This is a genomic window from Bradyrhizobium symbiodeficiens, assembly GCF_002266465.3.
In the GTDB taxonomy this organism is placed as follows: Bacteria; Pseudomonadota; Alphaproteobacteria; order Rhizobiales; family Xanthobacteraceae; genus Bradyrhizobium; species Bradyrhizobium symbiodeficiens.
Genome location: NZ_CP029427.2, coordinates 5120753 through 5233914, shown reverse-complemented (window position 1 = coordinate 5233914; position 113162 = coordinate 5120753). Strand labels below are relative to the sequence as shown.

General features: G+C 64.3%; 104 protein-coding genes (2 of these 104 running past the window's edge). 52 read left to right on the top strand and 52 right to left on the bottom strand.

Going from position 1 to position 113162, the window contains the following annotated elements:
* Positions 1 to 1409, top strand: partial view of an AHH domain-containing protein gene (locus CIT39_RS24610; RefSeq protein WP_094972622.1) — the 3' portion only. It extends 235 nt beyond the left edge of the window; only the last 1409 of its 1644 coding nucleotides appear in the window; the start codon falls outside the window, past its left edge; the stop codon is at positions 1407 to 1409.
* A gap of 65 nt (positions 1410 to 1474) precedes the next feature.
* On the opposite strand, the gene CIT39_RS24605 is transcribed toward CIT39_RS24610, so the two are convergent.
* The 3 genes from CIT39_RS24605 to CIT39_RS24595 all read right to left on the bottom strand — a co-directional run bounded on the left by CIT39_RS24605 (position 1475) and on the right by CIT39_RS24595 (position 3982).
* A complete protein-coding gene (locus CIT39_RS24605; RefSeq protein ID WP_094972621.1) occupies positions 1475 to 3055 on the bottom strand; it encodes an FAD-dependent monooxygenase in 1581 nt (526 codons plus the stop codon).
* A 240-nt stretch (positions 3056 to 3295) separates the two neighbouring features.
* Positions 3296 to 3640 (bottom strand): response regulator, encoded by a 345-nt coding sequence (locus CIT39_RS24600; RefSeq protein WP_094972620.1) that lies wholly within the window; start codon positions 3638 to 3640, stop codon positions 3296 to 3298.
* Between the two features lie 141 nt (positions 3641 to 3781).
* Positions 3782 to 3982, bottom strand: coding sequence for a hypothetical protein (locus CIT39_RS24595; RefSeq protein ID WP_094972619.1), 201 nt, complete (start codon positions 3980 to 3982; stop codon positions 3782 to 3784).
* A gap of 576 nt (positions 3983 to 4558) precedes the next feature.
* Between CIT39_RS24595 and CIT39_RS24590 the strand changes: the two genes are divergently transcribed.
* The 7 genes from CIT39_RS24590 to CIT39_RS24560 all read left to right on the top strand — a co-directional run bounded on the left by CIT39_RS24590 (position 4559) and on the right by CIT39_RS24560 (position 9684).
* Positions 4559 to 4897, top strand: a complete 339-nt coding sequence (locus CIT39_RS24590; protein WP_094972617.1) for a hypothetical protein — start codon at positions 4559 to 4561, stop codon at positions 4895 to 4897.
* Positions 4898 to 5058: 161 nt separating this feature from the next.
* Positions 5059 to 5442 carry a phage terminase large subunit gene (locus tag CIT39_RS24585; protein ID WP_094972616.1) on the top strand — a complete coding sequence of 128 codons (384 nt, stop codon included), beginning with the start codon at positions 5059 to 5061 and terminating at the stop codon, positions 5440 to 5442.
* Positions 5439 to 5738: a hypothetical protein gene (locus CIT39_RS24580; protein WP_092260851.1), complete on the top strand. Its 300-nt coding sequence runs from the start codon at positions 5439 to 5441 to the stop codon at positions 5736 to 5738. Before CIT39_RS24585 ends, CIT39_RS24580 begins: the two co-directional genes overlap by 4 nt.
* 61 nt (positions 5739 to 5799) lie before the next feature.
* Positions 5800 to 6228, top strand: coding sequence for a GNAT family N-acetyltransferase (locus tag CIT39_RS24575; RefSeq protein WP_094972615.1), 429 nt, complete (start codon positions 5800 to 5802; stop codon positions 6226 to 6228).
* A 259-nt stretch (positions 6229 to 6487) separates the two neighbouring features.
* The gene (locus tag CIT39_RS24570; RefSeq protein ID WP_162308920.1) at positions 6488 to 7756 is read left to right on the top strand and encodes a CaiB/BaiF CoA transferase family protein; all 1269 of its coding nucleotides are present in this window, start codon (positions 6488 to 6490) and stop codon (positions 7754 to 7756) included.
* Positions 7757 to 7880: 124 nt separating this feature from the next.
* Positions 7881 to 9110: an acyl-CoA dehydrogenase family protein gene (locus tag CIT39_RS24565; RefSeq protein ID WP_094972614.1), complete on the top strand. Its 1230-nt coding sequence runs from the start codon at positions 7881 to 7883 to the stop codon at positions 9108 to 9110.
* Between the two features lie 10 nt (positions 9111 to 9120).
* A complete protein-coding gene (locus CIT39_RS24560; RefSeq protein ID WP_094972613.1) occupies positions 9121 to 9684 on the top strand; it encodes a flavin reductase family protein in 564 nt (187 codons plus the stop codon).
* 25 nt (positions 9685 to 9709) lie between these two features.
* Here the strand turns inward: CIT39_RS24560 and CIT39_RS24555 are convergent, their stop codons facing one another.
* Positions 9710 to 10618, bottom strand: a complete 909-nt coding sequence (locus tag CIT39_RS24555) for an NAD(P)-dependent oxidoreductase (protein ID WP_162308661.1) — start codon at positions 10616 to 10618, stop codon at positions 9710 to 9712.
* 168 nt (positions 10619 to 10786) lie between these two features.
* On the opposite strand from CIT39_RS24555, the gene CIT39_RS24550 reads away from it, so the two are divergent.
* From CIT39_RS24550 to CIT39_RS24525, 6 genes are all read left to right on the top strand, one after another.
* Entirely contained in the window at positions 10787 to 11770 is a 984-nt protein-coding gene (locus CIT39_RS24550; protein WP_094972611.1) for an ABC transporter substrate-binding protein, read from the top strand.
* A gap of 78 nt (positions 11771 to 11848) precedes the next feature.
* On the top strand, positions 11849 to 13543 hold the full coding sequence (ilvD, locus tag CIT39_RS24545; RefSeq protein ID WP_094972610.1) for a dihydroxy-acid dehydratase: 1695 nt from the start codon (positions 11849 to 11851) through the stop codon (positions 13541 to 13543).
* 122 nt (positions 13544 to 13665) lie between these two features.
* A complete protein-coding gene (locus CIT39_RS24540; protein ID WP_094972609.1) occupies positions 13666 to 14511 on the top strand; it encodes an ABC transporter ATP-binding protein in 846 nt (281 codons plus the stop codon).
* On the top strand, positions 14508 to 15293 hold the full coding sequence (locus CIT39_RS24535; protein WP_162308660.1) for an ABC transporter permease: 786 nt from the start codon (positions 14508 to 14510) through the stop codon (positions 15291 to 15293). Before CIT39_RS24540 ends, CIT39_RS24535 begins: the two co-directional genes overlap by 4 nt.
* Positions 15293 to 16057: an ABC transporter permease gene (locus CIT39_RS24530; protein ID WP_162848701.1), complete on the top strand. Its 765-nt coding sequence runs from the start codon at positions 15293 to 15295 to the stop codon at positions 16055 to 16057. The genes CIT39_RS24535 and CIT39_RS24530 overlap by 1 nt, the downstream gene beginning before the upstream one ends.
* 37 nt (positions 16058 to 16094) lie before the next feature.
* On the top strand, positions 16095 to 17141 hold the full coding sequence (locus tag CIT39_RS24525) for a 2,5-dihydroxypyridine 5,6-dioxygenase NicX family protein (protein ID WP_094972606.1): 1047 nt from the start codon (positions 16095 to 16097) through the stop codon (positions 17139 to 17141).
* On the opposite strand, the gene CIT39_RS24520 is transcribed toward CIT39_RS24525, so the two are convergent.
* The 5 genes from CIT39_RS24520 to CIT39_RS24500 are packed head-to-tail and all read right to left on the bottom strand — an operon-like array spanning position 17138 to position 22863.
* On the bottom strand, positions 17138 to 18130 hold the full coding sequence (locus CIT39_RS24520; RefSeq protein ID WP_094972605.1) for a 3-hydroxybutyryl-CoA dehydrogenase: 993 nt from the start codon (positions 18128 to 18130) through the stop codon (positions 17138 to 17140). The two genes, CIT39_RS24525 and CIT39_RS24520, sit on opposite strands and share 4 nt — an antisense overlap.
* Positions 18131 to 18133: 3 nt before the next feature.
* Complete coding sequence (locus CIT39_RS24515) at positions 18134 to 19222, bottom strand: NAD/NADP-dependent octopine/nopaline dehydrogenase family protein (RefSeq protein WP_094972604.1); 1089 nt, start codon at positions 19220 to 19222, stop codon at positions 18134 to 18136.
* Entirely contained in the window at positions 19219 to 20745 is a 1527-nt protein-coding gene (locus tag CIT39_RS24510) for a class I adenylate-forming enzyme family protein (protein ID WP_094972603.1), read from the bottom strand. The genes CIT39_RS24515 and CIT39_RS24510 overlap by 4 nt, the downstream gene beginning before the upstream one ends.
* A 2-nt stretch (positions 20746 to 20747) precedes the next feature.
* A complete protein-coding gene (locus CIT39_RS24505; protein ID WP_094972602.1) occupies positions 20748 to 22037 on the bottom strand; it encodes an acyl-CoA dehydrogenase family protein in 1290 nt (429 codons plus the stop codon).
* Positions 22038 to 22047: 10 nt separating this feature from the next.
* Positions 22048 to 22863, bottom strand: a complete 816-nt coding sequence (locus tag CIT39_RS24500) for an alpha/beta fold hydrolase (protein ID WP_094972601.1) — start codon at positions 22861 to 22863, stop codon at positions 22048 to 22050.
* A 193-nt stretch (positions 22864 to 23056) separates the two neighbouring features.
* On the opposite strand from CIT39_RS24500, the gene CIT39_RS24495 reads away from it, so the two are divergent.
* The 4 genes from CIT39_RS24495 (at position 23057) to CIT39_RS24480 (ending at position 28456) form a co-directional block, all read left to right on the top strand.
* Positions 23057 to 23818, top strand: coding sequence for an SDR family NAD(P)-dependent oxidoreductase (locus CIT39_RS24495; RefSeq protein ID WP_094972600.1), 762 nt, complete (start codon positions 23057 to 23059; stop codon positions 23816 to 23818).
* A 43-nt stretch (positions 23819 to 23861) separates the two neighbouring features.
* On the top strand, positions 23862 to 24698 hold the full coding sequence (locus tag CIT39_RS24490) for an enoyl-CoA hydratase family protein (RefSeq protein ID WP_094972599.1): 837 nt from the start codon (positions 23862 to 23864) through the stop codon (positions 24696 to 24698).
* Between the two features lie 100 nt (positions 24699 to 24798).
* The gene (locus tag CIT39_RS24485; RefSeq protein ID WP_094972598.1) at positions 24799 to 27150 is read left to right on the top strand and encodes a bifunctional salicylyl-CoA 5-hydroxylase/oxidoreductase; all 2352 of its coding nucleotides are present in this window, start codon (positions 24799 to 24801) and stop codon (positions 27148 to 27150) included.
* A 55-nt stretch (positions 27151 to 27205) separates the two neighbouring features.
* Positions 27206 to 28456 (top strand): flavin-dependent oxidoreductase, encoded by a 1251-nt coding sequence (locus CIT39_RS24480; RefSeq protein WP_094972597.1) that lies wholly within the window; start codon positions 27206 to 27208, stop codon positions 28454 to 28456.
* A 7-nt stretch (positions 28457 to 28463) separates the two neighbouring features.
* Here the strand turns inward: CIT39_RS24480 and CIT39_RS24475 are convergent, their stop codons facing one another.
* Together CIT39_RS24475 and CIT39_RS24470 are read right to left on the bottom strand one after the other, a co-directional pair.
* Positions 28464 to 28919, bottom strand: a complete 456-nt coding sequence (locus tag CIT39_RS24475; protein ID WP_008555525.1) for a cupin domain-containing protein — start codon at positions 28917 to 28919, stop codon at positions 28464 to 28466.
* A gap of 28 nt (positions 28920 to 28947) precedes the next feature.
* Positions 28948 to 30120, bottom strand: coding sequence for an ABC transporter substrate-binding protein (locus tag CIT39_RS24470; protein WP_094972596.1), 1173 nt, complete (start codon positions 30118 to 30120; stop codon positions 28948 to 28950).
* 252 nt (positions 30121 to 30372) lie between these two features.
* On the opposite strand from CIT39_RS24470, the gene CIT39_RS24465 reads away from it, so the two are divergent.
* The 3 genes from CIT39_RS24465 to CIT39_RS24455 all read left to right on the top strand — a co-directional run bounded on the left by CIT39_RS24465 (position 30373) and on the right by CIT39_RS24455 (position 33200).
* Positions 30373 to 30891 carry a MarR family winged helix-turn-helix transcriptional regulator gene (locus tag CIT39_RS24465; RefSeq protein ID WP_162308659.1) on the top strand — a complete coding sequence of 173 codons (519 nt, stop codon included), beginning with the start codon at positions 30373 to 30375 and terminating at the stop codon, positions 30889 to 30891.
* A gap of 137 nt (positions 30892 to 31028) precedes the next feature.
* Positions 31029 to 32720 (top strand): benzoate-CoA ligase family protein, encoded by a 1692-nt coding sequence (locus CIT39_RS24460; protein ID WP_094972595.1) that lies wholly within the window; start codon positions 31029 to 31031, stop codon positions 32718 to 32720.
* 21 nt (positions 32721 to 32741) lie between these two features.
* Positions 32742 to 33200, top strand: a complete 459-nt coding sequence (locus CIT39_RS24455; RefSeq protein WP_094972594.1) for a RidA family protein — start codon at positions 32742 to 32744, stop codon at positions 33198 to 33200.
* A 25-nt stretch (positions 33201 to 33225) separates the two neighbouring features.
* Here the strand turns inward: CIT39_RS24455 and CIT39_RS24450 are convergent, their stop codons facing one another.
* A complete protein-coding gene (locus tag CIT39_RS24450) occupies positions 33226 to 33954 on the bottom strand; it encodes a CBS domain-containing protein (protein WP_094972593.1) in 729 nt (242 codons plus the stop codon).
* A gap of 203 nt (positions 33955 to 34157) precedes the next feature.
* Between CIT39_RS24450 and CIT39_RS24445 the strand changes: the two genes are divergently transcribed.
* Complete coding sequence (locus tag CIT39_RS24445) at positions 34158 to 36011, top strand: PHA/PHB synthase family protein (RefSeq protein ID WP_094972592.1); 1854 nt, start codon at positions 34158 to 34160, stop codon at positions 36009 to 36011.
* Here CIT39_RS24445 and CIT39_RS24440 read toward each other — a convergent pair.
* The 3 genes from CIT39_RS24440 to CIT39_RS24430 are packed head-to-tail and all read right to left on the bottom strand — an operon-like array spanning position 36008 to position 39536.
* Positions 36008 to 36979 carry a CHAD domain-containing protein gene (locus CIT39_RS24440; RefSeq protein ID WP_094972591.1) on the bottom strand — a complete coding sequence of 324 codons (972 nt, stop codon included), beginning with the start codon at positions 36977 to 36979 and terminating at the stop codon, positions 36008 to 36010. The genes CIT39_RS24445 and CIT39_RS24440 overlap by 4 nt on opposite strands.
* Before the next feature lie 25 nt (positions 36980 to 37004).
* The gene (locus CIT39_RS24435; RefSeq protein WP_094972590.1) at positions 37005 to 38528 is read right to left on the bottom strand and encodes a bifunctional aminoglycoside phosphotransferase/ATP-binding protein; all 1524 of its coding nucleotides are present in this window, start codon (positions 38526 to 38528) and stop codon (positions 37005 to 37007) included.
* Between the two features lie 24 nt (positions 38529 to 38552).
* The gene (locus tag CIT39_RS24430; protein WP_094972589.1) at positions 38553 to 39536 is read right to left on the bottom strand and encodes a zinc-dependent alcohol dehydrogenase family protein; all 984 of its coding nucleotides are present in this window, start codon (positions 39534 to 39536) and stop codon (positions 38553 to 38555) included.
* A gap of 167 nt (positions 39537 to 39703) precedes the next feature.
* On the opposite strand from CIT39_RS24430, the gene CIT39_RS24425 reads away from it, so the two are divergent.
* A complete protein-coding gene (locus CIT39_RS24425) occupies positions 39704 to 40543 on the top strand; it encodes a universal stress protein (RefSeq protein WP_094972588.1) in 840 nt (279 codons plus the stop codon).
* Positions 40544 to 40609: 66 nt separating this feature from the next.
* Positions 40610 to 43303 carry a bifunctional acetate--CoA ligase family protein/GNAT family N-acetyltransferase gene (locus tag CIT39_RS24420; protein WP_094972587.1) on the top strand — a complete coding sequence of 898 codons (2694 nt, stop codon included), beginning with the start codon at positions 40610 to 40612 and terminating at the stop codon, positions 43301 to 43303.
* A 12-nt stretch (positions 43304 to 43315) separates the two neighbouring features.
* On the opposite strand, the gene CIT39_RS24415 is transcribed toward CIT39_RS24420, so the two are convergent.
* Together CIT39_RS24415 and CIT39_RS24410 are read right to left on the bottom strand one after the other, a co-directional pair.
* Positions 43316 to 43801 (bottom strand): hypothetical protein, encoded by a 486-nt coding sequence (locus CIT39_RS24415; RefSeq protein WP_094972586.1) that lies wholly within the window; start codon positions 43799 to 43801, stop codon positions 43316 to 43318.
* Complete coding sequence (locus tag CIT39_RS24410) at positions 43802 to 44077, bottom strand: hypothetical protein (protein WP_094972674.1); 276 nt, start codon at positions 44075 to 44077, stop codon at positions 43802 to 43804.
* Between the two features lie 175 nt (positions 44078 to 44252).
* Between CIT39_RS24410 and CIT39_RS24405 the strand changes: the two genes are divergently transcribed.
* From CIT39_RS24405 to CIT39_RS24395, 3 genes are read left to right on the top strand one after another with little or no spacing between them, the layout of a single operon-like run.
* Positions 44253 to 45389: an ABC transporter permease gene (locus CIT39_RS24405; protein WP_094972585.1), complete on the top strand. Its 1137-nt coding sequence runs from the start codon at positions 44253 to 44255 to the stop codon at positions 45387 to 45389.
* A 2-nt stretch (positions 45390 to 45391) separates the two neighbouring features.
* Positions 45392 to 46159, top strand: a complete 768-nt coding sequence (locus CIT39_RS24400) for an ABC transporter ATP-binding protein (protein WP_162308658.1) — start codon at positions 45392 to 45394, stop codon at positions 46157 to 46159.
* Positions 46160 to 46162: 3 nt separating this feature from the next.
* Positions 46163 to 47266 (top strand): ABC-type transport auxiliary lipoprotein family protein, encoded by a 1104-nt coding sequence (locus CIT39_RS24395; protein WP_094972583.1) that lies wholly within the window; start codon positions 46163 to 46165, stop codon positions 47264 to 47266.
* 6 nt (positions 47267 to 47272) lie between these two features.
* Here CIT39_RS24395 and CIT39_RS24390 read toward each other — a convergent pair whose 3' ends face one another.
* Positions 47273 to 47590, bottom strand: coding sequence for a c-type cytochrome (locus CIT39_RS24390; protein ID WP_094972582.1), 318 nt, complete (start codon positions 47588 to 47590; stop codon positions 47273 to 47275).
* 155 nt (positions 47591 to 47745) lie between these two features.
* Here CIT39_RS24390 and CIT39_RS24385 point away from each other — a divergent pair, with 155 nt between their 5' ends.
* The 3 genes from CIT39_RS24385 (at position 47746) to CIT39_RS24375 (ending at position 49672) form a co-directional block, all read left to right on the top strand.
* Entirely contained in the window at positions 47746 to 48459 is a 714-nt protein-coding gene (locus CIT39_RS24385; protein WP_094972581.1) for a helix-turn-helix domain-containing protein, read from the top strand.
* Positions 48460 to 48549: 90 nt separating this feature from the next.
* Entirely contained in the window at positions 48550 to 48675 is a 126-nt protein-coding gene (locus tag CIT39_RS24380; protein ID WP_274542489.1) for a hypothetical protein, read from the top strand.
* A 268-nt stretch (positions 48676 to 48943) separates the two neighbouring features.
* Positions 48944 to 49672 carry a Crp/Fnr family transcriptional regulator gene (locus CIT39_RS24375; RefSeq protein ID WP_094972580.1) on the top strand — a complete coding sequence of 243 codons (729 nt, stop codon included), beginning with the start codon at positions 48944 to 48946 and terminating at the stop codon, positions 49670 to 49672.
* Between the two features lie 10 nt (positions 49673 to 49682).
* On the opposite strand, the gene CIT39_RS24370 is transcribed toward CIT39_RS24375, so the two are convergent.
* Entirely contained in the window at positions 49683 to 50459 is a 777-nt protein-coding gene (locus CIT39_RS24370) for a cyclase family protein (protein WP_094972579.1), read from the bottom strand.
* Positions 50460 to 50751: 292 nt separating this feature from the next.
* Between CIT39_RS24370 and CIT39_RS24365 the strand changes: the two genes are divergently transcribed.
* From CIT39_RS24365 to CIT39_RS24350, 4 genes are all read left to right on the top strand, one after another.
* Positions 50752 to 51723 carry a TRAP transporter substrate-binding protein gene (locus CIT39_RS24365; protein ID WP_094972673.1) on the top strand — a complete coding sequence of 324 codons (972 nt, stop codon included), beginning with the start codon at positions 50752 to 50754 and terminating at the stop codon, positions 51721 to 51723.
* A 66-nt stretch (positions 51724 to 51789) separates the two neighbouring features.
* A complete protein-coding gene (locus tag CIT39_RS24360; protein WP_094972578.1) occupies positions 51790 to 52344 on the top strand; it encodes a TRAP transporter small permease in 555 nt (184 codons plus the stop codon).
* Positions 52335 to 53627, top strand: a complete 1293-nt coding sequence (locus tag CIT39_RS24355; RefSeq protein WP_094972577.1) for a TRAP transporter large permease — start codon at positions 52335 to 52337, stop codon at positions 53625 to 53627. Before CIT39_RS24360 ends, CIT39_RS24355 begins: the two co-directional genes overlap by 10 nt.
* Before the next feature lie 21 nt (positions 53628 to 53648).
* A complete protein-coding gene (locus CIT39_RS24350) occupies positions 53649 to 54455 on the top strand; it encodes an SDR family NAD(P)-dependent oxidoreductase (protein WP_094972576.1) in 807 nt (268 codons plus the stop codon).
* A 14-nt stretch (positions 54456 to 54469) separates the two neighbouring features.
* Here CIT39_RS24350 and CIT39_RS24345 read toward each other — a convergent pair whose 3' ends face one another.
* The 4 genes from CIT39_RS24345 to CIT39_RS24330 are packed head-to-tail and all read right to left on the bottom strand — an operon-like array spanning position 54470 to position 58752.
* Positions 54470 to 55168: a molybdate ABC transporter substrate-binding protein gene (locus CIT39_RS24345; protein ID WP_094972575.1), complete on the bottom strand. Its 699-nt coding sequence runs from the start codon at positions 55166 to 55168 to the stop codon at positions 54470 to 54472.
* Positions 55165 to 57297, bottom strand: a complete 2133-nt coding sequence (locus CIT39_RS24340) for a xanthine dehydrogenase family protein molybdopterin-binding subunit (protein ID WP_094972574.1) — start codon at positions 57295 to 57297, stop codon at positions 55165 to 55167. Before CIT39_RS24340 ends, CIT39_RS24345 begins: the two co-directional genes overlap by 4 nt.
* Positions 57294 to 57764 carry a (2Fe-2S)-binding protein gene (locus CIT39_RS24335; protein ID WP_094972573.1) on the bottom strand — a complete coding sequence of 157 codons (471 nt, stop codon included), beginning with the start codon at positions 57762 to 57764 and terminating at the stop codon, positions 57294 to 57296. Before CIT39_RS24335 ends, CIT39_RS24340 begins: the two co-directional genes overlap by 4 nt.
* A 13-nt stretch (positions 57765 to 57777) precedes the next feature.
* Positions 57778 to 58752: a Bug family tripartite tricarboxylate transporter substrate binding protein gene (locus CIT39_RS24330; RefSeq protein WP_162308657.1), complete on the bottom strand. Its 975-nt coding sequence runs from the start codon at positions 58750 to 58752 to the stop codon at positions 57778 to 57780.
* A 234-nt stretch (positions 58753 to 58986) separates the two neighbouring features.
* On the opposite strand from CIT39_RS24330, the gene CIT39_RS24325 reads away from it, so the two are divergent.
* A complete protein-coding gene (locus CIT39_RS24325) occupies positions 58987 to 61089 on the top strand; it encodes a molybdopterin oxidoreductase family protein (RefSeq protein ID WP_094972572.1) in 2103 nt (700 codons plus the stop codon).
* On the opposite strand, the gene CIT39_RS24320 is transcribed toward CIT39_RS24325, so the two are convergent.
* A complete protein-coding gene (locus tag CIT39_RS24320) occupies positions 61086 to 62456 on the bottom strand; it encodes a caspase family protein (protein WP_181955112.1) in 1371 nt (456 codons plus the stop codon). The two genes, CIT39_RS24325 and CIT39_RS24320, sit on opposite strands and share 4 nt — an antisense overlap.
* A gap of 168 nt (positions 62457 to 62624) precedes the next feature.
* On the opposite strand from CIT39_RS24320, the gene CIT39_RS24315 reads away from it, so the two are divergent.
* Entirely contained in the window at positions 62625 to 63407 is a 783-nt protein-coding gene (locus CIT39_RS24315) for an enoyl-CoA hydratase/isomerase family protein (protein WP_094972571.1), read from the top strand.
* A gap of 176 nt (positions 63408 to 63583) precedes the next feature.
* Here CIT39_RS24315 and CIT39_RS24310 read toward each other — a convergent pair whose 3' ends face one another.
* On the bottom strand, positions 63584 to 64012 hold the full coding sequence (locus tag CIT39_RS24310; RefSeq protein ID WP_094972570.1) for a GlcG/HbpS family heme-binding protein: 429 nt from the start codon (positions 64010 to 64012) through the stop codon (positions 63584 to 63586).
* A complete protein-coding gene (locus CIT39_RS24305) occupies positions 64005 to 67013 on the bottom strand; it encodes an FAD-binding and (Fe-S)-binding domain-containing protein (RefSeq protein ID WP_162308656.1) in 3009 nt (1002 codons plus the stop codon). The genes CIT39_RS24310 and CIT39_RS24305 overlap by 8 nt, the downstream gene beginning before the upstream one ends.
* 218 nt (positions 67014 to 67231) lie before the next feature.
* Here CIT39_RS24305 and CIT39_RS24300 point away from each other — a divergent pair, with 218 nt between their 5' ends.
* The 7 genes from CIT39_RS24300 (at position 67232) to CIT39_RS24270 (ending at position 74794) form a co-directional block, all read left to right on the top strand.
* Complete coding sequence (locus CIT39_RS24300) at positions 67232 to 68431, top strand: pyridoxal-phosphate-dependent aminotransferase family protein (protein WP_094972569.1); 1200 nt, start codon at positions 67232 to 67234, stop codon at positions 68429 to 68431.
* 60 nt (positions 68432 to 68491) lie between these two features.
* Positions 68492 to 69289 (top strand): enoyl-CoA hydratase/isomerase family protein, encoded by a 798-nt coding sequence (locus CIT39_RS24295; RefSeq protein WP_094972568.1) that lies wholly within the window; start codon positions 68492 to 68494, stop codon positions 69287 to 69289.
* Positions 69290 to 69445: 156 nt separating this feature from the next.
* Positions 69446 to 70420, top strand: coding sequence for a Bug family tripartite tricarboxylate transporter substrate binding protein (locus tag CIT39_RS24290; protein ID WP_162308655.1), 975 nt, complete (start codon positions 69446 to 69448; stop codon positions 70418 to 70420).
* A gap of 132 nt (positions 70421 to 70552) precedes the next feature.
* The gene (locus tag CIT39_RS24285; protein WP_094972566.1) at positions 70553 to 71095 is read left to right on the top strand and encodes a tripartite tricarboxylate transporter TctB family protein; all 543 of its coding nucleotides are present in this window, start codon (positions 70553 to 70555) and stop codon (positions 71093 to 71095) included.
* Positions 71096 to 71106: 11 nt separating this feature from the next.
* Positions 71107 to 72624 (top strand): tripartite tricarboxylate transporter permease, encoded by a 1518-nt coding sequence (locus tag CIT39_RS24280; protein WP_094972565.1) that lies wholly within the window; start codon positions 71107 to 71109, stop codon positions 72622 to 72624.
* A 158-nt stretch (positions 72625 to 72782) separates the two neighbouring features.
* The gene (locus CIT39_RS24275; RefSeq protein ID WP_094972564.1) at positions 72783 to 73649 is read left to right on the top strand and encodes an outer membrane protein; all 867 of its coding nucleotides are present in this window, start codon (positions 72783 to 72785) and stop codon (positions 73647 to 73649) included.
* A 254-nt stretch (positions 73650 to 73903) separates the two neighbouring features.
* Entirely contained in the window at positions 73904 to 74794 is an 891-nt protein-coding gene (locus CIT39_RS24270; protein WP_094972669.1) for an outer membrane protein, read from the top strand.
* Positions 74795 to 74870: 76 nt separating this feature from the next.
* Here CIT39_RS24270 and CIT39_RS24265 read toward each other — a convergent pair whose 3' ends face one another.
* Positions 74871 to 76064, bottom strand: coding sequence for a CaiB/BaiF CoA transferase family protein (locus CIT39_RS24265; RefSeq protein WP_162308654.1), 1194 nt, complete (start codon positions 76062 to 76064; stop codon positions 74871 to 74873).
* 118 nt (positions 76065 to 76182) lie between these two features.
* Positions 76183 to 76485 (bottom strand): hypothetical protein, encoded by a 303-nt coding sequence (locus CIT39_RS24260; RefSeq protein WP_094972562.1) that lies wholly within the window; start codon positions 76483 to 76485, stop codon positions 76183 to 76185.
* Positions 76486 to 76687: 202 nt separating this feature from the next.
* On the opposite strand from CIT39_RS24260, the gene CIT39_RS24255 reads away from it, so the two are divergent.
* From CIT39_RS24255 to CIT39_RS24245, 3 genes are all read left to right on the top strand, one after another.
* Positions 76688 to 79660: a M10 family metallopeptidase C-terminal domain-containing protein gene (locus CIT39_RS24255; protein WP_094972561.1), complete on the top strand. Its 2973-nt coding sequence runs from the start codon at positions 76688 to 76690 to the stop codon at positions 79658 to 79660.
* Positions 79661 to 80249: 589 nt separating this feature from the next.
* Complete coding sequence (locus tag CIT39_RS24250; protein ID WP_274542488.1) at positions 80250 to 80384, top strand: hypothetical protein; 135 nt, start codon at positions 80250 to 80252, stop codon at positions 80382 to 80384.
* A 45-nt stretch (positions 80385 to 80429) separates the two neighbouring features.
* The gene (locus tag CIT39_RS24245; protein ID WP_094972560.1) at positions 80430 to 82010 is read left to right on the top strand and encodes a lipopolysaccharide biosynthesis protein; all 1581 of its coding nucleotides are present in this window, start codon (positions 80430 to 80432) and stop codon (positions 82008 to 82010) included.
* Between the two features lie 6 nt (positions 82011 to 82016).
* Here CIT39_RS24245 and CIT39_RS24240 read toward each other — a convergent pair whose 3' ends face one another.
* The 7 genes from CIT39_RS24240 to CIT39_RS24210 all read right to left on the bottom strand — a co-directional run bounded on the left by CIT39_RS24240 (position 82017) and on the right by CIT39_RS24210 (position 89165).
* Positions 82017 to 83225 (bottom strand): glycosyltransferase family 4 protein, encoded by a 1209-nt coding sequence (locus tag CIT39_RS24240; protein ID WP_094972559.1) that lies wholly within the window; start codon positions 83223 to 83225, stop codon positions 82017 to 82019.
* Positions 83222 to 83989, bottom strand: coding sequence for a class I SAM-dependent DNA methyltransferase (locus CIT39_RS24235; RefSeq protein WP_094972558.1), 768 nt, complete (start codon positions 83987 to 83989; stop codon positions 83222 to 83224). Before CIT39_RS24235 ends, CIT39_RS24240 begins: the two co-directional genes overlap by 4 nt.
* Positions 83986 to 85107, bottom strand: coding sequence for a DegT/DnrJ/EryC1/StrS family aminotransferase (locus CIT39_RS24230; protein ID WP_094972557.1), 1122 nt, complete (start codon positions 85105 to 85107; stop codon positions 83986 to 83988). The genes CIT39_RS24235 and CIT39_RS24230 overlap by 4 nt, the downstream gene beginning before the upstream one ends.
* Positions 85104 to 85550, bottom strand: coding sequence for a cupin domain-containing protein (locus CIT39_RS24225; RefSeq protein ID WP_094972556.1), 447 nt, complete (start codon positions 85548 to 85550; stop codon positions 85104 to 85106). The genes CIT39_RS24230 and CIT39_RS24225 overlap by 4 nt, the downstream gene beginning before the upstream one ends.
* Before the next feature lie 125 nt (positions 85551 to 85675).
* Entirely contained in the window at positions 85676 to 86854 is a 1179-nt protein-coding gene (locus CIT39_RS24220) for a CgeB family protein (RefSeq protein WP_094972555.1), read from the bottom strand.
* A gap of 4 nt (positions 86855 to 86858) precedes the next feature.
* The gene (locus CIT39_RS24215) at positions 86859 to 88163 is read right to left on the bottom strand and encodes a hypothetical protein (protein WP_094972554.1); all 1305 of its coding nucleotides are present in this window, start codon (positions 88161 to 88163) and stop codon (positions 86859 to 86861) included.
* 39 nt (positions 88164 to 88202) lie between these two features.
* Entirely contained in the window at positions 88203 to 89165 is a 963-nt protein-coding gene (locus CIT39_RS24210; RefSeq protein ID WP_094972553.1) for a UDP-glucuronic acid decarboxylase family protein, read from the bottom strand.
* A gap of 210 nt (positions 89166 to 89375) precedes the next feature.
* Between CIT39_RS24210 and rfbF the strand changes: the two genes are divergently transcribed.
* Together rfbF and rfbG are read left to right on the top strand one after the other, a co-directional pair.
* Positions 89376 to 90146 (top strand): glucose-1-phosphate cytidylyltransferase, encoded by a 771-nt coding sequence (gene rfbF, locus CIT39_RS24205; RefSeq protein ID WP_094972552.1) that lies wholly within the window; start codon positions 89376 to 89378, stop codon positions 90144 to 90146.
* Complete coding sequence (rfbG, locus tag CIT39_RS24200; protein ID WP_094972668.1) at positions 90143 to 91207, top strand: CDP-glucose 4,6-dehydratase; 1065 nt, start codon at positions 90143 to 90145, stop codon at positions 91205 to 91207. Before rfbF ends, rfbG begins: the two co-directional genes overlap by 4 nt.
* Here rfbG and CIT39_RS24195 read toward each other — a convergent pair whose 3' ends face one another.
* Positions 91208 to 92098: a phosphotransferase family protein gene (locus CIT39_RS24195; protein ID WP_094972667.1), complete on the bottom strand. Its 891-nt coding sequence runs from the start codon at positions 92096 to 92098 to the stop codon at positions 91208 to 91210.
* Positions 92088 to 93041 (bottom strand): sulfotransferase family protein, encoded by a 954-nt coding sequence (locus tag CIT39_RS24190; protein ID WP_094972551.1) that lies wholly within the window; start codon positions 93039 to 93041, stop codon positions 92088 to 92090. Before CIT39_RS24190 ends, CIT39_RS24195 begins: the two co-directional genes overlap by 11 nt.
* Before the next feature lie 171 nt (positions 93042 to 93212).
* On the opposite strand from CIT39_RS24190, the gene CIT39_RS24185 reads away from it, so the two are divergent.
* From CIT39_RS24185 to CIT39_RS24175, 3 genes are read left to right on the top strand one after another with little or no spacing between them, the layout of a single operon-like run.
* On the top strand, positions 93213 to 94130 hold the full coding sequence (locus tag CIT39_RS24185; protein ID WP_094972550.1) for an NAD-dependent epimerase/dehydratase family protein: 918 nt from the start codon (positions 93213 to 93215) through the stop codon (positions 94128 to 94130).
* Between the two features lie 43 nt (positions 94131 to 94173).
* Positions 94174 to 94926 (top strand): transketolase, encoded by a 753-nt coding sequence (locus CIT39_RS24180; RefSeq protein ID WP_244607444.1) that lies wholly within the window; start codon positions 94174 to 94176, stop codon positions 94924 to 94926.
* Entirely contained in the window at positions 94923 to 95846 is a 924-nt protein-coding gene (locus CIT39_RS24175) for a transketolase family protein (protein WP_094972548.1), read from the top strand. Before CIT39_RS24180 ends, CIT39_RS24175 begins: the two co-directional genes overlap by 4 nt.
* 12 nt (positions 95847 to 95858) lie before the next feature.
* Here CIT39_RS24175 and CIT39_RS24170 read toward each other — a convergent pair whose 3' ends face one another.
* The 12 genes from CIT39_RS24170 to CIT39_RS24115 all read right to left on the bottom strand — a co-directional run bounded on the left by CIT39_RS24170 (position 95859) and on the right by CIT39_RS24115 (position 108959).
* The gene (locus tag CIT39_RS24170) at positions 95859 to 96821 is read right to left on the bottom strand and encodes a glycosyltransferase family 2 protein (protein ID WP_109853915.1); all 963 of its coding nucleotides are present in this window, start codon (positions 96819 to 96821) and stop codon (positions 95859 to 95861) included.
* 28 nt (positions 96822 to 96849) lie between these two features.
* Entirely contained in the window at positions 96850 to 98328 is a 1479-nt protein-coding gene (locus CIT39_RS24165) for a DUF6056 family protein (protein ID WP_094972477.1), read from the bottom strand.
* 206 nt (positions 98329 to 98534) lie between these two features.
* Positions 98535 to 99284, bottom strand: a complete 750-nt coding sequence (locus CIT39_RS24160; protein ID WP_094972476.1) for a glycosyltransferase family 2 protein — start codon at positions 99282 to 99284, stop codon at positions 98535 to 98537.
* 11 nt (positions 99285 to 99295) lie between these two features.
* Positions 99296 to 100699: a capsular polysaccharide export protein, LipB/KpsS family gene (locus tag CIT39_RS24155; protein ID WP_094972475.1), complete on the bottom strand. Its 1404-nt coding sequence runs from the start codon at positions 100697 to 100699 to the stop codon at positions 99296 to 99298.
* A gap of 4 nt (positions 100700 to 100703) precedes the next feature.
* On the bottom strand, positions 100704 to 102092 hold the full coding sequence (locus CIT39_RS24150) for a surface carbohydrate biosynthesis protein (RefSeq protein ID WP_162308653.1): 1389 nt from the start codon (positions 102090 to 102092) through the stop codon (positions 100704 to 100706).
* 25 nt (positions 102093 to 102117) lie between these two features.
* Entirely contained in the window at positions 102118 to 103050 is a 933-nt protein-coding gene (locus CIT39_RS24145) for a hypothetical protein (RefSeq protein ID WP_094972473.1), read from the bottom strand.
* The gene (locus CIT39_RS24140) at positions 103047 to 103937 is read right to left on the bottom strand and encodes a class I SAM-dependent methyltransferase (protein WP_094972472.1); all 891 of its coding nucleotides are present in this window, start codon (positions 103935 to 103937) and stop codon (positions 103047 to 103049) included. Before CIT39_RS24140 ends, CIT39_RS24145 begins: the two co-directional genes overlap by 4 nt.
* Positions 103938 to 105461: an MATE family efflux transporter gene (locus tag CIT39_RS24135; protein ID WP_094972471.1), complete on the bottom strand. Its 1524-nt coding sequence runs from the start codon at positions 105459 to 105461 to the stop codon at positions 103938 to 103940.
* 10 nt (positions 105462 to 105471) lie between these two features.
* Positions 105472 to 106293, bottom strand: coding sequence for an SDR family oxidoreductase (locus CIT39_RS24130; RefSeq protein WP_094972470.1), 822 nt, complete (start codon positions 106291 to 106293; stop codon positions 105472 to 105474).
* Positions 106294 to 106306: 13 nt separating this feature from the next.
* Positions 106307 to 107008, bottom strand: coding sequence for an acylneuraminate cytidylyltransferase family protein (locus CIT39_RS24125; protein ID WP_094972469.1), 702 nt, complete (start codon positions 107006 to 107008; stop codon positions 106307 to 106309).
* The gene (locus CIT39_RS24120) at positions 107005 to 107913 is read right to left on the bottom strand and encodes a Gfo/Idh/MocA family protein (protein WP_094972468.1); all 909 of its coding nucleotides are present in this window, start codon (positions 107911 to 107913) and stop codon (positions 107005 to 107007) included. Before CIT39_RS24120 ends, CIT39_RS24125 begins: the two co-directional genes overlap by 4 nt.
* Entirely contained in the window at positions 107910 to 108959 is a 1050-nt protein-coding gene (locus tag CIT39_RS24115; protein WP_162308652.1) for a nucleotidyltransferase family protein, read from the bottom strand. The genes CIT39_RS24120 and CIT39_RS24115 overlap by 4 nt, the downstream gene beginning before the upstream one ends.
* Positions 108960 to 109156: 197 nt before the next feature.
* On the opposite strand from CIT39_RS24115, the gene CIT39_RS24110 reads away from it, so the two are divergent.
* On the top strand, positions 109157 to 109768 hold the full coding sequence (locus CIT39_RS24110) for an acetyltransferase (protein WP_094972466.1): 612 nt from the start codon (positions 109157 to 109159) through the stop codon (positions 109766 to 109768).
* Here CIT39_RS24110 and neuB read toward each other — a convergent pair.
* The 3 genes in view from neuB to CIT39_RS24095 are tightly spaced (each overlapping or abutting the next) and all read right to left on the bottom strand, a layout consistent with a single transcriptional unit that may run on beyond the window.
* Entirely contained in the window at positions 109765 to 110835 is a 1071-nt protein-coding gene (gene neuB / locus CIT39_RS24105; RefSeq protein WP_094972465.1) for an N-acetylneuraminate synthase, read from the bottom strand. The two genes, CIT39_RS24110 and neuB, sit on opposite strands and share 4 nt — an antisense overlap.
* Entirely contained in the window at positions 110832 to 112010 is a 1179-nt protein-coding gene (gene neuC, locus CIT39_RS24100) for a UDP-N-acetylglucosamine 2-epimerase (RefSeq protein ID WP_094972464.1), read from the bottom strand. Before neuC ends, neuB begins: the two co-directional genes overlap by 4 nt.
* A protein-coding gene (locus CIT39_RS24095; RefSeq protein ID WP_094972463.1) for a LegC family aminotransferase crosses the window boundary here: on the bottom strand, positions 112003 to 113162 show its 3' portion. 52 nt of this gene lie beyond the right edge of the window; the window shows 1160 of its 1212 coding nt (coding positions 53-1212); the start codon falls outside the window, past its right edge — the gene reads right to left on this strand; its stop codon occupies positions 112003 to 112005. The genes neuC and CIT39_RS24095 overlap by 8 nt, the downstream gene beginning before the upstream one ends.

Here is a 113162-nt window from a genome sequence, read left to right as displayed (position 1 = left end):
CAGACGAGCGACTTGCGGAGATCACTACTCTTATCGATGCCATGCGCGTCGGCTTCCTTAACGCCCATCTCTACACCAATGTGCCTATCGGCAAAACACGAGAGGAAGTGTACCAATGGCTCAAGGAAGTTTTGGAGGATCCCAAGGCTTACCGCGGTCAGTACCCGGATCAATTGAGGAGTATCAGAGATGTCGAACGAAGGGGAGCGGAAGCCGGTCAGGATCATTGGATTAAATGGTTGCTCTACCTGGCTCATCCGGAGCGGCAGAAACTGATTGACGAGGCAATTGCTCGCAAACCTGACGTCAACCTCACTGCTGGCAATCGCGACCTGGGCGGAACGAATTGGTCCAAGTTCGAAGTGTTCGACCCTTCTTCGGACACTCTTCACACGCCTGGTATCGCGCCACCCAACCCGAGCGATCTCCCGCCGCTGCCGGGCTACAGTTCACCTTCGCTTGCAGGTCTAAACGAACAGGAAGGATTCAGGCGAAGTGATCCCCGCTTCACGGGTGTTCTGCCACCGTTTCCCGCGCCTGATCCCGGCGAACAGCGGCTCGGTCAATTGCCTCCGACAACGGCCGCTCCATCAGATCCGCTTGTGCTCCAATCCGATCCGCACTCCGGAGTGACGTATCAATACTACGAGAATCCGTTGGCTGGAGGCACATCTCCGGAGCGCAGCGTCCTCCCTTGGTTGGCCGGAGGGGCCGCCGTCGGCTTAGCGGCTCCCTTCGTTCCCGCTTGGCTGCTTGCCATAGGGAGCGCCTTGGCGCTTTCGCGCGCTGCCAACGCCCAGGGCACGCGGGGCGCGATGAGGGGCACCGCCGCTCCTAGCGGAGGAGTGTTTTCGACAGGAGCCTCGCCGTTCAACACCATCGGCAATGGACTTAACGTCGACAACACGGCCGGGAACAGCGGCTCTTCGGCCTCATCGAGCTTCGGGCCGCAGCTGGGCGGGGCTTCCTCGATCGATCCAGAGACCCGCGCTAGCACTTTTGCGGATCGCTTTGGCAACTATGCCAGCACGGCAGACGGCTCTGTGCCTGCCGAACCGGCAGACTTGTCCAAAGTACCGGATTCTCCGACACGCGGATCAGTCGCGCCCGAGAATGTTCGGCGCCTCGCGCAGGTCAACGGGTCCAACGCGGGCAGCGTGTTCAGGTCGGGGAGTGCTCCGGTGCCATATCTGCCTTCCACGGAATTCAACGAGCGGTTCGGCAATTGGACCTTCCCGACGGCTAACAGCGGCCAACCTCAGGCGGGCAAGCCGATCGGCGCGTTCGCGGACGAACCAGGTTACCTCGTTCCACCTCCGATATTCGGCGTGGATGGTTCAGGCAATCCGAGCAATGGCGCCGAGGAGTGGTTTTCGCGCTGGATACGGCCGTTGCTTCGGCCGGAGTGAAGACTGATCTCGGAGTTGAGTAAGTCGTCGTTTGGCACGTCGGGCAAAACACCGGCAGAATAGCATCATCGGACGAGTTTGGATCGAGCCCGCGGGATGCCGCGGGCTTTCTTGTGTAGAGAGGTGGGACCGAACCACCGAGTCAACGCATCCTCGAGTCCGTGCTGGCTTTCGTCTCCCACCCAAGCCACGTGCCCGTCAGGCCGCACCAGTACGGCGCCGGGCGCAGTGACCCGTCCGATCACCGGAAGCTCCCATGGGCCGTCATAGGCGACATCGACGGCATCGACGCGATCCGCCCATGGAGCGACGTCGATCTCGCCGCCTTTGCAAAAATCGAGCAGCACGCCCCGCGCGCCGCGCAACAGCGTGAATAGCTTTTGCGCTTGTCCTTCGACCGTCAGATCGAGATCAGGCATGCGCCGGCCGAGCAAAGCGTGGCCTTCGCCGAGATCGTAGGCGATGTCGAGCCCGCTCATCATCGCGCCGACGCGTTGGCGCGGCGCGTCCATGGCGAGCAGGTCGGAGATCACCTCGCGCGCAGCCTTGCGGCCGTCGTCGCCGCGTCGGAGCAGGGCGATCTGCGCCATGGTGTTCTTCAGCACGCGCGCGCCGACGGGATGGCGCTCGGCGTGATAGCTGTCGAGCAGGCTGTCGGGCGAGCTGCCTTTGACCACCTGCGCCAGCTTCCAGCCGAGATTGACGGCGTCCTGCACACCCAGATTGAGGCCTTGCCCACCGACGGAGTGATGGATATGCGCGGCATCGCCGGCGAGCAGCACGCGCCCCTTGCGATAGGTCGCGGCCTGCCGGGCTGCATCGGTGAAGCGGGAGATCCAGGCGGGATTTTTGACACCGAAGTCGGTGCCGTAGACCGCGACGAGCGCATCGCCGAGATCGCGCAAGGAGGGCTCGCTGGTGCGCGCGAGGGTTGCTTCCGTCACGACGACCAGCACGCGACCGCTCTCGGTCTTGCTGAGGCCGTGAAAGCCGAGCGCGTCATGGCGCAGGCCCCATGCCGGCGCCTCGCGCATCTCGACCTCGGCCATGAGGTTGCTGAGCGTCGGTGAGGTGCCGGGGAAATCGATGCCGGCGGCCTTGCGCACCAGGCTGCGACCGCCGTCGCAGCCGACGAGATAATCTGTGCGCAAGCTCGCGCCGCTGGAGAGCGTCACGTCGATGCCGGTGTCGCCCTCGGCGAAGCCGGTAAGCTCGACGTTGCGATAGATCGGCACTCCGAGCTCTTCGACCCAGTCCGCCAGGATGCGCTCGATGTGGCTCTGCCGCAGCGCCAGCCCGTAAGCGTGCCTCGTGGGGAGGTCGCTGATGTCGAGCCGCGTCCAGGCAAAGCCCGCGAGCTGGACGATCTGTCCTTCGCGCAGGAAGCGATCGGCAACGCCGCGCTGATCGAGGATCTCGATGCTGCGGGCATGCAACCCGCCGGCGCGCGTGCCGACGAGATCCTGGCTCGCGCGCCGCTCGAGGATGGCGACGTCGATCTTCGCGAGCGCGAGTTCGGCGGCCAGCATCAGCCCGGTCGGGCCGCCGCCGGCGATCACCACGGCATGGCCGCGCGGCATCTGTTTCCCCGCGCCGGCCGCATGTGGCCGGCGGTGTGAACGGGACGTCGGAAGCAGTACAGGCATGTCGTGACCCCTCGGCTGGTTGCTCTGGATGTTTCCGGGGTCGGGGTTCTACGGCAGAGGCGGGGACTTGAAGCAAGCCCATTGCGCACCACATATTGAGTTGGGAGGAGGGGCTTCCCCTTCCGTGTCCGCGACGTTGACACGTCGGGCAAAACACCGGCATGGTGGCATCATCGACGGAGTCTGGTTCAACCCGTGCGGAGCAATCTGCGGCGGGTTTTGTTTTGCGGCATTGGACGGTCAGCAGACGCCGGTGGTCCGCCGCATGACGTCGGCGAGCTCTTCGAACGAAAACGGCTTTCGGATCATGGGAAGGCCGCCGCGCCGGGGCTCGCGACCCGACAATTGCAGCATCTTCAACTCCGGCCGGATGCGCTTGGCCAGCTCGGCCAATTCATGACCATCCATGCCGGGCATGTTGATATCCGTGATGAGGATGGAGATGTCCTGATTTTGCTCGAGCCGGTCGAGTGCATCCCGGCCGCTTTGGGCGCTGATCGGTTTGCAACCGAGATCTTCCAGCATGGCCACGAGCACGTCGAGGACGGCGGGATCGTCGTCAACAACCAGGACAGTGTGGCTCATCGCAGGTACGTTCCTTCTGACAAAGCAACCAACGCAGCCCTCGTCGGGTAAGTTCCTGCAAAGGCCCGGCCGCGTGAACGGATGTTGAAGACCTCGAGCGAGACGCCGGCGTCATCGACGTGCGCGCCGCGCACCGATCCTCTAATCGTCCTTCGACAAATCGCCAGGTTTGGCGGGAATGTCGATGGTGCCGCCATCGCCGTGCACGAGATCGCGATCCCCGTCCTTTGTCGCGCAAGCGTCTTCGATGATCGCCTCTCGCGTCTCGCGCTTCCTGTCGATGCGCGGCTTGGCTCCAGGCAATTCTTGCGATGTCTCTGCCGAGGTCTTCTCGAATGTCATCAAACCGATCCTCCTGATCGGCTAACGATCTCCGGGCCGGTAAGTTCGTTTGACTCGTCGGGCAAAACACTGGCAGAATGACATCATCGAAAGAAGTTTGGTTCAGCCCGCGCGGAGAATATCCGCGGCGGGCTGTTTCATTTCAACGGGGCTTTGACTTCAACGGGGCTTTGACACGTCGGGCAAAACACCGGCATAATGACATCATCGAGACGAGTTTGGTTCACCCGCGCGGAGCACATCCGCCGCGGGTTTTTTCGTCTCGATTTCAGAATCGGACGGCGGCGGCGCATTACGGCCACGCACTCGTCAAACCTGGAGCGCCGATCGGCGCGCCGCCGTCCGAACCATTGCTGGCCGCGCACGCGCGAACGTGCCGGCCCGCGGCGCAGGGCCCATTGCCTCCGCCGCTGCGGTCTCCGGAAGACACGGAGATAGGGTTCGCGCCCGAAACGATCGCGCCTCGCCTGGCGCGATCTGCCGCGCATTTTCTTCGCATGGAGGGATGATGACCGCCTATCTGATATCGCTCGCGCTCGCGGGCCTGATCGCAATCGTGCTGTGGGAGACGCTGTCGTGAACGAGCAAGTCGAAGGCGAGTTCGCGAGCGAGCGGTCCCCCCAGCCCGCGGCCAGGAAGACGTCGAGGGCACGAACCCTGACCGAGATCCGCTCGCTGGCGCGCGGCCACACCAGGACGGCTCTCAGGGTTCTCGTCGGCATCATGCGCAGCGACGAAGCCACGCCGGCCGTGCGCCTCTCGGCGGCCAACGCCATCCTCGATCGCGGATGGGGCAAGGCCGCGCAGCCGATCGAGAACGCCGAAGACGGCCCGCCGGAACTGGTCCACCGGGTCGAGCGCGTCATCGTGCGTCCGGAAGACGCCGTCGGGGGCGATGCCGGTCCGAAGGTATGAGATGCGGTATATCCCGATCTGGGGTCGTCTCGATTTCGTTTGGTGCCGAGGGCCGCGATTCGCTTGCTGGTCCTAGCTCTTTCATAGGGCCGCGACCGAAGACTGGTCCGCGATGTGGCGCAGGCGCACTGGCCTGCCCTAAGGGCGAGCGAGCGTAGCCATTGTCCATTCTGAAAATTCCAACGGCGAAGATCTTCGAGCCACTGCTCAAACCTGCGCGCTACAAGGGGGTGTACGGCGGACGCGGCTCGGGTAAATCGCATTTCTTCGGCGAGCTGCTGGTCGAGACCTGCCAGGCCGAGCGCGGCACGCTCGCGGTCTGCATCCGCGAGGCGCAGCGTTCGCTGGCGCAATCCTCCAAGCGGCTGATCGAAGGCAAGATCGCGAGCCTGCGCCTTGGTCACGGCTTCAGGCTGTTCAGCGACAAGATCGAGACGCCCGGCGACGGGCTGATCATCTTCCGCGGACTTCAGGCCAATCTGGTTGTCTCTTTCTATTTCGCCAAGCGCGGCTTCGAGAATGTTGCGAGGATCATCAAGCGGTGAAGATTCAAGACGAGGAGATCCGGGCGATAGTCGCGGAGACACTGGCCGAGCAGCACCGAGTTCAGCAGGAGAGCGTCGACGCCATCGTGTTGAAAGCGGTGGCGTCGGTCCTGGCCTCGTTCGGGATCGAAGACGATGACCGGAAAGAGCTCAGAGCGGACTTCCAGCACCTGCGGCGCTGGCGAAAGAGCGTGGAACAGGCGCAGAGCTACACCTTCAAGGCGGTGATCACGGTGATTGCGACCGGTCTGATGGGGGCGGTCTGGCTCGGCGTCAAGGTCGTGCTGGGCAAGTGAGCCGCGACGCAACGGAATCGCAGGTCACTCACTCCCGATTGCGCCCGCCAATAGGTATCCCATGTACAGAATTCGTATCGCCGATGCGGACGACGATGAGACTGCTGAAATTCTCGGCGATCTACACCGGCTGACATTCTTCGGCGGGGCGTCCCTGCCGCAGTTCGAATCGGGTACGTGGTGGCTCGCCCACCACGATGATGATGCGGTGGCCTTCGCCGGCGTCGTGCCGTCGACGCATGCGCGAAACAGCGGATATTTTTGCCGGGTCGGGGTCTTGCAGCGGCATTGGGGGCGGGGACTTCAGCTCAGGCTGATGCGAGCGATCGAGGCGCGAGGGCGGCGTCTCGGATGGGACAGCATCGTCTCGGATACGACGGACAATCCGGTATCTGCCAATAATTTCATCCATGCGGGTTATCGGCTGTACGAGCCTGAAGCCCCCTGGGCCTGGTCGCATACGCTTTACTGGCGAAAGTGGCTGCGTTGAGCAATAGGAGTGGTTTCCCGTGATGCGGAACGTAACCTTCTCAGACTGACGTGACTTTCTCAGACGAGAGTGGCTGCGCAAGATGCGCGCAGCCTCCATACGCTCAAATACTAACGGCCCGGCAGCTCGGCAGCTGCCGGGCCGTTTTTGCGTTTCAGGCGGAGCGAGCGAGACCCTTGCGAAGTTGGCGGCGCCGGGCTTTAAGTTTGCTCTTGCAGGAAATTCGGCGGCCACAAGCCGATGTAAGGGAGCGCTAGAGATGCCGACCAAGCCTCAATTGCCGGAACGTTCGTCGCGAGCGACGGAAGGGCCGAGTGCGCTCGACGGTCTGCTGGTCATCGATTTCACGCGTGTCGTCGCCGGCCCGGCCTGCACGCAGACGCTCGCGGATTTTGGCGCGCACGTCATCAAGATCGAAAATCCCGATGGCGGTGACGACACCCGCGCGTACGAGCACGCAGAAATTGGTGGTGAAAGCGCCGCCTATCTCAGCCTGAACCGCAACAAGCGCGGTATTGCGCTCGATCTTGCCGTACCGGAGGCCCGCGAGATCGCGCTGGATCTGATCCGCAAGGCGGATGTGGTCGTGGAAAATTTCTCGAGCGGCGTCATGAAGAAGTTCGGGCTCGACTATGAGGCTGTCGCCCCGCTCAATCCCCGCCTGGTCTATTGCTCGATCTCCGCCTACGGGCGCTCCGGGCCGTTCGCCTCGCGCCCCGGCTTCGATCCCATCACGCAGGCCGAGAGCGGCTTCATGTCGCTCAATGGATTTGCCGACGGCCCGGCGGTTCGTACCGGCCCACCCATCGTGGACATGGCGACGGGGATGTCTGCCTGTAACGCCATCCTGCTGGCGCTGTTGGCGCGGGACCGGCTCGGCCGCGGGCAGCGCGTTGAAGTCGCCTTGTTCGACGTTGCGATGGGGATGACCGGCTTCTACGGCATGGCGTATCTCATCAACGGCGAAAACCCCGGCCGGTTCGGCAATTCACCGAGCGGGTCTCCCACCGTCGGCGTCTATGAGGCCTCCGATGGGCCGCTCTACATGGCCTGCGCGAACGATCGGCTGTATCGCCGGCTGGTGGTCGAGGTGCTGAACCGGCCTGATCTCATCACCGATCCGCAGTTTGCCACGCGCAAGGCTCGTTCCGAGAACAAGGAGCTTTTGCGGGCAGCCATTGCAGAGGTCTTTGCCGGCGATACGCTCGAGAACTGGATGGCGAAGATGAAGCAGGCCAATATTCCGGTCGGTTACCTCCGGACGGTCGAGGAAGGGTTCAATGCGCCAGAGGCTCGCGAGCGACATCGCTTGAGCCGCATTCCGCACCGTACAGCGGAATGGGTGCCGAATATCGAGCCGCCGATTACCATGAGCCTGACCGGCGCGATCGATCCCGTCGCGGCCCCTCTGTTAGGTGAGCATACCGTGGACGTCTTGCGCAGCATGCTCGGCTATGACGAGAGTCGGATCACGGAGTTTACCCGGAAGGGCGTCTTTGGCTCGGGTAAACCCTCGACGCCGGTCTAGGCGCGGTCGGTCCCCAGGCAACAGGCACCGCGCGGCATGGGAATCGATGCTTTGTGATGCGGGCCGCATTGGCTTGATTTGGTGGAGGGCCGGCCGCATAAATACGCGAAAGTGAGGGACACGAATGGCGCCTCGTCGAACGCCGAGCATGGGTAAGCCCACCGGGCCGGAAGCCGGCGAAAGCGCCTATGCGGCAATGATCGCAAAAGCCCGGGCCCTCCTGCCGCGACTACGAGAGCGGGCGGTGCGAACGGAGGAGTTGCGGCATCTTCCGTCGGAAACCGAGATGGATCTCCATGAAGCCGGCCTGTTCCGGATGCTCCAACCGGCACGGATTGGCGGCGCCGAGCTTGACTATGTCGCTCTTGTCGACTGCGCTGAGCTGCTCGGACAAGCGGATGCGTCTGTAGCCTGGAATCTCGCCAATCTGGCGAGCCATCACTGGATGCTCGGCATGTTCAAGCAGCGGGCGCAGGATCTGGTCTGGGGTCGTGATCCGGACGCGCTGATCGCATCCTCGTTCATTTTTCCCGCCGGACGCGCCACGCGAGTCGAGGGCGGATACCAATTGCACGGCAGCTGGCCGTTCTCCTCCGGCGTCGCCTCCTGCGAATGGAACATGCTTGCAAGCGTGGTCTACTCCGACGACGAGGCGGACGGTATCGAGTATCGGATTTTTCTGCTGCCCAAGGTCGATTACAAGGTGCTGGACACCTGGAATGTCGCGGGACTGCGCGGGACGGGGTCTTGCGACGTGGAGGTCAGGGATGCCTTCGTGGCTGACCACATGACGGTCGCCGTCGGTGACCTCTCAGGCGGCCCGACGCCGGGAAGCACGGCCAATCCAAATCCGCTATATGCGCTGCCCGTGTTCTCGCTGTTCCCATACGTCCTCTCCGGTGTCGCGCTGGGGAATGCGCAGGCGTGCCTCGACGATTACACGGAGGTCGCACGTCACCGTATTTCGACCTACAATCGCGCCAAGCTCAGCGATTTCCAGAGCACCCAGATCAAGATCGCGGAGGCATCTGCGAAGATTGACGCCGCGCGCCTGATCATGCGATCGGCCTGCCTCGACGCCATGGAGGAAGCGCGGCGCGGTCACATCCCTGACATGGCGACCAAGACCCGTTATCGGCGCGACGGATCTTTTTCGGTGAATTTGTGCACGGACGCGGTCTCGATGCTGTTTGCCGCGAGTGGCGCGCGCGGTCTGTTCACGACCGGCGTGTTGCAGCGGCAATTCCGCGATGCGCACGCGATCAACTCGCATCTCGCATTCAACTTCGATGCGGCAGGCACGAACTATGGACGGGTGGCGCTGGGCCTGCCGTCCGAGAATCTCACGCTGTGAGGGCTGGCCGATGAATGACCTGCCGCAGCAGCCCGGCGCTCCCGATCCCGCCAACGAGTTCGCGAGCGACAGCTCTTCGATCGATCCTCGCGACTTTCGCAATGCGCTCGGAACCTATGCAACGGGCGTGACGATCATCACGGCCGCAGCGCCTGACGGCAAGCCCTACGGACTGACTTGCAATTCGTTCGCCTCCGTATCGCTGAACCCTCCGCTGGTCCTATGGAGCCTGGTCGTCTATTCCTCGAGTCTCACCATCTTCCAGAATGCCACCCATTTCACTGTCAACGTGCTTGGAGCTTCGCAACAGGCGCTTGCGACGAAATTTGCCAAGTCGTCGGACGACAAGTTCACGGGTGTGGACTGGACGCCGGGCCTCGGCGGAGCGCCGGTGCTTGCGGAGAGCGTCGCGAATTTTCAATGCCGCTCCGTGAATCGCTACTATGGCGGCGACCACGTGATCTTCCTCGGCGCGGTCGAGGCCTATACCTACGGTGCGAAGGAGCCGCTGCTCTTCGCGCGAGGGACATTCGGCCGCTTCCTCGCAGATGACAAGCGCAAGACGTCGCCTTGACGTGCCCCAGATCGCGCTCGACAGCTTAGCGCTCGGCCACTGAAAGCTTGTAAATCTCCAGCGCGTCCGCTTCCGCGCCGCGTGCGACCTTGGCCAGCCTGAAAAGCTGCCCCGCTAGCGAGGCCATCGGCACCGGCGTCGATGTCGCCTGCGCGACGTCGGCGACCGTATCGAGATCCTTGAGCATCGTGGCAATGTGACCGAGCGGGGGCGAGTGAATGCCTTGCACCATTCTCGGGACGAAAAGCTGAAGCGGGATCGAGTCCGCGAAGCCGCCGGCGAGCGCTTCGGGCAGGCGATTGGCGTCAATCCCCGCGTTGACGGCCAGGCGCGTGGCTTCTGCCAGCACGGCCATCGCGCATCCCACGATCACCTGATTGCAGAGTTTCGTGGTCTGGCCGGCGCCGGTCGGGCCCATGTGGGTGAACCTGCGCGCCATGGCCAGCACGTAGGGGCGTACCCTCTCGATCTCGTCTGCTTCTCCGCCGGCCATGATCGCAAGGGTGCCTTCCTCGGCGCCCTTCGTTCCGCCGGAAACCGGCGCATCGATCCAGCCGGCGCCATTGGCGGCTTTCAGTCGCTTTGCCAGATCGCGCGCGGCGTCGGGATGTATCGACGAGAAGTCGACGACAAGCTTGCCTGCGCCGGGCGCCGCTGCCAGCCCCTCAGGCCCGAAGATCACCTCCTCGACGGCCGCGGCATCCGTCACGCACATGAAGGCGATATCGACGTTCGTCAGGAGATCACGAGGCGTGGCTGCGCGCCTGGCTCCGGCCTCGGCGAGCGGGGCCACCTTGCGCTCCGAACGGTTCCAGACAGTGACCTGATAGCCGGCCTTGAGCAGGCGTCGCGTCATCGGCGTTCCCATCAGGCCAAGGCCGAGATAGCCGAGTCTCTCGACGTCTTGCGGGTTTGTCTTGCTCGCATCAGCCATAGGTTGCCTCCTTCTGTCGCAGCGCGACGCCGCTTTACCATACATTGCGCATCGGACGGCAAAACCGCTGGGCTCGCATGGCTTGCCTGATTGTTTGAACCATGAAAGATTTGAGCCCAGTCGGGGTTGGGTGGCGCTTGTCGGCGCCGGAGCAGCGGAGTGGGCACGATGCGAACCGTTTCGAGATGGATCCTGGCTTTGGGGGCGGTGGCGGCGGTGAGCGCCGGGGCAAGCCCGTCAAGGGCGCAGCAGACGATCCGCGTCGGCTGGACGATCCCGGCCGAGGAATCCAAGTACTGGATGATGCGCAGGCCGGCCGAATTCCCCAATATCGGCAAGGCCTACAATATCGAATGGACCCAATTCCAGGGCACTGCGCCGATGACGCAGGCCTTGGCAGCCGGCGCGCTGGACTGCGCGACGCAGGCGCCGCTGTCGCTCGCCAATGGTGTGGTCGGCGGCAATCTCAAGGCCTACATCGTAGCCCAGCACGTGTTCGAGAAGCCCGGTGGCTTCTCGGTCTACTGGGCCGTCATGAATGACTCGCCCATCAAGACGATCGCTGATCTCAAGGGCAAGACGGTCGGCATCTCCGTGATCGGCGGCGGCACGCAAGGCCCGTTCAACCTGCTCCTGAAGCAGAATGGTGTCGATCCAGCCAAGGATATCAAGCTGGTCGAGGTCGGCTTCGCCGTGTCCGAGGATGCGCTGCGCCAGGGCCGCGTCGATGCGGTCAATATGAACCAGCCGTTCGCCGCGCGGGCGGAGGCAAAGGGCGGCACAAGGAAGCTCTTCTCGCTGTCCCAGGCCATGCCGAACATCGTGCACATCCTGGAAGCCTGCCGCGCCGATTTCGTCGACAAGAACCCGGAATTGGTCAACGCCTATGTCCGCGATATTACCTCTGGCATGAAGAAGGCTCTGGCGAACCGCGAGGAGACTCTCAAGGTCGTCAACGAAGTGCTGAAGGCGCCCATCCCGGTGCTCGAGACCTACCTGCTCAAGGACAACGATTTCGGCCGTGATCCAGGTGCGGCGCCGAACTTCCCGGCAATCCAGAAGATGCTGGACATCTACGCCGAGACCGGAATGCTGCCGAAACTGGATGTCGCGCAGTTCAAGCATCCGACGATCGTCGCGCCGCTGCAATAGGCGGCCAGGCGGATGATCCGAACCAGTGCTCGCGGCGTCCCCGGGTAATCCGGGACGAGGCACGAAGAAGATGCACGTATGAAGAAGTTGCGATCACGAGTCACGACAGACGGCCTCGACCGGGCCCCGCACCGCGCGTTCATGCGCGCCATGGGGCTCGACGACGCCGCGATCGCCAAGCCGATGGTGGGCGTCGTCAGCATGAAGGGCGAGCAGACGCCCTGCAACATGACTCACGATTTTCAGGTGGCCGCGGCCAAGACGGGTATCGAGGAGGCCGGCGGCACGCCGCGTGAATTTTCGACCGTGTCGGTTTCTGACGGCATCAGCATGAACCATGAGGGAATGAAGTTCTCGTTGTTTTCGCGTGAACTGATCGCCGACTCGATCGAGGCGGTCATCCACGGTCTGGCCTACGATGCGCTGATCGGATACGGCGGATGCGACAAGACGTTGCCTGGCGTGATGATGGGCATGGTTCGCTGCAATGTGCCCTCCATCTTCATCTACGGCGGCAGCTCGCTGCCGGGCCGCGTGGATGGGCGCACGCTGACGGTGCTCGATTCCTATGAGGCTGTCGGCAGCTTCATGACCGGTGAGATCGACGGCGCCACGCTCGAGCGGATCGAGCGTGCCTGCTTGCCGACGATCGGCGCGTGTGCCGGCCAGTTCACCGCCAACACAATGGGAATGGTCTCCGAGGCGATGGGGTTGACGATTCCCAACGTCTCGATGGTGCCTGGTGTCTATGCCGAGCGTGCGCAGATATCGCGACGCGCTGGACGCCTGATCATGGAGATGCTGGCCCGCGGCGGACCATTGCCTCGCGACATCGTGACGCGGAAGTCCCTCGAGAATGGCGCGGCGATCGTGGCGGCGACGGGGGGCTCTACCAACGCCGCGCTACATCTGCCGGCCATCGCGAACGAGGCCGGCATCGCATTCACGATCGACGATGTGGGCGAGGTCTTTGCCCGGACGCCGCTGATCGGGAATCTGCGGCCCGGGGGCAAGTACACCGCGAAGGACGTCTACGACATCGGAGGTGCGGCGGTCGTGATCCGTGAGCTGATCCAGAGCGGGCATATCGACGGCGGTTGCCTGTCCATTACCGGCCGCACACTTGCCGAAGAATATAGCGGGGCCCGCGCACCCGATGGAGAAGTTGTGTATGCAGCCCGCGCGCCGATCATGCCTGACGGCGGCGTGGCGGTGCTGAAGGGAAATCTCTGTCCTGACGGTGCGGTGATCAAGGTCGCAGGTTTGAAGAGTCAGTTCTTCGAAGGCGTGGCGCGCGTTTTCGAGGATGAGGAGGCTTGCGTCAAAGCGGTTCGTGACCGTAGCTACAAGGCGGGCGAGGTTCTCGTGATCCGCAATGAAGGGCCGGTCGGTGGCCCCGGCATGCGTGAGATGCTCGGCGTTACCGCGCTGATCTACGGACAGGGTATGGGCGAAAAGGTGGCGCTGATCACCGACGGCCGGTTCTCCGGCGCGACCCGTGGCATGTGCATCGGCTACGTGGCCCCCGAGGCATTTGTCGGCGGTCCGCTCGCGCTCGTTCGCGACGGCGACAGGATTCGGATCGATGCCGGAAACCGGCAGATGGACGTCCTGCTCGATGAGCAGGAGCTCGCCGCGCGGCGACGAGATTGGAAGCAGCGTCCGCCGCGCCACCGTGCGGGTGCGCTTGCCAAGTATGCGCGACTGGTCGGGCAGGCGCCGGGCGGAGCCGTGACGCATGAAGGCCCGGCAGAATGGCCGTGGTTCGAATGACGCACCGCACGGGTGCGAAAACGACCGCCTGTCTGGCAGGCTTCTTGCTAAGCTCGAGCGGCTGACGGAGGACGTTCAGCAGGTTCGGCGGCAATGTTCGCGCGAGTGAGGCGAGAGACGGGATGACGGTAGTGCCTGCGAGATCGAGCAAATGGGTGAGACCGGTGACATCACCAGAGCCGGCTTCTGCGATTATCGAGATCGATCGCGTCTCGCAGGTCTTTCAGACTTCGGCGCGCAAGAATCATGTGGCGCTTTCGGACATCTCGCTGACGATCGAGGAGGGCGCCTTCGTTTCCATCCTTGGGCCGTCCGGCTGTGGCAAGTCGACACTGCTTTATATCGTCGGCGGTTTCGTCAGCCCAACCAGCGGCTCGGCGAAGATCAAGGGACATGCGATCACGGGGCCCGGTCCGGATCGCGGACCGGTGTTCCAGGAGTTTGCGCTTTTCCCCTGGAAGACCGTGCTGGGCAATGTGATGTACGGCCCGCGTCAGCAGGGCGTGCGCGCCGCCGAGGCGGAAGCGCAGAGCCGGGCCTTGATCGAGATGGTTGGCCTCGAGGGCTACGAGAACTTCTACCCCAAGGAATTGTCGGGCGGTATGAAGCAACGCGTGGCGCTGGCGCGGACACTTGCCTACCATCCCGAAGTGCTATTGATGGACGAGCCGTTCGGCGCGCTCGACGCGCACACGAGGACGCGCCTGCAGAACGACCTTCTCAACATCTGGGAGCGCGACCGCAAGACGGTGCTGTTCGTCACCCACTCGGTGGACGAAGCCGTCTTTCTCTCGGATAAAATCGTGATGATGTCGAAATCACCCGGCCGCATCCGCGAGGTTATCGACATTGATCTACCACGGCCGCGTCGCCGCAACGAGCTGTTGCTCGATCCGAGCTATCAGAAATACGTCGTCGATATCGAGCGCATGTTCGATGAAAGCGACGAAGTCGGGCCTGCCTCGTGATGTCGCCGGCCGCCTTGCTCAGACGGGTCGCCCCGGTACTGGCCTGCATCGGGTTGCTGGCAGTGTGGCAGATTGCATCCCTAGCGCTCAAGAACGACAGCTTCCCGACGGCAACTGAGGCGATCCGGGCAATTCCGGATATTCTCGGCGACAGGGAATCCCTGATCAACATCCTCGCGTCGCTTCGCCGGATGGCGCTCGGGTTCGGTGTGGCGGTGCTGGTTTCGATTCCGCTGGGCCTGTTAATGGGACGCAGCCGGGGCGTCGCGGCCTTTTTCAATCCGCTTCTGATGGTGATTTATCCGGTGCCGAAGGCCGCCTTGATGCCGATCATCATGCTTTGGCTGGGCGTCGGCGATGTTACCAAGACATTGGTGATCTTCCTGGGCGTCAGCCTCCCCGTGATCTATCACAGCTTCGAGGGCGCCAAGGCTGTTGAAGAGAAGATGCTGTGGTCGGGTGCTGCGATGGGGCTTTCGCCCGCACAACGCCTGGTGCGGATCGTGTTGCCCGCAGCGCTGCCGGAGATCCTGACCGGCTGCCGCACGGGGCTGGTGCTGGCGCTGATCACGATGATCACCAGTGAGATGATCGCCCGCCAGTCCGGCGCCGGCAACATTCTGTTCAATGCGCTCGACATGGGCCAGTACGACACCGTCTTTGCTATGATCATCATCGTGGGGGCGATGGGAATTTGCCTCGACGCAATTTTTGAAAGGGTTCGTGCCAGACTCGTGCGTTGGTCCGAACCTCAGTTCGACATGCCGCTGAGCTTCTCGTGATGTCGCGCCTTCTCTCCGCAAACGTCCTACTTGGGATTGCCCCGATCGCGCTGGTCATCGCCTTATGGCAAGGCCTGGTGTCATTTGGCTTCGCGCCCGCGGTCTTGCTGCCGCCGCCGGGCTTCGTCTTCAGCCGGCTGCTCCAGCAGCTCGTGACGTGGACGTTTCAGCAGGAGATCGCGGCAACCCTGATCCGGCTGTTTGCAGGGTTCGCGATTGCGGTCGTGCTGGGTGTCAGCATCGGCATTGCCGCCGCCGCAAATCCGGCGATCAATGCCGTGGTTCGGCCGATCGTCCGCGTATTGGCCCCGCTGCCCAAGGTTGCGCTCTATCCGGCACTCCTGCTTTTGCTCGGCTTCGGCCACGGGTCGAAGATCACATTGGTGGCTGCGGACGCACTCTTTCCCATTCTGCTCTCGACCTATTATGGTGCCTCGACCGTCGAACAAAAGCTGATCTGGTCGGCGATGGCAGCGGGAACGCCACGCTACGAAATCCTCTTCAAGGTGGTGCTGCCGGCGGCGATGCCGTCGATCCTGACTGGCTGCCGGATCGGGCTTGTCATTTCCTGCATCGTGGTGTTTCTGGCCGAGATGATCACGTCGACGGACGGATTGGGGCATGCGCTCGTGACCGCGGCGCGGACTTTTCAAGCCGTCGACATGTTCGTGCCTCTGATCACGATCTCGCTGCTGGGCCTGATCCTGAATGGCCTGCTCGGGGCGCTGCGCTCATACTTGCTGCGGGGCTTTCCCGAGGCCTGAACTGACCAAGAAGAAACCGGAAGACCGGGAGTGAACCATGCTGGCTGATCGCATTGAGGCAAAATGGATCGACGCATTCTGCGAGATCTTTGAACGCTGCGCCGTCAAGTCCGGCGATACCGCGGCGATCCTCTCCGAAACCCAGTCGCGTGCGCTGAACGTGCATCTGGCGGAGCTTGCGCTGCTGCGCATGGGCGCGCGGCCGTTTCACGTGGTAATGCCGACACCGCGGAACCGGCATATCGTTCCGGTTCGCTCGACGGGGGCGAGCGAGGCGATCCAGAAGCTTGGTCCGGTCATCAGTGCGCTTCAGCAGGCTGGTTTCGTGGTGGACTGCACCATCGAGGGCTTGATGCACGCGGTGGAGACGCCGGAGATCCTCAAGGCCGGCGCGCGGATCCTGGTGATCTCCAACGAACATCCCGAGGCGCTGGAGCGGATGGTGCCGGATACAGCGCTCGAGAAGCGCGTTCGGGCGGCGGCCAAGATGCTGCGCGGGACCAAGCGAATGCGGGTGACCTCGAAGGCTGGCACCGCGCTCGATGTCGATATGGTCGGTGCGTCCACGGTCGGTGTATGGGGCTGGACCGACAAGCCCGGCACGCTGGCGCATTGGCCCGGTGGAATCGTCGTCAGCTTCCCCAAAAGCGGGACGATCAACGGAACGCTGGTGATGGCGCCAGGCGACATCAACCTGACCTTCAAGCGCTATCTGACGTCGCCGGTGACGATGACCTTGAAAGACGACTATGTCGTCGAACTCGAAGGCGAAGGCACGGACGCCGCAATGATGCGTGCCTATCTTGCGGCTTGGGGCGATCGCGAGGCCTATGCGGTCTCGCATGTCGGTTTCGGCATGAACCCGGGTGCGCGTTATGAAGCGCTGTCGATGTACGACCAGCGCGACACCAATGGCACGGAGATCCGAGCCGTCTCCGGTAATTTCCTGTTCTCGACCGGCGCCAACGAATTCGCCGGCCGCTACACGGCGGGGCATTTCGATCTGCCGATGATGGGAACGACGATCGAGCTCGATGGCGTTGCCGTGGTCCGGGGAGGCGTGCTCCAGGACGTATTCGGCTAAACGCGGTCGAGCACGGGTGGGCGAGCCAGGTCGAAGTGGCGCAGCAGGTCCACCATGGCCTGAAGCCGTTTTACGCGATAGGCATCGACGTCCATGCCCGAATAGTCGAGAAAGCCGGCGCCCGTGCGCAAGCCGATCCGGCCTTCATGCATGTTGCGTGAGATGACGTCCGGCGCGCGATAGCGGTCGCTGCCGAGCGCGCCTTCGAGATAGCGGCTGGCATAGTACAAGATGTCGCCACCACCCCAGTCGATGAACTCGAGCAGTCCGAGCACGGCATAGCGGAAGCCGAAGCCATAGCGGATCGCTTTGTCGATCTCCTCGGGACTGGCGACGCCTTCCTCGACCATGCGCGCGGCCTCGTTCATCGCCAGCGCCTGGATGCGTGGAACGATGAAGCCGGGTGTGGCGGCGCAGACCACGGGTACCTTGCCGATGCCTTCGAGCAGCGTCTTGACGTCCTCGACGATGGCGGGGTCGGTGGCTCGGCCGGGCGAAACCTCGACCAGCGGGATCAGATAGGCCGGGTTGAGCCAGTGCACGTTGAGAAAGCGGCGGGGGTTCACGATCGCGCCGGATAGATCGTCGACGAGGATGGTAGATGTCGTCGAGGCGATGATTGTATCCGGACCGACCTGCTTTGAAGCCGCCCCGAGCACCTCCCGCTTGAGTTCGACGACCTCGGGAACGCCCTCGAAGACCATACCGGCCCTGGAGAGGGCTGCCCCGCTCTGGCTGGCGGGCACCACCGAGACGCGCGCGACGAGCGGGTCAACATCCGCTTCGGTCAGCAATCCCAGCTTCGACAGGCTGGCAAAGGTCTTGCCGACTTCGCCCAGCGCGTCCGCCTCCAGCTTGGCGAACTCCTCCGCGGAGCGCGCCTTGACGTCGATCATCGTAACCTTGTGCCCAGCGTAGGCGAACGCGACCGCGATGCCGCGCCCCATGCGGCCAGCCCCCAGACAGACGATGTTGGCGCGATTGGTCATCGATCAGAATCCATTGCGAAGCACCGTCTGCAATTCGGCCTTGCTGAGATTGTCGAGCCCCAGCGTCTCGAGCGTTCGGCCACCTTGCGCAAAATCCTCGCCGCAAATCGCGCCGCCGATCGACAGGAACGCTTTGGCGAGCGGCGTGGCCACGCCAGCCAGGCCGGCAACCGACACCAGCAGCGACAGCCCAAGCCGGAGGTCTTCTCGCATGTAACGGTGCTCCGTCAGCACGATCCGCTCGCGCCAGTCGCCTGATTCGGTCAGCCGGTCATGCGAGCCGCGACCATACATCCAGATCTCGCCTTCCTTCGCATAGTGATGAGCGAGCGGGAAATGCGGTGCGCGGTAACCGAGCGCTTCGCGCACGGCGATCCGCTCGGCGTCAAGTGCGTCGGTCACCCGGCGGATCGCGGCCTGGGTGCCTTCCTTGTGAATGTCCCAGCGCTCGAAATGCTCGATTGGACCTGCATTCATCACGATCAGCGGTGGATGAATGATCGGGCCGGCATTCATCAACGCCCCGGACAGCGCGTCTCCGCACGGCTCGATCGCGTCGGGGAAAGCGCGTCCGATCACGTCAAGCGCGTGCGGTGCGTGATCGAGCGGGAACACCCCGACCGGAAGCCGTTTGGCGCGGATGGTGATCGCGACCTCGAACGGTCCGTGCTTGCGGGTCAGCCACGGCAGCGTGCCGGTTTCGGCAAAGCTTGCCTTGGCCTGGTTGCCGGCGTCCCGCGCAGCTTGCGCGAAGATCATCGAGCCGAATGTCGCCGGCGGCAGGAATACGACCTGACCGTCCCGCAGATGCGGGGCGAGCAGGCGAGCGATATCGGTTTGCGCGAAGGCAGGAGCGGGGCACAAGATCAGCTCCGTGCCGTTGACGGCCTCGGCGATATCGGTCGTGACCAGCGCGAGCTTCACGTCGTGGCGGCCGTTGTGATCCCTCACCAGGATGCGCGAGCCGGCAGCGCGATGCGCCGTGACCTGACCGGCATCGCGGCGCCAGAGCCGCACCTCATGCCCCGACAGCGCAAAATCGCCAGCGGCCGCGAAAGAGCCGTTTCCCCCACCCAGAACCGCAATCTTCAAGATGCTTCTCCTTGCGCGCGGGACTGCGCATCGAGTTGCCTCAGCAGGAAATGCTGGACCTTTCCCAGCGCCGTGCGCGGCAGGTCGGTGACGAAGATAATGTCGCGCGGCACCTTGTAGCGCGCGAGTTGCACCTGGATGTGCGTTCTGAGTTCGTCCGCTTCGAGCCGGCAGCCGGATCGGGGGATCACATAGGCGATCGGCACCTCGTCCCACCGCGGGTCCGGCCGGCCGATCACGGCGCATTCGCTGACGTCGGGATGTTCGAGCAGGACGCGCTCGACCTCTGCCGGGTAGACGTTTTCCCCGCCTGAAATGATCATGTTCTTCTTGCGGTCGCGGACCCAGAAATAGCCGTCGGCGTCGCACAGGCCGATATCGCCGGTGCGATACCAGCCGTCGTGCAACGCATCGCGCGTTGCGGCCTCGTTGCCCCAATATTCGAAGAACACATTGGGTCCGCGCACCGCGATTTCGCCCGGCGTGCCAGCCGGCACCTCATTGCTGGAATGATCGACCACCTTCGCTTCGCAGCACAGGCCAGCAAGCCCGGTCGATCCCGCCCGCGAAAGGTCACCGCCGAGCCGTGTGTAGACGGCGATCGGGCAGGTTTCCGTCGAGCCGTAAACCTGAAGCACCGGGACATCGCGCGCGACGAAACGCTCGATCAGATGCGAGGGTACGATGGTCGAGCCTGTCGCGACGGCCTTGAGTGACGAGAGATCGGCCGCCGCCCAGGCAGGATGCTCGCTCACGGCCTGGATGATCGCAGGTACCATGACCGTGAGCGTCGGCCGCTCGTGCTCAATGGCCGCGAGCGCGGTGTCCGGCGCGAAGCGGGCGTGGATTGTGACAGTTGCGCCCAACTGAAGCGCCGGCGTTGTCTGGATGTTGAGGCCGCCGACGTGGAAAAATGGCAGCACGGTCAGCACGTGGTCGTCGGACGTCATGTTATGCATGTGCTGGCTCATGACGCCGTTCCAGAATAGCGCCTCCTGGCGCAGCACCGCGCCTTTCGGCCGCCCGGTTGTCCCCGATGTGTAGACGATCAGAAGCGGGCAGGAGAGATCGGTGTGTGGATTTCGGCTGCTGCCGTCGCTGCGCGCCAGCAGGCCTTCGAATGTCGTGCCATGAGGCGGCGTGAAGCCAAGGCCGACAACGGATGTCCCCGGCGCTAGCTCGGGGAGAACGCCCTCGAATGCCTGCTCGAGCACCAGCACCTTGGCGCCCGCATCGGCGAGGATGAAGAGTTGCTCGGCGACCGCGAGCCTCCAGTTCAGCGGCACGAGCATCGCACCCAGCCGTGCGCATGCGTAGAGCAGGACCAGATAGTCCGGCCGGTTCAGGCTGAGGATGGCAACGCGGTCGCCGCGGCCGACGCCGAGCTCCTGCTTCAATGCCGTCGCGGTGCGTTCGATGCGTGCGGCGAACGCGGCATAGCTGAGCCGCTCTTCCTCGAAGGCAATGGCCGTTTTGTCTGGCGAAAACGCCGCGTTGCGGTCGATCAGACTGCAGAGGTCCACCGTCAGTCGTCCGTCTCGCCGGTCTCGTACAGCGCCTCGCGTCCGATCCGGTCGAGGCACAATTCGGCAGTCCAGGGCAGCATCAGCGAGCCGCAGCGGCTGTCGCGGTAGATCCGCTCCAGCGGCAGCGAGCGAAGCATGGCCTGGCCGCCGCAGGTGCGGATCGCGAGCGCGGCGAGCTCGTTGGCGCCCTCCATCACCGAATATTGCGCGGCATAGGCGCGCAGCACCTGTTCCTTGCTCGGATTGGCGCAGGCCTCGGTGACGGCCTGGAACCAGATCGCCTTGATCTGCTCCAGCTTGATCTGCATCTGCGCGACCGCGATCTGCTTAGTCGGATACATCCGACGCTTGACCGGCGGCATTCCCGGCACTTCGCCGCGCAAATAACGTACGGTGAAGTCATAGGCGGCTTGCGCCAGGCCCATATAGGTCGGCGACAACGTCAGGAACATGTGCGGCCAGCGCATCGCGGCCTGGAAATAGACGCCGCGGGGCATCAGCGCAGAATCGTCCGGCACGAACACATCCTTGAACAGCAACGTGCGTGAAACCGTGCCGCGCATGCCGAGCGGGTCCCAGTCGCCGACGACCGAGACGCCTTCGGATTTGGCCGAGATGGCGAGATAAAGCGTGTTGCGGCGCGACGCCTTCTCGCCTTCCTCGATCTCGGTGCAGAGCACGCCGTAATAGTCGGCATGACCGGAGAGCGAAGCAAAGATTTTCTTGCCGCTGACGATCCAGCCGCCTTCCACGGGTTTTGCTTCCGTGCCGAACGCGACGCCGCCGGCGGCGGCCGCACCACCCTCCGAGAAGGGCTGCGAATAGATCGCGCCGTCATCGACGATGCGCTTATAGTGGACCGCACGACGCCGCTCGTGCTCCGCGCGGGTCTCGGCGTCCATGTCGAGATCGTCGGCGAGCGGGCCAGACCACAGGGTCGAGCACACGTGCATGTTCCACGTCAGCGCGGTTGCGCCGCAATAGCGGCCGATCTCGGCCGCCGCCAGCGCATAGGTCTGGTAGTTCGCGCCGAGCCCGCCGTGTTTCCTCGGAACGGCGATGCCGAGCAGGCCGACGCGATGCAGGTCGCGATAATTCTCGACCGGAAAGGCCGCCTCGCGATCGTAAGTGGCGGCGCGACCGGCGAACACGCTCTGGCCGATCTCCCTTGCCCGTGTGATGATGCCGGCCTGCTCGTCGCTCAAGCGGAATGCAACGGGATCGAAGATCGGAGCGTCCAGCGCGACCTTGTCAGTCGTGCCGATAGTCTTGCTGACTTGCATGGTCATTGCAGTCACCTTACGCTTTGGTCGCGAGAGAGTTCAGGAACTTGCCAAGGGCTTCGTCGAAGGCGTCGGGGCGTTCAAGGTTGGCGAGATGGCCGACGCCGGCGAGCTCGACATATTCAGCCCCAGGAATGTACGTTGCCGTCTTCGCCATCATGGGCGCGGGCGCATTGTTGTCCTTGGATCCCGACAGCAGTAACGTAGGGACGGAAATATTCCCGAGCGTGCTGCGCTGATCGAAGCCGATGAGAGCCAGCATCATGGCGCGATAGCTCGCCTCCGGCACGCTTCCCATGCATTCGCGTGCAAGTTCCATCCCGTTCGGATCGGGATCGTCGCCGACGAGCTCCTTCACCAGTGAAGGCGCCAGCGACTTCATCGTCTCGCCGCGATCGAGCGGCCCGAGCCGCGCCGCGATGAACGATTTTTGCCAGTCGCCGTCAGCCTTGCCGAAGGCCGGACTGGTTTGTGCCAGCACGACGGCCTGTGCCAGCTCTGGAGACCGCACCAGCCACTTCTGCACGATCATGCCGCCGATCGAGTGACCGACCAGGATGGGTCTGGCTGCGCCGAGTTGTTCGATGAATTGCTGGAGCGCCTCCGCCAGGGCAGCGATGCTGACGCTGGCGAGCGGCGCCGATCTGCCGTAGCCCGGCATATCCCATGCGACTGTGCGGAAGCGGTCGCTGAACGTGGCGAGTTGCCGCCGCCAGGCCCGCGCTGCGCCACCGATGCCATGCAGGAAGATCAGAGGTGTCGCGTTCGGATTGCCCGCGGCTTCATAGGCGAAGCGTCCGTCCCTTGTTATCTTTGGCGCAGGCTGCGACACGCGACATCCTTTGGATTGGCCCTTTGATGCTAACAGGCCTGTGGGGGATGGGAAGTGATAATTTTATACTTAAAGCAATTTTCGGGCCGCGCTCTCGGGTGACGTTCGCGGCGGCGATCGCCGCTTTCGTTGCAAAAATTTGAAGGTTAAAATATATCGGAAGAACGATCACGAGATCTCAGGGAGCCAGCGCATGTCCGGATTGCCGCACTCGCCGCACGCGCTGGTGACAGGTGGCGGTCGCGGCATTGGCCGCGCGATCGCGGCATCTCTCGTCAGTGCCGGCGCCACCGTAACCGTGCTTGGCCGGAATGCGGCGACTCTCGCAGAGGCGGTCGATTCCGGCGCCGCGCATTTCGCGGCCGTCGCCGATGTTTCGGACGAAGCGTCGTTGAAGGCCGCCATTGCCGAGGCGAGCGCGCGGCAGCCGATTGATATCCTCATTGCCAATGCAGGCAGCGCCGAATCCGCGCCATTCGCGAAGTCGGACGCCGCCCTTTTTGCGCGCATGATGGATGTCAATTTCATGGGCGTGGTCCACGCCATCCGTGCTGTGCTGCCGGGCATGAAGGATCGTCCCTATGGCCGTATCGTCGCGGTCGCCTCGACCGCGGGCCTGAAAGGCTATGCCTACGTCAGCGCGTACAGCGCGGCCAAGCACGCCGTGATCGGCCTGGTGCGTTCCCTTGCCCTCGAGATGGCCGTAAGCAACGTCACCGTGAACGCGGTGTGTCCCGGCTTCACCGACACCGATCTCGTCGCTGGCAGCATCGAGAACATCATGAACAAGACAGGGCGTAGCCGCGAACAGGCAATCGCAGAGCTCTCCAAGCACAATCCGCAAGGGCGCCTGATCACGCCTCAGGAAGTGGCAGACGCAGTTCTCTGGTTGTGCGGCGAGGGTGCCGGCGCGATCACCGGGCAGGCGATTGCCGTGGCCGGGGGCGAGGTCTAGCGTGCATGGCGCAGGCGCGGAACAAGGAAGCCAAGGAGATCGCATGAGCAGGCCAGCAAATCCCGTCACCATTCCGCTCGCGGACTATTCGCCGCAGCACTTCCTGCTGGCGGTGGTCGACGGTGTCGCGACCGTCACGCTCAACCGGCCGGAGCGAAAGAATCCGCTGACGTTCGAAAGCTATCGGGAGTTGACCGATCTCTTCCGCGCTTGCGCGTTCGACGACGAGGTCAAATCCATCGTCGTCACCGGCGCCGGCGGCAATTTCTCGTCCGGTGGCGACGTGTTCGAGATCATCGGCCCGCTGGTGAAGATGGACACCAAGGGGCTCACGGCCTTCACCCGGATGACGGGCGATCTCGTCAAGGCGATGCGCGCGTGCCCGCAGCCGATCATAGCCGCGGTCGAGGGCATCTGTGCCGGGGCCGGTGCGATCGTCGCGATGGCATCCGACATGCGCCTCGCGGCGAGCGGGACCAAGGTGGCGTTCCTGTTCAACAAGGTGGGGCTGGCTGGCTGCGACATGGGCGCCTGCGCGATCCTGCCGCGGATCATCGGACAGTCCCGCGCCTCCGAGTTGCTCTACACCGGCCGGTTCATGACCGCGGAGGAAGGCGAACGCTGGGGCTTTTTCAGCCGCATCGTCACGCCGGAGCAGGTGCTACCCCAGGCGCAACTGCTGGCAAAGCAGATCGCGGAAGGGCCGACCTTCGCCAACACCATGACCAAGCGGATGCTGGCGATGGAATGGGCCATGTCGGTGGAGGAGGCGATCGAGGCGGAAGCCGTTGCCCAGGCCCTGTGCATGACCACGACCGATTTCGAGCGCGCCTTCGAGGCCTTCGCCAACAAGGTCAAGCCGGTATTCAGGGGCGACTAGACGGCGTCTTTGTCCGACGCCGGGCCAGCAACGGGGACTTGCGCGAAATTATTTTAGGCTTAAAATAGTTTTGTGGCCGGGTGAACTTGGCGAGGCTCCCATGAAAGTCGCGATCATCGGTGGCGGACCTGCGGGTCTCTACGCTGCGATCCTGCTCAAGAAGCAGCGCCCGGGCGCCGACATCACGGTGTATGAGCGCAATCGGGCCGACGACACCTTCGGCTTCGGCGTGGTGTTCTCGGATGCCACGCTGGACAATTTTGAGAAACACGATCCGCCGAGCTATCGTCGCATCACCCAGGAGTTCGCGTACTGGGACGACATCGCCGTGCATTTCCGCGGCACCGTCCACCGGGTCGGCGGTAACGGCTTTTGCGGATGCTCCCGAAGCAAGTTGCTCCTGATCCTCCAGGAGCGGGCCCGGGAGCTTGGCGTCGTCCTGCACTTCGAGGTGGACATCGACGACGAATCCCGGTTCGCAGATGCCGATCTCGTCTTGATTGCCGACGGAATCAACAGCCGCTTCCGCGAGAAATACGTCGATCACTTTCAGCCGGAGATCGACCTCCGCTCCAACAAGTTCGCCTGGATGGGCTCGACCAGGCCGCTCGATGCCTTCACCTTCATCTTCCAGGAGACCGAGTGGGGGCCGTTCATCGCCCACGCCTATCAGTATGAAGCCGGACACTCGACCTGGATCTTCGAGACCGATCCGGAGACGTTCGAGCGGGCCGGCCTGACGGGTCTGGACGAGACGCAATCCGCTGCGCGAATGGCCGAGATTTTCGGCTGGTTCCTCGGTGGTCACAAGCTGCTCACCAACCGTTCGATGTGGCGCAATTTCCCGATGATCCGCAGCAAGCGCTGGGTCAAGGACAACATGGTGCTGCTCGGCGATGCCAAGGCGAGCGCGCATTTTTCGATCGGCTCCGGCACCAAGCTCGCGATGGAAGACGCGATTGCCCTGGCCGAGGCGATGCAGAATGCGCCGAGCACCGAGGCAGCGCTCGATCTCTATGAGCACGGCCGCCGTGAGGAAGTCGAGAAGACGCAGCACGCTGCCGACGTCTCGCTGGTCTGGTTCGAGCATGTCGACCGCTTCTGGGATTTCGATCCCGTGCAGTTTGCCTTCGGCGTGATGACACGCTCGAAGGCAATCACCTATGACAATCTGAAGCTCCGCGCGCCGGATTTCGTTGCGGAAGTCGAGAAGTCGTTTGCCAAGCAGGTTCGCGACAGCGGCTTTGACGTCGATATCTCAAAGCCGGTGGTGCCGCTGTTCCAGCCATTCCGACTGCGGGAGATGGAGGTCGCAAATCGCGCGGTGATGTCGCCGATGTGCATGTACTCGGCGAAGGAGGGCGTGCCGACTGATTTCCATCTGGTGCATTACGGATCGCGTGCGATCGGCGGTGCCGGCCTGATCTTCACGGAGATGACCTGCGTCAGCCGTGATGCCCGCATCACGCCGGGCTGCGCCGGTTTGTGGAATGACGAGCAGGAGGCCGCCTGGCGGCGCATCGTGGATTTCGTCCACGGCAACTCGGCTGCAAGGATCTGCCTCCAGCTCGGGCACGCCGGTCGCAAGGGCGCGACCAGGCTGATGTGGGATGGTATGGATCGCCCGCTGGATGCGGGTGGCTGGGATGTCGTCTCGGCGTCGCCGCTGCCCTATTTTCCCGACAGTCAGGTGCCGCGCGAGCTCGATCGCGCCGGCATGAATGCGGTGAGGGAGTCTTTCATCGCGGCGGCCGAGCGCGGCGAACGCTGCGGTTTCGACATGCTCGAGCTGCATTGTGCCCATGGCTATCTGCTTGCGAGCTTCATCTCGCCGCTGACGAACACCCGTACGGACGAGTATGGCGGCTCGCTCGAAAACCGTCTGCGTTTCCCGCTCGAGATCTTCGAAGCGCTGCGATTGGCGTGGCCGCCGCACAAGCCGATGTCGGTACGCATTTCCGCGACCGACTGGGCTGACGGCGGCATCACCGGCGACGATGCGGTGGCGATTGCGCGCGCCTTCGCCGAGGCCGGCGTCGATCTCGTCGACGTCTCGACCGGGCAGACCGTTCGCGATGCGCAGCCGATCTACGGGCGCATGTTCCAGACGCCGTTCTCGGACCAGGTCCGCAACGAGGCCCGCGTGGCCACGATGTGCGTCGGCAACATCACGACGGCCGACCAGGCCAACACCATTCTGGCCGCCGGCCGGGCAGACCTCGTCGCCCTTGGCCGGCCGCATCTGGTCGATCCCTTCTTCACCATCAAGGCGGCGGCCTGGTACGGGGCAACGGACGCGTTCTGCCCGCCGCAATATCTGCCCGGAATGGATCAGATTTTCCGCAACAGCGTCCGCGACCGTCAGGATCTTGAGGAGCTACGCATTAAGGCTAAGCCCAAGACACGGGCCGAGCTCAAGGCGGAGGCGACAAAGCCGCTTGCGGCGGAGTAACCGCCCGTGCGACGTTAACCTCATTGCCTCAAGTGTTTCGAGTGGAGTAAGGGCGATGAAGGCGATTATCGTCGGTGGCGGTATCGGTGGTCTCACCACGGCGTTGATGCTGCGGTCACGCGGCCTCGACTGCGAGATCTTCGAGCAGGCGGACACCATTCGGGAGCTCGGTGTCGGCATCAACACGCTGCCGCATGCCATGCGCGAGCTTGCCGGCCTTGGCCTACTCCAGAAGCTCGACGACGTCGCTGTTCGAACCGATCAGCTCTATTACCTCAACCGTCACGGCCAGGAGGTCTGGCGCGAAGCCCGCGGCATCGACGCCGGTCACGACGTGCCGCAATTCTCGATTCATCGCGGCCGGCTTCAGGGCGTCATCCATCGCGCCGTGGAGGAGCGGCTCGGGCATGAGGCGATCCACACCGGCTGCCGGCTTGGTGCGTTCACGCAGGACGAGGGCGGCGTCACAGCCTATTTCTTCGACCGGGCCGGCGCGCATGTCCACACTGCGCGCGGCGACATTCTGATCGGCGCCGATGGCATCCATTCCCGCGTCCGCGACACGCTGTTCCCGAACGAGGGGCCGCCGTGCTGGAACGGCCTGATGTTGTGGCGCGGTGCGCGCGACTGGCCGTTGTTCCTCACCGGTAAATCGATGATCGTGGCCGGTGGCCTCAATGCCAAGGTGGTGATCTATCCGATCGCGGAGGGATCGAGCCCGGCGAGCCGCCTGACCAATTGGGCCGTGCTGGTGAAGGTAGGCGAGGGCAATGCGCCGCCACCGCGCAAGGAAGACTGGTCGCGGCCGGGTCGCCGCGAGGAGCTGATGCCGCATGTCGCCCGCTTCTCCGTGCCGTATGTCGACGTGAAGAGCCTGATCTCGGCGACGCCCGAATTCTACGAATATCCGACCTGCGACCGCGATCCCTTGCCGTACTGGTCGTCCGGACGCGTCACACTGCTCGGCGACGCCGCGCATCCCATGTATCCGGTTGGGTCCAATGGCGCGTCACAGGCGATCCTCGATGCGCGCTGCCTTGCTGATGCGCTGGTGCGCGCCGAGCATCCAAGCCAGGCGCTGCTCGAATACGAGAAGAAGCGCCTGCCGATGACGGCCGATATCGTCCGCTCCAACCGGCGCGGCGGTCCCGAGGGCGTCATCGACGCTGTCGAGCAGCTTGCACCCGACGGCTTCGATAATGTCGACAACGTGCTCAGCTATTCCCAGCGCGAGGCCATCGTGCGCGGCTACGCCACCAAGGCCGGTTTCGCCGCCGTGCCGGGGCTTGCAGCGGTGCGTGGCTAACGCGCGGCTAGCCGCCGGGAGGCGGCGGCAGGAAGTGGATGTTGAACTCGGCCGCCATCGCCACCACGTCTTCCGGCTTCTGTTCCTTCATGTTGTGAAGGCCCCAGAACAGGTCGAACAGCTTTTTGGTCGGGGAGACCCAGAATAGCACTTTTGCGGTCTGCTCCGACTTGTTGAAGATGCCGTGCGGCACGCCCATGCCGAGCCGGATAAGGTCGCCCGCGGTCGCCTGCGATTCCGAATTGCCGAGCATGAAGTCGAGCTTGCCCTCCAGCATATAGAGATACTCGTCCTGGTCGGGATGAATGTGCGGCGGCACGAACGTGCCCGGGGGCAAGGTCGCGTGCCAGGAGAAACTGTGCTCGGTCTTGCTCTTCGGCACATAGGTCTGGCCCAGGATGTTCCAGGAAATGCCCTGGATGCCCTCATTGGCTCGTGTGATGCCGGTGATTTCGCTGCTCATTGAAGTCCTCCCGTAACCCGTCGCGGCTTTAGTTCGCCGCCTTGCAGTCCTTGGCGTAGCGGTCGCCGTAATTCTCGAACACCTTCTGGACGATCTCGGTCTGGAACTTGCCGTCCGGACGCTTGGCGACCTTGGTCAGATAAAAATTCTGTATCGGATAGCCGTTGGTGTTGAACTTGAAGGCGCCGCGCAGCGAGGTGAAATCAGCCTTCTTCAGCGCGGCCCCCACAGCATCCTTGTTCGACAGATCGCCCTTCACGGCCTTGATTGCACTGTCGATCAGCATCGCGGCGTCGTAGGCCTGGAAGGCGTAGGTGCCGGGCACGACGTTATAGGCGGCCTCGTAGGACGCGACGAATTTCTTGTTCTGGGGATTGTCGAGATTGGGCGCCCAGTTGGCGCCGCCAAACATGCCGACGGCCGCGTCCTGCTGCGCTGGCAAGGTCGATTCATCCACCGTGAACGCTGAGAGCACCGGAATGCTGTCGGCGAGGCCGGCCTGCCGGTACTGCTTGACGAGGTTGACGCCGAGACCGCCCGGCATGAACGTGAAGAGCGCATCGGGTTTCTGCGAGGAGATCTTGGACAGCTCCGGCTGGAAGTCCAGCGTGTTCAGCGGCATGTAGGATTCCTCGACGATCTCGCCCTTGTAGTCGAGCTTGAAGCCCGCCACCGAATCCTTGCCGGCCTGATAGTTCGGCACCATCAGGTACATGCGCTTGTAGCCGCGATCCTGCGCGACCTTGCCGAGGATCTCGTGCACCTGATCGTTTTGATACGAGGTCACATAGAAGAACGGGTTGCAGTCCTTGCCGGCAAAGGTCGAGGGGCCCGCGTTGGGGCTGATCAGGAAGGTCTTCGATTCCGTCACGGGCCGGTGGATCGCCTGCAGGATGTTGGAGAAGATCGGGCCGATCACGAAGTCGACCTTGTCGCGTTCGAGCAGTCCCTTGACTTTGGTCACCGCTGCGTCCGGCTTCAGTTCGTCATCGACCACGACGACCTCGACGTCGCGGCCGCCCATCTTGCTGCCGAGGTCCTTGACCGCGAGCGCAAAGCCGTCGCGAACCTGCTGACCAAGCGCTGCGGCCGGTCCCGACAGGGTCACGATCACGCCGAGCTTGATCTTCTCCTGGGCCAGTGCAGGGGTCATTGCGGTGCCGAGCAGCAAGGCTGCGGCCAAGGTCGATTGCATTCTCATGATCTGTCCCCCGTGACATCAGGGCTTGCGTAGCAAGCCGCGTACTCTGATCCAAGCTTATGCCGATGATGGCGGCCGCGGCAAGCAGAGCTCAATGTGTCGCCATCCCGCGCGTAGCGGCGCATGCAAGCAGCGCGCCAATTATTTGAAGCCTAAAGAAATTGGCGTGCGATCGATTGTTGCAGCTTTGGACTTGCGGCCGGCTCCAATTTATTTGAAGCTCAAAACGTTGGGGAATCCGTGCCGGCGCCAATGCCCGCCGAGAGTGACTGCACCGCGATGCTCGATTCCGAGACCAAGGCCGTCGAAACGCCGGAGGACCACGCCGACGAGCTTCGGCTGTGGTTGCGCCTCCTGACCTGCACGACGCTCATCGAAGGCGAGGTCCGCGGCCGGTTGCGGCAGCGGTTCGACGTCACGCTGCCCCGCTTCGATCTGATGGCGCAGCTCGACAAGGCGCCCGACGGCATGACGCTGTCCGATGTCTCCAAGCGGATGATGGTGTCGAACGGCAACGTCACCGGTCTCGTCGAGCGCCTCGTGGAGTCCGGCCATCTCGACCGTCGGACCTCGGAGACGGATCGCCGAGTCCAGGTGATCCGCCTCACGAAACTCGGTCGCGCCGAGTTCCGCAAGATGGCCGCGGAGCACGAGACCTGGATCGCCGATCTGTTCGTCGACCTCTCGCCGAAGGACGTGCGCGAATTGATGCGGCTGCTCGCCAAGACCAAGGCGTCGGCGCAGAAATCGGCCGCGCGCCGCCGGACGTAAGAACGGCGCCCCAATCCCTTCTGCCGCTGGAAAAAGCATGGGATGCCCAAAATCCGCTATTGCGTCGAATTGTTTTAAGCCTAAAATGTTTTCCAGATCGTGCTGCCGGGTGCAATCCATGCTGAAAGGAGCGTGCGATGGCCAACGCCGCCAAGGTTCAAGTGACGGGCTCGCATGACGGCAACGCCGCGACGGCCCATGTCGATATTTTTGCGCGGCAGCATCTGCCGCCACGCGAGCTGTGGCCCGAGTTCATCTTCACGCGGCCGGAGCTGAACTATCCGCCGCGATTGAATTGCGTCAGTTATTTCCTCGATCGCTGGGTCGAGCAGGGACATGGCGAGGCACCCTGCGTCATCAGCCCCGCCGTCAGCTACACCTATCGCGAGTTGCAAGCGCTGGTGAATCGCATTGCCAACGTGCTGGTCGGCAAGCTCGGGCTTGTTCCCGGCGGTCGCGTGCTGCTGCGCTCGGCCAACAATCCGATGATGGTTGCGACCTATCTCGCAGTGATCAAGGCCGGCGGCATCGTGGTGGCGACGATGCCGCTGCTGCGCGCCAAGGAGTTGTCCTATCCGATCCAGAAGGCGGAGATCACGCTGGCGCTGTGCGACGGCAAGCTCGCCGAGGAAATGGAGAAGGCAAGAGCCGCGGCCCCCGGTCTCAAGCACGTGGTCTATTGGGGCAATGGCGCCGCCGACGCGCTCGAGGCGCTGATCGCCGATGCGAGCCCGGAGTTCAGGGCCGTCGATACGGCCGCCGACGACATCTGCCTGATCGCCTTCACGTCGGGCACGACAGGCGATCCCAAGGGCACCATGCATTTCCACCGCGACATGCTCGCTGTGTGTGACGGTTATGCGCGCAACATCCTGCGTGCCGAGCAGAACGACCGTTTCGTCGGCTCGGCACCGCTTGCCTTCACCTTCGGCTTCGGCGGCGTGCTGTTTCCGATGCATATCGGTGCCTCCTTTGTCGTGCTGGAGAAGACGACGCCGGACGAAATCCTGACGGCGATCGAGCAATACAAGACCACGGTCTGTTTCACAGCGCCGACGGCATACCGCGCGATGATCGGCAAGCTTTCGGGGCGCGACATCTCCTCGCTTCGAAAGTGCGTCTCCGCCGGCGAGACCCTGCCCAAGCCGACATTCGACGCCTGGCTCAAGGCCACCGGCATCAAGCTGATGGACGGCATAGGCTCGACCGAGCTGCTGCACATCTTCATCAGTGCGACCGAGGAGGAGATCCGCCCCGGTGCGACGGGCAAGCCCGTGCCGGGCTATGAGGCCAAGATCGTCGACGATGACGGCCATGATTTGCCGCCGGGAACGATGGGGAAGCTTGCGGTGCGCGGGCCGACCGGATGCCGCTATCTCGCCGACGAGCGACAGCGCAAATACGTCCAGAACGGTTGGAACATCACCGGCGACACCTATCTGATGGATGGCGATGGCTACTTCTGGTACCAGTCCCGCTCCGACGACATGATCGTATCGGCCGGCTACAATATCGCGGGCACCGATGTCGAGGCGGCGCTGCTCACGCATCCGGCGGTCGCCGAGTGCGGCGTGGTCGGCGCACCCGACGAAGCGCGCGGCATGATCGTAAAGGCCTATGTCATTGCGGCGCCCGGCGTGACGGCGGATGCACAACTGATGGCCGAGCTGCAGGAGCATGTCAAACGCGAGATCGCGCCCTACAAATATCCGCGGGCGATCGAGTTCGTGACGCAACTGCCGAAGACCGAGACCGGAAAACTGAAGCGCTTTGCCCTGCGGCAACTGGCGCAGGCCGCGGCGACGTCCTCAGGCGTCGCGGCGGAATAAGAGAAGGATGACGAATTGTCCGTGACGACGCCGAAAGGCCCGCAGCTCGCAGTGCTGCCGACAGCAGCCGAGGATGACACTCGTTCGCGGGTGCAGGTGCTCCAGCCGTCGGGGTGGCCGATGCCGAAGGGCTATGCCAATGGCATGGCCGCTGAGGGGCTCATCGTCGTCACCGGCGGGGTGATCGGCTGGGATGCGCAGGAGCATCTTGCCGACGGCTTTGTCGCGCAGGTGCGTCAGACCCTGAGCAACATCGCCGCGATCCTGACTGAGGCCGGCGCGCGGCCCGAGCATCTCGTGCGGTTGACCTGGTACGTCGTCGACATGGACGAGTACCTGTCCAACCTGAAGGAGCTCGGCAAGATCTACCGTACCATCTTCGGCGCACACTATCCGGCGATGGCGCTGGTGCAGGTGGTGCGCCTGGTGGAAAAGGCGGCACGCGTCGAGATCGAGGCCACCGCCGTCATTCCACGCTGAATCGCACTGGCTCCAGCTGGCCTTGTCAGCTCGCTTTGGCGAGATCGTCGTCCTCGGGCGAGTTCAGATAGATGCCCGACATGGTGTCGACCCAGCACAGATGGTCGTGCACCTTCTTCACGCCCTCTACGTTCTCCGCGGCGACCATGGCGGCCTGCCGCGTGCGCTCTTCGGTGATGACGCCGCTGAGGTGAACGATGCCGTCGCGGACGATGACGTTCAGCCCGAACGGGCACCAGTCGTTCTTCTCCATGGTATCGATGATGCGGCTGCGAATGTGATCGTCGTCCGCCGTCGGATCACGCACTTCGCGGGCGAGCCCTGCCACCGCCTGCAGCAGATTGGCGCGCGACACGATCCCAACCACCTTGTCGCCGCGCACCACCGGCAGCCGCTTCACGTTGTTCCGCTCCATGAGATCGACGATCTCGGCAAGCGCGGTGTCCTCCGTGATGGTCACGACCGAGGCGGTCATCACCTCCGCGACCTTGCGGCCGTGCTCATGGACGAAATCACTGGCCGACTTGCCCGGACCGAGAATGAACCGCAGCCAACGACCGCGCTTGCGCCCGGTGCCGATTTCGCTGCGGCGAATGAAATCTCCTTCGGAAACGACGCCGACCAGCTTGCCGGTATCGTCGACCACCGTGAGACCACTGACGTGCCGTTTCAGCATGATGTTTGCCGCCTCGACGATGCTGGTGTCGGGGGTAACCGAAATGACCGACCGGGTCATGATCTGGTGGGCGCGCATGGCAGTCTCCGCTGGCCTGTTGAATATCGATGTGCGAAACTAGCTCAGGTATCGAGGTGCAGTTTGACCCAGGTCAATCGGACGAAGCCCGCCCATCCCGATTAAGCAAACGTGATCTGCGGCCGGATTTGATGCAGCTCAACCCCGATGCGAAGCTTGGCCATATCCTGTCGAACTAGAACAGCCGACAGGAAGATTGAGCCATGAGCGTCGTCCAGATAATTCCCCGGACTGAAGAGCCGGCGGCGCAGGCCCTCCCCGTCAATCCTGTGGCGGGTCGCGCGGTCTCGACCGTGAGCTCCGGAGGGCCTGCTGGGGTGCCGGCTGCCGCCGATCCTCTGCCAACATCCGATCCATATCCTTTCGACCGCGCGTTTCACGCGATGCTGGCGCGGTTCACGGGCGGGATTTCGCCACTGGCCTTGTCGCTGGCCTGGCTCGACTGGAGCTCGCACCTCGCTGCGGCGCCGCAGCGCCAGATGGAAATGTCGCGCAACGTGCTGCGCGACACCGGCCGGCTGGCGGAAGCCGCTGTGCACGCGACGTCATCGGGCCAAAAGCCGTGGTCCGTGATTCAGCCGCAGGGGCGGGATCGCCGTTTCAGCGGACCACAATGGGAGACCGCGCCGTTCAATCTGCTGGCGCAGGCATTTCTGCTCACAGAGAGCTGGTGGCGCGATGCCGCGACGGGTGTGCGCGGGGTTTCGCACGCAAACGAAGCCATCGTCGAGTTCTCGATGCGCCAGACGCTCGACATGCTGGCGCCTTCGAATTTCGCGGCGACCAATCCGAAGGTGCTGGAGAAGGCGTTCCAGAGTGGCGGAGAGAATTTTGTCTTCGGCTGGCAAAACTGGTGCAGCGACCTGATGCGCCTGCTCTCCGGCTCGAAGCTGGCGGACGACGGGCAGTTCGTGGTCGGCAAGACGGTGGCGGCATCGCCCGGCAAGGTCGTCTACCGCAACGAGCTGATCGAGCTGATACAGTACCATCCGACCACCGCGCAGGTGCGGCCCGAGCCGATCCTGATCGTGCCGGCCTGGATCATGAAGTACTACATCCTCGATCTCTCGCCACAGAACTCGCTGGTCAAATATCTGACCGGTCAAGGCTTCACCGTGTTCGCGATCTCCTGGCGCAACCCGGATGAGAGGGATCGCGATCTCGCCTTCGACGACTATCGCAGGCTGGGGGTCATGGCGGCGCTCGACATGATCGGTCTGATCGTGCCGGGGCGGAAGACCCACGCGCTCGGCTATTGTCTGGGAGGCACATTGCTGTCGATCGCAGCCGCTGCGATGGAGCGCGACGGTGACAACCGCTTTGGCACCGTTACTCTCCTTGCCGCCCAGACTGACTTCACCGAGGCCGGAGAGCTGACGCTTTTCATCAACGAGAGCCAGGTCGCCTTTCTCGAAGACATGATGTGGCAGCGTGGCTATCTCGACACGACGCAGATGGCCGGCGCCTTCCAGCTGCTGCGCTCCAACGAACTGATCTGGTCGCGTCTGTCACATGACTATCTGATGGGCGAGGGCGCGCCAATGAACGATCTGATGGCGTGGAATGCGGACGCAACGCGGCTGCCTTATCGCATGCATTCGGAATATCTGCGAAAGCTGTTCCTCGACAACGATCTGGCCGGGGGACGATATCAGGTCGGCGGCCGGAGCGTTTCGCTATCCGATATTCACGCCCCCATGTTCGTGGTCGGCACGCTGGCCGATCACGTCGCGCCGTGGCGGTCCGTCTACAAGATCCACTATCAGGTCGATGCCGATGTGACGTTCCTGTTGACCAGCGGCGGTCACAATGCCGGCGTCGTCGCGCCTCCCGACGAGCCCGGCCACAGCTATCAGGTGCTGAGCAAGGCCGAGGACGCGCCCTATGTCGGTGCGGATGAATGGCTGAAGCTGGCTCCGCGCGTCGAAGGGTCGTGGTGGCCGGAATGGGCCAAATGGCTGGCGGTGCGCTCCGGTGCGCCCTGCGATCCGCCGTCGATCGGACTTGGAGACACTGCCGACCTGCCTGATGCGCCGGGGGACTACGTCCACACCTAAGCCTCCGGCTCCGAACTCGGTGCGAGATCCGAGGAGCGGAAGGGCTTGGCCTTGTTCAGTTTGCGGTAGGCCGTTGCCGCTTTACGCAACAGCTTTTTCTCCCGCTTGCGGCTGCGGAAGCGATTGCCGGCATCGAGGCCGGCACCGTTCAACGAGGCCGCCAGCGCTCGTCCCCGTGCATCGTCGTTCAATTGTCCGAGCGACCGTTGCGCCTTGCGCAATTTCTTGAGGATGGATTTCTGTTTCGTCAGCGATTCCTCGGCGAACAGGTCCTGGAGCGACTCGATCGAATAGGTCAGCCGCTTGTTGAGAATCCGCAGCTTGTGTCGTTTCTCGACGTCGAGCTTGTGGAGTTTTCGCGCCTTCTTGAGCAGCGTCGTCTCCCACTCGGTCAGCCGTGCCGTCGCGTGGTCGGCGAGCGTGCAGCGGCGCAATCGAATGGCTTCCTTGCTGCGCCGGGTCGACCAGGGGCCGCTCTCGATCCAGATCGCGGTCTGCTCGACAAGGCGGCGATACCGCGGGGATTGCAGCGCACGAGCCAGCAGGCGGTGGCTCTCGGCGCGCTTGTCGTTCCAATGCTGAAGCTCGGCGACGACCGCGAGCTCGTCGCCGCTCTCGGCGACGATCCGTTCGATTGCCACGTCGAGATCCCTGACCATGCCGAGCTGGCCGTTCAGCCATTTCAGTTCGGCCCAGACCTTCGGGCGCAGGGCGTCGTCGACCATCGGCGAGAAGAAGCGGATGGCGGTTCGCAGATGCGTCAACGCGATCCGGATCTGGTGCAGCGCGTCGGGATCGCCGCCGCAGGTGCCGTCATGCTGGGCGAGCACGGCATCGAGGTGGCGGCGCGCGATGATGCGGAACGCGGTATCGCAGGCCATTCCGGGGCTGAGGCGGCCGGGCAAGGCATTGCGCCGCGCCGCCGGCGTGGTGCGAGCGGCCGTCGGGGTCGTGGTGGGTCGCGCCATCTTTGCTCGCGCCAATCCGGTTGCCTTATTTGCCTTCAGCGATCGCGTCCCGGCAGTTCTCGAGCGTCTGCTCTCGAGTCCCGGATGCATCGATGGTCGCCCAGCCGACGCGGCCGATATTATAGTGCTCTTGCTGCGCAGCAACCTCCTGCGTGGCGTCGGATGCGTCTCCCCGGCGGCTTCCGATCCGCATCTGCCGGGTCGCGAGGTCCGCAACCAGAAACAGGCCGTTCAGCGGCACATTGCGCTCCCGCGCCAGTACGGCGATCGCGTCCCGTTCGTCCTCGCGGGCGAATACGCCGTCGATGATCGCCGAATGGCCCTGCGCCAGCACCCGCCGGGTGTGCTGAGCCAGCGTATCGTAGACACGCGCCGCTTGCTCCGGCGTGTAGGCGGACGGCGGCAGGCGGTGCGTGTCCTCGACCCCGAACATCTGCTTGCGAACGAGGTCGCTGCGCAGCACGACGGCCCCAGGGGGCGGTGCGACGACGGGTGCGAGCGCTTGTGCCAGAACCGTCTTGCCGGTGCCCGACAGGCCGCCGACCGCAATCAGGCGCGGTGCGGCAGGATGGATCAGCGTCCTCGCGAGGTCAAAATAACGTCTTGCCTCGCCAAGGATGCCGGGGTCATCGGGATGCGCCGGCTTCAGCCGCGCCAGGGCCACCTGGGCGCGGATCGCTGCGCGGATGGACATGAAAAGCGGCAGGGCCGAGAGCGCATCGAGATTGTCGGCCGGCGTCCCGGCGAGATAGCGGTTCAGGACGATGTTGGCCGCACATGGCTGATCGTGGTGCAACAGGTCCATCAGCGTGAATGCGAGATCGTAGAGCACGTCGACGGTCGCCATCCGCGCATCGAATTCGATGGCGTCGAACAGCACCGGCCGGTCGTCGATCAGGACGATGTTCGCGAGATGCAGATCGCCATGGCAGCGGCGCACGAAGCCCTGACCGCTGCGCTCTGCGAGCAGGGGACGGAGGCGCAAGAATGCCTCGTGGGAGGCTTTGCCGAGCTTTTCGATGTCTCCCGCATTGAAATGGCCGCCGGCCCGCAGACCGTGACTGTTGCCGTCGATCAGGGCGGGGATGGAGGCGACCCACGCTTCGCCGTCGGCGCGTGTCGCTGCGCCGTGGGAGGCCGCAATCGCGTCCGCGGCAGCCGAAGCGAGCTTCGCATCCAGCGGGCCCACCTTTGCCAGGTGATCCAGCGTCATGTTTTCGTCGAAGCGCGACATGTCCACCGCATACTCGATCGGCCGGCCGGGACCGTCGACCTCCACCGAGCCATCCGGTTCTTCCGTGATCGCCACGACGCGATGATAGATCTGCGGCGCCAGCGGCCGGTTGATCCTGATCTCCTCCTCGCACGCCCTCTTGCGTTTCTCGAGCGTCGAATAATCGAGGAAGGGAAACCGGACGGCGCGCTTGATCTTCAACGCGCGCTTGCCGTCGAGAAAGACCGAGGCTCCATGCGTGTCGATCCGCGTCACGTCGGGATGACGGGCCAGCGTCCGGAAGATCCGCTCCTGGGTCGCCATTTCATCTTTCATGGGAACGGACATTCGAAAGCACCATCAGGGCGTCAGCACGGCCGCGCCGAGAATCTGGCCGGCTCGCAGCATGTTCAGGACCTCGTTGGCCCGATGAAGCGGAAATGCCGTCGTCTCGGCGCGCACGCCGGCTTGCGGAGCGATCCTGAGAAAATCGAGGCCATCCTGCCGGGTCAGATTGGCGACCGAGAGCAACCGCCGTTCCTGCCAGAGCAGATTATATGGAAAGCTTGGAATGTCGGTCATGTGGATGCCGGCGCATACGACGCGGCCGCCTTTGCGGACGGCGCGCAGCGCGGCCGGGACAAGCTCGCCCGACGGTGCGTAGATGATGGCCGCGTCGAGCGGTTCGTCTGGCACCTCGTCCGATGCTCCCGCCCAGACGGCGCCGAGACGACGGGCAAGGTCTTGGGCAGCAGCGTCGCCGCGTCGCGTGAATGCGTAAACAGATCGCCCTTGCCAAACCGCGACTTGCGCAACGATGTGGCCAGCTGCGCCGAAACCATAGAGGCCGAGCCGTTCGGCAGGGCCGGCCAGGACTAGCGAGCGCCAGCCGATCAGCCCTGCACACAGCAGAGGAGCAATCTCCACGTCGTCGCCCTCCTCACCGAGGGGAAAGGCATAGCGTGCGTCGGCGATGGTGTGGGTCGCGTAGCCGCCGTCGCGCGTGTAGCCGGTGAACAGCGGTGCGTCACACAGGTTTTCCATACCCTCACGGCAGAAGCGACAATGCCCGCAAGTGAAACCCAGCCAGGGAACGCCGACGCGATCACCGGGCGCATGCGTGGTGACATTCGGACCCACGAGATCGACCCGACCGACGATCTCGTGGCCGGGCACGATCGGATAGCGAATATCGGGCAGCTCGGCATCGACGAGATGAAGATCGGTCCGGCATACGCCGCATGCGCTGACCTTCACCCGGAGCTGACCCTCGCCGGGTATCGGGTCAGGCCGCTCCTCCATCTGGAGCCGCGTTCGCGGGGCCGGCAACACCATCGCGCGCATCAGTCTCTCCGGGGCGAACGCTTATTATTCATAGAATAGCTGGACGGCCAATCCTTGACGTCGGTCAACGCCCGTTTCCATCCCGATCGGACCGAGTTCCCCTGGCTTGACGAGGATCAAGGGTTTCGACGAAAGCCGGCTTATTGTGGCGACCGAGGAGAATCCCGATGCCCATCAAGGATGTCTTTTTGCCGCTTGTCGGCCAGCCGCGCGGACCAGCCTTGGTTGCGATCGAGAAATGTGTGGCCGTCGCCGCCGATCTCGGCGCCAGGATCACGGCGCTCGCGCTCGAGCAAGACGTTTTCGAGCGGCCGAAGGTGATGCTGCCCTATGACGGCGATTCCACGGAGGCCGGCAGTTCTAGTGAGGTGAACGACACCCAGCAGCTCCTCAATGCCTTCACCAATGCGGCTTCCCGCGCCAACATCCGCGCCCAGAGCCGAACGGGCAAGGTGCCGGCGGATCAGATCGCGGCGATCCTGGCCGAGCATGCCCGTTTCAGCGATCTCACGCTGTTCCCCGTGAAGCCGCACGACAGCCGAACGGAGCACATCATCGAAACCTTCCTGTTCGAATCCGGGCGGCCGCTGCTGCTCTGCCCGGAGCAGCATGCGGAGCAGTTGCGGCCGGAATTCGAGAACGTCATGATCGCTTGGGATCATTCTGCCCGCGCGGCGCGTGCGGTCGGCGACGCGATGCCGATTCTTCAGGCTGCCACCTCGGTCCGCGTGGTGACGGTGGCAGAGGACAAGGCTGACGCGGTCGTTCAATCCGGCTCGGCTCTCGTCGACCATCTGAGAGAACACGGGGTCTATGCCTCCTCCGAAGCGGCGACCGGCAACGGCAGTTCGATCGGCAAGGTCCTGGGAAGTTGGGCGAATTCCCATGGCATGGATGCGATCGTGATGGGCGCCTATCATCATTCACGCCTGAACGAGATCGTGTGGGGCGGTGTGACAAAGACCGTCATTGGCCAGCCACCGTGCTGGGTTATGATCTCGCACTAGGCTCGCCATCTTCCCGGCCTGATCGTCAACCATCGGAACCGCCGCTGACCCGGCGCATTTGCTTTCATGTCCACTTATCGTCTCAACCATCTGCTGGCGCCGCGTTCAGTTGCACTCGTCGGCGCGAGCGCCCGTCCGGTCTCCGTCGGACGCGCCGTTCTGGAGAACATTCACAAGGCCGGGTTCAAGGGGCAGTTCGGCCTCGTCAATCCACGCCATGCCGAAATCGGCGGCGTCGCCGCGGTGAAAAGCCTGGACGGCCTGGACTTCGTGCCCGAGCTCGTGGTCATCACCGCGCCGGCGCGCGAGATTCCTGACATCATCGACCAGGCCGGGCGTCGTGGATCGGCGGGCGCGCTGATCGTTTCGGCCGGGCTCGGCCACGGACCGGGATCTCTGCACGAGACTGCAATCGCAGCCGCCCGCAAATACGGCATGCGGCTGATCGGGCCGAACTGCCTCGGCATCATGATGCCCGGGGTCAACCTGAATGCCAGCTTTGCCGCGCACATGCCGGAGGCGGGCAGCCTCGCGCTGATCTCGCAATCGGGCGCGATCGCTGCCGGCATGGTCGACTGGGCGGCGCCGCGCGGCGTCGGCTTTTCCGGGATCGTCTCGATCGGCGATCAGATCGACGTCGATATCGCCGATCTGCTCGACTATTTCGCGATGGATCACAAGACCCGCGCGATCCTGCTCTACATCGAATCCATCAAGGACGCGCGCAAGTTCATGTCGGCGGCGCGTGCCGCCGCGCGCGTGAAGCCTGTCGTCGTGGTGAAATCCGGCCGCATGGCGCAGGGCGCAAAGGCGGCCGCCACGCATACCGGCGCGCTCGCCGGCGCCGACGCGGTCTATGACGCGGCGTTCCGCCGCGCGGGTGTGCTGCGGGTCTCCGACCTGCGTGAGCTGTTCGATTGTGCCGAGACACTTGGCCGCGTCGAATCGCCGGCGGGAAAGCGTCTCGCCATCCTGACCAACGGTGGCGGCATCGGCGTGCTCGCCGTCGATCGATTGGTCGAACTCGGCGGAATTCCGGCAACCATCTCGGCCGAGGCGCGCGAGAAGCTCGATGCGGTTCTGCCGCCGACCTGGTCCGGTGCAAATCCCGTCGACATCGTGGGCGATGCCGACGCCTCGCGCTATGCGGCGGCGCTGGAGGTGCTGCTAGCTGATCGCGACAACGACGCGGTCCTCGTCCTCAACGTGCAAACGGCGATCGCCTCGGCGGCCGAGATCGCCACGACCGTGACGGAGCTCGTCGGCAAGTATCGGAAGGAGCACCGCAGCTGGGCCAAGCCCGTATTGGCGGCCTGGGTCGGAGCCGATCAGGGCATCATTCAGGCGCTTTCCAGCGCCGGTGTACCGAACTATCCGACCGAGGACGACGCCGTACGTGGCTTCATGCATCTGGTCCGGCACCGCGAAGTGGTGGAGGAGCTGAGCCAGGTTCCTCCCGCGATGCCCGACACGTTCGTTCCGGATGCCCGGGGCGCGAGGCAGATCATCACCGCCGCGATCGCGGACGGTCGTGAGTGGCTCGAGCCTGTCGAGATCAAAAACCTGCTCGAAGCCTACGACATCGCCATGGTGCCGACCTATGCGGCGACCGACGTCGAACAGGCGGTAGGCTATGCAAAGGAGATCTTCGCACAGGGTGGCACCGTCGTGCTGAAGATCATGTCGCGGGACATCACCCACAAATCCGATGTCGGCGGCGTCGTTCTCAACCTGACCACGCCTGAAGCCGTGCGAGGGGCTGCCGCGAACATTCTCGCGCGGGCGAAGAAGCTGCGTCCGGAGGCGCGTATCGGCGGTGTCATCGTCCAGGCGATGATCGTCAAGGCAAAAGCGCGCGAGCTGATCCTGGGTCTCGCCGACGATCCCACGTTCGGCACCGTCGTCGTGTTCGGGCGCGGCGGCACGGCGGTGGAGATCATCAACGACAAGGCGCTGGCGCTGCCGCCGCTGGACTTGCAGCTCGCTCGCGACCTGATCGACCGCACGCGCGTGTCGCGGCTGCTGAAGGCCTATCGTGACGTACCGGCGGTCAAGCAAGATGCCGTGGCCATGGTATTGGTCAAGCTGGCGCAGATGGCGGCCGATATTCCCGAGATCCGCGAATTCGACATCAATCCGCTGCTGGCGGACGAAACCGGCGTGACCGCGGTCGATGCCCGGGTCGCGGTCGGGCCGCCGCAACGGAAGTTCGTGGGCTCGGGCCCGGCCAATTTCGCCGTTCGCGCCTATCCGTCACAATGGGAGCGCCGCATCAAGCTCAAGGACGACTGGCGCATCTTCGTTCGCCCGATGCGCCCCGAGGACGAGCCTACCATCCACGAATTCCTGCGTCACGTCACGGCGCACGACCTTCGCCTGCGCTTCTTCGCGCCGATGAAGGAGTTTACCCACGAGTTCATCGCGCGCCTGACCCAGCTCGACTATGCGCGGGCGATGGCCTTCATCGCCTTCGACGAGGCCACCGGCGAAATGGTCGGTGTGGTCCGGCTCCACTCGGATTCGATCTACGAGAGCGGCGAATACGCGATCCTGCTGCGGTCCGATCTCAAGGGCAGGGGGCTCGGCTGGGCGCTCATGCAGCTCATCATCAACTACGCCAAGTCGGAGGGGCTGAAAGTCATCTCGGGCGACGTTCTCAAGGAGAACACCGTGATGCTCGAAATGTGCCGGCAACTCGGCTTTGAAGTGAAGCCGGATCCGGCCGAACCCGACATCTGCGATGTGAAGTTGAAGCTCTGAGCGGTCCGCGCCTCAGGATTCTGCTTCAGTCGGCGTTGCGGCGGATTTACCCGCCGACGTCCGCAGATTCCTGATGATGATCGCGATCAACGGCACCAGCACCGGCACGATCGTGCTGAGCGGATGATGCACCGCGCCCGATACCTGGGCCTGGAACGCGCGCGCCTCGAGCTGAAGAGCTTCGATGGAGGAGTCGTGGATTTCGTTGGCAAGCTCGATGTCGCGGCCTGACGGAGCGCGGCCGGCGATCGCGAAGAGAGCAGCTGCGATGGCGAAATTGACGGCGCCTAGGATGGCGGCCGCGGCAATCGCACTCCATATCTGCACCAGCGCGAAATAGGCAGACAGCTCCAGCATCAGAAGCCCGAACGCCGCGATCAGCGCCGCAAAGGCACGCAAGCCGAGGCCGACAAGCAGATGGCGCAGCCTGATGTCCGCGATGATCCTGTCGGTGCGCCACAACGCGCGCAGATGTTTGACCACATTCTCGGTATTCACCTAGTGTCTCCTCAGCATGAAGCCCACAACGACGCCGAGCGCGAAGGCGGAGGCGAGCGATGTGATCGGACGGTCCGCAATGATGCCCTGAAGCTGCGCCTGCTCTTCCTCCACGGTCTCGCCGAGTTCGGTCAGCGCGGCCCTGATCTGATCGGCGAGTGCCTCGGCGCGGTCCTTCGAGCTCTCGAACATCTCCTCGCCCGCGGTGCTCAGCAAGCGTGTGACATCGACCTTCAGCGCCCGCAATTCTTCGCTCATCCTGTCACTGTCGAACATGGACTTGATATCCCCGTTGAATGGAAGCAAGCCTAGGGCCCGGCCGTGCAATCGTGCTTGATTTGCCTCAAGCTGCGGTCGCGATCGGGGTCTTGAGACAGGTCAAGCCGGCCGCCATATGCTGGCCTAGAAATGCCGTCTGAATGGGGACCGATTGTCCCGACGAGGTGGAAGCGTGAACCACGAACCGCTGTTGCTCGCGACGCCGTCCGGCGACGCGCTGAACTTGCGCCCCGAAGGGCCCTGGACCGCCGCGAACGTGGTCGCGCTCGAGACATTGTCCCGGTCGGTCGGTGCGGACCTCGATCGCTCGCGCGTCGTCACCCTGGATATGTCGGGCGTCAGCGCGCTCGACACGCTCGGTGCCTGGGTCCTGGAAAAACTGTCGCGCAGGGCCGCAACATCGGGCAGGTCGGCCGAATTCGTCGGCGTCGCCGATCATTTCAGCGGGCTGCTCGACGAGGTGCGCCAGGTCAATCGCCACACACCGGTCCCGGTCGCCGCGCCCAATCCGGTGCTGGCGAGGCTGGGCGACCTCGGCAAGGCAACGGCCGGTGCGCGGGAAGACATCACGATCTTCCTGCAGATGCTCGGCGCATTGTTCATGGCCGTGATCGGCGCGCTGCGCCGGCCGCGTTCGCTGCGGCTGACCTCGCTGATCTATCAGCTTTATCGCATCGGGTGGCAGGCGATCCCCATCGTCGCGCTGATCACTTTCCTGATCGGCGCCATCATCGCGCAGCAGGGCTTCTTCCATTTCCGCAGGTTCGGCGCGGAGTCCTACACCGTCGACATGGTCGGCATCCTGGTGCTGCGCGAGCTCGGCGTGCTGATCGTCGCCATTATGGTCGCGGGCCGGTCGGGAAGCGCCTACACCGCCGAACTCGGCTCGATGAAGATGCGCGAGGAGATCGACGCGCTCTCGACCATGGGGCTCGATCCCGTTGACGTCCTGATCCTGCCGCGCGTTGCGGCCCTGGTCATTGCGCTGCCGATCCTCACCTTCATCGGATCGATTGCCGCGCTTTATGGTGGCGGTCTCGTCGCGCAGTTCTACGGCGACATGGGGCCGGCGATCTACATCGCACGGCTGCGTGAGGCCATCTCCGTCACCCATTTCGAGGTGGGCATCCTGAAAGCGCCGTTCATGGCGCTGGTGATCGGGATCGTGGCCTGCAGCGAGGGGCTGCGCGTCAAGGGTAGCGCGGAATCGCTCGGGCGGCAGACTACGACGTCGGTGGTGAAGTCGATCTTCCTGGTGATCGTGCTCGACGGCCTGTTCGCGATCTTCTTTGCCTCGATCGGAATGTGACGATGGACGTATCGCAGGACCAGTTCGCGATCCGCGTCCGTGACCTCGTGGTCGGCTTCGGCCGCCAGACCGTGCTTGACCATCTCTCGCTCGACGTTCGCCGCGGCGAGATTCTCGGGTTGGTGGGCGCGTCCGGCGGCGGGAAGTCGGTGCTGATGCGCACCATCATCGGCCTCATCCCGCGCCAAAGCGGGACCATCGAAGTCATGGGGCAGCCCACCGGTGGCCACGGCCGCGGGGCCGCCACGACATGGGGTATTTTATTCCAGCAGGGCGCGCTGTTCTCCTCGTTGACGGTCCGCCAGAACGTCCAGTTTCCGTTGCGCGAAAACCTCGTACTGTCGCAGGAGCTGATGGACGAGATTGCGATCGCTAAGCTCGAAATGGTGGGCTTGCGCGCCCAGGACGCCGACAAATACCCGGCGGAGCTGTCCGGCGGCATGACCAAGCGCGTGGCCCTGGCGCGGGCGCTCGCGCTCGATCCGCCGATCCTGTTCCTGGACGAGCCGACCTCCGGCCTGGATCCGATCGCCGCCGGCGATTTCGACGTGCTGATCAAGACGCTGCAAAGGACGTTGGGGCTGACGGTGTTCATGGTGACCCACGACCTTGCGAGCCTGACCACGGTCTGCGACCGCGTTGCCGCACTCGCCGACGGCAAGATCGTGGCGATCGGCCCGATGCGCGAACTGCTGCAATCCGAGCATCCCTGGGTGCGCGCCTATTTCCACGGCAAGCGCTCGCAGATGCTGCAACACGAGATGAGATGAGACATGGAAACCCGCGCTCCCTACGTGCTGATCGGCAGTTTCGTGCTGGCCGCGATCCTCGCGGTGTTCGGCTTCGTCTATTGGTTGAACAACACCGGCGGCATCGGGCCGCGCACGAACTATCATGTGCAATTCCAGGGTTCGGTCCCAGGCCTGCTGGTCGGCGCGGGCGTGCTGTTCAACGGCATCCGTGTCGGCGAGGTGACCCAGCTCGGGCTCGCGCCTGATAACCCGCGTTTCGTCAATGCGACGATCTCGGTTGCGACCGCGACGCCGGTGCGTTCCGACACCAAGGTCGGTCTTGAATTCCAGGGCCTGACCGGCGTGCCGGTGGTGACGTTGGAGGGCGGCGTGATCGTCGCCAAAACCGGCGAGCCCTTGACCTTGATCGCGGAGGCCGGCGCCGGCCAGAGCATGACGCAGGCGGCGCGCGATGCGTTGCGGCGGGTCGACACGGTGCTCCAGGACAATTCCGGCCCGCTGAAGGACACCATCGCGAATTTCAAGACGTTCTCCGACGGTCTCGCGCGCAACACCGGCAAGCTCGACGGCATTCTGGCGGGCCTCGAGAAAATGACCGGCGGCGGCGCTCCCGCGCAGAAGATCACCTACGACCTGCACACGCCGCAGAGCCTCGGGCCGGCCGGCAAGACGCTCTCGGCGTCACTCGCCATTCCCGAGCCGAGCGCGGTCGCAATGCTGCAGACCCAGCGCATGCTGTTCGCGCCGGTCGGGGACCGGCCGGGCTTTGCCGACTTCCTCTGGGCTGACAGCATTCCAAAATTGGTGCAGGCGCGCCTGATCGACAGCTTCGAAAACTACGACATCGCCCACGCTCCGCTGCGCACGAGCGATCTCGGTCAGGCGGATTACCAGCTTCTGATCGACATCCGCAGCTTCCGGATCGCCACGGAGGGCGAGCCACGGGTCGAGATCGGACTGTCGGCGCGGATCGTCGACAAGAACGGCAAGGTGGTGGCATCGCGACTGGTCGAGAGCAGCGAAAAGCTCGACAAGGTCGAGCCGGCCGCCGCGGTCGCCGCCTTCGATGCGGCCTTTGCCCGCATCGCCAAGGAGCTGATCGGGTGGACCGTGCAGGCGGTGTGACGCCGTCTATTCCAGCGTCTTCAGGTAGGACAGAAGATCGTGGATCTGGTCCGGACTGAGCTCGAAGGCCGGCATGTCGGCGTGGCCGGTGTAGATGCCTTCGGCCAGGGCCTCACCAAGGGTCTCGATCGGATAACGCCGGTGCAGATTGCGCAGCGGCGGCGCACCCTCCCGCGGGCTACGCGAGACGCGGTCGATCGCGTGACAAGTTGCGCAATTGGCCCGCGCAAAGGCCTTGCCACGCTGCTCGGCAGTCGGAGCCGCCAGCGCAGGCGTCATCAGAAGCAGCCCAATCAGGCCGTGACGTAAGGCGCTTTGCAGCATGGAAAGGTGATCCCGTCGAACTTTGGAAGCAGAATATGACGGGGATGCCACTCAAATTTGATCTCTGTCAATTGGCTTTGGCGCAGTGCAGTAAAATGCACCCGCGAGGTGGACTCGGCCCGGGGGGCGGAGCTGGCCGACGCTGGGAGCGGTGGATGAAGCCTTCCGTGGTCACGATTGAGCCGAACGGGCATTTTTGCAGCGATTGTGCCGTACGCGGAGCGGCGGTTTGTTCGTCGCTGAATACGGCCGAACTCAGGGAATTCGAGCATCTCGGACGCCGCGTTCATTTCGACTCCGGCGAGACCGTCTTCTCCGAGGAGGACATCACGACCTCGTTCTACAACGTCCTCGAAGGCGTCATGCGGCTGTACAAGCTGCTGCCCGATGGCCGGCGGCAGATCGTCGGTTTTGCCTTGCCCGGCGATTTCCTGGGGATGAACATCTCCGGTCGGCACAATTTTTCGGCCGATGCGATCGGCGTCGTGACCGTGTGTCAGTTCGCCAAAGCGCCCTTCGGCCGTTTCATCGAAGACCGGCCGCAATTGCTCAAGCGGATCAACGAACTGGCCATCCGTGAACTGAGCCAGGCCCGCGATCACATGGTCCTGCTCGGCCGCCGCTCGGCCGACGAGAAGGTTGCGACCTTTCTGCTCGGCTGGCGCGAGCGGCTGGTCACGCTCAAGGGGTTGTCCGACACGGTTCCGCTTCCGATGAGCCGTCAGGACATCGCCGACTATCTCGGCCTGACCATCGAAACCGTCAGCCGCACCTTCACCAAGCTGGAGCGTCAGGGCGTGATCGAGATCATTCACGGCGGTATCAGCCTGCTGGATCCCGCCCGTGCCGAGGCGATGGCCGCAGCCTGATATTTCGTTCGGCCCCCTTACGTTTTTGATCTCGATCAATGACGCCGGCCAGCTGCGGCAAATAATGCCCAAAACTTCCGGGAGGGGATGATGCCTGCTGACGCGCTGCTGGTGACTGTTATCGTCGTCGCGATCTTCGTCGTATTTGCTGCTTCCTTGGCTTGGGCTGACCGGCAAACCAGCTCACGCCGGCTCGATCCGGATTCCAAGCGCTGAAATTTCCGCGCCCCTGGTCAGTTTGGCCCAACGCTTGGTCCGGCCGCATTCGTTGTTGGCCAGCGCCTCAACGCAATTGCGCTTGCGTTGACTGCAACTCTGCATCGATCCAGCACATCGACGCATCCTTCGGATGCAAGCTTTCAGCGTGACCGCGTCGTTTTCACGGCATTTGCCACAAATCGCGTGTGTGCTTTCCGGTTGAAAAGCCTGATAACGTTGACTACGCAGGAACCCCAGTGCCTCGTAGTCTTAGGAGCCCCGCGGCGTGCCTCAGGACAAGACCGGCGATCCCCGACAGTCGGCGGGCAACAAACTATCGGTCCTGCGCAAGCACCCGATCTTCGCGGATCTGGAGCCGGAAGCGCTTGATCAGCTCTGCCGCTACGCCAAGCACACCACCGTGAAGCGCGGCGCGACGATCGCTGCCAAGGGCGATCCCGGCAACAACCTGTTCGCGGTGATCACGGGGACAGTGAAGATTTCCTCCTCGTCGCCCGATGGGCGGAACGCGATTCTCAACCTGATCGGTCCCGGCGAGATCTTCGGCGAGATCGCGGTGCTCGACGGCGCTCCCCGGTCGGCCGATGCGACCGCCAACACCAATTGCGAACTATACATCATCGATCGCCGGGACTTCCTGCCGTTCGTGAAGAGCCAGCCGGCGCTGGCGATGAAATTCATCGAGCTGCTCTGCGCGCGTCTGCGCTGGACCAGCCAGCAGGTCGAGCAGGTCATCCTCCAGAATCTGCCGGGCCGGCTGGCGAGCGCACTGCTCGGCCTCACCGAGGAGCGCAAGTTCGACTCCGGCAGCGGCACGCTCGCCATCACGCAGCAGGAGATCAGCGAGATGGTGGGGATGACGCGCGAGAGCATCAACAAGCAATTGCGCGCCTGGGCCGGCCGCAACTGGGTTCGCCTCGAGCACGGCGCCATCGTCGTGCTCGATACCGACGCGCTGCGCGAACTCGCCGAGAGCGGCCTAGACGGCGGGTGACGGCGTCTGCCTAACTGTCGATGATGGCGACCGCGCGGGTCCAGCCCGCCGAGGCGCGTTCGACCTTCACCGGAAAGCATGAGACGGTGAAGCCGGTCGAGGGCAGCTGGTCGAGATTGTGCAGTTTCTCCAGATGGCAATAGCCGATGTGCCGTCCCGCCTTGTGCCCCTCCCAGATCAGGCCGGCGTCTTTTGTTTCGGCGTATTTCTTCGCGGTGTAGAAGAACGGCGCGTCCCAGCTCCAGCCGTCGGTGCCGGTCAGCCGCACGCCGCGTTCGAGCAGATACATGGTGGCCTCATAGCCCATGCCGCAGCCGGAATTGACGTAGTCGGCCTGACCGAATTTGGCGCCGGCGCTGGTGTTGACGACCACGATCTCCAGCGGCGACAGCGTGTGCCCGATGCGCTTCAGCTCCTTCTCGATGTCGTCGGCGCTTGCCACGTAGCCGTCGGGCAGATGCCGGAAGTCGAGCTTCACGCCGGGCTGGAGGCACCATTCCAGCGGCACCTCGTCGATCGTCCATGACCGCTCGCCGCGGTTCATGGTCGGATGGAAGTGCCAGGGTGCATCGAGATGCGTGCCGTTATGGGTCGACAGCGAAACCTGCTCGACGGCCCAGCCCTGTCCGTCAGGCAAATCCTCCGCCTCGAGGCCGTCGAAAAACTGCAGCATGCGCGGCAGGCCCTGCTGGTGATCGATGTACTGGATGGTCGGGTGATTGCCGGGCGGATCGGCCGTCACGTCGTTTCTGAGCGGGACCGAGATATCGATCAGCTTCCGCGGCATGGGTATTCCTTCGAGATAGTCCGCTGTTTCGGACATCTTGAGGGGCCTCTCTTGGTCGCGTCAAGTCATGTACTGGCGACGCAAGCCGTCCCGCCGTCTTCCGCAATGGCGCGAATTGCGCCAGATTGATCGATGCAACTGCTGCATCGATCAATGCCGGATTTGGCTTGGACATGGAATGCCACGCGCCCTAGGGACGACATTGGCGCTTGACTTCACACCTGAAGGGGGGGCGACCCAAGGCGGCCTGCAGCCTGCCGACAACGACATAATCAACCAGGAGGAAGCCCAGATGAAGACACTCACCGGTATCACCGCAGCCGTTGCATTGGTGCTCTCAGCGCCACTGGCGACCGCACGCGACTTCCGCTCCGCCGACATCCATCCCGCAGATTATCCGACCGTCGAGGCCGTCAAGTTCATGGGCAAGCAGCTCGCGACGGCGAGCGGCGGCAAGCTCGGCGTAAAGGTGTTTCCGAACGGAGCCCTGGGCTCCGAAAAGGACACCATCGAGCAACTCAAGATCGGCGCGCTCGACATGATGCGGATCAACGCGTCGCCGCTCAATAATTTCGTGCCGGAAACCATCGCATTGTGCCTGCCGTTCGTCTTCCGGGACACACAGCACATGCGCACTGTCCTCGACGGGCCGATCGGCGATGAGATCCTGGCGGCCATGGAGCCCGCTGGATTGGTCGGGCTTGCCTATTACGATAGCGGGGCCCGGTCCATTTACACCGTCAAGGCGCCGGTAAAGTCGCTCGCGGACCTGAAGGGCCTCAAGATTCGCGTCCAGCAGTCCGATTTGTGGGTCGGCATGATCCAGAGCCTTGGCGCCAACCCGACGCCGATGCCGTATGGCGAGGTCTATACCGCGCTCAAGACCGGCCTGGTCGATGCCGCCGAGAACAACTGGCCCTCCTATGAGTCGTCGCGCCATTTCGAGGCCGCCAAGTTCTACAACATCACCGAGCACTCCCTGGCGCCCGAAGTTCTGGTGATGTCCAAGAAGGTCTGGGACACGCTGAGCAAGGAGGATCAGGCCATCATCCGCAAAGCGGCCAAGGAATCGGTGCCGGTCATGCGCAAGCTCTGGGACGAGCGCGAGCAGGCGTCCCGCAAGACGGTCGAGGCCGCCGGCGTTCAGGTCGTCACGATCGCCAACAAGCAGGAGTTCGTCGACGCGATGAAGCCGGTGTATCAGAAGTTCGCCGGCGACGAGAAGCTGCAGTGCCTCGTCAAGCGTATCCAGGACACGAAGTAGGACCACGGCGTCGGGTCCGGCGTCGCCACGGAGGCGGCACCGGGCCGCTCGCAAGGAGTCGCGGGAATGACAGATCCACACGTCGCAGACCACGAGCAGGGGGCGGTCGCCGCCGCACGCCCGGCGACCGGCTTGCTGTCAAGCGTCAATGCCGTCGTCGCGCGTGCGGGCATGTATCTGTCCGTGAGCGGACTGCTCCTCATCGTCACCGTCGTATTCTACCAGGTGTTCGGCCGGTACGTGCTCAATTCGAGCCCGACCTGGACGGAGAACCTTGCGCTGGTTCTCATCCTGTATGTCACGCTGATCGGCGCCGCCGTCGGCGTACGCGATGCCGGACACATCGGCATGGACAGCCTGCTGGTGATGCTGCCCGATCACGCGCGAGAGAAAATCGAGCTCATCATCCACGTCCTGGTGGCCGCGTTTGGCGTCGCGATGGCCTATAACGGCTGGATTCTCGGCGCATCCGTCGGGACCGTGAAGATCCCCAATCTCGGCCTTCCCGAGGTCGTCCGCTACGTCCCGTTGATCGCCTCCGGCGTCCTGATCGTCTCCTTTTCAATCGAGCACATCATTGCTGTGCTGCGCGGCGAAGAGGTTGTTCCCTCATGGAACTGATCATTCTCGGGGCTTCCTTCTTCGGCTTTCTGATCCTCGGCGTCCCCGTCGCCTTCGCGATCGGCCTCTCGGCGATCTGCACCATCCTCTACGAGGGTCTGCCGGTCGCCGTCATCTTCCAGCAGATGATGTCGGGAATGAACATCTTCTCGTTCCTTGCCATCCCGTTCTTCGTCTTCAGCGGTGAGCTGATGCTGCATGGCGGCGTCGCCGACAAGATCGTGCAGCTCGCCAAGAATCTCGTCGGGCACATCCGCGGCGGGCTCGGCATGTCGAACGTGGTCGCCTGCACGCTGTTCGGCGGCGTCTCCGGCTCGCCCGTGGCCGACGTGTCGGCGATGGGCGCGGTGATGATCCCGATGATGAAAAAGGAGGGGTTCGACACCGACTACGCCGTCAACGTCACAACCCATGCCTCGCTGGTGGGCGCCCTGATGCCGACCAGCCACAACATGATCATTTATGCCCTGGCCGCCGGCGGCAAGGTCTCGATCGGCGCGCTGATCGCCGCCGGCCTTTTGCCGGCGATCGTGCTGATGGCGTGCATGCTGGTCGCCGCTTACGGCGTTGCGGTGAAGCGAGGCTATCCGGCCGGCAAGTTTCCGGGCTGGGCCGAGGTTTTCCGCTCGCTCGCGGCGGCCCTGCCCGGCCTTCTGATCGTCGGCATCATCCTGACGGGCATCCTGTCCGGGGTCTTCACGGCAACTGAATCCGCAGCCGTCGCGGTCACCTATACGATGCTGCTGACGTTCTTCATCTACCGCACCATGACCTGGAGCAACTTCCTGCATGCCGCCGCCAAGGCGGTGAAGACGACGGGCGTGGTGCTGCTGTTGATCGGCGTCTCCACCATGTTCCAGTATCTGATGGGGCTCTACGAGGTGGCTGATCTCGCCGGCAACTTGATGGGCAAGGTCTCGACGCAGCCCTGGGTCATCTTCCTGCTCATCAACGTCATCCTGTTCGTGCTCGGCACCTTCATGGACATGGCGGCGACGATCCTGATCTGCACGCCGATCTTCCTGCCGATCGCGATGAAGGCGGGCATGGATCCGGTGCAGTTCGGCATGCTGATGCTGATCAACTGTGCCCTCGGGCTCAACACCCCGCCGGTCGGAACCACCCAGTTCGTAGGCTGCGCCATCGGCGGAATCTCGGTGGGCGCGGTGATGCGCACCATCCTGCCGTTCTACACCGCGCTGATCGCAGCCCTGATGTTCGTGACTTACGTCCCCGCATTCTCGCTGTGGCTGCCGCGCCTGCTGATGGGTTACAAGGGCTAGCAGCTACAGGAGAAGCCATCAGTGACTGACTATCGCAAGCTCTTTGATCTCACCGGCAAGACGGCCGTGGTGCTCGGCGCCGCATCCGGCATCGGTAAATCGTCGGCCGAGGCGCTGGCTGGGCTCGGGGCCCGAATCGTCTGCGCCGATCGCGCGCTTGACGCCGCGGAGGCAACCGCCGCCGGCATTCGCGACAAGGGCGGCTGGGCGGAAGCAGCCGGCTGTGACGCCGCGAGCGCTGCGGACGTCAATGCGCTGGCCAAAACGGTGATGCAGAAATTTCCCCGGCTCGACATCGCCGTGACGACGCCCGGGCTCAACATCCGCAAGACCATCCTCGACTACACCGAGGAGGATCTCGACCGCGTCCTCAACCTCAACGTCAAGGGCACGGTGTGGTTCTTCCAGGCTTTCGGCCGCATCATGGTCGCGCAAAGGGGCGGCAGCATCATCGCCTGCTCGTCGGTGCGCGCGGTCACCATCGAGCCGGGCCTCGGCGTCTACGGCTCCACCAAGGCGGCAATCGGCCTGCTGGTGAAGGGCTTTGCCTCCGAGGTCGGCCATGCCGGCGTGCGCGTCAATGCGATCGCGCCGAGCATCGCCGAGACCGCGCTGACCGGTCCGTTCAAGCAGCGGCCCGACATCTACAATCTCTACGCCGGCCACACCGTGTTCAACCGCTGGAGCAGCGCCGACGAGGTCGCGACCGCCGTGGCCTATCTCGCCTCGGACGCCGCGAGCTATGTCAGCGGCAGCACGCTGTTCGTCGACGGCGGCTGGACCGCCGTCGACGGTCCGCCGACCGGTCTCACCCAGCTGCACAAATAGGGCCTCATCGGCATCTAGCCGGTGAAGCCAGCGCGCTGGCGCAGATCCTTATGATCTGCGTCGGTCAGCAACGCGATCAGCGCGGCCGCTTCCTTCGGATGCGCTGCGCTCGCGGTCACGCCGGCCGTATACATCGTCAGGAGTTCGCAGCCGGGCGGCAGCGCCCCTGACAGTTCAATGCCGTCTGTCGCGATGATCTCGGTCGCCTGCGTGCATCCGATCGGTCTTGCCGCCGTCGATGCCGCGAGTTCCCGCATCGCCGTTGCACCGTTCGGAAATATCTTGAGGCGCGAGGCGACTTCATAGGCGATGCCGAGTTGGTCCAGCACTTTTGCGAAATGCTGGCCGGCGGTCGAGGCCTTGGTGTCGGGGACGTAGATGGCATCGGCACTGCGCAGCACCTCGCGCAGATCTCCCTGGGTCTTCACCATCACCTTGGGATCGCGGCTGCGGACAGCCAGCGCGGTCTCGACCCGGCCGACATCCGTGATCGAGAAGGGGACGACGAGCTTCTCTTCGGCAAGCTTCGCAAGCAGCGCCTGCGTCAGGATCACGAGATCGGCCAGTGTCCTCGCGCGCAGCTTGTCGGCCATGATGCCGACTGCGCCGAATTCGCCATCGATGCCGAGGCCGGTCTGCGCCTTGAAGGCGTCGCCGAGCCCGCGCACCAGACCTTGCGCCGCGCCGCCGCTCAAGATGGTCACTGTCTTCAAGGCGCACGCTCCATCGCTCCAATGATCCTGTCCCGCGTGATCGGCAGGTCGCGCACGCGCACGCCGAGGCAATCGTAGACCGCATTGGCGATCGCCGCCGTCACCGGGCCGTGTGCGGCCTCACCGGCGCCGACCGGCTCGATCTCCGGCCGCTGAATGATCTCGACATCCACGGCCGGCACCTCGCTGAAGGTCAGGATCGGATAGTCGGTCCATGAGGTGGATGTGATGCGCGACCGGTCGAAGCGGACGCGTTCCTTCAGCACCCAGCTGGTCGCCTGGATTGCGCCGCCCTCGATCTGGTTGACGACGCCGTCCGGGTTGATGGCCTCGCCGACATCGACGGCCAGCGTCAGCCGCCTCACGCGGATGTCGTCGGTGCCCTCGATCTCGGCAATCGCGGCGCAATAGGCCCCCGTGTTCTTATAGCGGGCAAAGCCGACGCCGTGGCCGATGCCGGGCTGTTTCTGCGGCTTCCACTGCGCACGTCGCGCCGCAGCGCTGATGACATCGCGCGCCCGTTCGTCGCGCAGGTGCCGCAAGCGGAATGCGATCGGGTCTTCACCGCGCAGCGCTGCGATCTCGTCGAGCAGGGATTCGATGGCGAACACGTTGCCTTGTCCGCCCAGCGTCCGCAGCGCCGAGGTCCGTACCGGCATGGTCAGCAGCCGGTGGCTCGTGATGGTCCAGGCCGGGAAGTCATAGAGCGGGACGGAGTTGCGATCGCCGCCACCGCCATTCGCAGCCGGCGGGTTGGTCGAGACCATGCGGGGATAGGGATTTGCGATCTCACTCGCCGCCAGCAGCGCGGGCTTTGCTGCGCGTCCGGGCCGTGCCGCATGGCCGTTGCTCCAGATCGCGTGGCGCCAGCCGACGATCTCGTGGTCCACGTCGAGATCGGCCTCGATCTCGACGGCCATCGCCGCGCCGAACGGCGCGTGAGACATCTCGTCGTGGCGTGACCACTGCACGCGGACCGGGCGTCCGCTGGCCGCTTTCGCCAGCAACACGGCATCGAGCGCGACGTCGTCGGCCGCATTGTGTCCGTAGCAGCCGGCGCCCTCGATGTGCTCGACGACGATGTGGTCTTCCGGCAGCGTCAGCACAATCGCGAGATCGGCGCGCAGCAGGTAGACGCCCTGGCTGTGCGTCCAGACGTGGACACGATCGCCGTCCCATTGCGCCACGGCGCAAGACGGCGCGATCGAGGCATGCGCGATGTAGGGGCGGGTGTATTGCCGGCGGAGCGTTTGGGTGGGATTGCGGGCCGGCTCCGCCATCCTGGTATCGATAATGGTGGTCTCGATCGGCTGGCTCTTCAAAAAACCCGCCAGATCGTCTTCGTCGGGCAGCGGCTCGCCGACCGACCATGTCGCGCCCTTGCGCAGCGCTTTGAGTCCGGCTTCCGCCGCCGCCTCGTTGTCGGCAACCACGCCGGCAAAGCCGCCGTCGCGGACGATCGCAACGAGGCCGGGGACCGCGCGCGCAGCCGCCTCATCGAGTGCGATCAATCTGGCGCCCGAGAGATCCGGCCGCAGCACGCGTCCGTGTGCCAATCCCGGCAGAGCGAGGTCGTGGATGAAACGCGGCCGCGCAAACACCTTGTCGGGAATGTCGACGCGCTGGACCGAATGTCCGGCGATGATACGGCTGGCGGCACTCTTCGCTGTCGGGCCTGCGGTGGCGTCGTGGTCGAGCGAGACCTCGTCCATCAGCTCCCAATAACTTGTCCTGACATTGCCGGGGCCAGAGATGGTGCCGTCATCGATATTGAGCCGCGAGGCATCGATTCCAAAGCGTTCTGAGGCGACGGCAAGGAAGCGCTGGCGCACCTCCGCGCAGACCTGGCGCAGCGCGCGGCCGGACTGCTGGATCGAGAGGCTGCCCGAGGTAACGCCTTCGTTTGGGCTGGTCGCCGTCGAGGCGCGGATCATCTCGATCCTGACGATTTCGACATCGAGTTCGTCCGCGGCGATCTGCGCCAGCGCCGTGACGATGCCCTGGCCGATCTCGACCTTGCCGGGCGAGATCGCCACGCGGCCGTCATCGGTGAATCCCACCCAAGACGACAGCTTGGGATTGGCCACGAGGCTGACCGGCAGCTTCGGGGCAGGGGACAACGTGCTCATGATGCCGCCATCTCTGCGGCCGCACGCAGGACGGCGCGGACCATGCGGTTGTGCGACCCGCAGCGGCACAGATTGCGATCCAGTGCCGCCCTGACCTCCGCCTCCGTCGGGGACGGATTGCGCTTCAGCAGCGCCGCCGCGCTGATCAGGATTCCTGATACGCAATAACCGCATTGCATCGCCTGTTCGGCGATGAAGGCGCGTTGCAACGGATGCGGTGCGCCCGCCGTGCCGAGGCCTTCCACCGTGACGACGTCCTTGTCCGCGACCGACCACATCGGCATGTCGCAGGACGCCATGGCGCGATCGTCGACCATGACGTAACAGGCGCCGCACTCGCCGGCACCGCAGCCGAAATGCGCCCCGGTGACACCGAGCCGGCCGCGCAGCACGTCGAGCAGCGTCTGATCGGGATCGGCATCCACGGCCGTGGCTGCGCCGTTGAGCTGAAATTGAATGGCTGGCATTTCCAATACGGCCTCAGGACTTGTCGAACTTCTTGACGACGTCGGCCCATTTCTCGATGTCGCCGCGCAGGAATTTTTCGAATTCCTCCGGCGTCATCGACATGGGCACGGCGCCCTGTTCTGTCCAGAGCTTGACGATGTCGGGCCGCTTCACCATTGCGTTGACGGCGGCATTGAGCTTGTCGATGACCGGCTTTGGCGTGCCGGCCGGTGCCATCAGGCCCAGCCAGATCGTCGCCTCATAGGCGGGAACGCCCGCTTCGATCGCGGTCGGCACGTTCGGCAGAACGGTAGAGCGCTGCTTGCCGGTTGTGGCGAGCGCGCGCACCTGGTTCTCGCCGATGTTCGGCGCCATCGCCGGCACCGCGTCGATCATCATCTGCACCTGTCCGCCGATCACGCCACTGCGCGCCTCGCCGCTGTTGCGATAGGGAACGTGGACGACATCGATACCGGCCATGGCTTTGAACAGTTCGCCGGCCATGTGGTAGGGCGTGCCCTGACCGGAGGAGGCGTAGTTCAGCTTGCCCGGCTGCGCCTTGGCGAGCGCGATGAACTCGGCCAGCGTCTTCACCGGCACTTGCGGGTTCACCACGATGACGAGATCGGAATAATTCACCGGCGCGATCGGCGCGAGGTCGCGCATCAGCTCGTATTTGCGCTTGTCCGCCGTCAGCAGCGTTTCGTTGGCGGTCTGGGTGTTGGACATCATCAGCAGCGTGTAGCCGTCGGCCGGCGATTTCGCCGCCTCGATCGTGCCGATGACACCACCGGCACCGGTGCGGTTCTCGACCACGAAAGGCTGACCAAAACTGTCCTGCAGCACATTGCCGATCAGCCGGGCCGCGACGTCGGCCGGGCCGCCGGCCCCGAACGGGACGACGATCCGGACGGCGTGGCTGGGATAATCCTGTGCAAAGGAGGGGGCTGCGGAGACTACGGCAAGCAGGCCGGCCGCCAAAGCCAGCACGGATCTTCGAGCGATCATACCCACCTCCCTGATATCGTTTTTGTTGGCCGGCACTGTAGCGGCAGGGAATGCGGACTGTCGACGCCTCACAACGGCGACAGGGCTGGCAATACCGGGTGGCTTTCGGTGTGGCTGGTCCCTATTTCGCGCTTGCAGCAGGAACCGGCGGCGCGTGCGGTTTGAGCAAATCGCATGGGCCGTGCCGGATAAATGCGCTCGGCTGGCCGGTATTTTGGTGTTACGAACTGAGACATGAACCAGCACGCCAAGATCGAAAGCAAGATCGAAATCCGCCATTCGACCTGTCCGCATGATTGCCCATCGGCCTGTGCCCTCGATGTCGAGGTGGTCGAAGGCCGCAGCATCGGCCGTGTCCGAGGTTCGAAAAAGCAGACCTATACGGCCGGCGTGGTCTGCGCCAAGGTCGCCCGCTACGCCGAGCGCATCCATCATCCCGAACGGGTCACATTTCCGATGCGCCGAACGGGCGCGAAGGGCTCCGGGCAATTCGCGCGGATCTCTTGGGACGAGGCGCTGGACGAGATCGGGCATCGCTTCAATCAGGCCGAGCGCGAATTCGGCGCGGAATCGATCTGGCCCTATTACTACGCCGGCACCATGGGCCTCGTGATGCGCGACGGCCTCAACCGCCTCACGCATGTGAAGAAGTATTCGCGCTTCTATCAGACGATCTGCGCCAATGTCGCGCGCATCGGGTTCGCGATCGGCACCGGCAAGATCGCCGGCGCCGATCCGCGCGAGATGGCGCTGTCCGACCTCGTCGTGATCTGGGGCACCAATCCCGTCAACACCCAGGTCAACGTGATGACGCACGCCTCCCGCGCCCGCAAGGAGCGCGGCGCGAAAATCGCGGCGATCGATATCTACGACAACGACACCATGAAGCAGGCCGACATCAAGATCGTCCTGCGGCCCGGCACCGACGGCGCCTTCGCCTGCGGCGTCATGCACGTCCTGTTCCGTGACGGCTATGCCGACCGCGCCTACATGGACAAGTACACCGACTGCCCCGCCGAGCTCGAGGCGCATCTGACGACGCGCACGCCGGAATGGGCGTCCGCGATTTGCGGCGTACCGGTTTCCGAGATCGAGGCCTTTGCCAACGCGGTCGGCGAGACCAAGCGCACCTTCTTCCGCTTCGGCTACGGCTTTACGCGGAGCCGCAATGGCGCCACGCAGATGCACGCGGCCAATTGCATTCCCGCGGTGACCGGCGCCTGGCAGTATGAAGGCGGCGGCGCCTTCTTCAACAATTACGCGCTGTGGCACTTCAACGAATCCATCATCGAAGGTCACGACGCGATCGACCCGAGCATCCGCGCGCTCGACCAATCCCAGATCGGCCGTATCCTCACCGGCGATGCCGAGGCCCTGCATGGCAAAGGCCCGGTCAAGGCGATGCTGATCCAGAACACCAATCCGATGACGGTGGCGCCGGAGCAGGCGCTGGTCCGGCAGGGTTTTGCGCGCGAGGATCTGTTCGTCGCGGTGCACGAGCAGTTCATGACCGAGACGGCGCAAATGGCGGACATCGTGCTGCCGGCGACCATGTTCATGGAGCACGACGATCTCTATTACGGCGGCGGCCACCAGCACATCTCGGTCGGGCCGAAGCTGATCGACCCGCCCGGCGAATGCCGCTCCAACCATCAGGTGTTGCAGGCGCTGGCGCCGCGCCTTGGCGCGAGGCATCCGGGTTTCGAGATGACGCCGCGCGAATTGATCGATGCGACGCTGAAGCTCAGCAATCACGGCGACATCGCCGGCCTCGAAGCCGACCTCTGGCGCGACCTGCAACCGGACTTCCGCACCTCGCATTATCTCGACGGCTTTGCCCATGCCGACGGCAAGTTCCACTTCAAGGCCGACTGGGCGCATCCGCCGTTCGGCGTGACCATGGGCGATGTCGACAACATGCCCGAGTTGCCGGACCATTGGGCTGTGATCGAGCAGGCCGACCAGGCCCATCCGTTCCGGCTCGCGACCAGCCCCTCGCGCAGCTTCCTCAACACCACCTTCAACGAAACCCCGTCCTCGCAGGCGCGCGAGGGCAAGGCGAGCGTGATGATCCATCCGCTGGATGCGGCGGCGCTCGACATCGCCGACGGCGATGCGGTGACGCTCGGCAATACCCGGGGCGAGACCACGCTGGTGGCGACCTTGTTCGATGGCGTGCGGCGCGGCGTGCTGATCGCGGAGTCCGTTCATCCCAACAAAAACCACATCGGCGGCCGCGGCATCAACATGCTGACCGGAGCCGAAACCGTCGCGCCGATCGGCGGCGCCGCGTTCCACGACAACAAGGTCTGGATCAAAAAGGCGCTCGCCGTTTAAGGCACGCACTCCGAGACACCGTAGCCTGCGAACTCCTTCGCGATATCAGGGTTCATCGACTTTGCCGACGCGATGTCGGTGGCGCCGTCACCGCCGCTCTTGCGGGTGGCGATGCCACGGCCGAACAGCGACGACGAGGAGCGCGGATTGCGCTGGATCGCGTCGGTGTAGTCTTTGATCGCTTCCGCATTGCGCCCGAGCTTGAGATTGACGAGACCGCGGCTGTCGAGCGCATCGCTCAAGCCGGGATCGATCTGCAGTGCCAGATTGCAGTCAGTCAGCGCGCCCTGCAGGTCGCCGGTCGCAGCGCGCGTCCAGCAGCGGTTGTTCAGCGCCTGCGCATCCCTGGGATTCCTGCGGATCACCGCGTCGAAATCCTGCATGGCGCGCGCGTGCGCGCGCTTGATCGCATAGACTTGGCCGCGCTTGTAGCGCGAGACGATGTCATTGGCGTTCGCCGCGATTTTGCGGCTGAGATCGGCGATGACGGAATCCCTGGCGAGATCGTCGGCGCTCGGAGGCGGCTCTGCCTGCGGCGCCTCGCAAGCCGGTTTTTGCGGCTCGGGTTTCGCCGGCGTCGCGTCGCCCTTGTTGTCGGGCGGCTGCGTCACCGGGCCTGCGAACGAGAATTCCGTCGTCAGCGAGGACGACAGCCACGGCACCTGCTCGCGCTTGGTGGCGGCGACGACGCCGTTCTTGGTGTTGGTCAGGGCCTGCTCGGCGCTGATGTTCGGCGCGCGCATCTCGCGCAGCAGCTCGGCGACGAACAGGCCGTGCTCGGTCTTGCCGCTCGCCGCGACCGCGCCGAGCGCGGCGGAGTAGAGCACGAGCGAATTGCTCGGCGCGATCGCCGGCGCAAGGCCGGCCGAATAGCGGCGGAAGCGCCGCTCGAACGGGTTGCGGCGCGAGGCGTCGATCAGCGCGATCTTGATCGCGGCGCCGCGCGTGTTCATCTCGGCGAGGATGCTGTCGAGGCTGAAGCCGTCGCGCGCCACATCCGGCTCGGTCCAGATCTGCGCGTCGACCGGCAGCAAATAGGTCTGCCGGTTGGACTGGATCGCAAAACCGTCGAAGAAGATCAGTGCCACCGCGCCGCGCTCGATGCGGGCATAGAAGCGATCCAGCACCTGCCGCATGGCGTCGGCCGTGAGATTGCTCTGGCGGTCGACGACGAAGCCGTCGCGCTTCAATTCTTCGGTGACGTCCTGGGTGTCGTTGGCGACGTCGTTCAGCACGAATTCGTTGTCGGGATACCTGGCGTTGCCGATCACCAGCGCCAGTTTCGCAGCATCGGCCGCGCGGCTTGCGCCCAGCACGAGCAGGCCTGTCAGCAACAACATCATCGCGGCGCGCATGAAATGACTCATCGGTGATCAAAATCTCCAGTCAGGATAGCGGCCGTCACCCGTAATTCAATCGCCAAGCGAATTTGCGCCCACACGCTATGGTGACACCGCGCTGCAGATTGGCCTTGCACGCTCCGCCCGTCCTGCCGCAAATGGCAGCAAAACGGATGGCAAGGAAGCGAGCGTACCATGACCGACACCACAGCAGTCGTCACCGAGAAGCGCGGGCAGGCGTTCTGGATCACCATCAACCGGCCGGAGAAACGCAACGCACTGAACGGCGAGGTCATCGCCGGCATCACCAAAGGCTATCGCGACGCGCATGACGACAAGGACGTCCGCGTCATCGTGCTGACGGGCGCGGGCGACAAGGCGTTCTGCGCGGGCGCCGATCTGCAGAATTCCGGCGCGGCTTTCGCAATGGATCATTCCAAACCAAATGTCGACTATGCCGATCTGTTACGTTTGTCACAGAACGCCACCAAACCTGCGATTGCGCGGGTCGGCGGCGTCTGCATGGCCGGCGGCATGGGCCTGCTCTGCATGACCGACATGGCGGTCGCGGCCGATCACGTCGTATTCGGCCTTCCGGAGGTGAAGGTCGGCGTGTTTCCGATGCAGGTGCTGAGCCTGCTGCAGTCCATCGCGCCGCCGCGCCTCGTCAACGAATGGGCGCTCACCGGCGAGCCGTTCGATGCCAAGACGGCGCAGGCTGCCGGCCTGCTCAACTACGTCGTGCCCACGGCCGAGCTGGATGCCAAGGTCGACTGGCTGATCGGCCGCATCGTCGACAAATCCCCGACCGCGATCCGTCGCGGCAAATACGCCATGCGCGCCATTGCCTCGATGTCGTTCGACGAGAGCATCGCCTACACCGAAAGCCAGATCGCGCTGCTGGCGATGACCGAGGACGCCAAGGAAGGCCTGAAGGCGTTCGGGGAGAAGAGGAAGCCGGTCTGGACGGGGAGGTAGACGGGGCACGAGACTGTAGTTACTAGCTCATTTCGACTTTCAAAGAGAATGTAGCCGCATTCCTCCGTCGTCATTCCGGGGCGCGCGTAGCGCGAGCCCGGAATCCATCGTGCAGGAAGCCTCGCGGAGAAATGGATTCCGGGCTCGCGCCAAGTGGCGCGCCCCGGAATGACGTACTACCCCGCGTTGGCTTTCAGCCCGGCAGCCTGGATACCGGCCACCGCGCAGGCCTCGTCATTGTCGGAGGTGTCGCCGGAAACGCCGACGGCGCCGAGCAGGGTCGTGCCGTCCATGATCAGCACGCCGCCGGGGACCGGCACCAGAGCGCCCTTGGCGATGGTGTTCACGGCGTCGATGAAATAGGCCTGCTCCTGGGCGCGCTGGAACAGCGCGCGCGAGCCCATCCCCATCGCGAGCGCGCCATAGGCCTTGCCGTGCGCGATCTCGCCGCGCATCAGGCTGGTGCCGTCCTGCGCCGCGGCGAGCTTGAGCACGCCGCGCGCGTCGAGGATGGTGACGACCAGTGGCTTGAGCTTGAGTTCGCCGGCCTTCGCGAAGGCGGCGTCGAGGATCTTGCGGGCGGTGTCGAGGGTGAGATCAGCCATGGCTGGTTTCCTTTGCAGCAGTTGAGGTGGAGTTGGTTTCGGTGCGATCGAGGCTCATCGCCAGCACGCGCGCGACGTGAAGCGCCTCGCGCTTCGTGCCGTCCTGGATCTGGTGCCGGCAGGAGGTGCCGTCGGCAACGACCAGCGTCGTGGCGTCCGCGCGCCGCACGGCGGGCAGCAGCGACAGCTCGGCCATCTCGATCGAGGCATCATAGGTATCCGCGCCATAGCCGAAGGCGCCCGCCATGCCGCAGCAGCTCGATTCGATGGTCTCGACTGCAAGTCCCGGAACCAGCCGCAGCACCTGCTCGACCGGCTTGAAGGCGCCGAAGGATTTTTGATGGCAATGGCCGTGGACGACGACCTTGTCGGCGATGGTGCCGAGCGGCAGTTGCAGCCTTCCGGCCTCGGCCTCGCGCACCAGGAATTCCTCGAAGGTCAGCGCGTGCGCGCCGACCGCCTTGGCGTCGTCGTCCTTGCGCAGCGAAGAAAGCTCGTCGCGCAGCGTCAGCAGGCAGCTTGGCTCGAGGCCCACGATCGGCACGCCGCGCGCGGCAAAGGGCGCGAAAGCGGCCACGAGACGATCGAGCTCGACCCTGGCCTCATCGACGAGTCCGGCGGAGAGGAAGGTGCGGCCGCAGCAAAGCGGGCGGTTGCCGCTCACCGGCTTCGGCAGATGCACGCGATAGCCGCCGGCCGCGAGTACGCGCAGCGCGGCCTCGAGGTTCTCGCGCTCGTAGATGCGATTGAAGGTGTCGGCGAACAGCACGACCTCGCGGCCCTCAACAGGTCCAACCACCTCAGCGGCCGGCGCAAACACGTCGCTGCGGAAGGCGGGCAGGGCGCGGCGCGCGCTAATGCCGGCAAAGCGTTCGAGCAGCTTTCGCAACAGCGGGCTGCGGTTGCGCAGATTGGCGAGCGGCGCCAGCCGCGATGCGAGACCGGCATAGCGCGGGAGATAACCGACGAGGCGGTCGCGCAGTGTCAGGCCATGCGAGGCGGCGCGCGCGGCCAGCACTTCGATCTTCATCTTGGCCATGTCGACGCCAACAGGGCACTCGTGGCGGCAGGCCTTGCAGGAGACGCAGAGCTTGAGCGTCTCCATCATCTCGTCGGACGACAGCGCGCCGGGGCCGAGCTGGCCGGAGATCGCGAGCCGCAAGCTGTTCGCGCGTCCTCGCGTGACGTCCTTCTCGTTGCGCGTGGCGCGATAGGACGGGCACATCACGCCGCCCTCGAGCTTGCGGCAGGCGCCGTTGTTGTTGCACATCTCGACCGCGCCCTGGAAGCCGCCGCCGGCGCCGGGCCAGGCCGACCAGTCGAGCTTCGTCTCGAGCTCGCCGACGCGATAGTCTGGCTTGAAGCGGAACAGCGAGCGGTCGTCCATCCTGGGCGCATCGACGATCTTGCCGGGATTGAGCGTGCCATCGGGATCGAAGCGTTGCTTCACCTCGCGGAAGTCGGCGACGAGACGCTCGCCGAACATGGTCTCGTGGAACTCGGAGCGCACCAGGCCGTCGCCGTGCTCGCCGGAATGCGAGCCCTTGTATTCGCGCACCAGCGCGAAGGCCTCTTCGGCGATGGCGCGCATCGCCTTGACGTCCTTGTCCAGCTTGAGGTTCAGCACGGGTCGCACGTGCAGGCAGCCCTCGGAGGCATGCGCGTACATCGTGCCGCTGGTGCCGTGCTTGGCGAAGACTTCGTTCAGCCGCTGGGTATAGTCGGCGAGGTGCGGCAGCGGCACGGCGCAGTCCTCGACGAAGGAGACCGGCTTGCCCTCCTGCTTCATCGACATCATGACGTTGAGGCCGGCCGCGCGGAAATCTGCGATGCCGCCCTGCAGCGCAGGCTCGGTGATCTCGACCACGCCACCCCATTTGCGCTTGTCGTTATTCCAGCCGAAGCCGAGATCGCCCATCAATTCGCCGAGCTGCTTCAGGCGCAGGAGGTTGTCCGCCTGGTCCTCTTCGGCGAACTCGACCACCAGCACGGCGTCCGGATCGCCCCTGATGGCAGCATTGATGATCGGCTTGAACATCGCTATGTCGCGCCCGAGCGCGAGCATGGTGCGGTCGACCAGCTCGACGGCGATCGGCTTGAGCTTGACGAGGTGCTGGGCCGCGTCCATGGCTTCGTAGAAACTGCCGAAATGGCAGACGCCCAGCGCCTTGTTGCGGATGACAGGCCACAGCTTCAGCTCGACCTTGGTGGTGAAGGCCAGCGTGCCCTCCGAGCCGACCAGAAGATGCGCCATGTTGTTGCGCACATTGCGCGGCACCAGCGCATCGAGATTGTAGCCGCCGACGCGGCGCTGCACCTTGGGAAATCGCGCGGCGATCTCGTCGGCTTCGCGAGCGCCGAGATCGAGCATGTCGCGGAACAGGGCGCGTGCGTTGTCGTTCGCGTCGAGACCGGAGAGATCGCGTGAGACCTCGCCGTAACGGCTCAGCGTACCGTCCGCCAGCGCCGCCTCCATCGACAGCGTGTTGTCGCGCATCGTGCCGTAGCGCAGGCTGCGCCCGCCGCAGGAATTGTTGCCGGCCATGCCGCCGATGGTGGCGCGCGAAGCCGTGGAGACGTCGACCGGGAACCAGAGGCCATGCTTCTTGAGCTGGCGGTTGAGGTCGTCGAGCACGATGCCGGGCTCGACCACGCAGGTCCGGCCCTCGACGTCGAGCGACAGGATGCGGTTCAGGTGCTTCGACAGATCGACCACGATCCCGTCATTGACGGTCTGGCCGCATTGCGAGGTGCCGCCGCCGCGCGGAGTGACCTTGCGGCCTGCGTCGTGGGCAATCGCCAGTGCCCGCAGGGCCTCGTTCATGGTCTTGGGGACGACCACACCTGCCGGCACGATCTGGTAGAACGAGGCGTCGGTGGCGTAGCGGCCGCGGTTGAACGGGTCGAACAGGACGTCGCCGGTGATTTCCCGGGCCAGACGTGCCGCCAGGCCGTCCTTTTGAGCCGATTCCGGTGATTTTCCAGCCACTTCCGCCGCCATGGTCCGCTTTCGCCTGTTCGCCGGCACCGTCTTGCCTCCCGTCACGGCCCTTGGCAAGCAAGCCCTGCTTTCTGTGCATTGATGGACCTCGCCGGGCGAGGGACAAGCCCGGCGAATAATGATATGCGAGCGGCTCGCGGGAGCCTGAATTCGGGCCGACCGACGCTCGAGCCAAGACACGTTTCCAAGATAAGCCTCAAAGACCGGGAAGGACGCCGATGACCGTGCACAGTGGAAGGCATTTCCTACAGATTCCAGGACCGACCAACGTGCCCGACCGGGTGCTGCGGGCGATGGACATGCCGACGCTGGACCATCGCGGTCCGGAGTTCGCCGAGCTCGGTTTTGGCGTGCTTGCCGCGATGCAGCGCGTGTTCCGCACCAAGCAGCCCGTGATCATCTTCCCCTCATCCGGCACCGGCGCCTGGGAAGCGGCGATGGTCAACGTGTTCGCGCCCGGCGACAAGGTGCTGATGTGCGAGACCGGCCAGTTCGCCGTGCTGTGGCGCGGCATCGCCGACAAGTTCAAGATCGACGTCGATTTCATCCCGAGCGACTGGCGCCACGGCGCCGACCTCGCCGAGATCGAGAAGCGCCTCGTCGCCGACAAGCAGCACGCGATCAAGGCGGTCTGCGTCGTCCACAACGAGACCTCGACCGGCTGCGTGACGCCGCCGCTGGAGGTGCGCAAGCTGCTCGACCGCGTCAAGCATCCGGCGCTGTTGATGGTCGACACCATTTCCGGCCTCGGCTCGATGGAATACGAGCATGACGCCTGGGGCATCGACGTCTCGGTCGCCGGCTCCCAGAAAGGCCTGATGCTGCCACCCGGCCTCAGCTTCAACGCCGTCTCGGAGAAGGCGCTCGCCGTGGCCAAGGCCAACCCCGGCATGCGCTCCTACTGGGACTGGCAGGAAGTCATCAACTTCAACAAGCTCGGCACCTTTCCCTATACGCCCGCCACCAATTTGCTCTACGGCCTGCGCGAAGCGGTCAAGATGCTGGAAGAGGAGGGGCTGGAGAACGTCTGGACCCGCCACAAGCGCCACAGCGCGGCAACGCGCGCGGCGGCCAAGGTGTGGGGCCTGGAGACGCAGTGCATCGATCCTGCCGCCCACTCGCCGGCACTGACCGGCGTGCGCGTGCCTGATGGCCACGACGCCGACGCTTTCCGCAAGGTCGTGCTGGAAAACTTCGACATGTCGCTCGGCACCGGCCTGAACAAGGTCAAGGGCAAGGTTTTCCGCATCGGCCATATCGGCCACTTCAACGATCTGATGCTGATGGGCACGCTTGCCGGCGTCGAGATGGGCCTGGATCTTGCAAAGATCCCGCACCGGAGCGGCGGTGTGTTGGCGGCCATGGACGTCCTGAAGGGACGCGACGTGGTGCCGATGGCCAAAGCCCAGGTCGCTTAGAGGCTCCGGTGGCGTGAAGGCCGGCCGGCCCAAGATCAACAAGAGTGAAGTGAGCGCGCGATGAACGCACCGACGACTGCCAACGAAGACCTGCTCTACTCCGTCACGGACGGCATCGCGCGGATCACCTTCAACCGCCCGCAGGCACGCAACGCCATGACCTTCGCCATGTATGACCGCATGGCGGAGATCTGTCAGGAGATCAACGCAGACCGCTCGATCAAGGCGCTGATCCTGACCGGCGCCGGCGACAAGGCGTTCGCCTCCGGCACCGACATCTCGCAGTTCCGCGCCTTCAAGACCGCGCAGGACGCACTCGACTACGAGGCGCGCATCGACCGCGTGCTCGGCACGCTCGAGCAGTGCCGCGTGCCCGTGATCGCCGCCATCGCCGGCGCCTGCACCGGCGGCGGCGCCGGCATCGCGGCCTGCTGCGACCTGCGCATCGGCACCGAGACGACACGCATGGGCTTTCCGATCGCGCGCACGCTCGGCAATTGCCTGTCGATGTCCAATATCAGCCGCGTTGTCGCGCTGGTCGGACCGGCCCGCACCAAGGACATGATCTTCAAGGCGCGCCTCGTCGAGGCGCCGGAAGCGCTGGCGCTCGGCCTGCTCAACGAGGTCGTGCCCGACGTCGAGACGCTGCAGCGCCGCGCCGACGAAACGGCGAAGCTCGTCGCCAGCCACGCGCCGCTCACGCTGGAAGCGACCAAGGAAGCGGTGCGCCGCATCCGCCGCACGCTGTCGCGTGAAGAGGGCGAGGACCTGATCCTGAAGGCCTATATGAGCGAAGATTTCCGCGAGGGCATGGACGCCTTCCTCAACAAGCGCACGCCGGTCTGGAAGGGCAAGTGAGGCTCATGCGCTATCGACGTCGTCCGTCGAAAGTCATATGCGCCCAATTGCCCGGCCGCTTGCACTCGTCAGCTTTAGTCCGCACAATGCAGGGATAGAATTCTTCCGCACTACAACTCAAAAAAACATCAGGGGGCGAAACTCGTGCGAATTCCAGTGAAAGCCGTCGCCGCTGCGACGGCGCTGTTGTTGAGCACGCCGGCATTTGCCGGTTGGGAGCCGGCGAAGCCCGTCGAGATCGTGGTGGCAGCGGGCGCGGGTGGCGCCTCCGACCAGATGGCGCGGATGATGCAGGCCGCGATCCAGAAGAACAATCTGATGAAGCAGCCGATCGTCGTCTCGCTCAAGGGCGGCGCCTCGGGTGCGGAAGCGCTGATGTACATGAAATCCAGCGAGGGCGATCCGAACAAGGTGTTGATCGCCTATTCCTTGATCTACATGCTGCCGCTGTCGGCTAAGATCCCGTTCAACTGGCGTGAGCTGACCCCGGTTTCGGTGGTCGCGCTCGACCAGTTCGTGCTCTGGGACAACAGCGCAGGCCCCAAGACGGTGAAGGAGTTCGTCGCGGCCGCGAAGGCGGCGAGTTCGCCGTTCAAGATGGGCGGCACGGGCTCCAAGCGCGAGGATCACGTGCTGACCGTGTTCCTCGAGCAGAAGACCGGCGCAAAATTCTCCTATCTGCCCTACAAATCCGGCGGCGAGGCCGCGACTCAGCTGGTCGGCAACCACACCGAAGCCAACGTCAACAACCCATCCGAAAACCTCGAAGTCTGGCGCGCCGGCCAGGTGCGTCCGCTCTGCGTGTTCGACAAGGAGCGCATCTCCTACACCACCAAGGTGACGGACACCCAGTCCTGGGCCGACATCCCGACCTGCAAGGAGGAGGGCGTCGACGTGCAATATCTGATGCTGCGCGCGATGTTCCTGCCCGGCAAGGTGACGGCCGAGCAACAGGCCTTCTATGTCGATCTGTTCCACAAGGTGACGCAGACCGCCGAGTACAAGGAGTACATGGAAAAGCAGGCGCTGAAGCCGATCTTCCTCACCGGCAAGGACATGGTGAAGTTCCTCGAGGAGGATGATGCCGTCAACAAGTCGCTGATGACCGAGGCCGGTTTCGTCGCGAAGTAAGCACATCCTCCGCGTCATGCCCCGCGAAGGCGGGGCATCCAGTATTGCACAGAACTCGAATACGGCTTCTGCACGGCGTACTGGATCATCCGCTTCCGCGGATGATGACGGCGCAACTTGATTTGGCAGAGCATGTCCCAAACCGATCTGGAAATCGTCGTCGACGATCCGACCGCGCCTGAAGACGACTCGCCTTCCGTCGTCTCGTCCGGCACGGTCGAGATCGTCGTCTGTCTGCTGCTGCTCGCGCTGGCCGCCACGCTCGGCTACGACAATTGGCGCACCGGTGCGTCCTGGGATTCGACCGGGCCCGAACCCGGTTATTTTCCGTTCTATCTTTCGGTCATCCTCGGCGGCGGCAGCCTCTACGGCCTGATCGTGGCGCTGCTGGCGCGGCGTGCGGCGTCCGAGACCTTCGTCACCCGCGCACAGGCCCGCCGCGTGCTGGCGGTGTTCGTGCCGACGCTGCTGTTCTGCCTGGTGATGCAGTTCCTCGGCCTTTATGTCGCGAGCTTCCTGCTGATCTCAGGCTTCATGCGCCTCGTCGGCAAGATCGCGCTGTGGAAGTCGCTGCTTACCGCCTTCCTGTTCACTGCGATCATGTTCGTCACCTTCGATGTCGCCTTCGACGTCATCATGCCGAAAGGGCCGCTCGAAGCGGCCTTCGGCCGCTAGGCGGTTTCGCGATGGAAGCTTTCGGTCTCCTGCTCCACGGCTTTGCCGTCCTGCTGACGTGGAAGACGCTCGTGCTGATGATGGTCGGGCTGGTGCTCGGCATCTTCGTCGGCGTGCTGCCCGGCCTCGGCGGTCCCAACGGCGTCGCGATCCTGTTGCCGCTCACCTTCACGATGGATCCGACCTCGGCGATCGTGATGCTGTCCTGCATCTATTGGGGCGCGTTATTCGGCGGCGCGATCACCTCGATCCTGTTCAACATTCCCGGCGAAGCCTGGTCGGTGGCGACCACTTTCGACGGCTATCCGATGGCGCAGCAGGGCAGGGCGGCGGAGGCGCTGACGGCGGCGTTCACGTCGTCCTTCATCGGCTCGCTGGTCGCGGTGCTCTTGATCACCTTCCTCGCGCCGATGATCTCGTCCTTTGCGCTTAAATTCGGCCCGCCCGAGTTCTTCGCGGTGTATCTGCTCACCTTCTGCTCCTTTGTCGGCCTCGGCCGCGAGGCCAAGCACAAGACCGTCATCTCGATGTCGCTGGGGCTGCTGCTCGCCGGCATCGGCATGGACACGGTGTCGGGCAATCTGCGCATGACCTTCGGCTCGGCCGAGCTGCTCCGCGGCATCAACTTCCTGGTCGCCGTCATCGGCCTGTTCGGCATCAGCGAGATCCTGCTGACGATGGAGGAGCGGCTGGCGCTGCGCGGACACGCCGCAAGCATTTCGCTCCGCGTCGTGCTCGGCGTCTGGAAGGACCTGCCGAAATACTGGGCGACGCTGCTGCGCTCCTCCTTCATCGGCTGCTGGCTCGGCATCACCCCGGGCGGCGCGATCGCGGCGTCCTTCATGGGCTACAACCTCGCCAAGCGCTTCTCGAAGGATCCCGAGAGCTTCGGCAAGGGCCGCATCGAGGGCGTGTTTGCGCCCGAGACCGCAGCACATGCCTCCGGCACCGCGGCGCTGCTGCCGATGCTGGCGCTCGGCATTCCCGGCTCCGGCACCGCGGCGATCCTGCTCGGCGGCCTGATGGTGTGGGGTCTCAATCCCGGGCCGCTGCTGTTCGTCGAGCACAAGGACTTCGTCTGGGGCCTGATCGCCTCGATGTATCTCGGCAATGTCGTCGGCCTCGTGCTGGTGCTGACGACGGTGCCGATCTTCGCCTCGATCCTGCGCGTGCCGTTCGCCGCAGTGGCGCCGATGATCGTGGTCTCCTGCGCGATCGGTGCCTATGCGATCCAGAACGCGATGTTCGACATCTGGCTGATGCTCGGTTTCGGCGTCGTCGGCTACGTCTTCAAGAAGATCGGCATTCCGCTGGCGCCGTTCACCCTCGCGCTCGTGCTCGGCAATCGCGCCGAAGATGCCTTCCGCCTCTCGATGATCGGCTCCGGCGGCGACCTCAAGGTGTTCTGGTCGAACGGTCTGGTCGGCTCGATCACGACACTGGCGATCGTGTTGCTGTTCTGGCCGGTGATCGACGGCATGCTGTCCCGCGTCGGATGGACGCAACGGACAAGGGCGACGTCGCCGTAAGCATAAGTATTTTGATTTCAATGACATGCGCAGGCGATGTCGTTGTAGTCCGGGCTGCTACACGCCGCGATTGCTTCGGGATGTTGCTGCCGCGGCACAGCCTTTGGGCCGAAGCTGGCGTATGTTTCCAATCACAAAATCGTGCGGAGGGGTTACTCATGAAGCGGATCGTGATTGGGATTGCGGCGGCGATGTCGCTGTTCGCGACAGGTGCACTTGCTGCCGATATCGCGGCGCGTCCCTACGTCAAGGCGCCAGTGATGGACCCCGTCTGGAGCTGGACCGGCTGGTATGTCGGCGCCAATGGCGGCTACAGTTGGGGCCGTTCGCGGACCGACGTCTCCTACGTCAATTCGGCAACGGGTGTGCCGGTTGCGCCTCCAGCCGGCTCCATCACCGGTGCATCGTTTGACATGAATGGCGGCGTCGCCGGCGGTCAGGCCGGCTATAACTGGCAGAGCGCCAATTGGGTCTATGGCCTTGAAGGCGACTTGCAGTGGTCGGGCGAACGCGGCAGCGCCACATCGACCTGCTTGATCACCACGATTGCTGGCGGCCCCTGCCTTCCCGGTTTGACGTTCGCTCCGGCTGGCCTTGGAACCTCCACCACCCTGACGGTCGATCAGCACCTCCAGTGGTTCGGCACGGTTCGTGGTCGCGTCGGCATCCTGGCGACCCCTAAAGTGCTGTTCTACGGCACCGGTGGTCTGGCCTTCGGTGAGATCAAGACCACCGGCACCATGACCGGCTTCACCCCCGCTGGCGTCGCGATTGCCTCGATCGGCACGAACTCGACGACGCGTGCGGGCTGGACCGTCGGTGTTGGTGTCGAAGGCAAGATCACCCAGAACTGGAGCGCCAAGCTCGAATATCTCTACATGGATCTCGGTCGCTTCTCGTCCGGTCCGTTCACGCTGGCGCCGCTCTCTACGATCAACGCCAACGTCTCGTCGCACTTCACCGACCACATCCTGCGCGCCGGCATCAATTACCAGTTCGGCGGTCCGGTCGTCGCGAGATATTGAGCAGATACTGAACCAACAAAGGCGTCAAACAACAAGCAAAGCCCGGCCTCGTGCCGGGCTTTGTCGTTTCTGTCCGATCTTTGATCGGCCTCGCCCCGCAGTCGCCTTGCTGCGATCGCGAGCCGCTCCTCCAAACGACCGACATTCGATCGCAGGACGCGAGCCGAACGGCTCTTCCCTAGTGTTGCCGCACTGAATCGCTCGCGCATCTTCGCGTCCGCGGTCAGGCAATGCCGTTTCTCGAGGGAAGATTGATGACACGAACTCTGCTGGTTGCGTCCGCGATCGCCATGCTGCTCGCGCCGCGAGCTTTCGCCGCCGATCTGGCGGTGCCGCACATCTATACCAAGGCGCCGCCGGTGGCCGCGGATCCCGGATACAATTGGAGTGGTTTCTATGCCGGCATCAATATCGGCTACGGCTGGGGCCGCTCTTCCACGACAGCGAATTTCATCGACAGCAGGGCCGGCACAGGGCTGAGCTCGAGCGCTGGAGCGTTCGATCTCAACGGCGCCATTGGCGGCGGACAGATCGGCTACAACTGGCAGCGCGACATGTTCGTGGTCGGTCTCGAAGCCGACTTTCAGGGCGGCGGACAGAAGGGCCGTTTCGACGCGTTGTGCGCCGGCGCGCCCGACGGTGTGCAGGACGGCGTCTGCACGCCGGGCCATCGCGGCGACAACACGTTCGATCCCGCGCTGCCGGTGACGTTCGATCTCACCCAGAAGCTCGACTGGTTCGGCACCGTCCGCGGCCGGCTCGGCGTCGCCGTGACGCCGCGTGTGCTGCTCTACGGTACCGGCGGCCTTGCCTATGGCCGCGTCTCCACCTCGGGCAGTGTCAGCGCAATCAATGTCGGCGGCTTCCCCGGCGCAGACGGCGGAACGTTCACACCGGTTGCAGCAAGCTTCAGCAGCAGCACGACCAAATTCGGCTGGAGCGCGGGTGCCGGCGTCGAAGGCGCCTTCGCCGACAATTGGAGCGCCCGGCTCGAATATCTCTATGTCGATCTCGGAACGGTGTCCGGCTCGCTCACAACGCCCGTGATCGCGCTTAGCGGCGCGCCGCTGGTCGTCAGCTATCGCTCGCGCGTCACCGACAACGTCTTGCGCTTCGGTCTGAACTACCGCTTCAGCGGCACGTGAGCCGCCACATGGCTCTTGAAGTCAAAAGCCCGGCGCGAGCGCCGGGCTGTTGTCGGTGGTGACGTCAGCGCGGCGCTCACACCACCTTGGCATCCCGCAGCTGTGCGATCTCGTCCGCGCTGAGGCCGAACTCCTTCAGGACCTCTTCGGTCTGCTCGCCGAAGTCCGGCGGCCGCGCCACCATTTTGCTCGGCGTGCGCGACAGCGTCACGGGCTGGCCGACCAGGCGGATGTGGCGGTCCTCGTCGTTCGGCACGTCCTGGGCGATGCCGAGATGTTTGACCTGCGCGTCCTCGAACATCTGGTCGATGGCATAGATCGGCCCACAGGGTACGCCGGCCTCGTTGAGTTCGCGGACCCAGCTATCGGTCGATTTGGTCAGCGTGCGCTTCTCGATCTCGGCGTTGAGCGCGTCGCGGTTCTTGGAGCGGGCCGGTGCCGTCGCATAGTCCGGATGGCTGTAGAGCTCGGGCGCGCCGATCGCCTGGGCGCAGCGCTCCCAGATCCGTCCGCCCGTGGTGGCGATGTTGATATAGCCGTCCGAGGTCCTGAACACGCCGGTCGGAATGCTGGTCGGGTGGTTGTTGCCGGCCTGCTTGGCGACTTCCTTCTCCATCAGCCAGCGCGCGGCCTGGAAGTCGAGCATGAAGATCTGCGCCTGCAGCAGCGAGGTCTGCACCCACTGTCCCTTGCCCGAAACTTCGCGCTCCAGCAGCGCGGTGAGAATGCCCATGGCGCAGAACAGGCCCGCCGTGAGGTCGGCGACGGGAATGCCGACCCGCATCGGGCCTTCGCCCGGCGCCCCGGTGATCGACATCAGCCCGCCCATGCCTTGCGCGATCTGATCGAAGCCGGGCCGCTTGTGATAGGGGCCGTCCTGACCGAAGCCGGAGATGCTGCCATAGACGATGCGCGGGTTGATCGCGGCAAGGCTGTCATAGTCGATGCCGAGCTTCTTCTTCACGTCGGGCCGGAAATTCTCGACCACGACGTCGGCCCTGGCGGCGAGGCGCTTGAACAAAGCGAGCCCGCGCTCGTCCTTCAGGTTCAGCGTCATGGCCCGCTTGTTGCGGTGCAAATTCTGGAAGTCGGAACCCCGGCGAGGTCCGCCCGGCTGCTCGCCGCCGGAATCCTCGGTCAGCGCGTCGATCTTGACGACATTCGCCCCCCAGTCCGCCAGCTGCCGCACGCAGGTGGGCCCGGAGCGGACGCGGGTCAGATCGAGCACGGTGAAGCGCGACAGGGCTTCCGAGGCATGCGGAAAAGGCATTTTGAGACGCTCCGGGACAGATTGCGGGCCTACCATAGTGCCGAAAGATCACCCGACAAGCCGGCCCGGCGCCGATGCCGCCTGCCGAAATGCCATGCCTGATGCGGTGTCCGGGCGATCACCGCGACAAGCGCTTCAACTCCGCGCGCGCCTGCTCGGCCAGGGGGGCGTCGCCGTGGCGTGCAATGAAGAGTTCGAGGGCCTCACGCGTTCCCTTACGGCGGGCGGCCTCGTATTCCTCTGCCACCGCAACGGCGGGATCGCGGGCCATCGGCATGGTGGGCGCACGGGCCGCCTTGCCGCTGTCGTCCGCCTTGGCCTTTTCCACCATGACAGGCAGTCCTCCGAAGGGTTGATGGTCCAGGCCTGCGAGCGCCATCAGGGCGCCGAACAAGCCGGCCGGGAGTGAACGTCGTGGCATGAAAAGCCCTGCAAACTACGGGTGCCGCGGGACCCGGAGGCCGCTGCCGGGGTCCCGTATGACTACGGGATTTGATGGCTAACGAAGCCCTATGGAAGAGCGCGGGCGCCGCTGCCCAATTTAAACCAAACGTTCAACTCTCAAGCTAGAATTATGTGCCGTCGCGGCGAATCACGCGCGATGCGTTGCTCTGGAGAGTCCATTGGCTACCGCTGTTAACGTCAGTGCCACCAACAACGCCGAGATCGACGGCTTGCTGTCGGGTGCCAAATGGTCTGGCACGATCACTTACAGTTTTCCCGATGCAACGAGCGACTATGCCAATCCATATAGCGGCGGCAACGGCGAGCCGACGACGTCCGGCCTCTCAGCGGTGCCCACGCAGATTCAGGCGGCGATCAACTACGCGATCGGGCTGATCCTCAGTTACACCAACGCCGACATCCAGTACGCGGGCACGAACGGCGCCGACATCATGGTCGCGCAGTCGCCGGCGGCCAATCCGACCGCCTACGCCTACTATCCCGGCAATTACGCCTCCGGCGGCGACGTCTGGTTCGGCACCCAGTACAATTTCTCGCTGGCCAAGCTCGGCAATTACTACTTCACCACCGCGTTGCACGAGCTCGGCCACGCCCTCGGCCTCAAGCACAGCCAGGAGACCGGTGGCCCGGCCAACATCGCGGTGCCGAGCGCGCATGACGACAGCGAATACACCGTCATGAGCTATCGCAGCTATGTCGGCGGTTCGACCACGTCCGGCTACACCAACGAAGCCTACGGATATTCGCAGACCTATATGGCCAACGATATCCTCGCGCTGCAGACGATGTACGGTGCGGACTACACGACCCAGAGCGGCAACACCGTCTACACCTGGAATCCGACCACGGGGCAGGAGTTCATCAACGGCGTCGGGCAGCTCGCGCCGGGCGGCGGCGTCGGTGGCTCGGCCAACCGCATCTACGAGACGGTCTGGGACGGCGGCGGCGTCGATACCTTCGACCTGTCGAACTACACGACGAATTTGAGCATCAATCTCAATCCCGGCGCCTCGTCGGTGTTCTCCTCCGTGCAATTGGCTTATCTCGGCGATGGCCATTACGCGTCGGGCAACGTCTACAACTCCTATCTCTATAACGGCGACGCACGCTCCTACATCGACAACGCCATCGGCGGATCCGGCAACGACACCATCGTCGGCAACGCCATCGCCAACACGCTGAACGGCGGCGGCGGCAACGACGCGATCACCGGCGGAGCGGGCAACGACACCATCATCGGCGGCTCGGGCACCGACACCGCGGTGTATTCGGGCAGCCGGGCCAACTATTTCGTCGCGTATAACGTGGCGACCCAGACGTTCACCGTGACGGACCAGCGCAGCGGCGCGCCTGACGGCACCGACAGCCTCGCGAGCATCGAGTATTTCCAGTTTGCGGACGGCACGGTCGCAAGCTCCAGCCTGATGACGACCGTGATCGAGACGTTCGGATCGACCAGCCTGGTGCTGACCGGCGGCAACTATCACATGGACAGCATCGCGACCGGCACCGGGCCCATCCTGAAATATGCGGGCTCAGCGGTGATCGCGGCGAATTGGGGCACGTGGTCGGTGATCGGCGTCGAGCAGGTGTCGGGCGGCGGCTACGACGCGGTCTGGAAGGATTCTGCGAGCGGCCAATATTCGGTGTGGAGCACGGACAGCAACGGCAACTTCCTGACCACGCTCGGTTCGGCTCCTCAAATGCTGGGAACCGATCCATCGCTGAAGGCGCTCGAGGCCACGCTGCAGCAGGACCTCAACGGCGACGGTATCACCGGCGTTCCCGCTGCCTCGAGCACGACGATCGAGGCGTACGGATCGACCCGCCTGGTCCTGTCCGGCGGCAACTACCACATGGAAAGCATCGCGACCGGCACCGGGCCTATCCTGAAATATGCGGGCTCTGCGGTGATCGCGGCGAATTGGGGGACGTGGACGGTGATCGGCACCGAGCAGGTGTCGGGCGGCGGCTACGACGTGGTCTGGAAGGAGTCGACGAGCGGCCATTATTCGGTTTGGAGCACGGACAGCAACGGCAACTTCCTGACCACGCTCGGGTCGGCTCCCGACGTGCTGGGAAATGATCCGTCGCTGAAGGCGTTGGAGTCGACGCTGCAGCAGGACCTCAACGGTGACGGCACGATCACCGCCACTGTTGTCAGCGGCACCACCATCGAGGCGTTCGGATCGACCCGCCTGGTTCTCTCCGGCGGCAACTACCACATGGACAGCATCGCGACCGGCACCGGGCCTATCCTGAAATATGCGGGCTCTGCGGTGATCGCGGCGAATTGGGGGACGTGGACGGTGATCGGCACCGAGCAGGTGTCGGGCGGCGGCTACGACGTGGTCTGGAAGGAGTCGACAAGCGGCCATTATTCGGCCTGGAGCACGGACAGCAACGGCAACTTCCTGACCACGCTCGGTTCGGCTCCCGAGATGCTGGGGAGCGATGCAGCGCTGAAGGCACTGGAGCCGACGCTGCAACAGGACCTCAACGGCGACGGCACGATCGCGACCCCCGTTGCCAGCGGCACCACGATCGAGTCCCTGGGATCGACTCGTCTGGTCCTTTCCGGCGGCAACTACCACATGGACAGCATCGCCACCGGTGCCGGACCTGTCTTGAAATATGCGGGCTCTGCGGTGATCGCGGCGAACTGGGGCACGTGGAAGGTGATCGGGGCCGAGCAGGTGTCCGGCGGCGGCTATGACGCGGTCTGGAAGGACTCGTCGAGCGGCCATTACTCGGTGTGGAGCACGGACAGCAACGGCAACTTCATCCGGACGCTCGGCTCGGCTCCCGAGATGCTGGGGAGCGATGCAGCGCTGAAGGCGCTGGAGCCGACGCTTCATCAGGATCTCAATGGCGACGGCACCATCGGCGCAGCGCCGCCCGCGACTGCGGGGCTCGGGAGTTCCGGTGACGGCTTTGCGTTCAATTTCGTGCAGAGCGAGACTTCGTTGGCCACCGTATCCGAGGTACCGGACGCCATGCCCGCACCGGTCAATTTGCCGACTGCGTCAGAGCTGTGGACACAACAGTTGGCTAGCCACGATTCGGCCGTGAACGACATTCTGGCCGATTTTGTTCACAACTTGCAGGGACACGGCTTTCTGCTGAGCTGACAGTGCTGGTCTTCGGCGACGGGCGGGATCGGGTTGTGCCTGCTGACGCTGGCCTTCGCAGTCCCGGTCCACGCCCAATCGTTCCGCCAGGGCGTCTCCGCTTTCCATCGTCTGGACTACGTCACGGCATCCCGCATCTTCATCCCGCTCGCCGAACGGGGCAGTACTGCGGCCTGAAGGCCTGCGGGCTCGGGGTGTTCGGAGGGAGCGGTGCGGAGCGTCACACGAAGACGCGATGCCGGTGTTTCGCCCGACGCGTCAAATCGCCGGTCAAAACCGTCGTGAGTGCACTCTCTAAGCCATTGATAACGCAGCCGCCGTCTACTGTGCATGGGGTTGTTTTCGCAATTTTTGATGTGAGCAGGGTCCGCAATGACGATTATCCAATCGCGCCCGCTTCCTCCTGTTCTGTTCTGCATTTCAGGCCATCCTGGCCATCTCGCCCGGGGTGGGCCGGATGGTGTGGGTTGATGATGCCGCGGATCGGAACTAGTTTGGCGCTGATGCCTCGCCGTCGTGTGGCGCGGCCGGTCGCAGGGGAATATCGATGTCCGGGTGGCTGAGGCCGATAGGATTGGCCACGCTCTGCATGTACCGATCCGCTGCCGCGAGCCCACCCACAGATGCCGGGGGCAAGCTGGCGATGCCGGGCCCGGCCGATCCGTCGTTCTCCCCCTTCGTGCCGCGCTCGACGCCGAAGAACGGCGAGTCGGATGGGCTCTGAGCGCTGGCGGGCGCGCGGCCGATTGCTCGACGGGAAGGACGCGGCTTGACCGACAAGCAAATTGACGCGCCCGGCACGGCCGACGGTTCGAGCAGGCCTGGCGGCATCGGTCGCGCCCGCCGCCTCATGCACGGCTGGTCCGCCAACCTGGTCCAGATGGCGCTGGGGCTGTCTCAGCAGCTCCTGCTCATCCCGGCCTTCCTGCATGTCTGGACCGGCGACATGCTCGCGGCCTGGCTCGCGATCTATGCGGCGGGAAGCCTCGTCGTCGTGGCGGATGCCGGACTGCAGCTTCGCGCGATCAACCGCTTTCTCGCGTTCAAGGCTTGCGCCGATTGCGACGGGCGCACGGCGCAGTTTTACGCGGCGTTGCTCCGGATCTATCTCGCCATCGTGGTGGTGCTGGGTGTCCTGCTGTGCGCAGCGGTGGTCCTCGCGACGCCATCGGCGGTGCTCGGCTTTCAGGCCACGCCGACATTCGACGCTGCGATGCTGGTGATGATTTTGGGCATGCTTCTGACCGTGCCCGCCAACCTCGTCTCCGGCCTCTACCGGGTGCGCGGCCATTACGGCCGGACGGTCTGGCTGCAAAACGCCGCGCTGCTGCTCGGACAGATCGCCCAGCTCGCGGCGCTCGCATGGTTCGGCAGCCTGCTTGCGGTCGCGATCGCCTTCGTGTCGATGCAGCTGCTGTTCGCGATCCTGCTCGCTGCGTTCGACGCGCCGCGACTGTTTCCGTTCCTGCGCCGCGCCGGCAAGCCGCCGTTGGTGGCGCCATCGCTGCGCTGGAGCGTCGGGCAGTTCGGCCGCGCAGTGCCCTTCGCGGTCGCCAACATCACCGAGCTTGCGCTCATCAACGTTCCGGTGCTGCTGGTCTCCGCGCTGGTCACGAACCGCGTCGCGGTGGCGCAATGGGGCCTGACGCGCGTGATCGCGAGCCTAGTGCGCGGTCTCTGCCTCCAGGTGACGCTACCGCTCGCCGCCGAGCTCGGCCACGACCATGCGGTCGGCGACAAGGATCGGCTGCGTCGGCTCTACGCCCACGGCTCGGTGTTCGTGACCGGCCTCGCCTGTCTGATCGTCGCGGGCCTGCTGCCGTTCTGGCCGGACTTCTTCGCGTTGTGGACCCATGGCAGCATCCCCTATGACGCGCCGCTCACGGTGACGCTGCTGCTCGGCTCGGCGGCCGTCGCGCCATCGCTGCTGGCTCTGGTCTTCGCCAATCACAGCAATCGCGGCGATCTCCTGATCCGGACCAAGGGCCTCCAGCTCGTGGTCTTCCTGGCGCTGTCCTTCGTCCTGATCCCGCAACTCGGACCGCTGGGCGCAGCACTCGCCGTGGTCGCGAGCGACATCCTCATCCAGTTCGGATTGCTCGCGCTGATCGTCATGCGGCAGACACTGCACCATCCGTTCAGGCACATTGCCTTCCTGTTGCTCATGGCCGTCATTGTCGTGGGAACAGGCTGGCTGATCGGGCAGGCGATCATCGCGCTGGTACCGGGAAGCGGGCTCGTGCACTTCATCGTGGAATGCGCGATCTGGCTGGCCGCAGTCGGCACGCTCGCAAGCCCACTGTTGAGCGGGGCGCTGCGCGAACGCCTGAGGGCGCGCATTCCGGCATAGGACGATTCAGCGCGCGGTCAATGCCAGCCGGTGCTTCAGCCGTTCCAAATGACGCGCGAATTGCGCGTGGCCGGCCTTGGTCTCCTCGGCAAACTGCGCGAGGCGGAGGTGACCGGCCGCACGCAGCCGCTCGCGCGTGCCGTCGGCGCGCAGGCTGACGATCGCATCCGCCAGCGAACGCGGGTCGTCATAGTCGAACAGGATCGCGGCGTCGCCGGCCTGGGTCTTGAAGGCCTCGGGATAGATCACCGGCGTGCCGACCGCCCAGGCTTCAAGCGGCGGAAGATTGGTCGGACCGAAATAGCTCGGCATCACGAGCGCCGCGGCGCCGCGATACAGTGCGCCGAGCTCGGCGGACTCGACGAAGCCGATGATGGAGATCTGGTCCGACAGGCCGTAGGCGCGGATCGCCGCATCGATCTTGTCGCGGCCGCCGCGATCCGATCCGCACAGCACCAGCCGTTCAATGATGCCCCTCTCGCGCAAGCTTGCCAGCGCCGCGAGCAGCGTCATGTGGTTCTTGTGCGGCCAGAATTGCGCCGGATAGAACAGATAGCCGGGTTTGAGCCGATATCGTGACAGCACCGCCTCGTCGTCGGCGGCGTCGGACGTGGACTGGCTGACATAGGTGGAGGGCGAGAACGGGATGCAGACCGCGCGCTCCTGTTCCATGGCATAACGGCGGCTGAGATCGTCGATCAGCTCCGGCGCGTTGACGATCACGATCGCCGCCTTGGTGCTGGCGAGGCCGAACAGGATCTCGCGGCGCTCGAATTCGCCGAACGTCCTGACTTCCGGAAATTCCGGTGCGTCGCGGTGGCAGCCGTCGAAGATCGTGATGATGAACGGCAGCTCGTAGAGCAGCAGGTGCCGCTTCGAGGTCGAGGTGAAGTGCACGACATCGATGCCGTCGCGGATCAGCGCACGCTCGAACGGCGATTTCAGCTTCAGCGCGATCTGGACGAGATCGAACGGCCCGCAATATTTCAGGAACAGGAAGACATGGTCGAGCGGGCCGAACTTGAGCAGACGCGCCGTGACGGCGAACTCCTTCAGGATGTCCAGGGTCTTCGGATAGGGCGAGTACACCACGATCTCGTTGCCCGACCTGGCCGCCCAGTCGCGCAGCCAGAGCAGGTCGTTGAGCGGCTGCTGAAAGCCGCCGCCGACCTCGAGCGCCTGTTCCAGCATCACGGCGAGCCGCAGCGGTCTCACGGTGCAACACTCTTTCTGGCGACCGCATAGGCCGCCCAGCTCTTCGAGTTCGGCGCGTCCTGCGTCAACCATGCGGCGTGAGCGGCGGGCTCGAAGCCGCTCGCCGCAAGCGCCGCGTCGATCTCGAACGGAAACCAGTAGCGCATGTGGTGCGCTTCATCGACACGCCGGATCGTGGCGCGATCCATGTCCTCGCAGAACAGGGTGTAGTTCACGGTGACGGTCGCGGCCTGTTCGTCATGATCGGATTGCGCAATGCGGGTGAGGCGCAGCGGCTTCTGCTCGATCACCTTGACGCGCGTCTCGACGCCTTGCGCCAGCACGGCGCCGCCGTACCAATAATCGAAGAAGAAGACGCCGCCCGGCTTCAGCGCCGCGTGGGCCGTGCGGAACATGGCGGTCAGCGCATCGCGGCTGGTCTGATAGCTTGCGACGTGGAATAGCGACACCACGGCATCGAAGTCGCGTTCGGGACCCGTCTCGCAGGCATTACCCTGCCGGAACGGAATCGAAAGCCCGGCCTGCCCGGCGCGCGTCTTGGCGCGCGCGATCATCTCGTCGCTGAGATCGACGCCGGCAACATTCCATCCCTGGCGCGCGAAGGCGAGCGCATGCAGGCCGGTGCCGCAACCGAGATCGAGCAGCTTGCCCGAGGAAACGCCGTGGTCGCGCAGGCGCGCTTCGACGAATGCCGTCTCGGCCGCGTAGTCCTTGTCCTGATAGAGAAGATCGTACCAGGGCGCGTAGTCGGCGAACACCGTCACGCCAGGATCTCCTTCAGCGCCGCGGCCGATCGCGCGATCTCGTCGTCGGTCAGGGCAAGCCCGCTCGGCAAATAAAAACCGCGCCGGGCGATGTATTCCGCGTTCGGATGGCTTTCGTCGCGCATCAGGCCCATCCGGCGCAGCACCGGCTGCTCATGCATGCACCAGAAGAACGGCCGCGTCCCGATGCCTTTTTCGCCGAGGCGCCGCATCGCCTCCTTGGCGTCGAACGGTACCTCGTCGTTCAACACGACGCCGTAGACCCAGTAGATGTTGTCGGCATAGCCAGTGCGGGCGACGGGGCGGCGGATGCGATTGAGGCCTGCGAGGTGTTCGTCATAGAGCCGGCCGATCCGGCGCTTGATCTCGACCGTGCGCGGCAGGCGCTCGACCTGGGCGACGCCAAGCGCAGCCTGGAGGTTGGTCATGCGCGCGTTCCAGCCGAGCTCCTCGTGGACGAAGCGTTGCTGCGGCTGGAAGCAGAGATTGCGGTAACCTTGCAGCCGATCGGCGAGCGCGTCGTCGTCGGTGAGGATCATGCCGCCTTCACCGGTCGTGACGTGCTTGTTCGGATAAAAGCTGAAGGTCGAGACGTCGCCGAAGCTGCCGCAGGGCGCACCGCGATAGGTCTGGCCGTGCATCTCGGCGGCGTCCTCGATCACCTTCAGATCGTGCTTGCGGGCCAGCGCCAGGATCGGATCGAGATCGACCGGCAGACCGTAGATGTGAACCAGCATGATCGCGCGCGTGCGCGGCGTGATCGCGGCTTCCACGCCCTCGGCCGTCATGTTCCAGGTCGCGGCATCGCAGTCGACTCCGACCGGGACGAGGCCGGCACGCACCAGGGCAGCGGCGCAGCTGATGATCGTGAAGGTCGGGATGATGACTTCCGACCCCTCATCGAGCCCAAGGGCATGGACGGCGATGTCGAGCGCGACCGAGCCGTTGGTGACGGCGATGCCGTGTCGTCGCCCCGCGGCCGCGGCCATCGCCTGCTCGAAGCGCTTGATGAACGGTCCCTCCGAGGAGATCCATCCGGTCCGGATGCATTCGGCGAGATAGTCGGCTTCGTTACCGTCGAGCAGCGGCGTGTTGACGGGAATGAACGGTGCAGTCACAGGTTTGGGCCTTTGATCCGGATCTCGGACGGGGAGGCTTCGGCAAACCGGGTCTTGTCGTTCTCGCCGGAATAAGGACCTTGCTTGATCTCGAACATCTCGAGCGGCTCGAGCACGTGGAAGCCGTGAGCACCGCTGCAGAGCAGGATGATGTCGCCGGCACCGAGCACGCGGCTTTCGAGATATGTTTCCTCGACGGTGTAGAAGTCGACCTGGAGCTTGCCCTTCTGGATCAGCAGGACCTCCTGGGTGTAGTGCACCTCACGCGTCACCTTGTTGTGGCGGTGGGGCTCGATGGTCTTGCCTTGCGGATGGCTCATGAAGGCGAGCTGCTGGGACAGCTCCGGTGTCGAGAAGAAATGGATGCCCGGCTCGCGGAACGAGGCCCGCACGATGATCGCGTAGAGCTGGTCGCCGAATCGAACCTGTTCGACGTGTTCCATCGTGAGCCTCAAAAAATCGCTGTGATTAGAGTGAGATAGCTGTCTCACTCTGCACTTTGGCCATTTTGGCCGGGACCGTCAAGGGCGGACGGGCGTGGCGCTCGGTTCGCCCGCCGGTGTGGAATTCAGCCGGTGTATCCGAGGATCTGTTCGACACGCCGACGGAAGGTATGGGTGGCAAACGTCCTTGCCTGTCCCGCCCTGGCGATGGACTGGCGCGCCGTATCGTCGGCAAGATACCGATCGATCAACGCGAGACAGTCCTCGACGCTACACCATGCGATGACCTCGCGCTCGGGAGCGAACAGCGTGTGCAGATTGTCCTTGAAGTCGGTGAGCAGAAACGCGCCGACGCCGGTCGCTTCGAACAAGCGGGCATTGCCAGCCTCGCGACCGGCCATGTCGATGTGCGAATTGAGGGTGACGCGGGAGGCGCGCAGTGCCTGGTACATTTCAGCGCCCCACACCTCGCCCTGGTAGCAGCGGTGCAGCGGCGAGGAGGCGGGAAGGGAATGCAGGCCGCTGCCGAACAGTTTGAGATCGTAGCGCCGCGCCACCGCTTCGAGCTGCGCGACGCGAAGCTGGTGATCGGCCGATACCGCACCGACGAAGGTGACGTCGAAGGCCTGCGAAGGTGGCGGAGGCAGGACGTCGAGGATACCGGGCTCGAAGGCGAGATGGACCACTTCCGCGCGCGCTCCATGGGCACGGAAGAAATCCACCACCGCAGCCATCTGCGAGATCATGAGATCATAGACCGACCAGTCCTCGCCGCGTGAGGGCGAGATGCCGATCTGGCCGATCAGGATCGGGCGGCCGATCCCCTTGATCCGGCGCGCCAGGCGCGTGTCGACGTGAAACAGATCCTGGTTGAGGACGAGATCTGGCTTGAAGTCCTCGATCTGCGCCAGCAGGATCTTTTCCGCTTCGGCATCCAGGCGCGGGCTGAGGCCGACCTTGCGCGCGAGCGGCCGCAGCACCGGCTTGAAGGGGGCGACCGCGCGTTGTAGCCAGCCGGGAACGGCATCGCGCGCGGCCGGCGTGCCGGGCGGCGGCGGCTCGGTGACGGCAAGGCCGTGCTCGCGCGCCCAGGCCGCCCGCATCCAGGGATTGTTGACATGGATGTCGGCGGCGGCGTGCCCGAGGCCGGCGAAATTGCGCGAATAGAAATCGGCGACGCCGAACAGGCTGGCGTTCCGCGCCGCCATCTGCGCCGCGTAAGGCTCGTTCTCGAGGCCGGGCGTACGCCGGTACAGCCAGGCGAGGAAGCGCGGATAGTCGGCATTGAGGATCAGGATGCGCACGGCGTTACGGCTTTTCTTCGAACAGGGTGCGGGGCATCACGTACCAGAGCAGGAAGAGGATCGCGGTGCCATGGGTGAGCATGGCGACGGAGAGCGGCACGTTGAGCAGGACGTGCGGCAGCACGCCTGATGACATCAGGACGAAGCGAGGCGGAAGCCCTGCGGAGGTGCGGTTGCCGAGCGCCAGCACGAAGCCTGCTGCGAGCGCGGTCAGCGGTGCGAGCCAGGGACCGACCGACGCAATGCCTTCGGTAGCAAACAGCGACGCATTCACATTGCCGAAGTCGTAGGCGTTCTGCATGACCACCGCGAGCGGCTCATCATAAGGACAATGCATCAGCGGCTTGAGAACGGAGATCTGGCAGAACCAGGTCAGCGGGTGGTTAGCGAAGAAATCATTGTAGAGTTCGAGCGCGCCCGATGCCGTCGCCATCATCCGGATGTTGACGATATCGAAATACCTGCCGGGAATGCTCCGCAGGCTCGCCTCCGTCAGCCAGATCACGAGCAGCCCGATCAGCATCGGAACGAAAATCGAGGCGATGACCGATGCTCTCGCCTCCAGGAGCCGCGACAGCACGACCAGCGCGATCAACCAGGCCGGCGTGAAGAACGCGAACTTCGTCAGGGTGATGGGATAGAACAGCAGGAGCAGGACCAGGACCAGGACGGCGCGGATGCGGCGGCCGAGCAGCCAGTAGCACGCGAAGACGAACGGCAGCAGCGTGCTGGAAACCCAGCCGATGAGATATCGCAGCGCTCCCGGAAATTCGAGGGTGTCGCGATAGTCGTAAATGCGCGAGATCGAGACCAGCCGAAAATTGTAGGTCGCGGCCACCGCGATCGTGGCTACGGAGATCGCCAGAATGAGCGTGAGCAACTGCTCGAAGCGGACGTTGGAGAGGATCACGAACTGCCGCAGCGGTGCCCGGATGAACAGCATGGGCATCAGGCATAGCAGCAGCGCCAGTGCCGCCGAAACTCCGGCAAGCAATCGCGGGTAATTGTAGTCGGAGAAGACGTCGATCCAGAGGAAGCCCAGGATCATCGTGTAGAAATAGAATCCGACGAAATAGCCGAAGCAGAAGCGGACGGAGGCGAACAGCAGCGAGACGAGGGAAAAGCCGGCCGCAATGATGACCGCGATCCAGAGGCGCCTCGGGTTGAAGTCGATGGAAAGCTGGAAGGTCGCAACCTCGATCAGCGACAGGCAGGTGACGGCGCTGTGCAGCAGCACCAACCTCGTCAGCGCGGCTTTCGTGTCCAGGCGGGTGCGCAGATCGCTGATGATGCCGGCCAGTGCGCTCATTGTGGAAGCTCGCTGCGGACGATGGAGGTTGCGAGCAGGTCAGGCGATGTCGAGCGAGTGCTTGAAGTAGGCGATCGTTTCCTTCAGCCCGTCCTCGAGTGCGACCTTCGGCTCCCAGTTCAGCATCGCCTTCGCCTTGGCGAGGTCGGGCTGGCGCTGGCGCGGGTCGTCCTGCGGCAGCGGCTTGAACACCAGCTTGGACCGCGAGCCCGTGAGCTTGATGACCTTTTCGGCGAGTTCACGGATCGTGAACTCGGAATTGTTGCCGAGGTTGATCGGGCCGGTGATGTCTTCCGCCGTCACCATCAACCGCATGATGGCCTCGACGAGGTCGTCGACATAGCAGAACGAGCGGGTCTGCCCGCCGTCGCCGAAAACGGTGATCGGCTCGCCCTGGAGCGCCTGGACGATGAAGGACGACACCACGCGGCCGTCATTCGGCTGCATGCGCGGACCGTAGGTGTTGAAGATGCGCGCGACCTTGATCGGCAGGCCGTGCTGGCGCCAATAGTCGAAGAACAGCGTCTCGGCGCAGCGCTTGCCCTCATCGTAGCAGGAGCGGATGCCGATCGGGTTGACGTTGCCCCAGTAATCTTCGGTCTGCGGATGGATCAGCGGATCGCCATAGACCTCGCTGGTCGAGGCCTGAAAGATGCGCGCCTTGAGCCGCTTGGCGAGCCCCAGCATGTTGATGGCGCCGTGCACCGAGGTCTTGGTGGTCTGCACGGGATCGCGTTGGTAGTGGATCGGCGAGGCCGGGCAGGCCAGGTTGAAGATCGCGTCGACCTCGAGGTAGAGCGGAAAGGTGACGTCGTGCCGGATAGCTTCGAACAGTGGATTTGCGATCAGATGGGCGATGTTGCGCCGGCTGCCGGTGAAATAATTGTCTGCGGATACCACTTCGGCTCCGGCATCGAGCAGTCGCTCGCATAGATGCGACCCGATGAACCCGGCGCCCCCGGTGACGAGGATGCGGCTGTTCCTGTAGTTTTCAAACGGCATGATCGGGTTCCAGCTGGATCTCGGGACGGTCTCCCGGTGCGGCGGCAGAGTGGTATCGGCTACGGGTGAAAACGCCAAGGGCTTTGTGGGTAACAAAATACCACTTGATATCGGAAGTGGTTTGAGACCGATGGATTTTCCAGGTCCCGCCACTTCGTATAGAAGCCGTCTGGAGTACGCGGGGAGCGTGCCTCCGTTCGGAGCAGGTGAATGAAAGTCGTAATTCTTGCGGGAGGCCTGGGCACGCGAATCGCGGAGGAGACCACCACGCGACCGAAGCCGATGGTGGAGATCGGCGGGCGGCCGATCCTGTGGCACATCATGAAGATCTACAGCCGTTATGGCTTCCATGATTTCGTGATCTGCCTTGGCTACAAGGGCTTCATGATCAAGGAGTACTTCGCGAACTACTTCCTGCACATGTCCGACGTGACCTTCCACATCGCCGAGAACCGGATGGAAGTGCATCGCGAGACGGCCGAGCCGTGGCGGGTTACGCTCGTCGACACCGGCGAGGACACCCAGACCGGCGGCCGGCTGAAGCGGGTGTTGCCTTATGTCGCGGACGAGCCCTTCTTCGCATTGACCTATGGCGACGGTGTTGCCGACATCGACCTGGCCGCCGAGATCGCGTTCCACAAGGCGCATGGGCGGCGCGCCACCGTTTCGGTGGTGCGGCCGGCCAAGCGTTTCGGCGCGATCGCGATCGAGGGCGACCGGGTCGTCAATTTCGAGGAAAAGCCCAATGACGACGGCGGCTGGATCAATGGCGGTTTCTTTCTGTTGTCGCCGTCGGTCGGCGAGTTGATCGCAGGCGACAACACGATTTGGGAGCGCGAGCCGATGGAGCAGCTCGTGCGCGGCGATGATCTTCGCGCCTACGTGCATCCCGGCTTCTGGCACCCGATGGACTCGCTGCGCGATCGTAACTTCCTCGAGGGTGAGTGGGCCGGCAACCGTGCCAAATGGAGGGTCTGGTGACTGATCCGGCATTCTGGCGCGGCAAGAAGGTCTTTCTCACCGGCCACACCGGCTTCAAGGGCGCGTGGGCGTCGCTGCTGCTGCGCCGCCTCGGGGCCGACGTCTACGGCTATGCGTTGCCGCCGACCCACCAATCCGCGCTGTTCGTCACGGCGCGCATCGCCGACGACATCAAGCACCGCATCGCCGACATCCGCGATCTCGCCACCTTGCGCGCCGCAATGGCGGAAGCCGAGCCCGACATCGTCATCCACATGGCGGCGCAAGCGCTGGTGCGTCCGTCCTATGAAGAGCCGGTCGAGACCTTTGCGACCAACGTGATGGGCACGGTGCATGTGCTGGAGGCGGCACGGCCTCTGCGCTCGGTGCAGGTGATCCTGAACGTCACCAGCGACAAGTGCTACGAGAACAACGGCAACGACGCCGCCTTCGGCGAGGGCGACCGGCTCGGCGGTGACGACCCCTACAGCAACAGCAAGGCCTGCGCCGAGCTCGTGACGCATTCCTACCGCCATAGTTTCTTCAACGCGAAGGGGGCGGCGCGCGTCGCGACCGCACGGGCCGGCAACGTGTTCGGCGGCGGCGACTGGGCGCGCGACCGCCTGGTGCCCGATGCGATGCAGGCGTTCCTGGCCGGCGAGGCGCTCCGCATCCGCAATCCCAATTCGGTGCGGCCCTGGCAGCACGCGCTCGACCCGGTGCTCGGCTATCTCTCGCTGGTCGAGCGATTGGCGGGCGATGAGCGTTTCGTCGGGGGCTGGAATTTCGGACCGGATACCGCAAGCGAGGTGCCGGTCGGGACCGTGGTCGATCGTCTGATCGCGCTGTGGGGCGACGGCGCGCGGTGGACGGCCGATTCCGGCCCGCATCCGCACGAAGCCGCCTATCTCAGGCTCGATTGCGCGAAGGCGCGGAGCGAACTCGGCTGGACGCCCCGGCTCGATCTGGCGCAAGGCCTTCAGCTGACCGTCGATTGGTACAAGGCGCTGCGCGAGGGCCGGGACCTGCGCAGCTTCTCGCTCGATCAACTCGACCAGGTCGCTGGCGCCGCGCAGGCCTGATCAGACCGGCAGATCCAGGATCTCGGCAATGCGGTCCTCTGCCGACATCGCGTGCTGCAGGTGCTCGCCCGACAAGACCGCCAGATAGGATTTGAGCAGGACGACGAGCACGAGGATGGCGCGCTCGACGTCGGGCGAAAGACCGGTTCGGCCGAAGGCGGCCTCTTGCAGGAACGGCCGGTTCTCCATGAAGGTCAGCCAGTAGAGGTAGTCGTAGCCGGCGATGCCCCGGAATGCATCTTCCCAGTCGATGACGCGCCGCACGCCGCCCTGGAGCATGATGTTCTTGGGCCCGAAATCGCCGTGACAGAGCGCCTCGGGCAAATCCGCCAGACCATCCCCGAGCAGCGCAATCAGCCTGCGCACCTCGGTCGCGCCGGCCCGATCCAGCAGGCCGCGGCTCGAAAGCGTCTCCAGTGCCCCTGCGGCGGACGCCAGATAGTGATCGAACGAGGCAAGCCCATCCGGCTGCCAGTCCTTGAGCCGCTCACTGCACGCGGATGCCATTGCGGCGGCATCAGCGGGGGGCATCGGGGCGGCCTGTGGCACCAGCGCGGGCATCATGAGGCAGAGCCGCGCCGCTCCATTCGCGAGCGGGATCTCGAATCGTTCGAGCACGACCGTGTTGCCATGGAGTTGCTCGAGGATGTCGGCTTCCTTGGCGAGGTTGGCGCGCGCACGCGCCCCCGGCAGATGGGTCTTCAGAAACCGCTTCTCGCCGGAGATATCCGCATCGTAGCAGGCACCGAGGGTACCGCCGGGCGCCGGCGCGACGGTGGCGTCGCGGCCCAGGGATTGCAGATGCCGTCGCAGCGCGGGCAGGAGGCGCGCGCGATCGGCGGCGATGTCGGGGCGGTCGTCGGTCTCGAAGAACGCGATCTTACTCAGCACGATAGAGCGGGCTCAGATAGTCGATCCGGTCGTAACCGAAATGACGGGCGAGTGCGGCGGTGCCCTGTGCAATCTGCTTGCGCTCCTGGTCCGAGAGCTCCTGGATCACGGCCTGGTTGTAGTCCTTGGTGCTCTTGAGCACGGTTCCCCAAGGTGCGATGGAATCCTTGATCTCGACGCCGTTCCAGCTCGGATAAAGCATGGAGTCGGCGAACGGCACGCCGATGAATCCGGCCGCCTCGGTCATGAACTTGCGCTTGTCGTCGACGAGGTCCTCGTAACGGAAGATCCGCACGTTCTCGGGATACATTTTGGCAAACATCTCGACCGTCGAGTGATAGATGTTCCAGGTGATCAGGTATTTGGTCAGCGGCTGCGGGAACGGGCGGCGCTTGGTGTCGCGGTAAGCCGAGAACGGATTACGCACGATGTGCAGGATGCGGACGTTGGGAAAGTCGCGCACCATGCGATCGGCATCGATCCCGATGGCGGGCGAGTAGCCGACATGGACCATGCCCGGCCGCGGCTTGACGTAATAGTTCTCCCAGGCTGCGAAGGTCGCGCGGAAGAAGGCTTCGATCACCTGGCGGCGGAAGATCGGCGGCTCGCCGACGATGCGGGCAAACTCGGCGACCCGCTTCTTCTCGTCCATCACGCAGTCCGCATCGCGGAACTTGGAGCCGTTGCGCTTGCGCAGGAAGGTCTTCAACTCCTCGTCGATCATCTGCTCATAGAGCTCGGTAGCCGTCAGCCCCTCCGGGAATTCGGGATAGCGGTACTGGACGCGCTCGACCGAGGCGAGGAAGTCGTTGAAGTTGCGGTTGCCGAGCTGAGATTCAAAGGGATAGACGAGCAGGTCGGGATGGCCGTCGAAGTGACGATGGGTGACGTTTCCGCCGTGCTCGAAGCCTGCGGAAACCATGGCCAGCCGGAAGTCATTCATGCGTCTACCCCTGCGTCGTCGAACCTCGATCTGGCCCTCCGTTTAGCCGCATGGGCCGGATAATCAAGTTCGGATCGCCCCTTCCGCCGTGTCGGGAACGTGGCATGGGCGGGGGGCCTTGCCGAAGCGGGACATTGACGGCGCCGGGGTAGCTGATCTACCCGGGGGCTTATGCGTGTTTTTGCCACCGGTGCGAGCGGTTTTCTGGGCTCCTATCTCGTTGCGGACCTCGTGGCGCGGGGGCACGAGGTGGCCGTCCAGCTGCGGCCGGCAAGTTCCTATTGGCGCCTCGCGCAGCTCCATGACCGGCTGCACGTGATCCCGGGCAGTCTGGAGCATCCGGATGGGCTGCGCGGAGCGCTGGGGGCGTTCGCGCCGGAGGCGGTCGTGCACATGGCCTGGCGTGGTGTCGCAGGCAGCGATCGCAACAGCCCGGTCCAGGCCGTCAACGTGGCCGACACGGTGGGCCTCGCCGAGATCGCGGCCGAAGCCGGCGCCAGGATCTTCGTCGGAGCCGGATCGCAGGCGGAGTACGGCCCCTATGATCGCGCGATCCGGGAGGACGACGTGCCACGGCCGACGACGTTATACGGCATGGCCAAGCTCGCGGCCGGATCGATGGCGATGCGCCTGTGCGAGGAGCGGGGCCTGCGTGCCGCCTGGCTCAGGATTTTCTCGACCTACGGCCCGAAAGATGCCGATCATTGGCTGATTCCGAGCACGATCCGGAACTTGCGCTCCGGCCACCATATGGCGCTGACGGCCTGCGAGCAGCGCTGGGGATTTCTGCACGCGCGCGATGCCGCGAGCGCTTTCCGGCTGGCGATCACGCACGAAGCGGCGAGCGGCATCTTCAATGTCGGCAGCGCCGACGCCCCGCCGTTGCGCGAGACGGTGACGCGGTTGCGCGATCTCGTAGACCCCGGCGCCGCTCTCGGCTTCGGCGAGTTGGCGTATCGGCCCGATCAGGTTATGGTCCTGGCCGCGGACGTTTCGCGCATGCTTGCCTTGGGCTGGAAGCCCGAAGTGCCGTTGGATGAGGGACTACGCGAGACGGTAGAGTGGCATGACGCGACAAAATCTTCCTGAGCCGAAAGAATTCGCGCGACGGATTCGTGCGCACGCGTTGCGCATGGTGCATGCCGCGAAGGCGTCCCATATCGGCGGCTGCCTCTCGATGGCGGACATCCTGGCGGTGCTCTACACGCGGATCCTGCGCGTCGATCCCGCTGAGCCGCAAAGCCCGAGCCGCGACCGCTTCGTGCTCAGCAAGGGCCACGCCACGGCGATCATGTACGCAACGCTTGCCGAATGCGGTTTCTTTTCCCTCACCGAGCTCGACTCCTATTGCCGCGACGGGTCGATCTTCACCGGGCATGTCAGCCACGCCGTGCCCGGCGTCGAGGTTTCGACCGGCTCGCTCGGCCATGGCCTGCCGATCGCGATCGGCATGGCGCTGGCCGCACGCCATGCAGGCGCAGGCAGTCGCGTGTTCTGCCTGCTCAGCGACGGTGAATGCGACGAGGGCTCGAACTGGGAGGGCATCCTGTTCGCGCCGCATCACAAGCTCGACAATCTCTGCGTCATCGTCGACTTCAACAAGATCCAGAGTTTCGGCTCGGTCGCCGAGGTGTTGAACCTGGATCCGTTTGCCGAGAAATGGCAAGCGTTCGGCTGGCAGGTCGAGGAGATCGACGGCCACGACCTCGCTGCGCTCGAGCGTGTGCTGAGCGGCGTGCCGGCCGCATCGGGCCGGCCGACCGTCGTGATCGCCCACACCGTCAAGGGCAAAGGCGTGAGCTTCATGGAGAACAAGCTCGAATGGCATTATCGCTCGCCATCGGATGAGCTGCTCGCGCAGGCGCTGGCCGAGGTCGGCGCATGAGGACGACGTTCATCGAGAGCCTGTCGCAGGCCGCAAGCGAAAATCCCGACGTCTGGCTGCTCTGCGGCGATCTCGGCTACTCCGTGCTGGAGCCTTTCGCGGCGAAGTTTCCCGATCGCTATCTCAATGTCGGCGTTGCCGAGCAGAACATGGCGGGGATCGCCGCCGGAATTGCGCTGTCGGGCAAGACCGTCTTCATCTACTCGATCGGCAATTTCCCCACGTTGCGCTGCCTCGAGCAACTTCGCAACGACGTCTGCTACCACGGTGCTGACGTCAAGGTCGTGGCGGTGGGCGCAGGCTATGCCTATGGCAGCCAGGGCTACACCCACCACGCGCTGGAGGATGCGGGGATCATGTCGATGCTGCCGGGCATCGAGGTGTTCGTGCCGTGCGATCCCATGGAGGTACGGGCTGCAACGCGTCTGATCGCAACCAGCGGCAGGCCGTCTTACTTGCGGCTCAGCCGTCAGGGGGAGCCGAATCTCGGCGCCGCCGTGACCGATCTGCGCAAGCCCAGGGTTTTGCGTGACGGACGGGATGTCGTCATCCTCGCGTCGGGGCCGATTGCCTCCCGCGCGCTGGAGGCCGCCGGCGAACTCGCCGGGCGGGGCCGTGCCGTCGGTGTCGTCAGCGTCTCCTGCCTGAAGCCGCTCGACGAAGCCGCGATCCGCGACGCCGTGCGCGACGCCTCGCTCGTCGTGACGCTCGAAGAGCACATCTTGCGCGGCGGCTTGTTCAGCCTGGTAGCTGGCCTATTCGCCGGCGATCCGCGGCGACCGCCGGTCACAGGCCTCGGCATTCCGGAGCAGGGTGGCAAGACCTCGAGCGCGGGGTCGCGCGAGGCGCTGCTCGATGCCGCCGGTCTCTCGGCTCAGGCGATCGTCGCGCGAATAGAGCAATCGCTGGCGAAGTGCTGACGCGCCTGCGCGTCACGGGCCGGGCGGCGATAAGGGGTCGAAATTGACGCGCTCGCGCTCGAAGACTACTGGCTTCTCGCGCACCTGTCCGTAGATCGCGAGAACGTACTCGCCGATCATGCCCATGAAGAACAGCTGTACGCCACCGAAGAAGAACATGGCGACGATCAGTGTGAGGATGCCGGGTTCGGCGAGCTTCTGATAAAGTACCAGGCCGATGATGAAGTTGACGATCGCGTATGCGATGCTCACGGCCGAGATCAGAAAGCCCGCGAGCAGGCCGAATCGGACTGGCGCGGTGGTGAAGGACACCAGCCCGTTGAGGCCCTGATCGATCAGCGCGCTGGCGCGGTTCTTGGAAAATCCCTTCTTGCGCTCGCGCCAGGTGTAGGGCACGCCGACCATGCGACCGCCGCATTCGAACGTCATCATTCGCATGAACGGATAGGCGTCACGGACGTGACGCATGGCCTCGACAACACGCCTGTCGACAAGTTGGAAGTCACCGACTCCTGGAGGCACCTTGAGCTCGGAGAACCGGGTCAGCACGCGGTAGTAAGTGTTGCGGAGCCCGCGCATCAGACGGCTTTCCTCGCGCGCGGCGCGGATCCCATAGACGATCTCGTAGCCGGCTTCCCACAGCTTGACGAATTCAGGAAGCAATTCGGGTGGATCCTGAAGGTCCGCCGGCATGAACAGCAGGACGGCGTCGCCGCGCGAGGCCATCACGCCGTTGTAGGTGTTGCGGAGCGGTCCGAAGTTGCGCGCATTGACGATGATCTTTACCGCCGGGTCCCGCGCTGCGATCTCGCGCAGGATCTCCATGGTGCGATCGTCGGAGGCGTTGTCGCAGAAGATGTGCTCGCGCTGATAGCCCTGGAGCTCGCCGTCGAAGATCTTCCGGATTGCCTCGTAGCAATCCCTGACGTTGAGCTCTTCATTGTAACAGGGCGTGATGACGCTGATTGTTTTCACGTTCGCATCTCTGAAGCAGGGCAAATGGTCATCGCGGCGTGTCGGCGCCGTAGACGGCGGATTTGTGGTAGTATCTGGCGATGCAGTCGTTCGGCAATCTGTCGGCGTTGGCCGTCACATCGGCGGTCATCAGCAGAGACGGCGTCCATTTGTGCCGGGGAAGCACGACAACCGGTTCGGGGCTCGTCGTCAGGAGGGCATGCCGATCGGCGCTCTCCCGCCAATAGGGATACAGGTCCTGCCATTGCGCGCGCAGCTGGAACGCCGTTGAGCTCAGGCTGAGCGAGACGATCGTGAGCAGCGCCAGGCTCGCGGGCATCCCGACCGGACCGAGCAGGCCACGAAACGCGCCCGCCGCAAACCGTTCGCGCAATTGCCGGCTGTAGGCACCGACGACCAGCCTGACGCCCAGAGTCGATCCGAACAGCAGCAGGATGAGCGCCTGGTTCTGCGCCCGCTCGATCAGCCGCATGCCCGTCGCATATCGATGAGCGAAATACTCGAAGTAACAGCACGCCAGGCAGATCGCGATCGTGCCGAGAGCCAGCATCTTGCCTCTTTGCGGCGCTGGTTGCGTCGCTTGAGGTTCGGCCAGTGCGATCAGGCCGACGGCGGCGAGCCAGGCGACGACGGCAGGTTCTCTAAGGAAGCGGCCGAGACCGGCGAGCGAATCGACCAGTGCTTGAACAACCGACCACGTCACATGCCCGCCGTTCGGGAGTTGCTCCATGCGCGTGCTGTTGCCGCCGGCCGAGACAACAATGATCCATCCGATTGCAATGGCGGTCGCGATCAGGAGGTGCTGCGCGATCTGGCGCTGTTGGCCGAGGAGATGGCGCGCGCCCAGCGAGGCCGACACGATCAGCAGCAGCCATGCCCCGGTAAATTCGTTGCACAGCGCAGCAGCGAAGCCGCCCAGGGCCATCGCGAGGCTGAGCGGCCACGAGAAGCCGGATTCCCCGTCAAGCGCCCGAACGCACTCCCCGAGGATCAGGATGGTGATCAAGGCCGGCGGGACGTAACAGGTCACGGCCGAGAGCCAGTACAGCAGATCGCGCACGCTCGGTGCGGCACTGACCACGGCGCTCGCGAATGCGAGCGTGAGGAAAACCAACTGGAGGGCGGCAGTGCGGGGCCAGGCCCGGACCATGGCGAGGGCCGTGGCGGCCAGGAACAACGCCGCGCTCGCAGCCATCGTCAGTGAATAGGCAGACAGCAAGCTGACACCCGTCGCGGCCGATATCGCCGGCGGAAGCTGAGTCAGCCACAATGCCAGGATCCGGCCCGACTGCGTATGATAGAAGATCGACACGGTGTGGACGAAGCCGTGACGCACATACAGTTCCGCGAAGCAGAAGTCGTCATGTTCAGGCGCGCTAAGCGACGTGAGTGCAAACAGACACAACAGAAAAATTGCAGGAAACAGGCTGCACAGCGTCCAGCCGATCCAGGACCGGCGATCGGCGTGGGGACGCGCTGCCAGTGGAATAACACCTTGATTGTACACGCAAAGCCCCCTCCGATCCGGGGCAGATTAAAGACAACCCGTCAAGGTCGCAATGTTCAATTCCAGCTGTTGCAAGTGGCTGCGTGTGCCGCGCCGTCGGAATCGCTGGAGCATGATCCCGAAAAGTGTGCAGCGGTTTTCCGAAAAGATCATGCCCAAACAACAACCTAAAGCGCGATGACGATTCACCCTGATTTCATTGCGCTTTAGAACTCCCGCCGTTTCAGCCAGGCCCGCGTAGACCAGTGGGCAAAACACCAGGCCGACCTGATCGGGGAGAGGTGCTCGACATCGCGGTAGATCCGCCAGACCCATTTGGCCGAACGTGCCGGCCGGCTGGAGACCGAGGAGCCCCTGACGCGATAGCGCGCGAGATCCTCGTTGAGGCCGTAAGCGGTGTGACCGCGCTTGAGGATCGAGAGCCATAGACAGAAATCATCGTAGCCCTCGTTCTTCATCGCGATGGGGCCGGCGATCTCGCGGTCGACCATTGCGGTCAGCGTCGCGATCGCGGTGTTCTCCAGGAGCTGGCCATAGGTGAGCGAGGCCGGCACCTCGATCAGCCGTCCGGTGACGGTGTTGGTCTCGTTGATGCGGCGGAAGGCGGTGTAGCTGAGGGCGGCCTGCCTTGCCCTCGCGAAGGCAAGCTGCCGCTCCAGCTTCTCGGGCAGCCACAGATCGTCGCTGTCGAGGAAGGCGAGATAGCGGCCCTGCGCTGCGTCGATCGACGCCTGGCGCGCTAGCGCCGGCCCGCCGTTCTTCGGCATCCGGATCAGCTTGACGCGCGGGTCGCGCTCGCCGATGCCGGCGATGATCGCCGGCGTCCGGTCGGTCGAGCAGTCGTCCGCGATCAGGAGCTCCCAATCGGCGAAGGTCTGGTTCTGCACCGAGTGGATCGTCTCCTCGATCAGGCCTTCGACATTCCAGGACGGCGTGATGATCGAGACGAGCGGCATGATGGGTCCGTTCAGTTCACGCCGGCCGGCTCGGCGACGGCCGCGCGCAGGGAGGCCGCAAAAATGTCGAGCAGCTTGGGATCGCTGATATAGAGCTCGCCCGGATATGACTGACGCCAGGCAGACTCGAAATAGGGCGCGCCTTTGGCCGGATCGAACGGCCCGGCGGAGAGTGCCTCGCGCAGGCGCGCGGGCACATCGGCCAGACGATCGACGGCATACACCAGCGGGCACGAGCGGTAGAACGCATCGCCCATCACCACGACCGGCTTGCCGAGCAGCAGCGCCTCGGCGCCCGATTTGCTGTTGACGGAGATGACCGCATCGGCGCGATTGAGCACGGTGTAATTGTTGGTCTGCGGCGGCAGCAGCACGAAATTGTCGAACCGGCGCGCGAGCTCGAACAGCCGGGAGGCCGCGATCGCGCCGATCTGGGCGGGATGCTCCTTCACCACGAGCACATGCGAATCCGGGATCGTGCGCAGCAGGAAGTCGACGGTCGCGACTTGGTCGAGATAGTCCGGCGAGCGCAGCGTCAGCGCCATGTCGGCCGGAACGTGAAACGGATAATAGACGAAGGGCGCCTCGGGGATCGGCTTATAGAGCGTGCGCAGCCGCGTCGCGTTGAGCGCCATCGCGGCATGGACCCGGGCGTGGCGCAGATTGTGCCCGAACTCCTGGTGCTTGCCGAGCGCGAACTGGTCCCACAGCTTTTCGGTGAGGCGGCGTGCGTTGCGCAAATTGACGACTTTCTTGAAGGCCGCGGAATAATGGTGCTGATCCTTCTTGGGAATGACGATCGCGCGCTGCCTCAGCGTGTCGTCGAGATAGGCGCGCACTTCCGACGAGACGGCGTCCGCCGGCGTCGACATCACGTCGGGTGCACCGAGGGTGTCAGGCGTGAAGTACATCCGGCCGCGAAAAAACGAGGGCTCGATGAACCAGTTGCGGATGTCGCGGCGCCTGGCGGCGTAAAAGCTCGCGAGTACCGAGAGGAAGCCGCCGAGCTCCTGCACCAGCTCGGCGCGCTTGCCTTGCCGCTCCAGCCGGTCGAGCACTGTCTCCATCGCATTGGCATAGATCATGAAGCGCCGGCGCAGTGCCGCGGTGTCGCGGATGCCGAAAGTGAAGCGCTCATGACTGAATAGGAAATTGGTTCCGTCGAGCCCGTAGGCCGCAACCCGCGTGTCGAAAGCCGTGCGGTCGTCGGGCGAGGGGGCGGCCTTGAGGCCCTCGCGATACATGTTCGTGACCGGAATGCCTTCGGCCGTCGACATCTCCGCGCTGCGATCGTCGAAGGCGAGCAACTCGACGTCATGGCCTGCCGCGCGCAGCCGTTGCGCAACCGGAATCCAGAACCGGGTCTGGTATTCGGCGAGCGTGGTGATGAGAATGGTCTTTGCGGGTGTGGCCATGGCTCTATCGGGCGGGTTCGATCGCAATACTTGCGAGGGGCAAGCCCGTCACCGCGCAATGCGCGCGTCTTGCCGTAAATTGAGACGGGCTCGCCTGATCGTGAGTGGCGATGCGTTGAAGCAGGGTCTGGACGAAGGGCGGTGCGATTCGCTTGTCGCGCCGGGCGGGATTGAACTGGCTGCGCAGCCGCTCCGTGACGGCGGAGCCGAGCGCGGCGCTGGCGGCTCCTTTGACAATCTGGCCAAGGCTCGGCCTGGCACGCGTTCCCTTCACGGTCGCGAGCAGCGAGACGTAAGGTCGGCGCGAACGCGTCGCACGGGTCAGGACTTCGGCGACACGTTCGGCGGCTTGTCCGTCGTTGAGATGGAAGAATGCCTCGATATCGGCGGCGTGAACGCGAGCGAAATCGAAGGTCTCGGTCTCGCGCTCGATGTGGTCGATCGCGTCGAGCAGCTCGTCGAACGAGGCGACCCGCCGGCTCACGCGCGCCGGCAGCGCGGCATGGCCGGCCGTGGTCGGCGTGTTCAGATATTCGAGCTGCAGCGGCAGCTTTCCCAACAAGACCGATTCGACGGCCGTCCCGCAGTTGAGATGGATCACCGCGGTTGCATTGCGGATGCGGTCGAGCACGCTGCCGCTGCCGTCGATCAGGACGTTGGCGTGGCGCGAAAGGGCGTTACGATAGACGTCATCGCTCTCGAAGGGGTGCGGACGCACCAGAATGTTTCGGTCGGGCCGCGCAGCGGCGAGCCGGTCGATCTCGACGAGATAATTGGCGAAGACCTGCTTCAGGTCGGCGATGAAGCGATCGACATAGGCGCCGTCCCAACCGGCCCGCACCATCGCTTCGCGCTCGCCGCCCGGCTTGCCGGTGAAGCGCGAATTGACCAGCGGAAAGTTGGCGTTGACGAGCAGATAGCCGTGCGGCTCTCCGTCGAGCAGCGCGCGCCAGTGCGGGGCCGCGAAATCGAAGCGCGGGCATCCGGTGAGGTGAAGCTGCTCCGGCTTCATGGTTCCGGCCGCGAGGAAGGCCTCGTACAGCCGGCTCCCCCAGAAGAAATAGCCCGCCAGGATATCGGCGTAGCCGCTGCCCTTGATGTGAGCGGCCATCGCAGGAGGCGAGTTGCCGCCTTTCTCCGCGAGCACGCCGCCCTCGGTGTCAAGCACGTACAGGGCGAGGCCCGCTCCGGCAAAGCTGCGCATCAGGTCGAGATTGACGGGACGCGCGTAGTTGACGACCAGCGCGTCCAGCCCCAGTCGCGGGACATCGACGGCCTGCTCGTACATCGGCACCAGTGCGACGGAGACGCCGCGCCGCGCGAGTTGATAACCGAGCATGACTGCCCCCGGCAGGTCACGCTTGGGGTGATCGACCACCAGGCCTATACGCAAGATGTGAGCTCCCGGCAGGTCCGTGTCAGAGCCGCATCACGGTGCGCTCGAGCTCCGTCAGCGCACCGACCGCGCGGAAGCGCGCCGGCGGTTCGGGAAAGATGCGCGGCTGCTGGATGTAGGTTGCCGTGTACAGCAGGCGGCTGTGATCCGACTGGATCCTGCTTCCCATGTGCAGGCAGCGCGCCGTGTTGACGATGAAGGACGACAGGCGGGGCGCGATCATCTCCTTGACGGCGTCGGGACCGGTCTTGGCAAAAACCTGCGTATCGCTCATGTGGCTCTTGAGCGAGTTGCGGAACGCCTTTGACGGCCCGGCCGGGATGAAGGTGAACGGGCCATCGGCAGTGTCCTGCACGTCGGTCAGATAGATGAAGAGCTTGCAGACGCGCTTGTCGTCGTGATCGAGATGCCACAACTGGGAGAAGCTCAACGCCTGGTTCGGCGTGGGTTGAGACAATGTCAGCACCACGTCCGACAATTGCGGCAGGTCGTGCATGAAGTCGCCGATGATGCGCAGTGCAGCCGGCTGCAGGGCGTAGCGGACGAACGGATGATCGGTGGCAAACGCACCGTTGACGAGGTCCTCGTCCAGCAGGCTGACCCAGAAAGATTTGTGCCCTTCCTTCTGCCGGCCGACCAGCTCCTGGAGGCGGTTCACCTTGCCGTCCGCGAACGACGCGACGGCTTCCGCGAGTCCGCGGTCCACGATCGAGGAGACGTCGACGTAGCCGTCTGTCTCCAGCTTGCGGCTGGCCTCGGCCCACTCGGGTTTGGTCGGAAGCTGCTTGAGCAACGCGATCCGTTTGGCACGAGCCGGCAGTTGCAGGCTGGTCAGGGCAGCCTTCAGTACCCATCCGAGATCGGTGCGGTTGACGTGCCACAGAAGGCGGCGGAACTGGCTGATCTTCGCCTTCTTCGGGGCAGGCCGATCAGCCGTCGTATCGACGGTTGTCATGTGGGCTCCCAGCAATACAAAAAACCATCATTGTGGATCGTCGGCGCGAACGGCATGCGTTCGCGCGCCAAGATGCGGACGCGGCCCTGCCGCTCGTAATCGTCGAGCGTCGAGAACAGCTGCGTCTGGTAGTCCACCGACCGGATGTAGAGGAAGCTGACCATGTCTCGCGGACTTGCGAGATTCAGAAGCTCCGTCGTCGGCTCGATGTTGATGACGCGCTTGGGCTTCGCCGCAATGATGTTGTCCACCACCTTGTGCACGTCGTAGGGAATTTGCTCGATGCAGAAGTAGGTAAAAACGACCTGGTCCCTGATCGCGGCGTAGCTGGGGTCGTTGCCGTCGGTCAGGTCGATCCTGTCGAGCGCTATCCGGTCCGACAGCCCATAATGCGCCGCGATCTCGCGGCCGGCAGCGATGCCGTTCGGCGCGATGTCGAACCCGCGTAGCCGCCAATCGGGATGGTTGAGGTGAAGCGACAGAAGGTTGATGCCACAGCCGGCGCCAAGCTCGACGATCTCGGTGGCGCCGCCGGTGTGCCGCGCCAGCAATTCGCCGAGCGCCCTGGCGCGATAGCGATAATAGTCGTCGGCCGCGACCCTGCAAATCTGATTGTCGACCTTGCGAAGACCCAGCGCGGGGTTCTTCGGAATCAGGAAGTCCTGGATGCTTGCGGCCTTCGCCCAGTTCTTTTCCGACAGCGTCCGCTGCCAGTGCAGCAGATTGTATTCGGAATCGACGATGTCGGCCGTGCGTTTCACGCGGCGCATCGCAAGACGGCCGATACTCCTGACCGCGTCCAGAGCATAGGTCGTCGCCCGGTCCGACAACGATGCCGGAGCAAAACCCGTGATGACGGCCTTCGTGTCTGTCGCGTGGATGTTCATTCAACTGCTTCTGGATGTCAGTCCCATCAGTTGTCCGACGGCTGGAAATACAGTCCGGTGCCGCTTTTCGAGCACGAGGAAGTATTGGAGCGTCCAGGTGATCAGACAGAAAGCCATGGAACCAAGGGCGAGCTTTAGCACGCTGTCGAACCGAATGTAACCTGCAATTGCCGCTAGAAAAATGCTTGCCAGGACTAGGATTGCGAACTGGGTTCCGATGACCTTCGCGAAGCGATTGCGGTCGAGCTCGAGTGCGCCGCGCAACGCTTCCAGCTGCAAGGGCAGGATGAGCATACTACCGATCACCTGGCCGAGGATCAGGGCGCGTTCCGCGAACAGGTGCAATGTCGCGGCCGAGACCACCGCCCAGATCAGGAGCTGAACGGCGATCAGCCGGTTGAGCCTGGCCTGCACCTCCGGCCGCGTCATGAAGATCAGGCTGCCGATCGCGACGTATTGGGCGCAGATCGGGACCAGGAAGCTCAGGCCCATCCAGAACGCGTAGGGCGCGAGAAGGGGGCCGATCCAGATGTTCATGATCTCCGGCGAAAGGATCGCGGTCGCAGCCAGCGGCGGCACCACGAACATCGGCATCATGACGAGGCCGAGGTCGCCGAGGCGCTGGAACGAGGTCGCGCTGCCGCGCTCGTCGAGGCGGCTGGCGACGGGAAGCAGGGCGGATGTCAGAAGGCTGACGACGACCTTGGAAACCCGCGACAACCGCACCAGCGCGTCGTAGGTGCCGACCGCCTTGGGACCGAACAGCAATCCGATCAGGAACGGCTGAAGCGGTCCGGAAATGCCGCCCATCAGTTTGCCCTGCAGGAGCAGCAGGCAGCGGTGCAGAATATCCTGCCGGATGTCCGGGGTCCACGGCAGCAATCGCACGTGCTTGTGCCGCAGGGCCACGAACGCGGCAATTCCAATGACGACGGCGCGGGCCACCAGCGTGGCGAGATAGATATAGGCGACCACTTCAAAGCCTGCCGCCGCCCACGAGGCTGCGAATGTCAGGCCGACATAGGCCGCCGTTGACGTGACCTCCGCAACGCGGAGCAGGTTGTAGCGCTCGAAGCCCTTGACGGTGCCTTCCCACACCAGTGCCGGAACGAAGATTAGATTCGCGAGGGCCGTGTAGTGCATGATCCGCGTGAACGTCTCCACATGTGCGGCGTCGACCTTCATTACGATGACGAACAGTGGCGTCGCGAACCATATGACGGCGCTCAGCATCAAGGTGAGAGCGAAGGAGACCGCCCCCAGGAAAGCGAGCTGGCGACTGGCCTGTGTCCAATTGCGGTGCTCGCGCGCGCGGGCGACGACCTGGGTGGCGACCTCGGACAGACCGAGGTCGAGCACCGCCATCATGCCGCTGGGAAGCAGCAGCCGCGAGATGACGATGAGGCCGAACTCGGTCACCCCCCAGGTCCCGATGATCAATGGAATGACCGCAAGACCCAGCAGGGCGGCCACGCCGAAGGCCAGCGCCGAAATCACCGTGTTCTGGATCAGGCGCTTGATCATTGATGTCTTGCTACCAGGCGCTCAGGCCGCCGTCGACGGCGACGTTCTGCCCAGTCACGTAGGACGCGGCATCCGACACCAGGAACAGCATCGTCCCCACCATCTCGTCAGCGCGAGCCATGCGGCCGAGCGGGATACGGGCACCATAGCGCGCCTTGAAGGTCTCGTTCTGTCCGCTCTCGACCCCGCCGGGGGTGAGGGTATTGACGCGAACGCCCTTCGCCGCCCAGTAGGTCGCCAGGTGCTTGGTCAGGCCGATGACGCCGGCTTTGGACGCGGTGTAGACCGCGGGCGTGTTGATGGCGCGGCCGAGATATTCGGAGCCTTCGTAGATGCGCTGGTCGGGCGCCATCAGGCCGTAGATCGAGGCGGTCTGCACGATAGCGCCGTAGCCACGCTCGGCCATTTGGCCGCCAAATACCTGCGCGACGTTGAACATGCCGTCGAGATTGACCGCCATGATCTCTCGCCATGTGTCCAGCGAGAATTTTTCGACCGGTGCAAAGAAGGCGTCGACATCGCCGGTCTTGCTCGCGGCGTTGTTGAGCAGGATCGAGACCGGTCCGAGGTCCGCTTCGATCGCATCGGCCGTGTTGCGGACGGAGCTTGGCTCGGTGATGTCGCAGCCATAGCCTTTGGCGCGCGCGGCATGGCGTGAGGCGACGTCGGCTGCCGCAGCATCGGTCGCGGCCTGATCGAGATCGACGATCGCGACGTTGGCGCCAAACTCGGCAAGGCCCTCGGCGAAGCGGCGTCCGAGGATGCCGCATCCCCCGGTGACGACGGCGGTTCGGCCGGTCAGATCGAACAGGGCCTTGAAGCTCGTGGTCATCGTTTGGGCCTCCTCAGGCCGGCAGTCGTTGGCGCAGCAACAGTTCGACCAACGCAAAATCGAGATCGGAATCGATGTCGATCGAGCGTTCTTCCGGCATTTCGAACAGGCGCGTGTCCGGATAGAACACCGCAGGCTGCTCCAGGAACGGCGCGACGCGCCAGACATAGATCGACGCGTTCATGTCGAAGCAGCGCGGCGCATCCTGACGGCGGGTGATTGGAGGATCGGCAGTTTTGGAGAGGCCGACGCTGCCATCGGTGCGCTGCTCGACCAGATTGAAATAGGGCGAGCGTCGCGCCGGTGCCCCCGTAATGACATTGCGTGTGCCGCTCTCGCGCAGCAGCGCGACCGCATCGGTGATGTCGGACGCCAGCCTGAGCGGCGAGGTGACGTCGAGATCGACGAAGATCTCCGGCGTGCGGCCCGTTTGCGCGATGGCCCGCTCGAGACAGTGGCGGATTGCCGGAAGCTTCGGTGCTGTGTCGGTCGCCATCTCGTCGGGACGCTTAACCGCGATGTCGGCACCGGCTTTGAGGGCCGCGTCGAGCAGCGCGTCCGAATCGCTGCTGAACGCGATTGCATCGAACAGGCCGGTCTCGCGTGCCTGCGCGATGCTCCAGGCCAGCACGGGTTTGCCCAGCAGATCGCGCGCATTCTTGCCGACGACCCCTTTCGAGCCGCCGCGTGCGCAGATGGTGCAGAGGAGACTCATGGCGATATCCAGGTCTTGGTGCGCAGAGCACGCTCGCTGGCATCGATCAGATGCACGACGCCGAGCGCCTCGGGCAGCGAGCAGGCCGGGCTCGCGCCACGTATCGCCGCGACATGCATGTCGCGATAGCTCTGGTCGCGGTCGCTGGGGATCTCCGTTGCCTTGCCGTTGATCGCAAGACGGCTGCCGACGAGATCGGCCTCGATGGTGTCGTCGTCGACATTGACGCGAATGCGGCGGATGCCCTGCCGGTCGAGATAGTCCATGTGGACGTGGACCGATGGCGCGCGCTGCATATCGAGCAGCAGGTCGAGATGGTCGTCGACGTCGATGTCGCGCGCGCCGGACGCACCGCCGAGCGCTGCGACGCGATGCCACGGACCGAACAGCCACAGCAGATAGTCCAGTTCGTGGCTGAGATCCCGCAGCACACCACCTCCGGCATCGACTGTGGCGGATGCGGTCGCGCGATGATCGCGGCCGGGTCGCCAGTCCCTGATGTCCTGGCCGACATAGGCCGCGACCGTGATCACATCGCGCCCGCGCAGTTTCTCGGCCAGCGCCGTCATCACGGGGTGGAAGCGCAGATTGTATCCGACGCTGACATGGGCAAACGGATATTTCGGCGGAGGCATCGGTGTCGCGAACAGCGGCTTTTCGACAAGGACTTTGCCATCGAAGCCGGCCTGCGCGAGCTCTTTCAGATCTTCCGCATGGCGCGCAGTCTCGGTGGCGATCACTACGTAGTCCGGATGCGCCGTCGCGACGGCCTGCGTGATCGATCCGTAGTCGCCGCCTTCGCGGCGGCTGACGGTCGCGACCTCGAGGCCGAGCTCGCGCAGAACGCGCGCATGCCTCGTGCCGATTGAGCCGAGACCAACCACGACGGCTTTTGTCGAAGTCACGGGAAGACCTCGTGAAACTCCGCATGCGCCTGCTCGAAATCCTCCAGGCGGCCGATATCGAGCCAGTATTCGCGAATGGGATAGACCGCAACCCGCCCCTTGTCGGCGATGACGCGCTCCAGCACGGTCGGCATGTCGATGCTGACGCCGGGCGTGACACGGCTGAAGACGGACTGGCCGATCACGTAGATGCCGGCACTGACGAACCAGCTCTCAGTCGGCTTCTCGCGGATGGCATCGAGAAAACCGTCCGACGTGGAAACCACGCCATAGGGGACGTGGACCTTGTGCTCGCGCACCACCATCGTCGCTTCCGCCGGAGTTGCGTTATGGAAGTCGAGGAGGGCGCCGTAGTTGATCGTGGTGAGGATGTCGCCGTTGGTGACGATCATGGGCAGGGCCGGCGGGGCCCGGAAGAGTCCGAGCGCGCCTGCAGTCCCCAGCCGTTCCGTTTCGTGGACGTACTGGATATTGGCGCCGAAGGCGGTGCCATCGCCAAAGTAATCCTTGATCATCTGGGCCTTGTAGTTGACCGAGATGAAGATGTTGCCAAAACCCTGCTGCACGACGTTGCGGACGATGGTCTCGAGCAGCGGCCGGCCGCCGACATTGAGCATCGGCTTCGGCAGGTCGCGTGTCAGCGCGCCCAGGCGTTCGCCGAGGCCGCCTGCCATGATCAGGACAGGGTTCGGATAGTGTGCCGGTTCGAGCAGTTCGTCGAGCGTCTCGACCACGACCAGATGGCCGCTCTCGTCGACAAGCGGAAGCTGCTTGATCGACTTCTGCCGCATCAGCTGCAGGCGATCCTCGCGTGGCAGTGTCGCTGGAGCCGACACCGCCGCACGGTTCATGATGTCGGTCGCAAGTCCGGTGAGAGGGATGCCGCGCAGCAGGCCGCGCCTCACGTCACCGTCGGTGACCACGCCGAGCAGGCGGTTCTGGTCGTCGAGTACGAGCGCAATCTGGATGCTTCCGCTCTCGATGGCAGCAATGGCCTCGCCCACAGTCGCCTGCGTTCCAACGACGGCCTTACGCCAGGATTTCATGGCAATCTGCCTCGTATACGCCAGATATTGGGGGCGGCCCACGGCTGAGCCTGCTATATCGCGGCTGCGAGAGGCGGCGTCAACCCCAACGGCATCCTCCTGAACAGCCCCGTTAACCCAGGCATTTCGCGGTCCGAATCAACAGTTTGGAGACCCGCGATCCCCCCGCTAAGATTGCCCCGCGAAGGGGAGCAGCGATGGACGATCTCATCATCATAGGCGGCGGCGAGCACGCCTTCATGGTCTGCGAGGCGGCGCTGTTGTCCGGCCAGTTCAAGGTCGTCGGCTTCCTCGATCGCCAGCCCGGAACGCTCGGTGACATCAGCTATCTCGGAACCGACGACGCCGCGTCGGAGTATCCGAATGCCGCCTTCGTGATGGGAATCGGATCGATGCAGGCGGGGCCCGCACGCCGGCAGATGATCGGCCGAATACAGGTCAAGCGCTGGGCGTCCGTGGTTCATCCGCGTGCGATCGTCTCGCCGTCGGCCACGATCGGCGCTGGCACCGTCATCATGCCGGGCGCAATCGTCAACGCGCGAAGCCGGGTCGGCGATCACTGCATCGTCAATTCAGCTGTCGTCGTCGAGCATGACGTGCGGATCGGCGATTGCACGCATCTGTCGCCTGGAACCGTGATCGGCGGCGGCGCGAAGATCGGCGAGAACTGCTTCGTCGGTCTCGGCAGCCGGGTCAGGGACCACATCGTGATCGGCAACGATACGCTGGTCGCAATGGGATCGGTGGTCACGGCTCCATGCCCGGCAGGTGCCGTCCTTCGCGGCGTTCCGGCAAAGCCGCAAGGCTAAAGCGGATCGTCAGGCTCGAGCGCGCGGGGCGCGGCCGTTCCGACCAGCGACCAGTAGTCGATCGGCGGCCGGCCGGTGCCCGGTCGCTTGGCGGTGATGTCGGCGGGGCCGATGGTCTCGCCGGCCTCGAGCGCGCGCGCCGCAACGATGCTCTTGCGCGCCACAGGGACATTCCTGATCTCGGAGTCCTTCGGCGCCTTCACGCCGTCGCCAAGCGCGCGTTCGACGTTGCGGATGGCGACGACCATGCGCTTGAAATCGTCAGGCTCCAGCGAGGCCGCGTGGTCGGGGCCTTGCGCCTTGCGATCGAGCGTCAGGTGCTTTTCGATGATCGTCGCGCCGAGCGCGACGGCGGCCACCGAAACCTCGAAACCGTCGGTGTGATCGGAATAGCCGACCGGAAGCTGGAATGCGGATCGCATCGTCGCCATTGCAGCGAGGTTCACGTCGCCGACGGGGCAGGGATACTCAGTCGTGCAATGGAGCAGGCTGACGTGCTGTGCGAGCGCCGTGCGCCCTGCCGGATCGCGCCACGCCGCGCGGAAGGCGGCAATGCCGGGTGTCCCGCAGGGTGGGCCGTAGCCATGGGCGAGCACGCCCAGCGCCTCCTCGATCTCGCCGAGCGTTGCCATGCCGGTCGACAGGATCAGCGTCGCGCCGGCCCTCGCCGCCGCATGAAGCAGCGGCGCGTTGGTGAGGTCGCCAGATCCGATCTTGATGCGCGGCAGCTTCAGTGACAGCAGGAAGGCGAGCGAAGCGTCGTCGAACGGCGTCGACAGGAATTCGATGCCGCGTTCTCTGGCACGTTCGATCAGCGTGTGATGCGCAGCCTGCGGCAACTCCAGCCGTTTCAGCATGGCGAGCTGACTTTCATCAGCGGCCGTCGTGCGCTGCTGATAGTCCGCCTTCTTCGCAGCGTTGCCGGCCAATGCCTTCGCGTTGAAGGTCTGGAATTTGACGATGTCGGCGCCAGCGTCGGCGGCCGCCTCGACGAGGGCCAATGCCTTGTCCAGGCTTCCGTCGTGATTGACGCCGGCTTCCGCGATGATCAGCGTGTGCGTGGTCATACCTGCGCCCCACCTGGAGGAAGCTCGTAAAAGCCCTTGACCAGAAGCGGCCTGAAATCCGGGATGCCGGCGATGATCTCGGCAAATCGTCGGCTGGATTCGCCGTCGCCGTAAGGGTTGACGGCGGCTTGACGGCCGCGCGCGAGCCCCGCCGCAATGGCGGTGGCAATGGCCCCGCGCTCGGGCGCAGCGTGAAACACCGAGGCCGCACGCTCGCGTCCCTTCTGGCGGTCGCCGATATCGACCGTGGGAACGCCGAAGGAGGGCGCTTCGAGCAGGCCGCTCGAGGAGTTGCCGATCACCAAGTCCACCTGGCTCATCAGGCTGAGATAGCGAAGTTGCCCGAGCGAGGCGACCGCGATCGTGTTCGGCCGGCTGGCCGCGAAAGCCTCGATCCCTGCGTTCAAGGCGCGGCCCTCGGCGTCGGCGTTGGCAAGTGTGAACACGAAACGAAAGGCGGGATCGAGCGTCGACAGGGCGGCGAATAATTCATCCAGCTCAGCCACCGAGCGTCCGGCTTCGACCGTGACGGGGTGAAAAGTGATGAGCGCATTGCGTTCGCCGAGCGGTATCCCGATCGCACCGCCGATGTCGTCGCGATTCATCAGATCGAGATGCTTGATGGCGTCGATGCCGACCGAGCCGATGGTGTGAATGCGGGACGGATGCTCGCCAAGCTGCATCAATCGTCGCGTCGAGCCTTGATTGCTGGTGAAATGCAGGTGCGACATCTTGCTGATGGCGTGGCGGGTCGATTCGTCGACCGCGCCCTCGGTGACGTCACCGCCGAACAGATGCGCCATCGGCAGCCGCATGAACATGGCGGCCTGTGCAGCTGCAAACATCTCGAAACGGTCGCCGAGCACGACGACGAGATCCGGTTGCAGGCGTGTGAAGGTATCGGCAAAGCCGATGACACCAAGGCCGACGGATTTTGCGACTCCGGCGCCGGTGTCGCTGCTCAGCAGCGTCTCGACGCGCGCGTCGACCTCGAATCCCTCGTCGCGGATCGCGTTGAAAGTGTAGCCGAACTCCGGCGCGAAATGCATGCCGGTGGCGACGAGTTGTAGTGTCAGGCCGGGCGTTGCCCGGATCGCGCGCATCGGCCAGACGAGCAGCCCGAAATCGGCGCGGCTGCCGGTGACGAAGCAGATCTTGCGCGCACCATTATTCATCGCGGGACCTGATGCTGGCGCTGCTGGGCAGGTTGATCAGTCTGCGTTCGATGGCTTCGGCGGTGGAAAGATCGCCGCGAGGGCTTTGCGCGAACATCGGCAGCCTGTGCATCAAGGTCCAGGCCGGACGCGCGCCGAAGCCGGCGTCGTTGAGCGCGGCGAGGACGTCGTCGCGGCGGCCGGCATTTTCCTCGTCAAGCAGGATCGCATTCAGCCAGTAATTGCTCGTGGTGTCCTTCGGCTCGTGCGAAAAATGGACGCCGGGCACATCCGCAAAGGCGCGCTGATAGGCTGCGGCCAATTTGCGCTTGTTCGCCAGGAAGCCGTCGAGCTGCTCGAGTTGGGCGCAGCCGAGTGCCGCGTTCAAGTTCGGCAGGCGGTAGTTGAAGCCGATCTCGTCGTGGACGAAGGCCCATTTATGCGGCAGCTTTGCCGTCGTCGTCAGGTGCTTGGCGCGGCGGCCAAGCTCCTCGTCATTGGTCAGGATTGCGCCGCCGCCGCCGGTGGTGACGATCTTGTTGCCGTTGAAGCTGAGTGCTGCAAGGCGTGCCTGCGATCCGACCGGGTGGCCCTTGTAGGTTGATCCGAGCGATTCCGCGGCGTCTTCGACCAGCGCGATGTTCCAATCCTTCGCAAGTGCTGCGATCTCGTCGAGCTCGACGGGATGCCCGAACGTGTGCATCGGGGTGATCGCTGCGATGCGGCGGCCGGTCTCGCGGTTGATGGTGCCGGTCGCGGTCTTTTGTGCGATTGCATCGAGGCGCGTCGCGAGCGCGCGCGCGTCCATGCCGAGTGTTTCGAGTGAGCTGTCGACGAAATGAGGGGTCGCGCCGCAATAGGCGATTGCGTTCGTCGTCGCGATGAAGGTCAGTGCCGGCGAAATGACCTCGTCGCCGGGCTCGACTCCGGCGAGGATGAAGCAGGCATGCAGCGCGGCCGTGCCATTGACGACGGCAACCGCGCGCCTGGCGCCGGTGACCTCCTCGAGCATGCGCTCGAACCGATCGACGAAGGGACCGACTGAGGAAACGAAGGTGCTCTTGATGCACTCTTCGAGATAGGCGATCTCGTTGCCGGCGAACACCGGCTCGTGCAGGCCGAGGATGCCGTTCGGCGTTCCCACTGCACGCCGCACGGCATCGACGATCGTCT

What these genes read in the sequence shown, in the direction of transcription:
- CIT39_RS24225 (WP_094972556.1), bottom strand. Translation starts at nt 85,550, where the DNA reads ATGGAACACGTCGAACAGGTTCGATTCGGCGACCAGCTCTACGCGATC.
- CIT39_RS24215 (WP_094972554.1), bottom strand. Translation starts at nt 88,163, where the DNA reads ATGAGCGCACTGGCCGGCATCATCAGCGATCTGCGCACCCGCCTGGAC.
- CIT39_RS24250 (WP_274542488.1), top strand. Translation starts at nt 80,250, where the DNA reads ATGTACCGATCCGCTGCCGCGAGCCCACCCACAGATGCCGGGGGCAAG.
- CIT39_RS24185 (WP_094972550.1), top strand. Translation starts at nt 93,213, where the DNA reads ATGCGTGTTTTTGCCACCGGTGCGAGCGGTTTTCTGGGCTCCTATCTC.
- CIT39_RS24370 (WP_094972579.1), bottom strand. Translation starts at nt 50,459, where the DNA reads ATGCCGCGGAAGCTGATCGATATCTCGGTCCCGCTCAGAAACGACGTG.
- CIT39_RS24430 (WP_094972589.1), bottom strand. Translation starts at nt 39,536, where the DNA reads ATGCGCGCGATGGTGTTGCCGGCCCCGCGAACGCGGCTCCAGATGGAG.
- CIT39_RS24130 (WP_094972470.1), bottom strand. Translation starts at nt 106,293, where the DNA reads ATGACCACGAGCTTCAAGGCCCTGTTCGATCTGACCGGCCGAACCGCC.
- CIT39_RS24340 (WP_094972574.1), bottom strand. Translation starts at nt 57,297, where the DNA reads ATGAGCACGTTGTCCCCTGCCCCGAAGCTGCCGGTCAGCCTCGTGGCC.
- CIT39_RS24540 (WP_094972609.1), top strand. Translation starts at nt 13,666, where the DNA reads ATGACGGTAGTGCCTGCGAGATCGAGCAAATGGGTGAGACCGGTGACA.
- CIT39_RS24385 (WP_094972581.1), top strand. Translation starts at nt 47,746, where the DNA reads ATGAAGCCTTCCGTGGTCACGATTGAGCCGAACGGGCATTTTTGCAGC.
- CIT39_RS24475 (WP_008555525.1), bottom strand. Translation starts at nt 28,919, where the DNA reads ATGAGCAGCGAAATCACCGGCATCACACGAGCCAATGAGGGCATCCAG.
- CIT39_RS24550 (WP_094972611.1), top strand. Translation starts at nt 10,787, where the DNA reads ATGCGAACCGTTTCGAGATGGATCCTGGCTTTGGGGGCGGTGGCGGCG.
- CIT39_RS24305 (WP_162308656.1), bottom strand. Translation starts at nt 67,013, where the DNA reads ATGGCGGCGGAAGTGGCTGGAAAATCACCGGAATCGGCTCAAAAGGAC.
- CIT39_RS24390 (WP_094972582.1), bottom strand. Translation starts at nt 47,590, where the DNA reads ATGCTGCAAAGCGCCTTACGTCACGGCCTGATTGGGCTGCTTCTGATG.
- CIT39_RS24505 (WP_094972602.1), bottom strand. Translation starts at nt 22,037, where the DNA reads ATGACCATGCAAGTCAGCAAGACTATCGGCACGACTGACAAGGTCGCG.
- CIT39_RS24330 (WP_162308657.1), bottom strand. Translation starts at nt 58,752, where the DNA reads ATGATCGCTCGAAGATCCGTGCTGGCTTTGGCGGCCGGCCTGCTTGCC.
- CIT39_RS24180 (WP_244607444.1), top strand. Translation starts at nt 94,174, where the DNA reads ATGGTGCATGCCGCGAAGGCGTCCCATATCGGCGGCTGCCTCTCGATG.
- CIT39_RS24495 (WP_094972600.1), top strand. Translation starts at nt 23,057, where the DNA reads ATGTCCGGATTGCCGCACTCGCCGCACGCGCTGGTGACAGGTGGCGGT.
- CIT39_RS24575 (WP_094972615.1), top strand. Translation starts at nt 5,800, where the DNA reads ATGTACAGAATTCGTATCGCCGATGCGGACGACGATGAGACTGCTGAA.
- CIT39_RS24265 (WP_162308654.1), bottom strand. Translation starts at nt 76,064, where the DNA reads ATGCCTTTTCCGCATGCCTCGGAAGCCCTGTCGCGCTTCACCGTGCTC.
- CIT39_RS24155 (WP_094972475.1), bottom strand. Translation starts at nt 100,699, where the DNA reads ATGGCCACACCCGCAAAGACCATTCTCATCACCACGCTCGCCGAATAC.
- CIT39_RS24145 (WP_094972473.1), bottom strand. Translation starts at nt 103,050, where the DNA reads ATGACAACCGTCGATACGACGGCTGATCGGCCTGCCCCGAAGAAGGCG.
- CIT39_RS24335 (WP_094972573.1), bottom strand. Translation starts at nt 57,764, where the DNA reads ATGCCAGCCATTCAATTTCAGCTCAACGGCGCAGCCACGGCCGTGGAT.
- CIT39_RS24360 (WP_094972578.1), top strand. Translation starts at nt 51,790, where the DNA reads ATGACAGATCCACACGTCGCAGACCACGAGCAGGGGGCGGTCGCCGCC.
- CIT39_RS24355 (WP_094972577.1), top strand. Translation starts at nt 52,335, where the DNA reads ATGGAACTGATCATTCTCGGGGCTTCCTTCTTCGGCTTTCTGATCCTC.
- CIT39_RS24565 (WP_094972614.1), top strand. Translation starts at nt 7,881, where the DNA reads ATGGCGCCTCGTCGAACGCCGAGCATGGGTAAGCCCACCGGGCCGGAA.
- CIT39_RS24425 (WP_094972588.1), top strand. Translation starts at nt 39,704, where the DNA reads ATGCCCATCAAGGATGTCTTTTTGCCGCTTGTCGGCCAGCCGCGCGGA.
- CIT39_RS24325 (WP_094972572.1), top strand. Translation starts at nt 58,987, where the DNA reads ATGAACCAGCACGCCAAGATCGAAAGCAAGATCGAAATCCGCCATTCG.
- CIT39_RS24420 (WP_094972587.1), top strand. Translation starts at nt 40,610, where the DNA reads ATGTCCACTTATCGTCTCAACCATCTGCTGGCGCCGCGTTCAGTTGCA.
- CIT39_RS24270 (WP_094972669.1), top strand. Translation starts at nt 73,904, where the DNA reads ATGACACGAACTCTGCTGGTTGCGTCCGCGATCGCCATGCTGCTCGCG.
- CIT39_RS24295 (WP_094972568.1), top strand. Translation starts at nt 68,492, where the DNA reads ATGAACGCACCGACGACTGCCAACGAAGACCTGCTCTACTCCGTCACG.
- CIT39_RS24115 (WP_162308652.1), bottom strand. Translation starts at nt 108,959, where the DNA reads ATGAAATCCTGGCGTAAGGCCGTCGTTGGAACGCAGGCGACTGTGGGC.
- rfbF (WP_094972552.1), top strand. Translation starts at nt 89,376, where the DNA reads ATGAAAGTCGTAATTCTTGCGGGAGGCCTGGGCACGCGAATCGCGGAG.
- CIT39_RS24310 (WP_094972570.1), bottom strand. Translation starts at nt 64,012, where the DNA reads ATGGCTGATCTCACCCTCGACACCGCCCGCAAGATCCTCGACGCCGCC.
- CIT39_RS24595 (WP_094972619.1), bottom strand. Translation starts at nt 3,982, where the DNA reads ATGACATTCGAGAAGACCTCGGCAGAGACATCGCAAGAATTGCCTGGA.
- CIT39_RS24410 (WP_094972674.1), bottom strand. Translation starts at nt 44,077, where the DNA reads ATGTTCGACAGTGACAGGATGAGCGAAGAATTGCGGGCGCTGAAGGTC.
- neuB (WP_094972465.1), bottom strand. Translation starts at nt 110,835, where the DNA reads ATGACCACGCACACGCTGATCATCGCGGAAGCCGGCGTCAATCACGAC.
- CIT39_RS24465 (WP_162308659.1), top strand. Translation starts at nt 30,373, where the DNA reads ATGCCCGCCGAGAGTGACTGCACCGCGATGCTCGATTCCGAGACCAAG.
- CIT39_RS24440 (WP_094972591.1), bottom strand. Translation starts at nt 36,979, where the DNA reads ATGGCGCGACCCACCACGACCCCGACGGCCGCTCGCACCACGCCGGCG.
- CIT39_RS24485 (WP_094972598.1), top strand. Translation starts at nt 24,799, where the DNA reads ATGAAAGTCGCGATCATCGGTGGCGGACCTGCGGGTCTCTACGCTGCG.
- CIT39_RS24395 (WP_094972583.1), top strand. Translation starts at nt 46,163, where the DNA reads ATGGAAACCCGCGCTCCCTACGTGCTGATCGGCAGTTTCGTGCTGGCC.
- CIT39_RS24460 (WP_094972595.1), top strand. Translation starts at nt 31,029, where the DNA reads ATGGCCAACGCCGCCAAGGTTCAAGTGACGGGCTCGCATGACGGCAAC.
- ilvD (WP_094972610.1), top strand. Translation starts at nt 11,849, where the DNA reads ATGAAGAAGTTGCGATCACGAGTCACGACAGACGGCCTCGACCGGGCC.
- CIT39_RS24520 (WP_094972605.1), bottom strand. Translation starts at nt 18,130, where the DNA reads ATGACCAATCGCGCCAACATCGTCTGTCTGGGGGCTGGCCGCATGGGG.
- CIT39_RS24260 (WP_094972562.1), bottom strand. Translation starts at nt 76,485, where the DNA reads ATGCCACGACGTTCACTCCCGGCCGGCTTGTTCGGCGCCCTGATGGCG.
- CIT39_RS24560 (WP_094972613.1), top strand. Translation starts at nt 9,121, where the DNA reads ATGAATGACCTGCCGCAGCAGCCCGGCGCTCCCGATCCCGCCAACGAG.
- CIT39_RS24175 (WP_094972548.1), top strand. Translation starts at nt 94,923, where the DNA reads ATGAGGACGACGTTCATCGAGAGCCTGTCGCAGGCCGCAAGCGAAAAT.
- CIT39_RS24190 (WP_094972551.1), bottom strand. Translation starts at nt 93,041, where the DNA reads ATGAATGACTTCCGGCTGGCCATGGTTTCCGCAGGCTTCGAGCACGGC.
- CIT39_RS24160 (WP_094972476.1), bottom strand. Translation starts at nt 99,284, where the DNA reads ATGCCGCTCGTCTCGATCATCACGCCGTCCTGGAATGTCGAAGGCCTG.
- CIT39_RS24110 (WP_094972466.1), top strand. Translation starts at nt 109,157, where the DNA reads ATGGACGATCTCATCATCATAGGCGGCGGCGAGCACGCCTTCATGGTC.
- CIT39_RS24400 (WP_162308658.1), top strand. Translation starts at nt 45,392, where the DNA reads ATGGACGTATCGCAGGACCAGTTCGCGATCCGCGTCCGTGACCTCGTG.
- CIT39_RS24600 (WP_094972620.1), bottom strand. Translation starts at nt 3,640, where the DNA reads ATGAGCCACACTGTCCTGGTTGTTGACGACGATCCCGCCGTCCTCGAC.
- CIT39_RS24480 (WP_094972597.1), top strand. Translation starts at nt 27,206, where the DNA reads ATGAAGGCGATTATCGTCGGTGGCGGTATCGGTGGTCTCACCACGGCG.
- CIT39_RS24435 (WP_094972590.1), bottom strand. Translation starts at nt 38,528, where the DNA reads ATGAAAGATGAAATGGCGACCCAGGAGCGGATCTTCCGGACGCTGGCC.
- CIT39_RS24525 (WP_094972606.1), top strand. Translation starts at nt 16,095, where the DNA reads ATGCTGGCTGATCGCATTGAGGCAAAATGGATCGACGCATTCTGCGAG.
- CIT39_RS24300 (WP_094972569.1), top strand. Translation starts at nt 67,232, where the DNA reads ATGACCGTGCACAGTGGAAGGCATTTCCTACAGATTCCAGGACCGACC.
- CIT39_RS24490 (WP_094972599.1), top strand. Translation starts at nt 23,862, where the DNA reads ATGAGCAGGCCAGCAAATCCCGTCACCATTCCGCTCGCGGACTATTCG.
- CIT39_RS24570 (WP_162308920.1), top strand. Translation starts at nt 6,488, where the DNA reads ATGCCGACCAAGCCTCAATTGCCGGAACGTTCGTCGCGAGCGACGGAA.
- neuC (WP_094972464.1), bottom strand. Translation starts at nt 112,010, where the DNA reads ATGAATAATGGTGCGCGCAAGATCTGCTTCGTCACCGGCAGCCGCGCC.
- CIT39_RS24140 (WP_094972472.1), bottom strand. Translation starts at nt 103,937, where the DNA reads ATGAACATCCACGCGACAGACACGAAGGCCGTCATCACGGGTTTTGCT.
- CIT39_RS24530 (WP_162848701.1), top strand. Translation starts at nt 15,293, where the DNA reads ATGTCGCGCCTTCTCTCCGCAAACGTCCTACTTGGGATTGCCCCGATC.
- CIT39_RS24320 (WP_181955112.1), bottom strand. Translation starts at nt 62,456, where the DNA reads ATGAGTCATTTCATGCGCGCCGCGATGATGTTGTTGCTGACAGGCCTG.
- CIT39_RS24555 (WP_162308661.1), bottom strand. Translation starts at nt 10,618, where the DNA reads ATGGCTGATGCGAGCAAGACAAACCCGCAAGACGTCGAGAGACTCGGC.
- CIT39_RS24380 (WP_274542489.1), top strand. Translation starts at nt 48,550, where the DNA reads ATGCCTGCTGACGCGCTGCTGGTGACTGTTATCGTCGTCGCGATCTTC.
- CIT39_RS24450 (WP_094972593.1), bottom strand. Translation starts at nt 33,954, where the DNA reads ATGCGCGCCCACCAGATCATGACCCGGTCGGTCATTTCGGTTACCCCC.
- CIT39_RS24280 (WP_094972565.1), top strand. Translation starts at nt 71,107, where the DNA reads ATGGAAGCTTTCGGTCTCCTGCTCCACGGCTTTGCCGTCCTGCTGACG.
- CIT39_RS24135 (WP_094972471.1), bottom strand. Translation starts at nt 105,461, where the DNA reads ATGATCAAGCGCCTGATCCAGAACACGGTGATTTCGGCGCTGGCCTTC.
- CIT39_RS24285 (WP_094972566.1), top strand. Translation starts at nt 70,553, where the DNA reads ATGTCCCAAACCGATCTGGAAATCGTCGTCGACGATCCGACCGCGCCT.
- CIT39_RS24605 (WP_094972621.1), bottom strand. Translation starts at nt 3,055, where the DNA reads ATGCCTGTACTGCTTCCGACGTCCCGTTCACACCGCCGGCCACATGCG.
- CIT39_RS24125 (WP_094972469.1), bottom strand. Translation starts at nt 107,008, where the DNA reads ATGAGTCTCCTCTGCACCATCTGCGCACGCGGCGGCTCGAAAGGGGTC.
- CIT39_RS24365 (WP_094972673.1), top strand. Translation starts at nt 50,752, where the DNA reads ATGAAGACACTCACCGGTATCACCGCAGCCGTTGCATTGGTGCTCTCA.
- CIT39_RS24315 (WP_094972571.1), top strand. Translation starts at nt 62,625, where the DNA reads ATGACCGACACCACAGCAGTCGTCACCGAGAAGCGCGGGCAGGCGTTC.
- CIT39_RS24470 (WP_094972596.1), bottom strand. Translation starts at nt 30,120, where the DNA reads ATGAGAATGCAATCGACCTTGGCCGCAGCCTTGCTGCTCGGCACCGCA.
- CIT39_RS24210 (WP_094972553.1), bottom strand. Translation starts at nt 89,165, where the DNA reads ATGCCGTTTGAAAACTACAGGAACAGCCGCATCCTCGTCACCGGGGGC.
- CIT39_RS24445 (WP_094972592.1), top strand. Translation starts at nt 34,158, where the DNA reads ATGAGCGTCGTCCAGATAATTCCCCGGACTGAAGAGCCGGCGGCGCAG.
- CIT39_RS24275 (WP_094972564.1), top strand. Translation starts at nt 72,783, where the DNA reads ATGAAGCGGATCGTGATTGGGATTGCGGCGGCGATGTCGCTGTTCGCG.